At 27.4% G+C, this 115,343-nt stretch carries 109 protein-coding genes, 3 pseudogenes, 1 riboswitch and 4 other annotated features (1 of these 117 running past the window's edge); of the genes and pseudogenes, 88 read left to right on the top strand and 24 right to left on the bottom strand.

What is annotated here, in order from left to right; genetic code table 11:
• From feoB to KGF41_RS09000, 3 genes are all read right to left on the bottom strand, one after another.
• Window positions 1–400 carry the 5' end (the start) of a ferrous iron transport protein B gene (feoB, locus tag KGF41_RS09010; protein ID WP_227827373.1) on the bottom strand. It extends 1,721 nt beyond the left edge of the window, so only the first 400 of its 2,121 coding nucleotides appear in the window; it begins with the start codon at window positions 398–400; its stop codon lies off the left edge, out of view.
• 25 nt (window positions 401–425) lie between these two features.
• Window positions 426–653 carry a FeoA family protein gene (locus tag KGF41_RS09005; protein ID WP_227827374.1) on the bottom strand — a complete coding sequence of 76 codons (228 nt, stop codon included), beginning with the start codon at window positions 651–653 and terminating at the stop codon, window positions 426–428.
• A 326-nt stretch (window positions 654–979) separates the two neighbouring features.
• Complete coding sequence (locus KGF41_RS09000) at window positions 980–1,420, bottom strand: GNAT family N-acetyltransferase (RefSeq protein ID WP_227827375.1); 441 nt, start codon at window positions 1,418–1,420, stop codon at window positions 980–982.
• 180 nt (window positions 1,421–1,600) lie between these two features.
• Between KGF41_RS09000 and KGF41_RS08995 the strand changes: the two genes are divergently transcribed.
• Window positions 1,601–2,569, top strand: coding sequence for a DUF2232 domain-containing protein (locus tag KGF41_RS08995; RefSeq protein WP_227827376.1), 969 nt, complete (start codon window positions 1,601–1,603; stop codon window positions 2,567–2,569).
• Window positions 2,570–2,720: 151 nt separating this feature from the next.
• Window positions 2,721–2,973 (top strand) — a binding site (T-box leader).
• Window positions 2,974–3,044: 71 nt separating this feature from the next.
• Window positions 3,045–4,253, top strand: coding sequence for a tyrosine--tRNA ligase (gene tyrS, locus KGF41_RS08990; protein WP_227827377.1), 1,209 nt, complete (start codon window positions 3,045–3,047; stop codon window positions 4,251–4,253).
• Window positions 4,254–4,314: 61 nt separating this feature from the next.
• On the opposite strand, the gene KGF41_RS08985 is transcribed toward tyrS, so the two are convergent.
• Complete coding sequence (locus KGF41_RS08985) at window positions 4,315–5,196, bottom strand: polysaccharide deacetylase family protein (protein ID WP_227827378.1); 882 nt, start codon at window positions 5,194–5,196, stop codon at window positions 4,315–4,317.
• 370 nt (window positions 5,197–5,566) lie between these two features.
• Between KGF41_RS08985 and KGF41_RS08980 the strand changes: the two genes are divergently transcribed.
• The 6 genes and pseudogenes from KGF41_RS08980 to KGF41_RS08955 all read left to right on the top strand — a co-directional run.
• A complete protein-coding gene (locus KGF41_RS08980) occupies window positions 5,567–6,511 on the top strand; it encodes a DMT family transporter (protein WP_227850653.1) in 945 nt (314 codons plus the stop codon).
• A 224-nt stretch (window positions 6,512–6,735) separates the two neighbouring features.
• Window positions 6,736–7,281, top strand: a complete 546-nt coding sequence (locus tag KGF41_RS08975; protein ID WP_003420048.1) for an NADH peroxidase — start codon at window positions 6,736–6,738, stop codon at window positions 7,279–7,281.
• A 100-nt stretch (window positions 7,282–7,381) separates the two neighbouring features.
• Window positions 7,382–8,530, top strand: coding sequence for a DUF362 domain-containing protein (locus KGF41_RS08970; RefSeq protein ID WP_227827380.1), 1,149 nt, complete (start codon window positions 7,382–7,384; stop codon window positions 8,528–8,530).
• A 52-nt stretch (window positions 8,531–8,582) separates the two neighbouring features.
• The gene (locus KGF41_RS08965) at window positions 8,583–9,848 is read left to right on the top strand and encodes a dihydroorotase (RefSeq protein ID WP_227856587.1); all 1,266 of its coding nucleotides are present in this window, start codon (window positions 8,583–8,585) and stop codon (window positions 9,846–9,848) included.
• A 27-nt stretch (window positions 9,849–9,875) separates the two neighbouring features.
• Complete coding sequence (locus KGF41_RS08960) at window positions 9,876–10,424, top strand: GNAT family N-acetyltransferase (protein ID WP_227856586.1); 549 nt, start codon at window positions 9,876–9,878, stop codon at window positions 10,422–10,424.
• A 12-nt stretch (window positions 10,425–10,436) separates the two neighbouring features.
• Window positions 10,437–10,871, top strand: a pseudogene (locus tag KGF41_RS08955) (GrpB family protein); the annotation flags it as partial.
• A 201-nt stretch (window positions 10,872–11,072) separates the two neighbouring features.
• On the opposite strand, the gene KGF41_RS08950 reads toward KGF41_RS08955, so the two are convergent.
• The 6 genes from KGF41_RS08950 to KGF41_RS08925 form a co-directional block, all read right to left on the bottom strand.
• Entirely contained in the window at window positions 11,073–12,308 is a 1,236-nt protein-coding gene (locus KGF41_RS08950) for an ABC transporter permease (protein ID WP_227850655.1), read from the bottom strand.
• Between the two features lie 2 nt (window positions 12,309–12,310).
• Window positions 12,311–12,985, bottom strand: a complete 675-nt coding sequence (locus tag KGF41_RS08945) for an ABC transporter ATP-binding protein (protein WP_227827384.1) — start codon at window positions 12,983–12,985, stop codon at window positions 12,311–12,313.
• A gap of 7 nt (window positions 12,986–12,992) precedes the next feature.
• Window positions 12,993–14,225, bottom strand: coding sequence for an efflux RND transporter periplasmic adaptor subunit (locus KGF41_RS08940; RefSeq protein WP_227850656.1), 1,233 nt, complete (start codon window positions 14,223–14,225; stop codon window positions 12,993–12,995).
• A gap of 114 nt (window positions 14,226–14,339) precedes the next feature.
• Window positions 14,340–14,867, bottom strand: a complete 528-nt coding sequence (locus KGF41_RS08935; RefSeq protein WP_227856585.1) for an ATP-binding protein — start codon at window positions 14,865–14,867, stop codon at window positions 14,340–14,342.
• Between the two features lie 30 nt (window positions 14,868–14,897).
• Window positions 14,898–15,344: a hypothetical protein gene (locus KGF41_RS08930; protein ID WP_227856584.1), complete on the bottom strand. Its 447-nt coding sequence runs from the start codon at window positions 15,342–15,344 to the stop codon at window positions 14,898–14,900.
• 23 nt (window positions 15,345–15,367) lie between these two features.
• Window positions 15,368–16,042 carry a response regulator transcription factor gene (locus KGF41_RS08925; RefSeq protein WP_227827387.1) on the bottom strand — a complete coding sequence of 225 codons (675 nt, stop codon included), beginning with the start codon at window positions 16,040–16,042 and terminating at the stop codon, window positions 15,368–15,370.
• Window positions 16,043–16,329: 287 nt separating this feature from the next.
• On the opposite strand from KGF41_RS08925, the gene KGF41_RS08920 reads away from it, so the two are divergent.
• From KGF41_RS08920 to ggt, 3 genes are all read left to right on the top strand, one after another.
• Entirely contained in the window at window positions 16,330–17,097 is a 768-nt protein-coding gene (locus KGF41_RS08920; RefSeq protein WP_227841041.1) for an ABC transporter ATP-binding protein, read from the top strand.
• Window positions 17,084–19,015: an FtsX-like permease family protein gene (locus tag KGF41_RS08915; RefSeq protein ID WP_227827389.1), complete on the top strand. Its 1,932-nt coding sequence runs from the start codon at window positions 17,084–17,086 to the stop codon at window positions 19,013–19,015. Before KGF41_RS08920 ends, KGF41_RS08915 begins: the two co-directional genes overlap by 14 nt.
• A 198-nt stretch (window positions 19,016–19,213) precedes the next feature.
• Window positions 19,214–20,827, top strand: coding sequence for a gamma-glutamyltransferase (gene ggt, locus KGF41_RS08910; protein WP_227856583.1), 1,614 nt, complete (start codon window positions 19,214–19,216; stop codon window positions 20,825–20,827).
• Window positions 20,828–20,991: 164 nt separating this feature from the next.
• Here the strand turns inward: ggt and KGF41_RS08905 are convergent, their stop codons facing one another.
• Window positions 20,992–21,843 (bottom strand): sulfurtransferase, encoded by an 852-nt coding sequence (locus tag KGF41_RS08905; protein WP_227827391.1) that lies wholly within the window; start codon window positions 21,841–21,843, stop codon window positions 20,992–20,994.
• 628 nt (window positions 21,844–22,471) lie between these two features.
• On the opposite strand from KGF41_RS08905, the gene KGF41_RS08900 reads away from it, so the two are divergent.
• The 10 genes from KGF41_RS08900 to KGF41_RS08855 all read left to right on the top strand — a co-directional run bounded on the left by KGF41_RS08900 (window position 22,472) and on the right by KGF41_RS08855 (window position 34,177).
• Window positions 22,472–23,365 carry a sulfide/dihydroorotate dehydrogenase-like FAD/NAD-binding protein gene (locus KGF41_RS08900; RefSeq protein ID WP_227432921.1) on the top strand — a complete coding sequence of 298 codons (894 nt, stop codon included), beginning with the start codon at window positions 22,472–22,474 and terminating at the stop codon, window positions 23,363–23,365.
• Window positions 23,365–24,759, top strand: a complete 1,395-nt coding sequence (gene gltA / locus KGF41_RS08895; RefSeq protein ID WP_227827392.1) for an NADPH-dependent glutamate synthase — start codon at window positions 23,365–23,367, stop codon at window positions 24,757–24,759. The genes KGF41_RS08900 and gltA overlap by 1 nt, the downstream gene beginning before the upstream one ends.
• A 170-nt stretch (window positions 24,760–24,929) precedes the next feature.
• On the top strand, window positions 24,930–25,262 hold the full coding sequence (locus KGF41_RS08890) for a hypothetical protein (RefSeq protein WP_227827393.1): 333 nt from the start codon (window positions 24,930–24,932) through the stop codon (window positions 25,260–25,262).
• Between the two features lie 21 nt (window positions 25,263–25,283).
• Window positions 25,284–27,494 carry an EAL domain-containing protein gene (locus tag KGF41_RS08885; RefSeq protein WP_227856582.1) on the top strand — a complete coding sequence of 737 codons (2,211 nt, stop codon included), beginning with the start codon at window positions 25,284–25,286 and terminating at the stop codon, window positions 27,492–27,494.
• A gap of 155 nt (window positions 27,495–27,649) precedes the next feature.
• The gene (locus KGF41_RS08880) at window positions 27,650–28,396 is read left to right on the top strand and encodes an ABC transporter ATP-binding protein (RefSeq protein ID WP_227841895.1); all 747 of its coding nucleotides are present in this window, start codon (window positions 27,650–27,652) and stop codon (window positions 28,394–28,396) included.
• Window positions 28,396–30,270, top strand: a complete 1,875-nt coding sequence (locus KGF41_RS08875; RefSeq protein ID WP_227856581.1) for an FtsX-like permease family protein — start codon at window positions 28,396–28,398, stop codon at window positions 30,268–30,270. The genes KGF41_RS08880 and KGF41_RS08875 overlap by 1 nt, the downstream gene beginning before the upstream one ends.
• A 122-nt stretch (window positions 30,271–30,392) precedes the next feature.
• Window positions 30,393–31,766 carry an MATE family efflux transporter gene (locus tag KGF41_RS08870; protein WP_227827397.1) on the top strand — a complete coding sequence of 458 codons (1,374 nt, stop codon included), beginning with the start codon at window positions 30,393–30,395 and terminating at the stop codon, window positions 31,764–31,766.
• 107 nt (window positions 31,767–31,873) lie between these two features.
• On the top strand, window positions 31,874–32,914 hold the full coding sequence (locus KGF41_RS08865) for a Fic family protein (protein WP_227827398.1): 1,041 nt from the start codon (window positions 31,874–31,876) through the stop codon (window positions 32,912–32,914).
• Between the two features lie 319 nt (window positions 32,915–33,233).
• Complete coding sequence (locus KGF41_RS08860; protein ID WP_227827399.1) at window positions 33,234–33,887, top strand: FMN-dependent NADH-azoreductase; 654 nt, start codon at window positions 33,234–33,236, stop codon at window positions 33,885–33,887.
• Between the two features lie 80 nt (window positions 33,888–33,967).
• Window positions 33,968–34,177 carry a hypothetical protein gene (locus KGF41_RS08855; protein WP_227432931.1) on the top strand — a complete coding sequence of 70 codons (210 nt, stop codon included), beginning with the start codon at window positions 33,968–33,970 and terminating at the stop codon, window positions 34,175–34,177.
• Between the two features lie 139 nt (window positions 34,178–34,316).
• Here the strand turns inward: KGF41_RS08855 and KGF41_RS08850 are convergent, their stop codons facing one another.
• On the bottom strand, window positions 34,317–34,883 hold the full coding sequence (locus KGF41_RS08850; RefSeq protein ID WP_227856580.1) for a DUF1836 domain-containing protein: 567 nt from the start codon (window positions 34,881–34,883) through the stop codon (window positions 34,317–34,319).
• A 159-nt stretch (window positions 34,884–35,042) separates the two neighbouring features.
• Between KGF41_RS08850 and trhA the strand changes: the two genes are divergently transcribed.
• A complete protein-coding gene (gene trhA / locus KGF41_RS08845) occupies window positions 35,043–35,696 on the top strand; it encodes a PAQR family membrane homeostasis protein TrhA (RefSeq protein ID WP_227432934.1) in 654 nt (217 codons plus the stop codon).
• 160 nt (window positions 35,697–35,856) lie between these two features.
• On the opposite strand, the gene KGF41_RS08840 is transcribed toward trhA, so the two are convergent.
• Window positions 35,857–36,033, bottom strand: coding sequence for a hypothetical protein (locus KGF41_RS08840; RefSeq protein WP_003420092.1), 177 nt, complete (start codon window positions 36,031–36,033; stop codon window positions 35,857–35,859).
• 527 nt (window positions 36,034–36,560) lie between these two features.
• Here KGF41_RS08840 and KGF41_RS08835 point away from each other — a divergent pair.
• The 9 genes from KGF41_RS08835 to KGF41_RS08795 all read left to right on the top strand — a co-directional run bounded on the left by KGF41_RS08835 (window position 36,561) and on the right by KGF41_RS08795 (window position 44,727).
• Complete coding sequence (locus tag KGF41_RS08835) at window positions 36,561–37,505, top strand: ATP phosphoribosyltransferase regulatory subunit (RefSeq protein WP_227827401.1); 945 nt, start codon at window positions 36,561–36,563, stop codon at window positions 37,503–37,505.
• 21 nt (window positions 37,506–37,526) lie between these two features.
• Entirely contained in the window at window positions 37,527–38,153 is a 627-nt protein-coding gene (gene hisG, locus KGF41_RS08830) for an ATP phosphoribosyltransferase (RefSeq protein WP_227432938.1), read from the top strand.
• A 33-nt stretch (window positions 38,154–38,186) separates the two neighbouring features.
• Complete coding sequence (gene hisC, locus KGF41_RS08825) at window positions 38,187–39,236, top strand: histidinol-phosphate transaminase (RefSeq protein WP_227827402.1); 1,050 nt, start codon at window positions 38,187–38,189, stop codon at window positions 39,234–39,236.
• Between the two features lie 2 nt (window positions 39,237–39,238).
• Complete coding sequence (gene hisB / locus KGF41_RS08820; RefSeq protein ID WP_227827403.1) at window positions 39,239–39,817, top strand: imidazoleglycerol-phosphate dehydratase HisB; 579 nt, start codon at window positions 39,239–39,241, stop codon at window positions 39,815–39,817.
• A 1-nt stretch (window position 39,818) separates the two neighbouring features.
• On the top strand, window positions 39,819–40,424 hold the full coding sequence (hisH, locus tag KGF41_RS08815; RefSeq protein ID WP_227856579.1) for an imidazole glycerol phosphate synthase subunit HisH: 606 nt from the start codon (window positions 39,819–39,821) through the stop codon (window positions 40,422–40,424).
• On the top strand, window positions 40,421–41,143 hold the full coding sequence (hisA, locus tag KGF41_RS08810) for a 1-(5-phosphoribosyl)-5-[(5-phosphoribosylamino)methylideneamino]imidazole-4-carboxamide isomerase (RefSeq protein ID WP_227827405.1): 723 nt from the start codon (window positions 40,421–40,423) through the stop codon (window positions 41,141–41,143). The genes hisH and hisA overlap by 4 nt, the downstream gene beginning before the upstream one ends.
• Window positions 41,125–41,883, top strand: coding sequence for an imidazole glycerol phosphate synthase subunit HisF (hisF, locus tag KGF41_RS08805; RefSeq protein WP_227827406.1), 759 nt, complete (start codon window positions 41,125–41,127; stop codon window positions 41,881–41,883). Before hisA ends, hisF begins: the two co-directional genes overlap by 19 nt.
• Before the next feature lie 28 nt (window positions 41,884–41,911).
• Complete coding sequence (gene hisIE / locus KGF41_RS08800) at window positions 41,912–42,580, top strand: bifunctional phosphoribosyl-AMP cyclohydrolase/phosphoribosyl-ATP diphosphatase HisIE (protein WP_227827407.1); 669 nt, start codon at window positions 41,912–41,914, stop codon at window positions 42,578–42,580.
• A gap of 809 nt (window positions 42,581–43,389) precedes the next feature.
• The gene (locus tag KGF41_RS08795) at window positions 43,390–44,727 is read left to right on the top strand and encodes an APC family permease (RefSeq protein WP_227827408.1); all 1,338 of its coding nucleotides are present in this window, start codon (window positions 43,390–43,392) and stop codon (window positions 44,725–44,727) included.
• Window positions 44,728–44,819: 92 nt separating this feature from the next.
• Here the strand turns inward: KGF41_RS08795 and KGF41_RS08790 are convergent, their stop codons facing one another.
• The gene (locus KGF41_RS08790; protein ID WP_227850664.1) at window positions 44,820–45,668 is read right to left on the bottom strand and encodes an MBL fold metallo-hydrolase; all 849 of its coding nucleotides are present in this window, start codon (window positions 45,666–45,668) and stop codon (window positions 44,820–44,822) included.
• Window positions 45,669–46,168: 500 nt separating this feature from the next.
• Between KGF41_RS08790 and KGF41_RS08785 the strand changes: the two genes are divergently transcribed.
• The 12 genes from KGF41_RS08785 to KGF41_RS08730 all read left to right on the top strand — a co-directional run bounded on the left by KGF41_RS08785 (window position 46,169) and on the right by KGF41_RS08730 (window position 58,800).
• Window positions 46,169–47,002, top strand: a complete 834-nt coding sequence (locus KGF41_RS08785) for a polysaccharide deacetylase family protein (protein WP_227856578.1) — start codon at window positions 46,169–46,171, stop codon at window positions 47,000–47,002.
• Between the two features lie 69 nt (window positions 47,003–47,071).
• Window positions 47,072–48,028, top strand: coding sequence for a peptidylprolyl isomerase (locus KGF41_RS08780; protein ID WP_227827411.1), 957 nt, complete (start codon window positions 47,072–47,074; stop codon window positions 48,026–48,028).
• 51 nt (window positions 48,029–48,079) lie between these two features.
• Window positions 48,080–48,562, top strand: a complete 483-nt coding sequence (locus tag KGF41_RS08775) for an RNA polymerase sigma factor (protein WP_227827412.1) — start codon at window positions 48,080–48,082, stop codon at window positions 48,560–48,562.
• A gap of 11 nt (window positions 48,563–48,573) precedes the next feature.
• On the top strand, window positions 48,574–49,443 hold the full coding sequence (locus tag KGF41_RS08770; RefSeq protein WP_227827413.1) for an anti-sigma-V factor rsiV: 870 nt from the start codon (window positions 48,574–48,576) through the stop codon (window positions 49,441–49,443).
• 42 nt (window positions 49,444–49,485) lie between these two features.
• Window positions 49,486–50,241, top strand: a complete 756-nt coding sequence (locus tag KGF41_RS08765) for a DUF3298 and DUF4163 domain-containing protein (protein WP_227856577.1) — start codon at window positions 49,486–49,488, stop codon at window positions 50,239–50,241.
• A gap of 41 nt (window positions 50,242–50,282) precedes the next feature.
• The gene (locus tag KGF41_RS08760; protein WP_227827415.1) at window positions 50,283–51,110 is read left to right on the top strand and encodes an XdhC family protein; all 828 of its coding nucleotides are present in this window, start codon (window positions 50,283–50,285) and stop codon (window positions 51,108–51,110) included.
• The gene (locus KGF41_RS08755) at window positions 51,110–51,871 is read left to right on the top strand and encodes a SprT family zinc-dependent metalloprotease (protein ID WP_227840601.1); all 762 of its coding nucleotides are present in this window, start codon (window positions 51,110–51,112) and stop codon (window positions 51,869–51,871) included. The genes KGF41_RS08760 and KGF41_RS08755 overlap by 1 nt, the downstream gene beginning before the upstream one ends.
• Before the next feature lie 159 nt (window positions 51,872–52,030).
• Window positions 52,031–52,289 (top strand) — a binding site (T-box leader).
• Between the two features lie 104 nt (window positions 52,290–52,393).
• A complete protein-coding gene (locus tag KGF41_RS08750) occupies window positions 52,394–52,633 on the top strand; it encodes an ACT domain-containing protein (protein WP_227432962.1) in 240 nt (79 codons plus the stop codon).
• A 296-nt stretch (window positions 52,634–52,929) separates the two neighbouring features.
• The gene (ilvC, locus tag KGF41_RS08745) at window positions 52,930–53,949 is read left to right on the top strand and encodes a ketol-acid reductoisomerase (RefSeq protein ID WP_413840692.1); all 1,020 of its coding nucleotides are present in this window, start codon (window positions 52,930–52,932) and stop codon (window positions 53,947–53,949) included.
• Window positions 53,950–53,999: 50 nt separating this feature from the next.
• Window positions 54,000–55,688 carry a biosynthetic-type acetolactate synthase large subunit gene (ilvB, locus tag KGF41_RS08740; protein ID WP_227856604.1) on the top strand — a complete coding sequence of 563 codons (1,689 nt, stop codon included), beginning with the start codon at window positions 54,000–54,002 and terminating at the stop codon, window positions 55,686–55,688.
• 220 nt (window positions 55,689–55,908) lie between these two features.
• Entirely contained in the window at window positions 55,909–56,586 is a 678-nt protein-coding gene (locus tag KGF41_RS08735; protein WP_227827418.1) for a manganese catalase family protein, read from the top strand.
• 177 nt (window positions 56,587–56,763) lie between these two features.
• Window positions 56,764–58,800 carry a thioredoxin domain-containing protein gene (locus tag KGF41_RS08730; protein WP_227827419.1) on the top strand — a complete coding sequence of 679 codons (2,037 nt, stop codon included), beginning with the start codon at window positions 56,764–56,766 and terminating at the stop codon, window positions 58,798–58,800.
• 181 nt (window positions 58,801–58,981) lie between these two features.
• Here the strand turns inward: KGF41_RS08730 and KGF41_RS08725 are convergent, their stop codons facing one another.
• Window positions 58,982–59,548 carry a MarR family transcriptional regulator gene (locus KGF41_RS08725; protein ID WP_227856576.1) on the bottom strand — a complete coding sequence of 189 codons (567 nt, stop codon included), beginning with the start codon at window positions 59,546–59,548 and terminating at the stop codon, window positions 58,982–58,984.
• A 281-nt stretch (window positions 59,549–59,829) separates the two neighbouring features.
• Here KGF41_RS08725 and KGF41_RS08720 point away from each other — a divergent pair, with 281 nt between their 5' ends.
• From KGF41_RS08720 to KGF41_RS08690, 7 genes are all read left to right on the top strand, one after another.
• On the top strand, window positions 59,830–60,765 hold the full coding sequence (locus KGF41_RS08720; protein ID WP_227827421.1) for an alpha/beta hydrolase: 936 nt from the start codon (window positions 59,830–59,832) through the stop codon (window positions 60,763–60,765).
• Window positions 60,766–61,071: 306 nt separating this feature from the next.
• On the top strand, window positions 61,072–61,839 hold the full coding sequence (locus KGF41_RS08715; RefSeq protein ID WP_227840606.1) for an ABC transporter ATP-binding protein: 768 nt from the start codon (window positions 61,072–61,074) through the stop codon (window positions 61,837–61,839).
• A complete protein-coding gene (locus KGF41_RS08710) occupies window positions 61,829–63,907 on the top strand; it encodes an FtsX-like permease family protein (protein ID WP_227856575.1) in 2,079 nt (692 codons plus the stop codon). The genes KGF41_RS08715 and KGF41_RS08710 overlap by 11 nt, the downstream gene beginning before the upstream one ends.
• A 225-nt stretch (window positions 63,908–64,132) precedes the next feature.
• On the top strand, window positions 64,133–65,344 hold the full coding sequence (locus KGF41_RS08705) for a helix-turn-helix transcriptional regulator (RefSeq protein ID WP_227841886.1): 1,212 nt from the start codon (window positions 64,133–64,135) through the stop codon (window positions 65,342–65,344).
• Between the two features lie 304 nt (window positions 65,345–65,648).
• Window positions 65,649–66,446 (top strand): 3D domain-containing protein, encoded by a 798-nt coding sequence (locus KGF41_RS08700; RefSeq protein WP_227856574.1) that lies wholly within the window; start codon window positions 65,649–65,651, stop codon window positions 66,444–66,446.
• A gap of 111 nt (window positions 66,447–66,557) precedes the next feature.
• Window positions 66,558–67,148 (top strand): SGNH/GDSL hydrolase family protein, encoded by a 591-nt coding sequence (locus tag KGF41_RS08695; RefSeq protein WP_227827426.1) that lies wholly within the window; start codon window positions 66,558–66,560, stop codon window positions 67,146–67,148.
• Window positions 67,149–67,210: 62 nt separating this feature from the next.
• Complete coding sequence (locus KGF41_RS08690) at window positions 67,211–68,908, top strand: phospho-sugar mutase (protein WP_227856573.1); 1,698 nt, start codon at window positions 67,211–67,213, stop codon at window positions 68,906–68,908.
• A 279-nt stretch (window positions 68,909–69,187) separates the two neighbouring features.
• Here the strand turns inward: KGF41_RS08690 and KGF41_RS08685 are convergent, their stop codons facing one another.
• Both KGF41_RS08685 and KGF41_RS08680 read right to left on the bottom strand, forming a co-directional pair.
• The gene (locus KGF41_RS08685; protein WP_227841885.1) at window positions 69,188–70,162 is read right to left on the bottom strand and encodes a type II CAAX endopeptidase family protein; all 975 of its coding nucleotides are present in this window, start codon (window positions 70,160–70,162) and stop codon (window positions 69,188–69,190) included.
• 90 nt (window positions 70,163–70,252) lie between these two features.
• Entirely contained in the window at window positions 70,253–70,435 is a 183-nt protein-coding gene (locus KGF41_RS08680; RefSeq protein WP_227827429.1) for a hypothetical protein, read from the bottom strand.
• A 255-nt stretch (window positions 70,436–70,690) separates the two neighbouring features.
• Here KGF41_RS08680 and KGF41_RS08675 point away from each other — a divergent pair, with 255 nt between their 5' ends.
• Complete coding sequence (locus tag KGF41_RS08675) at window positions 70,691–71,119, top strand: HTH domain-containing protein (protein WP_227841883.1); 429 nt, start codon at window positions 70,691–70,693, stop codon at window positions 71,117–71,119.
• A 135-nt stretch (window positions 71,120–71,254) separates the two neighbouring features.
• Here the strand turns inward: KGF41_RS08675 and KGF41_RS08670 are convergent, their stop codons facing one another.
• Window positions 71,255–71,449 carry a DNA-directed RNA polymerase gene (locus KGF41_RS08670; RefSeq protein WP_227827431.1) on the bottom strand — a complete coding sequence of 65 codons (195 nt, stop codon included), beginning with the start codon at window positions 71,447–71,449 and terminating at the stop codon, window positions 71,255–71,257.
• A 632-nt stretch (window positions 71,450–72,081) separates the two neighbouring features.
• Here KGF41_RS08670 and KGF41_RS08665 point away from each other — a divergent pair.
• From KGF41_RS08665 to KGF41_RS08615, 11 genes are all read left to right on the top strand, one after another.
• Complete coding sequence (locus tag KGF41_RS08665; RefSeq protein WP_227827432.1) at window positions 72,082–72,921, top strand: YihY/virulence factor BrkB family protein; 840 nt, start codon at window positions 72,082–72,084, stop codon at window positions 72,919–72,921.
• 116 nt (window positions 72,922–73,037) lie between these two features.
• Window positions 73,038–73,658 carry a dihydroxyacetone kinase subunit DhaL gene (gene dhaL, locus KGF41_RS08660; RefSeq protein WP_227827433.1) on the top strand — a complete coding sequence of 207 codons (621 nt, stop codon included), beginning with the start codon at window positions 73,038–73,040 and terminating at the stop codon, window positions 73,656–73,658.
• A gap of 55 nt (window positions 73,659–73,713) precedes the next feature.
• Window positions 73,714–74,715: a dihydroxyacetone kinase subunit DhaK gene (locus KGF41_RS08655; protein WP_227827434.1), complete on the top strand. Its 1,002-nt coding sequence runs from the start codon at window positions 73,714–73,716 to the stop codon at window positions 74,713–74,715.
• A gap of 23 nt (window positions 74,716–74,738) precedes the next feature.
• Complete coding sequence (gene lsrF, locus KGF41_RS08650; protein WP_227827435.1) at window positions 74,739–75,623, top strand: 3-hydroxy-5-phosphonooxypentane-2,4-dione thiolase; 885 nt, start codon at window positions 74,739–74,741, stop codon at window positions 75,621–75,623.
• A 49-nt stretch (window positions 75,624–75,672) separates the two neighbouring features.
• The gene (locus KGF41_RS08645) at window positions 75,673–75,984 is read left to right on the top strand and encodes a hypothetical protein (RefSeq protein WP_227856572.1); all 312 of its coding nucleotides are present in this window, start codon (window positions 75,673–75,675) and stop codon (window positions 75,982–75,984) included.
• 116 nt (window positions 75,985–76,100) lie between these two features.
• The gene (locus tag KGF41_RS08640; protein WP_227827437.1) at window positions 76,101–77,036 is read left to right on the top strand and encodes a sugar-binding transcriptional regulator; all 936 of its coding nucleotides are present in this window, start codon (window positions 76,101–76,103) and stop codon (window positions 77,034–77,036) included.
• A gap of 148 nt (window positions 77,037–77,184) precedes the next feature.
• Window positions 77,185–79,020, top strand: a complete 1,836-nt coding sequence (locus tag KGF41_RS08635) for an ATP-binding protein (RefSeq protein ID WP_227827438.1) — start codon at window positions 77,185–77,187, stop codon at window positions 79,018–79,020.
• Window positions 79,021–79,101: 81 nt separating this feature from the next.
• Window positions 79,102–79,342, top strand: a binding site (T-box leader).
• Window positions 79,343–79,411: 69 nt separating this feature from the next.
• Window positions 79,412–79,650 (top strand) — a binding site (T-box leader).
• Between the two features lie 84 nt (window positions 79,651–79,734).
• The gene (locus tag KGF41_RS08630) at window positions 79,735–80,952 is read left to right on the top strand and encodes a homoserine dehydrogenase (protein ID WP_227433002.1); all 1,218 of its coding nucleotides are present in this window, start codon (window positions 79,735–79,737) and stop codon (window positions 80,950–80,952) included.
• A 113-nt stretch (window positions 80,953–81,065) separates the two neighbouring features.
• Complete coding sequence (locus KGF41_RS08625; protein WP_227856571.1) at window positions 81,066–81,650, top strand: hypothetical protein; 585 nt, start codon at window positions 81,066–81,068, stop codon at window positions 81,648–81,650.
• A gap of 224 nt (window positions 81,651–81,874) precedes the next feature.
• On the top strand, window positions 81,875–83,140 hold the full coding sequence (gene hisD, locus KGF41_RS08620) for a histidinol dehydrogenase (protein WP_227827440.1): 1,266 nt from the start codon (window positions 81,875–81,877) through the stop codon (window positions 83,138–83,140).
• A 323-nt stretch (window positions 83,141–83,463) separates the two neighbouring features.
• Window positions 83,464–84,849 (top strand): APC family permease, encoded by a 1,386-nt coding sequence (locus KGF41_RS08615; RefSeq protein ID WP_227827441.1) that lies wholly within the window; start codon window positions 83,464–83,466, stop codon window positions 84,847–84,849.
• A gap of 89 nt (window positions 84,850–84,938) precedes the next feature.
• On the opposite strand, the pseudogene KGF41_RS08610 reads toward KGF41_RS08615, so the two are convergent.
• Window positions 84,939–85,067, bottom strand: a pseudogene (locus KGF41_RS08610) (helix-turn-helix domain-containing protein); the annotation flags it as partial.
• Window positions 85,068–85,444: 377 nt separating this feature from the next.
• Here KGF41_RS08610 and KGF41_RS08605 point away from each other — a divergent pair.
• The 9 genes and pseudogenes from KGF41_RS08605 to KGF41_RS08565 all read left to right on the top strand — a co-directional run.
• Window positions 85,445–85,804, top strand: a pseudogene (locus tag KGF41_RS08605) (sugar ABC transporter substrate-binding protein); the annotation flags it as partial.
• A gap of 368 nt (window positions 85,805–86,172) precedes the next feature.
• The gene (locus KGF41_RS08600; RefSeq protein ID WP_227827442.1) at window positions 86,173–86,805 is read left to right on the top strand and encodes a YitT family protein; all 633 of its coding nucleotides are present in this window, start codon (window positions 86,173–86,175) and stop codon (window positions 86,803–86,805) included.
• A 409-nt stretch (window positions 86,806–87,214) separates the two neighbouring features.
• Window positions 87,215–87,307, top strand: a complete 93-nt coding sequence (gene kdpF / locus KGF41_RS21130; protein ID WP_413894737.1) for a K(+)-transporting ATPase subunit F — start codon at window positions 87,215–87,217, stop codon at window positions 87,305–87,307.
• A 45-nt stretch (window positions 87,308–87,352) separates the two neighbouring features.
• The gene (kdpA, locus tag KGF41_RS08590; RefSeq protein ID WP_255287884.1) at window positions 87,353–89,029 is read left to right on the top strand and encodes a potassium-transporting ATPase subunit KdpA; all 1,677 of its coding nucleotides are present in this window, start codon (window positions 87,353–87,355) and stop codon (window positions 89,027–89,029) included.
• A gap of 24 nt (window positions 89,030–89,053) precedes the next feature.
• Window positions 89,054–91,111: a potassium-transporting ATPase subunit KdpB gene (gene kdpB / locus KGF41_RS08585; protein ID WP_227827443.1), complete on the top strand. Its 2,058-nt coding sequence runs from the start codon at window positions 89,054–89,056 to the stop codon at window positions 91,109–91,111.
• An 18-nt stretch (window positions 91,112–91,129) separates the two neighbouring features.
• The gene (locus KGF41_RS08580) at window positions 91,130–91,756 is read left to right on the top strand and encodes a K(+)-transporting ATPase subunit C (RefSeq protein ID WP_227827444.1); all 627 of its coding nucleotides are present in this window, start codon (window positions 91,130–91,132) and stop codon (window positions 91,754–91,756) included.
• 236 nt (window positions 91,757–91,992) lie between these two features.
• Window positions 91,993–92,901, top strand: a complete 909-nt coding sequence (gene cysK / locus KGF41_RS08575) for a cysteine synthase A (RefSeq protein WP_227856570.1) — start codon at window positions 91,993–91,995, stop codon at window positions 92,899–92,901.
• Between the two features lie 26 nt (window positions 92,902–92,927).
• The gene (gene epsC, locus KGF41_RS08570) at window positions 92,928–93,518 is read left to right on the top strand and encodes a serine O-acetyltransferase EpsC (protein ID WP_227827446.1); all 591 of its coding nucleotides are present in this window, start codon (window positions 92,928–92,930) and stop codon (window positions 93,516–93,518) included.
• Window positions 93,519–93,678: 160 nt separating this feature from the next.
• On the top strand, window positions 93,679–93,870 hold the full coding sequence (locus tag KGF41_RS08565) for a ferredoxin (protein WP_227827447.1): 192 nt from the start codon (window positions 93,679–93,681) through the stop codon (window positions 93,868–93,870).
• Between the two features lie 50 nt (window positions 93,871–93,920).
• Here KGF41_RS08565 and KGF41_RS08560 read toward each other — a convergent pair whose 3' ends face one another.
• Window positions 93,921–94,790, bottom strand: coding sequence for a methionyl aminopeptidase (locus KGF41_RS08560; protein WP_227840285.1), 870 nt, complete (start codon window positions 94,788–94,790; stop codon window positions 93,921–93,923).
• A 142-nt stretch (window positions 94,791–94,932) separates the two neighbouring features.
• A complete protein-coding gene (locus tag KGF41_RS08555; RefSeq protein ID WP_227856569.1) occupies window positions 94,933–96,186 on the bottom strand; it encodes an anthrax toxin lethal factor-related metalloendopeptidase in 1,254 nt (417 codons plus the stop codon).
• Between the two features lie 291 nt (window positions 96,187–96,477).
• Here KGF41_RS08555 and KGF41_RS08550 point away from each other — a divergent pair, with 291 nt between their 5' ends.
• From KGF41_RS08550 to KGF41_RS08500, 11 genes are all read left to right on the top strand, one after another.
• Complete coding sequence (locus KGF41_RS08550) at window positions 96,478–96,789, top strand: GIY-YIG nuclease family protein (RefSeq protein ID WP_227827450.1); 312 nt, start codon at window positions 96,478–96,480, stop codon at window positions 96,787–96,789.
• Window positions 96,790–96,882: 93 nt separating this feature from the next.
• A riboswitch (TPP riboswitch) is annotated at window positions 96,883–96,975 on the top strand.
• A gap of 103 nt (window positions 96,976–97,078) precedes the next feature.
• Complete coding sequence (gene thiD / locus KGF41_RS08545; protein WP_227827451.1) at window positions 97,079–97,873, top strand: bifunctional hydroxymethylpyrimidine kinase/phosphomethylpyrimidine kinase; 795 nt, start codon at window positions 97,079–97,081, stop codon at window positions 97,871–97,873.
• Window positions 97,874–97,899: 26 nt separating this feature from the next.
• Window positions 97,900–98,691: a hydroxyethylthiazole kinase gene (thiM, locus tag KGF41_RS08540; protein WP_227850818.1), complete on the top strand. Its 792-nt coding sequence runs from the start codon at window positions 97,900–97,902 to the stop codon at window positions 98,689–98,691.
• Between the two features lie 21 nt (window positions 98,692–98,712).
• Complete coding sequence (gene thiE, locus KGF41_RS08535; RefSeq protein WP_227850817.1) at window positions 98,713–99,345, top strand: thiamine phosphate synthase; 633 nt, start codon at window positions 98,713–98,715, stop codon at window positions 99,343–99,345.
• A gap of 136 nt (window positions 99,346–99,481) precedes the next feature.
• Window positions 99,482–99,784, top strand: coding sequence for a PTS sugar transporter subunit IIB (locus tag KGF41_RS08530; RefSeq protein WP_227827454.1), 303 nt, complete (start codon window positions 99,482–99,484; stop codon window positions 99,782–99,784).
• A gap of 608 nt (window positions 99,785–100,392) precedes the next feature.
• On the top strand, window positions 100,393–103,149 hold the full coding sequence (locus KGF41_RS08525) for a sigma 54-interacting transcriptional regulator (RefSeq protein ID WP_227827455.1): 2,757 nt from the start codon (window positions 100,393–100,395) through the stop codon (window positions 103,147–103,149).
• 131 nt (window positions 103,150–103,280) lie between these two features.
• On the top strand, window positions 103,281–103,760 hold the full coding sequence (locus KGF41_RS08520; protein ID WP_227827456.1) for a PTS sugar transporter subunit IIB: 480 nt from the start codon (window positions 103,281–103,283) through the stop codon (window positions 103,758–103,760).
• 15 nt (window positions 103,761–103,775) lie between these two features.
• Window positions 103,776–104,198 (top strand): PTS sugar transporter subunit IIA, encoded by a 423-nt coding sequence (locus KGF41_RS08515; protein WP_227827457.1) that lies wholly within the window; start codon window positions 103,776–103,778, stop codon window positions 104,196–104,198.
• Window positions 104,199–104,226: 28 nt separating this feature from the next.
• Entirely contained in the window at window positions 104,227–105,018 is a 792-nt protein-coding gene (locus tag KGF41_RS08510; RefSeq protein WP_227827458.1) for a PTS mannose/fructose/sorbose/N-acetylgalactosamine transporter subunit IIC, read from the top strand.
• Window positions 105,011–105,811 (top strand): PTS system mannose/fructose/sorbose family transporter subunit IID, encoded by an 801-nt coding sequence (locus KGF41_RS08505; RefSeq protein WP_227827459.1) that lies wholly within the window; start codon window positions 105,011–105,013, stop codon window positions 105,809–105,811. Before KGF41_RS08510 ends, KGF41_RS08505 begins: the two co-directional genes overlap by 8 nt.
• A 48-nt stretch (window positions 105,812–105,859) precedes the next feature.
• On the top strand, window positions 105,860–106,915 hold the full coding sequence (locus KGF41_RS08500) for an SIS domain-containing protein (RefSeq protein ID WP_227827460.1): 1,056 nt from the start codon (window positions 105,860–105,862) through the stop codon (window positions 106,913–106,915).
• A gap of 195 nt (window positions 106,916–107,110) precedes the next feature.
• Here KGF41_RS08500 and KGF41_RS08495 read toward each other — a convergent pair whose 3' ends face one another.
• From KGF41_RS08495 to KGF41_RS08485, 3 genes are read right to left on the bottom strand one after another with little or no spacing between them, the layout of a single operon-like run.
• Window positions 107,111–107,860 (bottom strand): ABC transporter permease, encoded by a 750-nt coding sequence (locus KGF41_RS08495; RefSeq protein WP_227840906.1) that lies wholly within the window; start codon window positions 107,858–107,860, stop codon window positions 107,111–107,113.
• Window positions 107,854–108,816 (bottom strand): ABC transporter ATP-binding protein, encoded by a 963-nt coding sequence (locus tag KGF41_RS08490; RefSeq protein ID WP_227840905.1) that lies wholly within the window; start codon window positions 108,814–108,816, stop codon window positions 107,854–107,856. The genes KGF41_RS08495 and KGF41_RS08490 overlap by 7 nt, the downstream gene beginning before the upstream one ends.
• A 3-nt stretch (window positions 108,817–108,819) precedes the next feature.
• Window positions 108,820–109,278, bottom strand: a complete 459-nt coding sequence (locus KGF41_RS08485) for a GyrI-like domain-containing protein (protein WP_227827463.1) — start codon at window positions 109,276–109,278, stop codon at window positions 108,820–108,822.
• A 357-nt stretch (window positions 109,279–109,635) separates the two neighbouring features.
• Here KGF41_RS08485 and KGF41_RS08480 point away from each other — a divergent pair, with 357 nt between their 5' ends.
• The 6 genes from KGF41_RS08480 to KGF41_RS08455 all read left to right on the top strand — a co-directional run bounded on the left by KGF41_RS08480 (window position 109,636) and on the right by KGF41_RS08455 (window position 114,921).
• The gene (locus tag KGF41_RS08480) at window positions 109,636–109,992 is read left to right on the top strand and encodes a GntR family transcriptional regulator (RefSeq protein WP_227433053.1); all 357 of its coding nucleotides are present in this window, start codon (window positions 109,636–109,638) and stop codon (window positions 109,990–109,992) included.
• 72 nt (window positions 109,993–110,064) lie between these two features.
• Window positions 110,065–110,781, top strand: a complete 717-nt coding sequence (locus KGF41_RS08475; RefSeq protein ID WP_227827464.1) for an ABC transporter ATP-binding protein — start codon at window positions 110,065–110,067, stop codon at window positions 110,779–110,781.
• On the top strand, window positions 110,774–111,598 hold the full coding sequence (locus tag KGF41_RS08470) for an ABC transporter permease (RefSeq protein ID WP_227827465.1): 825 nt from the start codon (window positions 110,774–110,776) through the stop codon (window positions 111,596–111,598). The genes KGF41_RS08475 and KGF41_RS08470 overlap by 8 nt, the downstream gene beginning before the upstream one ends.
• A 10-nt stretch (window positions 111,599–111,608) precedes the next feature.
• Window positions 111,609–112,820, top strand: a complete 1,212-nt coding sequence (locus KGF41_RS08465) for a hypothetical protein (RefSeq protein WP_227827466.1) — start codon at window positions 111,609–111,611, stop codon at window positions 112,818–112,820.
• A gap of 8 nt (window positions 112,821–112,828) precedes the next feature.
• Entirely contained in the window at window positions 112,829–113,641 is an 813-nt protein-coding gene (locus KGF41_RS08460; protein ID WP_227827467.1) for a hypothetical protein, read from the top strand.
• A gap of 11 nt (window positions 113,642–113,652) precedes the next feature.
• Window positions 113,653–114,921, top strand: a complete 1,269-nt coding sequence (locus tag KGF41_RS08455) for a hypothetical protein (protein ID WP_227827468.1) — start codon at window positions 113,653–113,655, stop codon at window positions 114,919–114,921.
• The last annotated feature ends 422 nt before the right edge of the window (window positions 114,922–115,343 follow it).

Here is a 115,343-nt window from a genome sequence, read left to right as displayed (position 1 = left end):
TGACTTTATCTGTGAGTTCCATTACTTGAAAAACTAAATTTAAATTTCTTTCAAGACATGTAGCATCACATACTACAATTACTGCATCTGGATTACCAAAACATATAAAATCACGAGCTACCACTTCTTCTTGTGACAAAGCAAATAGAGAATATGTTCCTGGTAAATCTATTAATGCATATTCTGTATTTTGATATTTAAAATTACCACGAGCTGTAGCTACAGTTTTTCCTGGCCAATTTCCAGTGTGTTGTCTAAGTCCAGTAAGATGATTAAACACAGTACTTTTGCCTGTATTTGGATTACCAGCTAGTGCAATTACAAACTGGTCTTCCTTGTTATCTATATCAAACATGTCTTTTAAAGAACTCATTTTAGTTGAGTTGTGTGTTAAACCCATATTAATATCCTCCTGATATAAAATTTTAAATGTCAGAAACTAATATTAGTCTACTTTCTTCTTGTCGTAGAGCTATCTTGCTACCTCTGATGTTGTAGACAGTTAAATTATTTTTTGGTCCTTTTCTAACTACATTTATAACAGCTCCTCTAGTAAGACCAAGTGCCAACATTCTCTCTCTTAAATTACCACTAGATAATATATCTTCAACTTTAACAGTTTTTTTCACTTGAATATCATTAAGGTTTTTCATAGTAGCACCTCCATGCATGAAATTTAGCCTGAGCTAATCTTCTTATTCTAAACTATGCATTACATTATTACCTTGTTACTTTTCGCAAAAAAAAGATAGGCAATATGCCTATCACAAAGTTGGGTATAATTCTTACTTTTGGGGAAAGTAGAATATAGAATAAAAATTAACATTTTAAATCTATATAATTATTGAATTTTGATAATAAAAAAGTCAGAAAGCGCAAAAGCCTTCTGACTTATATAAGGTATTTTCAAATACCTAGATATCAATTCAATATTTAATTTATGATTTAATTATATATTAACAATGTTAGCTTGTCAACACTATAATCTCATTTTAATATGTTCAATACCTGCTTCATCATATACTTCTGAAATTTCTTTAAAACCACAAGATAAGTAAAGATTTTTTATGTAAGCTTGTGCTGATAAGGTTATGTTATTTTCATGCAAATTAACTTTTACAAAGTCTATAGCACAGTCCATCATTTGCTTTGATAGCCCTTTTTTTCTATGAGTAGAAAGAACTAAAACCCTACCAATAGAAACATCATTATAAGAACTATATTCTTTAGGAATTATTCTGGCATAAGCACAAATCAATTCATTGTCTTCTAAAAATATATGATAAGAGTTTTTGTCTATATCATCGTAATCATTTAATGAAAATATTTTTTGTTCACACGCAAATACTTCATATCTTGATTTGGCTATTTCGTAAAATTCATTTAAACTCAAATCATTAAAGTGTTTTATTTTAAACATAATAATTACCTCCTAAGTATATTAAAAACTTAATATTAAGATATATTATACCATTTTATAATTTTTAACAGAAATACTTTTATTAAAATATGTATGTGTTAAAAATATTTTAAAAAAGTGTTATACTGTATTAAAAATAAAATATTAGTTAGAAAAATTATAGTTTGTGGAGGAGTTGTTTTGGATACTACTAAAAAATTAACTGAAGCGGCTTTATTGTCGTCTTTATTTATAGTAATAACAATTATAGCTGTAGGTACTGGATTTGGATATGCCATTTATTTAGATTTTATAGTGCCAATATTTTTTTGTATAATATGTTTAAAGTGTGATTTAAAGTATACTGTTTTATCTGGAATTACATCACTTTTAATAATTTCCTTGGTGCTTGGAAATTTGGGAACTGCTATTTGGGCAAGTCAGAGTGTATTACTTGGTATAATATGTGGTTGTTTGATAACTAAATCATCAACAGTTATGGATGATTTAGTATATGGTTCAATGCTTGGAGTCATTATAATGGTTTTTATTGATATATATGCTTCAGCACTAATAGGATACAGTTTTATGAGCGAATTTCAGGGATACAGCAAATTGATTTATTTTCATGGATATACAGATTTTATTTATTACTTAATGATAGCACTATTTCCTTTTGGAATGGTTTTTTGTATATATATTTTAAGTTTAGTTATAGGACATAAATTACATATTTTAAGTTCTAATTCTTTAAAAAAGTTTTTAGTATTTAAAAATTTTAGACTTTTAAATCAATTTTTATGTTGTTCAAAGAAAGTTTTTTATATGTGTGTCTTTTATTTAACTATCTTTGAAATTACAAATATATTGAATATTAAAACTGAGTTAGTTTATTTAAAAACAAGTTTTATATCAATTGGGTATTTGTGTACGTATTTTGTCATTAGAGATTCTTGTATGTCACTGCAAAATTTTATAATAACTAAATTTAGAAAAGTAGCATATGCTAGAATTTCTTTCTTGATAGTAGTTATATCTTTATTTCTAATGTTTAAGATAACTGTTATTGGATTAATAATTATAAATGCATTTTTAAATAAGAAAATGAATGTAAGATTGACTCAAATTAATATTGTCAACAAACAAATAAATATTTTAATTGAAAAATAAACTTTATGCATTGGTAAAAAATATAAAAAAATAGTATAATGTAAAAAAACATGTATATAATAATAAAAAAGGTTGACAAAATGTAAAAATAATAATATATTATGAGTAAGTTAAGAAAAACTTCTTGTAATTGATGAAATAATCTGAATATATAAATGCTGTGAAGAGAAGAAGTAGAGCTGAATTTTATTTAACAGAGAGTTCCAGTTTGGTGAAATGGAATAAATTGATTTAGTTTGAATACATCTTGGAGCAATGTCTCTGAAAGATAACAACCACTAAGAGATATCGGAATAGTACACGTTATAGTATATGAGTAAATAAATTATACTCTATAGAGATTAATATCGTGAGATATTGATGAACTAAGGTGGTAACACGTAAGCAATGCTTTCGTCCTTTTAATAGGATGAGAGCTTTTTTTATTATAAAAATAAAAATCATAGATTATATAAATATTTTAGGAGGTATGAAAATGAAATCGATAGACGAGCAAATACGAATAATTATGAAAGGTGTAGACGATTTAATAGACGAAAAAGAGTTAAGAGAAAAGCTTATCAAATCAGAAAAAGAAGGAAAACCTATGATAGTAAAATTGGGGTTAGATCCAAGTGCTCCAGACATACATTTAGGTCATACAGTAGTTCTTAGAAAAATGAAACAACTACAAGACTTAGGTCATCAAATAGTAATTATAATTGGAGATTTTACAGGTAAAATTGGAGACCCAACTGGAAAATCTAAAGCTAGAAAAGCTTTAACAACAGAGCAAGTTCTTGAAAATGCAAAAACTTATGAAGAACAAATTTTTAAGGTTTTAGATAAAGAAAAAACTATTGTAAGATTTAATAGTGAATGGTTAGCTAAATTAAACTTTGAAGATGTAATAAAATTAGCTGCAACTATTACTGTTGCGAGAATGTTAGAAAGAGAAGATTTCAAGAAGAGATATGAAGGACAAATGCCAATATCAGTGCATGAATTTTTCTATCCATTGATGCAAGCATATGATTCAATAGCATTAGAAGCGGATATAGAGCTTGGTGGAACTGACCAAAGATTTAACTTATTAATGGGAAGATCATTACAAAGAGAATTTGGTATGGAATCTCAAATAGTAATAATGATGCCTTTAATAGAAGGATTAGATGGAAAAGAAAAAATGAGTAAGAGTTTAGGTAACTATATTGGAATAGATGAAGAAGCTGGAATAATGTACCAAAAATCTATGGAAATTCCTGATGAACTTATAATTAAATACTATAATTTAGTAACTGATGTTCATCCTGATGAAGTTAATAAAATTGAAACTCAGTTAAAAGATGGTTCAGTAAATCCAAGAGATATAAAAATGAATCTAGCGAGAGAAATAGTAACTTTATACCATGGAGAAGAAGCTGCTAAAGAAGCTGAGGAAAGATTTAAATCTGTATTCCAAAAAGGTCAAATACCTGAAGATATACAAACAATTCAAGTTAAACAAGAAGAATTTGATTTAATTGAAGTATTAGTTTCTAATGAGCTTGTTAAAAGTAAGAGTGAAGTTAGAAGACTAGCATCTCAAGGTGGAGTAAAAGTAAATGGTGAAAAAGTGGAAGATTTAAGTACAGTTGCTAAAGAAAGCGAACTTGTTGTTCAAATAGGAAAGAAAAAATTTGTAAAAATAGAGTTAGTAAAATAGAGTAAAATAAAGGCAAGTTTATTGATTATATAAAAGTACAATCAATGAACTTGCTTTTTTGTTATATTAAGGTTTTAAATTGGTAACCATTATCTTTAAAATATGTTATAATTTGGTCTAGTGCATTTACTGTTTCTTGCTTTCCATAAGTATCATGCATTAAAAGTACAACCATTTCTTTACCTTCAGAAGATTTCTTTGCATGTTCAAATAACTCTTGAGCATTTTTCTTTTTACCTTCTGCATCAGCATTTAGAGCATTCCAGTCGATTGATGCCATATTTTTTTCTTTTAAGTAGTTGCCCAAAGGTTCCATATTTTTCCATGACATATACCCACCTGGGCATCTAACTACATGTGATGAAAAATTCTTTCCTAGAACTTTCTTCATGGCTTCATCTGTTTTATTAAGCTCATTTACAAATGTATCAAGATTTAGGCTTCTGCCAGGATATAGTTTTTTGTAGTCATGAGAATATGAGTGATGAGCTATTGCATTTCCCTCATCAAATGTTCTTTTTAAAATTTCGTTGGCACCTTTTCTTTCAAGAGAATCTCCCTTAATAAAGAAAGTTCCTTTAACATCGTGTCTTTTTAAGATATCTAGAACTTGTGGAGTATTAGTAGTAGATGGTCCATCATCAAATGTAAGGAATACTATTTTTTCTCCATTATTTGAATAGTCGTATTTGTTAAGCTTATCCCAAACTAATTTTGCGTCATATCCATATTCTTTTGCAGCTTCTTTTTTTGCACCAATGATAGGTTCATTTTTTTCTTTTTCAATTCTTTCTTTTTCTAATTTTTCAGCTTTAAGCTTTTCTTGAGTTTCTTTAATTTCTCTTTTCTTGGACATATCCGCCCATGCCATAGAAAAAATACCAATAACTATTACGACAATTATAGTAAGTGCCATAGTTTTCTTTTTTCTTTTTTTTACCATGATTTCAACATTCCCCCTTTTTGTCGAATTGTATCAAAAATATATTATAATTATATCGAAGAAAGTAGAAAAAGTAAACCGACAAAGTTGTAACTAAAATAACTAAAGTGTAACTTATACAACATTATTTGCATAATATTAAAGTATCCTAGATACTGAAATTATCTATAAAAAAATTTAATATAAGTAAAAAAAATATAAAAAAGGTAAAAATTTATTAAAAAGGTGTTTACAAAAAATGATTAATATATTAATGTTAAATAGTGGATATAAATCTAGATTTAAAATACTGAAAAAATTTACTATAACTATATAAATTTATAGTAATGCTTATAGAAAAACTCTCTTGCTGTTTAGGGGGTTTATAATTTTGCAAAAAAATAAAAAGGAGGGGGCTTTATTGAAAAAATACTTTGGAGAAATAGGACTAATATTTATAGCAATTATATGGGGAAGTGGCTTTGTAGCAACCCAATTTGCACTAGATGGTGGGCTTACACCTCTACAAATAATAACTATAAGATTTTTCTTGGCAGCTGTAATTATGAATTTATTGTTTTTTAAACAAATTCGTGCCAATATGGGAAAGAATTTATTAAAAGCAGGAGGGCTTTTAGGAATATTTTTATTTCTAGCCTTTACAGTACAAACCATTGGACTTATGTACACTACACCATCTAAAAATGCATTTATAACAGCAGCAAATGTTGTAATAGTTCCATTCATAGGATTTATACTTTATAGAAGAAAACTTGATAAAATAGGATTAATAAGTAGTTTAGTAGCCCTTGTAGGTATAGGTATACTTTCTTTAGAGGCTGATTTATCTATTAATTTTGGAGATTTATTAACGCTTATATGTTCATTTGGATTTGCATTTCATATATTCTTTACTAGTGAATTTGCTAAAGATAACAATCCAATGGCATTAACAGCTATTCAATTTACTGTAGCATTTTTACTGTCTTTAGTAGTTCAGACATTTGCAGGACAGTTGAAAATGGAAGCTGAATTGTCTGGATATATGGGAACTATATATTTAGCTATATTTAGTACTTCAATAGGATTTTTATTCCAAACTATATGTCAAAAGAGAGTTGATGGAACTAGAACAGCCATAATACTATCTACTGAAGCTGTATTTGGAACTATATTTTCTATAATAATTCTAAAAGAAGCTATTACAGCCAAATTAGTTATTGGTAGTATATTGATATTTGGTGCAATTATAACAGCAGAAACTAAATTATCATTTTTAAAAAGTAAAAAAGTAAAACTTAAAGAGTCAAAAGATTCTTCACTAGAAAGTATTTAAAGAGACAATTGTTTCCTAATTAATCAAATAAAGTATATATTATGTAGAAATTTGACATCAAAACTTAGTTGATACCGATGTTTCAAAGTGATAAAATTAATTAGGAAATAAATTTTATTTTTAGTGTTTAAACTATAATACAGGGGGTATATATATTCTTGTAGCAAGTTATTAAACTTTAAAAATAAAAATTTAATTAATATAAAATTGGGAGGAAATTAATTATGAAAAAATTTGTTTGTACAGTATGTGGATATATACATGAAGGAGATGCTGCACCAGCACAATGTCCAGTATGTAAAGTTGGAGCTGATAAATTCGAAGAAATGAAAGGTGAAATGGTTTGGGCTGACGAACATAGAATAGGAGTAGCTCAAGGTGTGGATGCAGAAATAATCGAAGGATTAAGAGCTAACTTTACTGGTGAATGTACAGAAGTAGGAATGTATTTAGCAATGAGTAGACAAGCTGATAGAGAAGGATACCCAGAAGTAGCAGAAGCATATAAGAGAATAGCTTTTGAAGAAGCAGAACATGCTGCTAAATTTGCAGAACTTCTTGGAGAAGTTGTAGTTGCAGATACAAAAGAAAACTTAAGAGTTAGAGTTGACGCTGAATATGGTGCAACTGATGGAAAATTAAAATTAGCTAAGAGAGCTAAAGAATTAGGATTAGATGCTATACATGACACAGTACATGAAATGTGTAAAGATGAAGCTAGACATGGTAAAGCATTCTTAGGATTATTAAATAGATATTTTGGAAAATAATAATTAAAAATATAGATTAAAAGGAGAAACTTTGGTTTCTCCTTTTTTAAATTATACAAAAAATATAAACAAATCTTTGTAATAAAAGGGTGAAGATAATATGAAATCAGTATCTGTTAGAAGTTGCAAGAATTATGAGTATGAAAATGTAAGATTTTCTATTGAAAAAATTTTAGATGACATTGGAGGACTTAACAAGTTTGTAAAAAAAGGAAGTAAAGTACTTGTAAAACCAAATCTATTGATGAAAAAAAAGCCTGAAGAAGCTACAACTACCCATCCTATGGTAGTAAGGGTTGTATGTGAAAAGCTTTTAGAATTAAATTGTGACATAGTAATAGCAGATAGTCCTGGTGGACCATATAATCAAGGTTCTCTTAAAGGTATATATAAGACATCTGGAATTGAAGAGGTAGCAAATGATTTAGGTATCAAATTGAATTATGATGTTTCAGATGTTAAGATACACAGTGAAAAAGCACATGCTCTTAAATATATGGACATTATCAAACCAGTAATAGATGCTGATTATGTAATAAATCTTTGTAAATTAAAAACACATGTAATGGCAACTTTTACTGGTGGCACAAAAAACTTATATGGATGTATAGCTGGATTAAAAAAAGCAGAAATACATTATAGATTTCCTACAGAGGAATTATTTTGCGAAAATGTACTTTTAGATATTTGTGATTATGTAAATCCAACACTGACAATTATGGATGGAATCGTAGGGATGGAAGGGGATGGACCTTCAGCAGGAAATCCTAAAGAAATAGGTGTTTTATTAGCATCACAAAATCCATATGCTATAGATGTTGTTGCATGTAAGATTATAGGTTTGCTTCCAAACAAAGTTGCTACAATTAGAGGAGCTATTAAAAGAGAGTATATAAAAGAAGACTTTTCAGATATTGAGATTGTAGGAGAAGATATAAAGGATTTAATTATAAAAGATTATAAGGTACCAAATGTAAGTAAAGATTTAAGGCTATTTTCTGTAAAATTGCCAAAATTTTTAAATGAACCTATTTCAAAACTTATAACACCAAAGCCAGTGGTTAGATTTAAAGACTGCATAAAATGTGGAAAGTGCAAGGAAGCTTGTCCTGCAAATACCATAGAGATGGGGAATAAAGGTGCTCTTATAGATTTAAATAAATGTATAAGATGTTACTGTTGTCATGAACTTTGTCCTAAAAAGGCTATTGATGTCAAACGTAATTTTGTATTTAAGTATGTAAAATAATGTATAATATTATATGAGTCTATATAAATGTAAATTATAAAGGAGAAATAGTATGATTTTAATTAAAAATGGTAGAGTGATAGACCCTAAAAGTCAAAGAGATGAGAAAATAGATTTAATTATAAAAGAAAATAAAATCTATAAAATAGGTAATTTTGATGAAAATGATGAATTTGAAAAAATAATAGATGCTAGTGGGAATATAGTTGCACCAGGATTAGTAGATGTACATGTACATTTTAGAGACCCAGGATTTACATATAAAGAAGATATAGATAGTGGAGCTAAATCTGCAGCTAGAGGGGGATTTACAACAGTTATATGTATGGCAAATACTGACCCAATTGTAGATAATGAAGATACTTTTAACTATGTAAAGGAAAAAGCAAAAAATGCATGTATAAATGTTTTACAAGCAGCAGCCATAACGAAAGGTTTTGAAGGTAAAGAGTTAGTGGATATGGAAAATCTTAAAATGGCTGGAGTTCCAGGATTTACTGATGACGGATTGCCTTTAATGGATAGCAGTTTAATTATGGAAGCAATGATTAAGGCAAAGGAGTTAGATGTACCACTTAGCTTTCATGAAGAAGACCCTTCTTTAGTTGGAAATCCTGGCGTAAATGCAGGAAAGATAGCTTCAGAGCTTAGTCTAAAAGGTGCATCAAATGTAGCAGAAGATGTAATGGTTGCTAGAGATTGTATGTTAGCACTAAAAACTGGTGCTAAGATTGATATACAACATATAAGTTCTGGTGTTTCTGTTGATATGGTTAGATTTGCAAAATATCTTGGAGCAAACGTAGTTGCAGAAGCTTCACCACATCACTTTACACTGACTGAGGAAGATGTGTTAGAGTTTGGAACAAATGCAAAAATGAATCCACCTTTAAGAACTAAGTGGGATAGAGATAAGATTATAGAAGGATTAAATGATGGCACTATTGAGATAATAGCAACAGACCATGCACCTCATAGTAAAGAAGAAAAAGACAGAGAGTTTATAAAAGCTCCAAGTGGTATTATAGGGCTTGAAACTTCGTTGTCTCTTGGAATAACAAACTTAGTATATAAAAATCATCTTAGTATGATGCAGTTAATAGAAAAAATGTCTACAAATCCTGCAAAGCTATACAATTTAAATGTTGGTTTTATAGAAGAAGGAGCAGTAGCAGATATTGTTATATTTAATCCTGAAGAAGAATGGATAGTTGAAGATTTTGTTTCTAAAGCTGACAATTCACCATTTAAAGGTAAATCTTTATATGGTAAAGTTAATTATACTATATGCAATGGAGAAGTTGTATACAACGCTTAAGATTGTGTTTTAAGGGTGGTGAATACAGTGATTGAAAGCAAAAGATTATATATTAGACAAATGAATCATAGTGATTTTAAGGAAATAAGTAAAATGTTACAAAATTCAGAAGTAATGTATGCATGGGAACATACTTTTTCTGATGAAGAAGTTACAGAATGGATTGATAAAAATATACAGAGATATAATAATGATGGATATGGATATTTTATTGTTATAGATAAGTATATAGATGATGTAGTGGGACAAATAGGTCTTATAAAGCAGGACATAGGGTTGGGAATAGGTTATATAGTAAAAAAAGAATATTGGAATCAAGGTTATGCTACAGAAGGTGCCACTATATGTATAGATTATGCTATTAGAAACTTAAATGTGGATACTTTAGTAGCAGATATCAGACCTGAAAATATAGCATCTATAAATGTGGCAAAAAGACTAGGTATGAAGAAAATATCTGAGTATGATAAGATTTATAGAGGACAAGCAATGAAACATGATGTCTACCAATTAAAAGTAACAGGATTAACTACAAAAATTGTTGAAATAGTAGATTATAATCCAAATTGGAAGTAAGAGTTTGAAAAATTAAAATCTATACTAGAAAAGACTCTAGGTAATTCGATTTTGAAAATAGAACATGTTGGTAGCACATCTGTTGAAGGGCTTTCTGCAAAACCTAGATTAGATGTTGATATAATAATTGAAGACTATAGCTACTTAAATGATGTTGTCAGTAAACTAAAAAAATTAGGGTATAAACATCTAGGTAATTTAGAAGTAGAAGGAAGAGAAGCATTTTCTTATGAGACAACTAATTTCATGGAGCATAATTTATATGTATGTCCTAAAGATGGGAAAGGATATTTAGAACATATTAAATTTCGGGAGTATTTGAGACTAAATCCAGATAAGGTTAAAGAGTATTCTGACTTAAAAAAGAAGCTAGCAAAACTTTATAGGTATGATGTTAACTCTTATTGTGATAACAAAACAGATTTCATAAGAGGCATAATAGATTAGATATTAATATTAAAAATATTTAAAGCAACTAATTCATTAGTAATTGTAAAAGTAACAATAATAATTTTGAAAGTAATAATGCACTATTATATTTGATTTGAAAAAGATTAAATTCTTAATCTATCATATATAATAGTGCATTAAATATTTAAGCATATTTTAGAAAAGCAATTTAAAAATCATAACTTATTAATAGGAATACTATTTATAAATTGCCTTTATAGGGTCTAGTTTAGAGGCTTTAAAGGCTGGTATTAAACCAAATACAACTCCAGTTAATATAGTAGCTAGAATAGCATAAAGTAAGCTATTTAAGCTAGGAATTGCTTCAAATCCAATGTATTTAGAGACATAGTTAGTAGCAATAAATCCAACTATAGTTCCTAAAATTCCTCCACATACTGTTATAAAAACAGCTTCAACTAAAAATTGAAATAATATAGACCTAGGCTTTGCACCGATAGCACGTCTTATACCAATCTCTCTTTGTCTTTCCATAACTGATACATACATTATATTCATTACACCAATACCACCAACAAACATTGCAACTACAGTTATTATAGATACATATTTATTGACATTAGAATTGATACTTTCAAGATAAGCTGTTTGTTCAGTTGGGTCTGGTGTAGTATAAGAACCATTGATACCAGGGTGCATTTCATACAGTTTAGCTATAATATTGTTTGCAACTTCATTCACGTTATATCCTTTAGAACAAACTAAGTCTAACTGATAAATTTCATTGGAGTAAGAATTTTGACTCATTAGACTATCAAAAGCTTTTTTAGGTATAAGAGAAGTTACAAATTGCATATCTTGATAACCTCCCAAAAATCCTCCAGCTTGTTGTTGGTTGGAAGAATCATCCAATACTCCAATTATTTCAAATATAGTTCCATTTACATTAATACCATGGCCTAAAGCATCTTCTGGATTTTCAAAAACTTCACTTGCACTTTGCTGTGTAAGTATAATTACCTTTCTTTTTTCATCATCCAAAGAAAAATCTCTACCACAGATTAAATTTATTTTAGAATCTTTTTTTACTGGTCCAACTTCCACATAAGTCGTTTTTTTATCAAAAGATGCCTGAGAAGAATAAGTTGAATCAAGATTAAATCCATCTCTTGTAGGAGCAATTCTTTCTACTCCTTCAACAAATGATAATTCTTCTAAATCTTTTGCATTGAAAGGCTTTAAAAATATACTCATATCATCAGTAAGACCTGTGTTATCAGCTGACTCAAATGAAATAGTAGTTTTATTAGGATTAGCATTATTTACAGATTTCTTGATTTCTTTTTGAAATCCATTACCTATAGAACTAACAAGTATTACTGAAGTTATTCCTATAATAATCCAAAGTAAAGCTACAAAGACACGAAGCTTGTGCCCCTTTAAATTAGCCAAAGAATTTTTTAATAAGCCCATGATTACACCTCCGAAGTAAACACACCATCTTTAAGTCGTATGACCTTAGTTGCATACTTAGTCAAATCCTGATCATGTGTAACCATTATTATAGTCTTGCCTTGTTCATTAAGTTCTGTCAAAAGCTCCATAATTTCCCTGCTAGTTTCACTATCTAATGCTCCAGTTGGTTCATCAGCAAAGATTATTTGAGGGTCATTTGCCAAACAACGTGCAATGGCTACACGCTGTTGCTGGCCACCAGATAATTGAAGAGGTTTTTGTTTGATTTTATCTAAAAGCCCAACAGATTTTAGTTTGCTCTTAACAATTTCTTCTCTTTCAGATTTTTTTAATATTTTATTGTAAATTAGAGGTAACTCTACATTTTGATATATATTTAAAGTTTCTATTAAATTAAATTGCTGAAAAACAAAACCAATATTGACATTTCTAAAAACAGAACGCTCATTTTCACTGAGATTAGTTACATCTGTGCCATCAAATATATATCTTCCTTCGTCAAATACATCAAGAAAACCTAAGATATTAAGTAAAGTGGTTTTACCACTACCAGATTTACCCATTATCATGACAAATTCTCCAGATTCAATTTCTAAATTTAAGGATTTTAAAACATGTAATTCATCTTTCCCTACTTTGTAATATTTTTGAATATTTTCTAATTTAATTAACATATGTAAATTAATTCACATCCATATTAACTTCTTTTAATTTTTTGTCTGGAGTAGCATCTCCATTATTATTAGAGCCAGCAGTTACACTATCACCTTGAACTGGGTCTCCTTCTTTCATTTCTTTAGTAGGGTATTTTATTACTATATCACCTTGTTCAAGACCGCCTCTAACTACAGCAAAGTCATTGTTTTTACTTGCAACATCTACAATTTGTTTTTTCAAGATTCCATCTAAGTCTTTAAATACATATGAGTGTTTTTTATCCTTAAGTACACAAGATGCTGGTATTTTAAAGCTTGAGTTAGCTACTTCAAGTGATGCTTGAAGATGGAATCCATTTGTCAACCCTTCTTGGTTATCAAATGCTATGTTTATATCATAATAAGATAAAGTACTTTGTTGAGCTCCCATCTCACTATTTGGAGTAGAGGGCTTATCAGATATAAAACTTATTCTACCAGTAAGATTTTGGTCAGTTGAGAAAACTAATATATTAACCATTTGGTCAATTTTCATCTTAGGTAAATCTTGTTCACTTGCTTGTCCCTTCATATAAAACTCTAGACCTTGAATAGTCATAAATGAAGCTGGTTGGTCTGGATTTCCAGTTTGGTCATTTAAGTATACAGTACCATCAAAAGGAGCAGTAGTTCTATCATATGCTTTTTTATCTAAAGAAGCTATCTGAGAGTTTAAAGTTGTTATTTGTGCGTTTATAGAAGCTATAGCATCTCTATTTTCATCAATATTTGCAAGTGATATCTTTTGTTTTTTATATTGGCTAAGTTGTGTTTTTAGACTATCTATTTCTGCTATTATAGTTGGATTTTTAGCAGTAAAAAGAAGGTCTCCCTGATTTACCTTTTGCCCATTTGTAACATTTACATCGCTTAACTCATAATCTCCAGAAATATTAAAGTCTTTAGTTTGCTTAGGTACAACCATACCATTTATAAATATTTTTTCGTTTTCTGGAATAGTGTATGTTTCTATGAAGTTTTCATTAGCTTGTAACTCAGTGTTTTTTGAATCGACATAAGCAAGTACCCCTAAAATTAAAAGTATGATTATCACGATTCCTGCATAGATTTTAAATCTCTTGCTTTTAAAAGGATTATTTTTAAAACCTTTATTTTTAGTTTTGAAATTACTACTTCCAAAGCTAGTATTTTTAAAGCTATTACTCTTAAAGCTACTATTTCTAAATTTTTTATTTTTAAATTTTTTTAGAAAAGACATGTTTTCCTCCTTTGTATAAAAACTACTTAATATACTGGGATGTACATATAGAACCATTATAAGAAGCATGTTGAATATAAGTCAAATGGAAATAAACTGTCAATATATAAGATACTATAGATAATCTTTGAATGTAATAGTAATTTTTGTATATTGATTGTACTCTGAATCTACATCAATTTTATGGCCAAGTTTGTCACAAAGTTCTTTTACTAAATAAAGACCAAGCCCTGTAGATTTAGCGTTATTTCTTCCATTATTACCTGTAAATCCCTTATTGAATATTCTATTTAAATCTTCCTTTTTTATACCACAGCCAGTATCTTCCACCCTTAATTGTAAATAATTTTTGTGGGTTTTGCAATAGATAGATATATTATCTTCTATTGAGGCATATTTTAGGGAATTATTTAATAATTGCTCGAATATGAAGTAAAGCCATTTTTCGTCTGATAAAACTGTATAATTCAAATTATTTAAGTTTAAAATTATTTTTTTTGAGATAAAATATTTCGAATATTTTCTAATAATATTTCTAATAATTTTTTCAATATTTACTTCTTGAATCAAAAAATCTTTATGAAAATCTTCAAGTCTAGATAAATATAAAATCCTTTCAACAGAATTTTCAATTCTAAACATCTCTTTATCGATATCATCTGAAATTTTTTCTTAAATTAAATTTTCGTTTTGCTCAAGGATTAGTTTGATTATTGCTATAGGCATTTTTATATCATGTACCCACATACTCATAGTTTCTTTATTTTCTTCAAATTTCTTAGTATTGATATCTATTATATCATCACATTGGCTTTGATAATCTTTAATTATATCCAAATATATTTTTTCTTCATTTGTACATTTAATTAATTCTATATCATTAGTACTAACTTTGAATGTATTATTTTTAATTTTCTCTAAAAATCTATTTTTCTTAATGTAGCCAGTAAGTATATATATGAATGAAAATACTATATTTACAATTAATATGTATACAATAGTGTCTACTAAGAGAGTATCGATAGGAGAAAATATAATAACTGCTATCGTAAAAAGTAAGAAAGCAAAGTTGTATACTAAAAATTCGAGTTTATCTTTGAGAAAATCTTTAAAACTCATAAATTCACCTACTTAAAGCTATTTTAACTGATTATATAACCTAGTCCTCTTTTAGTTTCTATAAAGTCTTCCAATCCAATTTCACTTAGTTTTGAACGTATTCTGTTTACATTAACAGTGAGAGTATTATCATCTACAAACCAATCATTATCCCATAATTTTTTCATAAGTTTATTTCTACTAACTATTTTACTTTTATTCCTCATAAGTTCATGAAGAATTTTAATTTCATTTTTTGTTAGCTCAATAGTATTATCTTTATAACATATAGTTGCAGTTGATAAATCTAAAGTAACTTCATTATGGACAATTTTATTTGAATTATTATCAGCAAAATTATAAGTTCTTCTTAAAAGAGCATTTACCTTAGCTATTAAAACATCTATAGAAAATGGTTTTTGTATATAATCATCTGCACCTAGATTTACACCCATTATTACATCCATATTAGAGTTTCTTGAAGAAATAAAGATTATTGGAACTTTGGAAATTTTTCTTATCTCATTACACCAATGAAATCCATCATAAAATGGAAGATTTATATCTAATAAAACCAATTGTGGTTTATAATGCTTAAATTCTTCTATTATGTTTTCAAGATTTTCTATTTGATAGACAATATGTCCCCATTTAGAAAGACAGTCTGCTATTTGATGCTTTAATGAAACATCATCTTCAATTACCATTATTTTGAACATTTTTACCTCCTAATCCAGAATAGTTATATTAACATAACTATATTTTACTTGATAAGTTCAAACATTTCTACCTTATAATTTAAAATAATTATATTAATATAACTATATTTTGCTTGACAAATTATATTTTAAACATAATTTCATTAAAAATGAAGAAATATAGTTAATACTTACAGAAATGTAACATTATATTAATGTAATTAAATGGTTAAAAACTACCTTAATATATATAATATATTTATAAGAATTGGAAAATGAGCAATTATGTTGAGGAGTGGTAAGTAATTATGGAAGAAATATTAATTGTTGAAAATATAAAAAAAGAGTATGGTAGAAAAGGCTCAAAATATGAAGCTTTAAGGGGAATAAGTTTTAAAGTTTCTAAAGGTGAATTTGTAGGTATTATGGGCTCATCTGGAGCTGGAAAATCAACTCTTTTAAACATTATTTCTACAATAGATTTGCCTTCATCAGGAAATGTTTATATAGAGGATAAGAATATTATTAAAATGAAACAAAATAAATTAGCTGACTTTAGACGTGATAATCTTGGATTTGTATTTCAAGATTCTAACCTTTTAGATACATTAACTATAAAAGAAAATATAATGCTACCTCTTTCTTTAAAAAATGAAAAAGTATCAGTAATAGAAAGTAGAATAAAAGAAGTTTCAAAATCACTAAATATAGAATCAATATTAGATAAATATCCTAATGAAGTCTCAGGTGGTCAAAAACAAAGAGGAGCTGTTTGTAGAGCAATAGTAACAAAACCATCATTAATACTTGCAGACGAGCCTACAGGAGCATTAGATTCTAAATCTGCAAGGGATTTATTAAATTCTCTACTAAAATTAAATAGAGATAATGATTCAACAATATTAATGGTAACGCATGATGCTATAAGTGCAAGTTTTTGTAGTAGAATACTCTTTATAAAGGATGGAATAATTTTTACAGAACTTATAAAAGGAGAAAGCACAAAAGAATTTTATAATAAAATACTAAATACAGTTTCCTTAATTGGAGGAGTTAATAAAAATGAGTTTATTTAAAATTGCTATAAAAAATGTAAAAAAGAACTTTTTAAGCTATTTTATGTACTTTGTTTCAATTGTATTTAGTGTATTTATATTCTTTAGTTTCAAATCAATAGAGTACAATGAAGCTTTAAGTTTACTTGGTAGAAGGGCTAAAATAGGCATTAATACAAGTTCAATTGTAATAGTGGTATTTGTTTTTTTATTTATATATTATTCAAATTCATTTTTTTTTAATAGACGTAGGCAAGAGATAGGTACTTATAGCTTGATTGGAATGAGAAAAAATCAGATAGGAAGAATATTTTTATATGAAACTTTTTTGATGGGAATATTTGCAATATTAATAGGGATATCTTTAGGTTTTTTATTTTCAAAGCTTATGACAATGATTCTTGTAAAATTAATGAAAGAAATTATAGGAGTAAAGATGACTTTAAGTATAAAGGCTTTAATTCAAACATTAGTAATATTTGTAGTAATATTTGTAGTAATTGGAATAAGAAATATTATAGTCATTAGCAATAAAAAAATTGTAGAGTTATTTAAGAAGTCACCAGAAAAATATACAAATAAAAGATTTATAAAGCTAAAGGGAATACTTGGAATTTTACTAATAGTATTTTCTTATTTAATGTCCAGCAGTTATTTCATTATTGAAAACATTATGTTTTCAGTTTTTATATTAATTACAATAATACCAGGTACTTTTTTATTTTTTTCATCAATAATGTCGATAATTATAGATGTTGCTAAGAAGAAAAAAAGTTTTTATTACAAGGGAAGAAATTTAATTGCATTTTCGGAACTTGGATTCAAATTGAAGAATAATAGCAGAGTATTGGCAATAATAGCGATACTAATAGCTACAAGTGTAACTATGTTAGGATTTACAATATCCCTTTATTACGATATAGATAGAAATATAAATGAAAACTACAAGTATAGTTATACTATAAATGCAGAAAATTATCTTGTAAATAAGGAAATTGACAAGTTGTTATATAAATATAAAGAAGATGATAAGATATTTTTTGATAAGACAATAGAGCTTATAAACAGAGATGTAAATTTTAAATTGTATTATAAAAAAGGAGGAGTTTATAGAGAAAACACAGTGCTTGTAGATTTTATTAAAGAAAGTGATTTTAAGAAATTAAGACAATATCAAAACAGTAATTATGAAGAATTAACTTCAGAAGAGCATGTATATTATGTTTCAGATTCATATAAGAAAATGTTTCTTAAAAATACTGGTACTCAAAAAATAGATATATATCTTAAAGAAAAAGAGAATATGAGTTTATTTACAGTTCAAAAAAATATCTTAGAACCAGAAATAAATTCACAATCAACATTTGATTTAATTGTGGTAGAAGATAATGTATTTAATAGATTAAAATCAGATGGAAAATCAAGATTATTAAGATTAATTGATATAAAAAATGAAAAAAAAGAGTTTGACATGTCTTTAAGATTAAAAAATATTGTTGATAAAAATATGAAATCAACTTATCCCTTTAATTTTACATCAAGTATCGAAAACTATAATAATTTAATTAGACTAAGTGGTCTTATGTTATTTATAGGTATATTTCTATCTGTAGTATTTCTTTTGTGTACAGGAAGTATAATTTTATTTAAACAACTATCAAATATATATGATGATAAAGAACGATATATTATGCTAAAAAAACTTGGGGCAAACAATCAAGATATTGAGAAAATAATATCAAAACAATTAAAAGTTGTATTTTTATTGCCATTAATTATAGGTACAATTCATAATTTATTTGCTATGTCAATTGCTCAAAAATTTATAACTAGGTCTTTGTTTATACCAATTATTATAACACTAGCCATTTATTATATAGGTTACTTTATATATTATTTTATAACATTAAAATACGCTCAAAATATGATAATAGATTAAGCTGTAGAGTATTTTTTACTTAATAAGAATTAAATAGATACTAAAAGTAAGATAGTTTATCTAATCAAAACAAAAAAATATTATAATAATGTAATTAAGTTTTGGAAAAAGTTTGTATTTTGTATCAGTTGTATTACTTAATGTTATATAATAAATTTAAGGAAAATATAAAATAAAAATGACAAGGAGTTGAAAATTATGAGGTTTGATGCTCATCAACATAAATATCCATCAATAAGAAATGTTATATATGCTAAAAATGGAGCAGTTGCAACTTCAACACCATTAGCTTCTCAAGCTGGGCTTGAAATACTAAAAAAAGGTGGGAATGCTGTGGATGCAGCAGTTGCAACTGCTGCTACATTATCGGTAGTTGAACCTACAAGTAATGGAATTGGAGGAGACGCATATGCTCTTGTTTGGATAGAAGAAGAAAAACGATTGTACGGACTAAATTCTAGTGGTTTTGCTCCAGAAAGAATGGAATTAAAAAATTACAAGAACATGGAAGAGATGCCAAAGTATGGATTTGGAGCAGTAACTATACCTGGGATACCTGCAGCTTGGGCAGAATTAAATAAAAAGTATGGAAAACTTAGTCTACTAGAATGTTTATCTCCAGCAATTGAATATGCAAGAGAAGGATATGTTGTTTCTCCTAATGTATCAAAAGTATGGAAAAAGTCCTATGAACTATATGAAAAAGAATTTGTTGGAGAAGAATTTAAGTCATGGTTTGAGACATTTTCTAAAGATGGTAAAGCTCCAGAAGCTGGTGACATATTTGTATGTGAAGAGCATGCTAATACATTAGAAGAGATAGCAAATACACAAGCTGAAAGTTTTTATAGAGGTAGACTAGCAGATAAAATAGATGAGTATTCTAGAAAGTTTGATGGAGCTATAAGAAAAAGTGATTTAGCGAGTTTTTATCCAACTTGGGTAGAACCTATAAGCACAGAATATAAAGGATATAAAATATTTGAAATTCCACCAAATGGACATGGGATAACAGTCTTAATGGCATTAAATATATTAAAAGAATTGGACATAAAAGGAGATATAGAAAATGTAGATGATATACATAAGATTATAGAAAGCTTAAAACTGGCTTTTGCAGATTCTAAAACTTATGTAACTGATATAGAACATATGAAAGTAAAGGTTCAAGAACTATTAAGTCAAGATTATGCAAAAAAGAGAAGTTTATTGATTGATAATAAAAAAGCTTTATATCCAAAAGAAGGAGAGCCATATTGTGGTGGAACTGTATATCTTTGTACCGCTGATAAAGATGGTAATATGGTTTCATATATACAGAGTAATTATATAAATTTTGGCTCTGGGATAGTAATACCAAACACTGGCATTGCGTTACATAGTAGAGGTAATAATTTTAACTTAGACCCTAAACACCATAATGTAGTAAAACCATTTAAAAAACCTTATCATACAATAATACCTGGTTTTTTAGGTAAAGATGATAAAGCAATAGGTCCATTTGGTGTAATGGGTGCTTTTATGCAACCACAGGGACATCTTCAAGTATTAACGAGTATGATAGACTTTGGTTTAAACCCTCAAGAGGCATTAGATGCTCCAAGATGGCAGTGGATAAAAGGTAAAGAGATAGAAGTTGAATCAGAGATGTCAAGACATGTGGTAGATGCCCTTATTGAAAAAGGCCATGAGATAAAAGTAATTCACGATAATGTCGATATGGGTAGGGGACAAATAATCTTTAAAACAGAGCAAGAAAGCTATGTTTGTGCAACAGAATCAAGATGTGATGGTCATGTTGCAGTTTATTAATCATATTGTAGTTCATCAATATTATAAACTAAAGGTATGTTTAATGAATAAATGAATAATAGAAAACTACATGAAATTACAATAATAAAAGGCGAAAGTCTATAATGACTAACGCCTTTATAAAAAACTAAAATATTATATCCTAGTTTTATTTATTATTGACTTTATTCTTGTCCAGTTTTAACTTCATTGTCATCATAGCTAATCCAATCACTAAAGCTACCAACATAAATCTTATGAGGCATATTAAGCTCTCTAAGTGCAAGGCTGTTAACACAAGCAGATATTCCTGAACCACAAGATAAAATTATTTCATCATAATTATTTAAATCCTTAAAGAAGTCTTTTAAAAATTCTATATCTTTAAGTGAGCCATTTTCAAAATCACCTTTTATTAAATCCTTGCAAAAGTAATTTTTTGCACTAGGTATATGGCCAGCTTTTGAATATGCAGGTTCAACTAAACCTTGGTATCTTTCATTAGCACGACAATCTATAATCACAGTATCTTCATCATATAATTTAGATTTAACGTATTCCATTGGAACAACTAAATTGTCATTTACATTAGGCTTAATTTTTTTGCCTATACAGTTTGGAATATTTATTTTTTCTTCTAATTGTCCGCCTTCTTTTACAAAAGCTGTTATTCCACCATCTAATACATAGACATTTTCAAGACCTAAGTGTTTTAATTGGAAGAATAGTCTACAAGCACCATTTAAATCTCCATCATCATAAGTTATAATTGTAGTGTCATTATCAACACCCATTTTTTCTAACTTTTCTTTTAATATAAAAGGGTCTTGTAAAGGATTTTTACCACCATGTTCTTTTGTAGGAGATGATAAATCCTTGTCTATATCCAAGATAAAGCTACCTTTTATATGTCCTTTTTTATAAGAATCAATACCATAAGTTCTATTGATAAGGTCAAATCTACAATCTATAACAACTAGATTATCATTATGTTCTAATTTAGATATAAGTTCTTTTGCAGAAATAATATTTTTCAAAAAACAAACCTCCTATTTTTAATTATTTTTATGTGTATTCATAATAATTATTAACTTTATAAATTAATATTATTATAAATTATTACATAAGTAAATAAATCTTTAGAAAATATAAAAATTTTATATAAAAATTCAAATAATTAATGAATATTAAAAATTTTAGATATATAATAAAATAAGAGTATATTTTAGTTTATATAAAAGCTTGTATTGCAATAGATTAAAGCCTTATACACGTTTAGTTTTTAAAGAAATCTGAGTTATTATGAAAACCTAGGTTAATTTATTAAACAAATAATTGAATAAAAAAAATTTATTATGTATTTATAAAATTTTTGTTACAAATTTAGCATAATATAGTATACTTTAAGTGTGTATTAGGTTAAATCTATAACAAATTATATGTATAATATAGGTTTTAATATTTGTTGGAATTTAAAAGTAATTTGTTAATATCAACTATTTGTAATTTGGGCAGTTATAATTATTTTACAGGGGGGATGTCCAATACAAAACATTTAATCGAGAACTAATATTGTATTATAATTAGAGTTATAGTTTTGTGTGTTTATGTTTTAATTAAATTTAAAGTGGGAAAAATATATTTGTTAGAATGGAGAATAGCGAGATGAGTAATAAAATAGTTAGTAAGAGACAATTAACAGATAGTATTTATTTGATGGAAATAGAGGCTCCTAGAGTTGCAAAATCTTCTCAGCCTGGTCAATTTATAATAATTAAAAATGACGAAAAGGGAGAAAGAATTCCTCTTACAATAGCTGATTATGATAGAGAAAAAGGAACAGTGACTATCGTATTCCAAACAGTTGGTGCTTCAACTAAGAAATTAGCAATGTTTGAAGAAAACGATTTTGTAATGGATTTTGTAGGGCCACTAGGACAAGCAAGTGAATTCATACATGAAGATATAGAAGAATTAAAAAATAAAAAAATCCTATTTGTAGCTGGTGGAGTAGGTTCTGCTCCAGTGTATCCACAAGTTAAATGGTTTAAAGATAATGGATTAGATGTAGATGTAATAATTGGTGCAAGAACTAAAGAATTAATCATATTAGAAGATGATATGAGAAAAGTAGCTAAAAATGTATACATATCAACAGATGATGGGACATATGGATTTGATGGAAGAGTTACAGATTTATTAAAAGATTTAGTTGATAATCAAGGTAAAAAATATGACCAAGCAATAGTAATTGGACCAATGATAATGATGAAATTTATGTGTCAATTGACTAAAGAATTAAACATACCTACTATAGTAAGTTTAAATACAATAATGATTGATGGAACAGGTATGTGTGGCGGTTGTAGAGTTAGTGTTGGAAATGAGACTAAGTTTGCATGTGTAGATGGACCTGAATTTGATGGACATTTAGTTGACTTTGACCAAGCGATGAGAAGACAATCTATGTACAAAACTCAAGAAGGAAGAGCTATGCTAAAACTTGAAGAAGGCGACAGTCATCATCATAGTAATTGTGGATGTGGAGGTAACAAATAATGGATGCTAAAAAAGTAAAAGTACCAGTTAGAGAACAAGAACCTGCTGTAAGAGCAACAAATTTTGATGAAGTATGTTTAGGATACAATAAAGAAGAAGCTATGGCAGAAGCTAATAGATGTCTAGGATGTAAAAAACCAAAATGTGTAGGTGGATGTCCAGTAGGAATTGATATCCCAGGATTTATAACAAAAATTAAAGAAGATGATATAGAAGGTGCTGCTAAAGTAATAGCTAAGAGTAGTTCACTACCTGCTGTTTGTGGTAGAGTATGCCCACAAGAAAGTCAATGTGAAGGTGTATGTATACTTGGAATAAAATCAGATGCAGTATCAATAGGGAAATTAGAAAGATTTGTAGCAGATTGGTCAAAAGAAAATGATATAAACTTATCTGATACAGAACCTAAGAAAAATCAAAAAGTAGCTGTAATAGGAAGTGGTCCAGCAGGCCTTGCTTGTGCTGGTGATTTAGCTAAAAAAGGATATGATGTAACGATATTTGAAGCAATGCATGAACCAGGTGGAGTTTTAACTTATGGAATACCTGAATTTAGACTTCCAAAACAAGCTGTTGTTCAACCTGAAATAGATAATATAAGAAAATTAGGTGTGAAAATAGAAACTAATGTAATTGTTGGTAAAACAATTACAGTAGATGAACTTATAGAAGATGAAGGATTTGAAGCTATATTCATAGGCTCAGGAGCTGGTCTTCCTATGTTTATGAATATACCAGGAGAAAATGCAAATGGAGTATTTTCTGCAAATGAGTTTTTAACTAGAGTAAACTTAATGAAAGCTTATAGAGATGATTATGATACACCTATTAGTTCTGGTAAAAAAGTTGCTGTAGTTGGTGGTGGAAATGTTGCTATGGATGCTGCTAGAACTGCATTAAGATTAGGTTCAGAATCATATATAGTTTATAGAAGAAGTGAAAAAGAGCTTCCAGCAAGAGCTGAAGAAGTACATCATGCAAAAGAAGAAGGAATTATATTTAATACATTGACAAATCCTAAAGAAATTTTAGTAGATGAAAATGGATATGTTAAAGGTATGGTTTGTATAAGAATGGAATTAGGAGAACCAGATGATTCTGGAAGAAGAAGACCTATAGAAATAGAAGGTTCTGAATTTGTACTTGATGTAGATACAGTTATAATGTCACTTGGAACAAGTCCAAATCCATTAATATCTTCTACCACAAAGAGTCTTGATATAAATAAGAGAAGATGCTTAATAACAGATGAAAGTGGTCAAACTTCTAAAGAAGGTGTGTTTGCAGGTGGAGACGCTGTTACTGGAGCAGCAACAGTAATATCTGCAATGGGTGCTGGTAAAACTGCAGCAGCTTCAATAGACGAATATTTAAAAGCAAAAGTTAATGCTTAATTTGTAAATTAAATATACCAAGTTAGAATAATTTCTAGCTTGGTATATTTTTTTTGAAAATTATATAATAAAGTCACAGTTATTGTTGTAATATTTACCACTAAGCAACATAATTTTGTTTAATTATGGTAAAATAATATCGAATAAAGATTTTATAAGGGGGGAATAATGTGTGGTTGGCAGAATCAGAGTTATCAAACTTGACATTAGAACTTATATCTAAAAAGAATATTTTGGGTATAACTGTTGCATATATTGGTACAACAGACATTGAAAATGTAAGCATTTTAGATGAAGCAAGTATAAATTACTTAAAAAATAATATCCCATCATTAGAATATAGGCCATTCCTATATAAAATTGAAAAATCAAATGTGCCAGTTTTAAATTATGAATCTTGTATAAGGGATTCATATAAATTTAAAGAAAGAATACTTTTGGATTATTCACATAGAGTAATGTCACAAGTTATTAAAGAGCCGATTGAGTATGTATTACAATAGTATAATTAATGGTGTTTAAATATGAGAAAAAGAGAAAAAATATTTGATGGATTAGTTTTTAGGTATATATTAATTTTATTGATGTTATTAATTTTAATTGATTTTACAAGTACAATTATATATGCAAGTAATTCTATGGAGGTTACTTCTAAAAATATGATTGAAGCCTCAAAAAGAGAATTAGAAAATTATTTAAGCGTCAATGCATCCTTATTAAAGGCTCTTAGTCAAGACGATAGATTTTCTGATGACAGAATATCTCTAATTGAAAAAGGTAAGTTATTAAGACCTTATCAAAAACAATATAATCTTTTTATGCTTGGAATAACTGATGCACAAGGAAATACTTCAAGTACATATAGAGAAAGGGTTGGGACAATAAAAGACCGAACGCATTTTCAGAAGGTACTAGAAACAAAAAAAATGGTGATTTCCGATATTACAGTTAGTAAGGTTACAGGGGATAAAGTATTTATTATATGTGTACCTATTATAAAAAATAATGAAGTAAGTGGAACTATTTTTGCTTCCTTTTATTTTCAAGATGTAAATAAGATAGTAAGTAGAACTAATTCTGATGATTCTATTAAATTTTTAATGGTAGATAAAAACTATGCCATTATTTCTCATCAAAATAAAGACTATGTCTATAATAAGACAAATATGTTTAGTGTAGAAGGAAATATTATAGGGAGCAGTAAAAATGAAATTTTAAAAAATATAGATGAGAAACGTCAAGGTGGTTTTTTATCATGGGATAATTGGAAGTTATATAGTGCAAGATATACGAGTATCAAAGGAACTGATTGGACATTAATCTCAAGTTGTGATGTTTTTAAGAACTTTAAAAGCTTGATAATTGATTTTATAATCAAGTTATTTTTCTATATATTAATATTTTTGATATTGTGGAAATTAAGTAATGTTACACTAATAGAACAACTTAAAAAATTAGCTTACTATGATTCCTTAAGTGGAATAAAAAACAAAGAAAAATTTAAAAAAGATTCTATATATATTTTACATAATTACTATAAGGATGATTTTTACTTAGTTCAATTAGATGTTAATAAATTTAAATACATAAATGAGATGTTTGGTTATGCTGAAGGAAATAAGATATTAGTACATATTGCAAATGTGTTAAGACACAATACAAACAAATATGAACTTTGTGCTAGAATGGATAATGACCACTTTATATTATTACTTTCCTGCAATACTGATGCTGACCTTTTAAATAGACTATCTAAAATAAATAATGAAATATGCAGTTTAAGTACTAGTAATTCCTCAAAATATAAAATTGTTATGTCAAGTGGTATATATAAGATAAATAAAAGTGATGATATACAAAAAATTGACTTGTTAATTGATAGAGCGAATATTGCTGCAAAAACAAAAAAAGATAAGTATGAGCATTCATATTCATTTTTTAATGAAGATACAAGAAATCGATTATATAGAGAAAAGAAATTGGAAGATAATATGAATAAAGCTTTGGAAAAAGGAGAGTTTGTAGTATATTATCAACCAAAATATAGTTTAAATGATGGAAATGAAATTGAAGGAGCAGAAGCTCTAATAAGATGGAATAATCCAGATATGGGATTTATTTCACCTGTAGATTTTGTACCTTTATTTGAAAGAAATGGTTTCATTGTAAATGTTGATATGTTTGTATTTGAAGAAGTATGTAAGACCTTGAGAAAGTGGCTAAACAAAGGTTATAACCCTGTGCCAATCTCTGTGAATATATCTAGAGTTCATTTACACAGAGATAATTTTATAGAAAATATTACTGAATTGATAAATAAGTATAATATATCACCTAAGTTTATAGAACTTGAATTAACAGAAAGTGTTGTATTTGATAATTTAAATATATTGATTGATATAATTAAGAGGCTTAAAAAGATAGGATTTCTTATATCAATGGATGATTTTGGCTCAGGATATTCATCCTTGAATCTATTAAAGGACCTTCCTTTTGATATTTTAAAATTAGATAGAGTTTTTCTAATTGAGACAACAGATACAAAACGTGGAAAAATTATTATCTCTAAGATAGTAGAAATGTCAAAAGCGATTAATATTAAAGTTATATGTGAAGGTGTAGAAACCAATGAGCAAGTAGAGTTTTTAAAAGAAATAGGATGCGATAAGGTTCAAGGTTATTTATTTGCTAAACCGATGGTACTTAGTGAATTTGAAAAGCTTTTAAAATTTTAGTTGAATTAATTATTAATACTAATTAATTTGTTGATACTCTAACAATTAACTTACAAATATGTAAGTTAATTGTTAGAGTATTTTTATGGTTAAAATGATATATTCACGATAGTATATTAATATAGTAAAAATAAAAAAGTAATGGAGAATATAAAATGAACATATTAAGTATTAAAAATATATCAAAAACATATTATGGAAAAGTTCCATATAAAGCATTAGATAGTATTAATTTAAGTATAGAAAAAGGTGAATTTGTAGCTGTTATGGGCCCATCTGGAAGTGGGAAATCTACTCTTTTAAATATAATATCTACAATTGATAAGCAGAGTGAAGGTCAAGTTATATTAAATGGACAGGATACAAGTAGATTAGAAGGAGAAAAATTAGCTGAATTTAGAAGAAAACAACTTGGTTTTGTATTTCAGAATTTTAATTTGATTGACACTTTGACAGTTGGTGAAAATATAATGTTGCCACTTACACTAGATGGTAGAAATGTAAAAAAAATGAACAGGGAAACTAAAAATATATCTGAATTTTTAGGTATTGATAAAATTTTAGATAGAAGAACTTATGAGATTTCAGGAGGACAAGCTCAAAGATGTGCAATTGCTAGAGCAATTATAAATAAGCCATCATTACTTCTTGCAGATGAACCAACAGGGAATCTTGATTCGAAATCCACTGATGGTGTTTTAGAGTTATTTACTAAGATAAACAAAGAACAAAATGTAACTACACTTATGGTAACTCATGAAGCATATAGTGCAAGCCATTCAGATAGAGTCGTTTTTATAAAGGATGGATGCATATATACAGAGATAAAGAAATCAGGCACAAATAGTTCTTTTTACAATAAAATACTATCTGTATTGTCTCAAATAGGAGGTGTAAGGTAGTGAATTTTGGAAGATTTGCTTATAATAATATAATTAGAAACTTTAGAGCATATTTAGCGTATTTTTTAAGTTCAATTTTTTCTATAATGATATTCTTTGTATTTGCAGTATCTATGTTTCATCCAATTATAACTGATTCTGGAATCCAAAGTGGCTCTACTGCATTTATGGCTCTTATGACTTCAGAATTAATAATATTAGGATTTAGTCTACTTTTTATATTGTATTCTTTAGGAAATTTCTTAAAATCTAGATTAAGGGATTTTGGAGTTATGATGATAGTTGGAATGAGTAATAAACAACTGAAAAGATTGATATTGATTGAAAATTTAATAATAGGATTATTAGCAATAATATTAGGAATACTTTTAGGGCTATCTATTTCTAAGCTATTTTTATTGTATTTAGGTAAAATATTTTATATGAACTTGACAGAAAGTTACTTTCCAATAAAAGCGATACTAATGACAATTATATCTTTTATGTTGTTGTTTTTGATAACAGGACCACTTAGCTTAAAATTGTTAAACAAAAACAATATTTTTGAACTTTTAGTAGGTACAAAAAAACCTAAAAAAGATATAAAATCTTCAAGATTATTTGGGATGCTTGGTATAGTATGTCTTATGACAGGATATGCTATGATACTATTTGGTAATAAGTTAAATATAAATGGAGGTATGTACACGATAGCACTGTTGATTACGCTAGGAACGTTTTTATTTTTTTCTCAGTTTAGCATTTTAATATTAAAGCATATGAAAAATAAAGAGAAGTTTTATAAAAATAAAATAAATATGTTGCTTATAAGTAATTTAGTATATAAGATGAAAGATAATTCTCGATTGTTGTTTTTAATGACAATACTTTTATCTGGAACCTTAGTAGCATTTACAACAACTTCAACGCTTGTAACTTCACAAGGTAAATCCTCTAAAGAGAATTTTCCAATGGTTTACTCATATTTTTCAGAAGATAATAATAACAAAGAATATGAAGAATTAAAAGAAATTAGAAATACAATAAAAGAATATGATTATAAGGAATTAAGTTTTCCTATGCTTGAATATAATAATGAAGTATTATTAAGTATAAGTAACTATAATAAATTATCAAAACAATTGGGATTAGATAAAATTAATCTAAAGAAAAATGAGGGAATTATAGTCCCTAGATATAATTCAAAAGAGCACATAAATTCTTTAAAAGATATTAAATCTTATAAAATAAAAAATGTAAACATAAAGATAAAAGAATCAACAGATAGGATAATTTTTCCTACAGGTATGTTTAGTAAAATTATAGTTATACATGATGATTTATATAATAATATACAAAGTAAGTTTTCAAAAATAAATTTTTATGGATTTGATTATGAAAACTGGCAAAATAGTGCTGATATAACTGAAGCGTTAAAAGAAAAACATTTTAACCTAGATAGAGATGATATAAAGTCATATTTTTTAACTTTACCAGATATGTATTTAGTTGAGTTACAGCAAAGTAAAATTCTTCACTTTATGGGTATTTTCATAGGTGTTATTCTGTTTATGGCAGTTCTTAGTTTTTTGTATTTTAGACTATATACAGATGAACCTTTTGATAAGGTTAAATACCACAATCTATCAAAAATAGGTCTATCTTTTAAAAATATGAATAAGATTGTTAGTATAGAGATAGGCATACTATTTTTTGTACCTTTTATTATAGCTATTGCAAATAACATATTTTCTTTACTCTTTTTAAATAGTGTACTAAATAATAGTTTTAACTTAAAAAATGTGGGTATATTATTAGTGCTCTCAGGTATATATTCACTTTATTTTCATTTGCTAAAGAAATTTTATATTAGAAAAGTTTGGTTTTTTGATTAAAGTGGTATATAATATATATTATAGAAAATTAATATTTAAAAAGTAGTTAATATTAAGGGAGGGCATATGCACCTCCCTTGTAATATGTGGAAAATTAAATATTAGAAGAAGGAGGAGACTTGATGGATAATCAACAATTATTAGGAACAGAACGAATCAGTAAATTACTACTGAAATACTCTATACCAGCAATAATAGGTATGCTGGTAAATAGTCTATATAATGTGGTAGACAGAATTTTTATTGGGAACATACCAGGGGTTGGACCACTTGCAATAACAGGTCTTGGTGTTACGATGCCAATAATGACAATAATACTTGCATTTGGTATGTTGATAGGAATAGGAACAACAACGACTATATCAATAAAACTTGGGCAAGGTAAAGTAGAAGATGCAAGAAGACTTATAGGAAATGCAATGACATTAGCTGTAGTTACAGGAATTATAATAATGGTACTTGGGATATTATTTGCAAATAAAATACTTACGTTATTTGGAGCAAGTGAAAATACACTAATATATGCAAAGACATATATAAATATCATCTTATTAGGAACAGTAGTAAATCTTCTATCCTTTTCTTTAAATCACTCAATAAGAGCTGACGGTAGCCCTAAGATTTCAGCAGGAATAATGATAATAGGATGCCTAACTAATATAGTTTTAGATTGGATGTTAATATTTGGATTCAATATGGGAATACAAGGAGCTGCAATTGCTACAGTAACTTCTCAAGCTCTTACAGCTATTTTAACTATAGGCTACTATATAAGTGGAAAATCAAATTTAAAATTCAGTAAATCTCATTTAAAATTAGATAAAAGATTAGTAAGAGCAGTCTTTGCGATAGGTATGTCACCATTTGCTATGCAACTTGCAGCAAGCTTAGTTCAAGTAATATCAAATATTGCTCTTAAAACTCATGGTGGAGATTTAGCTATAGGAGCTATGGCTACAATTTCTTCTATAGCAATGGTATTTTTAATGCCTATCTTTGGAATAAATCAGGGAGCGCAACCCATTATAGGTTTTAACTATGGGGCTGAAAAATACGATAGAGTTAAAAAAGCATACTTAGGTTCATTGGTAGTAGCTACTATAATTTTATGTATGGGTATGGTAGTAATTATGCTTTTCCCAGAGGCAATTATAGGAATATTTAATAAAGACGCTGAACTTATGAGTATATCTGTAGATGGTTTAAAAATATATCTACTTATGTTACCAATAGTAGGTTTATCAATTACAGGAACAAACTTTATACAATCTATAGGTAAAGCAAAAATGGCAATGTTATTAAGTCTTCTAAGACAGGTAATTTTATTGATACCAGCAGTAATAATTCTTCCTACATTCTTAGGTTTAAAGGGTGTATGGACAGCTCAACCAGTATCTGACTTTATAGCCACAGTAATTACAGGTGTAGTAGTATTTAGAGAATTGAAAAGATATACACCTAAAAGTGAACGATTAAGCGAAATAACAACCGAATAAAAAGTATAATTTCAGATAAATAAGTAAAAAATTGTAAAAAATACAATTATATGATAAAATAAAACCGCTGTCAAAAAGAAGAGAAATTCTAATTATGGAGTGATTTTATGGAATTTACAAAAAAAAGCAAATTAAAAAATATGTATGTAAACATGAATGTAGCTAGAATGTTGTCTAAGATAAATGAGTATAAGGGTAGACAACTGCTTTACAAAAAACAACCGAAAGAAATTTTAGAAAGTCTAGAAAAAAAATCTTTAGTAGATTGTTCCGAATCTACATATATTGGAAATCAAAAAGAAAGTAATACTTTTAATTTAGAAAAATTAATAAGTAATGAAGTCACACCTAAAAGTAGAGAAGAGTTAAGTATTGTTGAATACAGAGATGTAGTAAAAACTATTAATAGTGCTTATGAGAGTATCCCAATAAGCTCACAAACAATTCTTGAACTTCATGGATACTTATATAAATTTTCATCTACTAGAGGGGGAAGCTATAAATCAGAGAGTGGATTTTTTGAATACAATTTAAAAAATAGTGACTTCATGAATGGTGACGCAAGTGTTAATAAGGTTGAAAAAGCCGTAGAAGAAATATGTGAAGCTTATAATACATTGATAGATGAGGATGAAATTGATATATTAATATTAATTTCTGCATTTGTGTTAGATTTCATATTGATACATCCATTTAAAGAAGGTAATATAAAAATGGCAAGAGTACTTATATTATTGCTGTTAAATAAAAGTGGATATGAAGTTGGAAGATATATAAGTTTAGGAAAAATATTTGATGACAGTTCATATGAGTACTATAGTAACTTAAACTATTTGAAGTCCTCTATAGGGAATGAAAAATCAGATATGAATGCTTGGATTGAATATTTTTTAGAAACTATATTGACTGCATATAAGAAGTTAGATGACAGTTTAAATGTATCTGATAAGAAAAGACAGACAAAAACTAGCAGAATAGAAAAAATAATAAATTCTACTCTTGGATATTTTACAAAAGAAGATATAAAGGACCTATGTCCTGATATTCCAGAACCTACTATAAATAGAGTTTTTAATAATCTAAGAAAACAAGATAAGATAGAGGTTGTTGCAAGGGGAAGAAGCGCAAAATGGAAGAAGAAGTATTAAAAAATACTTTAATAATTTTAATGGTATAGTGTCAAAGCACTATACCATTTTTTATTGAAGTTAGAAATTCTAAGAGGAATTTACATAACTTCATAGAATACTTATTTTATCTAAAATATTATAAGTAATTGCTTGATTAGAATTTTAATATATTTAAAATTATATTGTATAATTAATTATATTTTATTCTTGTATTCTATAAATTTACTTTTTAAGATTATTTAAGAAATATATTTCTATTAACTTTATAATTTAACTACAGAATAGAATGGTTATTTTTGTGAAATAATAATATAAAAATAATCTTAGGAGTGAGCTTATGAAAAAAAAATTATTATATATAAATGTGAATTCAAAACCAGAAGATTTATCTTCAAGTAAAACTGTAGCAAGAAAGTTTATCAATAAATTTATGGAAAAAAATAAGGATTTTGAAGTTGAAGAAGTAGACCTTTATAAAGAACATATACCAAGATTGGAATATCAATACTTTGAAAAGAGAAATAGTATAGTTAGTGAAGAAGCTGCTAAGCAATTAGATGATAAGGATAGAAAAGAACTTGCAAAAATTAGAAGTCTTTGTGACCAATTTGTGAGTGCAAGTGTATATGTAATAGCAGCTCCTATGTGGAGTTTATCTTTTCCAGCCCCACTTAAAGAATATATAGATTGTATAATTCAAGATGGAAAAACTATATCTTTTGAAGGTGATGATAAACCACAAGGAATACTAAATGATATTGATAGAAGTATGGTATATATACAATCTTCAGGTGGACATATACCATGGGTACTAAAGCCAGTTATGAATAAAGGATTAAATTATGTGGAAAGTATCATGAAATTTATAGGAATCAAAAAATTTGATGAATTATTAGTAGATGGAACTGGAACTAGTGAAGAAGAAAGACAAAGTGCAATAGAAAAAGCATCTGAAAAAATAGAAGGTATAATTGATTCTTTGAAGTTTTAGTTATAATATTTTATTTTATTGAAAATATAAAGGAAAAACCTCTCTTAATGTAGAAACTTATATTGAAGGAGGCGAAAATCATGCGAGAAGAAAAAAGTAATGAGAAGTATGATTGTTATTGGTGTAATCAAGAGAATAATTTCCATGTAGAGATAAAAGACAATGTAGTGATGATAGATGATGGCACTGGTATACTTAAACAAGCCGTTTTCATAGGGTATAAACAAATTCAAGTTAATTTGAATTGTTCACATTGTCAAAACTTAAACAGAATAAAATTAAATTTGTAAACTTTAGATATGGAGATTCTTGAAGGAGTTAAAAATAGAAAGTATTAATATTTAGACTGAAAATTATATTGTATACAATAATGATTAATTTAAGTTACATTGTATTTTAATATTTATTTTCAGTCTTACTTTATTAAAATTATTTTTTGGGAGTATCTTTGAAAAAAGTATCTACTATTTTTTCCGAAATACTTTTTAATTGGTCAGCCATTGAAGTTAAGCTTAGTAAGGCTATCAATAAATCATCTTTATTTTCTGGATTAATAGTGATATTTTCAAAATTAGACTCTATAAAGTTTGGCATATTATTTCTTTGCCTTTCTTTTATTGATATAAACTTTTCATAACATGCCACTAAGTCTTCTCCACTGAAATCCTCTTTTTCGTATACACCATTTAAGATTCTTTTAATCTCTTGTATTGTAAGTGTATTTTTCATAGAATAAATGATTATCATTTGTAAGATTTGTTCTTTGGTATATTTTTTTCCCTTAATAGGTTTGATTAATCCTTCTTTACTATAATTATTTATCATTGTTTTAGTGAGAATTTTTTCATCGTCAAATCTTTTATTGGCAGAAAGTTTATTGTCAATTAGAGAAATAATTTGATCCATATATAGGTCAATAGATGGAATATCATTTGAAGTTATATCTGTATTATTTAGCATTTCTAGTATTATGGTATTTAATTCATTGTTCATCATATGTTACCTCCATAATATCTATAATACACTAATTTAGAAAATAAAACAATATTAATGGTTGCAAAAGATATATATAGTGGTATAATTAAATGTATAATATAGTATTAAAAACTATATATAAAATATAATTTTTAAAATACATAATTGTAGGAGGACGAAATGTATCAATTTTTTTTAAAGGGTAGAGACCCAATAAGTAGTTTAACTCATTTTATAGGGGCTTGTTTATCTCTTATAGCTACTATAATTTTAATTTTTCAATCTATATCTTTACAACAAACTTCTTTTTTGATGATAGTGTCTGTGTCTGTCTTTGGATTATCTTTAATTGCTCTTTATAGTGCAAGCTCATATTATCATTTTTTAAAAGGTACACCAGAACAAGAATTATTTTTCAGAAAAGTAGACCATGCGATGATTTATGTATTGATTGCTGGTTCATATACACCAATATGCTTGTATTTTATGCAAAAAGAAGAGGGAATAATATTTACTACAGCAATATGGATAGTTGCATTTATTGGTATAGTAATAAAAATATTTTGGATGGATGCACCTAGATGGTTGTCTACAAGTCTATATTTACTTATGGGGTGGGCAATTGTCTTTGATATAAATGCATTTAATTCAATTCCTAAGGATTGTCTTAACTTATTAATAATAGAAGGTGTATCTTACTCTATAGGTGCAGTTATTTACATTATTAAGAAGCCAAATATAAGTCCTGAATTTGGATTTCATGAGATATTTCATATTTTTATTATGTTAGGTTCTTTATTCCACTTTTTGGCTGTTTTATTGTATGTTTTATAGTTTAAAAATCCAGTTAATTGATACTAAAAATTCTACAATGAAGAAAATAAAAAGAACTGTCTTATATAGAATGTATCTTCTATTATAAGACAGCTCCTTATTATAAATATCAAATTATATTTATAATAACTTGTTTATAAAAATAGCATATTCAAAATGTCTATTCCATAATTCCTTTAATGTACTTCTCATTTACGACATATAGTTTGAATTTATGTACTATAATTATATCCTCTAAATTCTCTGACACACTAACAATTCTAACACATTTATTTCTAATTTCCACAGGCAAATCTAAATCATTTGTTAAATTTACATAGTCATCATATTTATACATAAAATCATCCCTTTACATTAAGATATACTTATTATACTATATTTTAATAAGTTTTTTTAAATTATTACAATTTTTCCCGAAATTTCATTTTTTATACACAAAATTTCCAAATTAAGTAAAGATTAAATATCTAACTGTACAAATAAAAAATCATATAAAATATTTTATTTAAATTTCTAAATAACTATTGCCAATTTTTGAAAAGTATATTATCATTAATAGTAATAAAAAAACTGTAAATTTAGAATATTAATAAAAAATATTTGGGAGGAAATTATCATGGTGAGATTAAATGTAGAAAAATTAAATATAAAATTAAATCATCACCATCATCATAGACTAAAGGGATTGTAATATGAAATTGATTCATAGACACAAGCCCTGTTTTTAGTGTAATTGGTCTTGTATCTATGATGGGAAGTAATTTTAAAAGAAAATTATAGCCATATAGGTATAAAGCCTATATGGCTTTTTTATTGTTTTAAATTTGCAAATGTAAGAGTAATTTTAATGAAAAGGGTGAGAGTATGAAATTTTTAAGGATTGAAGATGAAGTTATTTATTCTAAAAAAAGATACAAATTAAAAAGAGAAATAGACAGGCTTTTCTTAGATGAAGAATATTTTCAAATAGAACCACAATTATTTGAAGAATATGATGAATTTACAAATATAAATAGTAAAATTCCAAAAGAATCTATGGTAAAGGTTGTAAATGGAAGAGTAATGGTCCTAAGAGCTGATATAACTACAAGTATAATAAAAAGTCTCATACCAAGATGGGAAGATGGTTTAAAACTTAAACTTTTTTATAATTCATCTATATATAAAAATAAGAATACAGTTGGAATAAAAGAGATAAGACAGATAGGTTGTGAGTACTTAGGAGAATCTTCTTTAGAAGCAGATAGAGAAGTGGTAAAATTGGCTCTTAAGATACTTGAAAAGTACAACAATAATTTTATTTTGGAGGTTGGTAGTAGTAAATATATTAATGGACTATTAGAGGAATTAAAATTGAACAAGAATTGTGAAAATCAAATTAAAAACTTATTGTATACCAAAAATAACCATGAACTAAAAGTATATATTGAAGATTTAAAAATTAAAAATGATGTAAAAGAATTATTATCAAATATCTTAAGTTTTCAAGGTAATCTATATAATGTTATTGAAAAGGCACAAAAATTCTATTGTAATGATAAGATGAAACAAGCACTTGAAGAGTTAAAACAAATAAACGATTTAATTGAGGAATGTAATTTTTTAGATAAAGCTAGATTTGACTTATCAATGATTACAATGCTTGACTATTATGAAGGAGTTATGTTTAGAGGATACTATCCAGACTCATATAAAGAAATTCTAAGCGGTGGAAGATATGATTCTCTAACTAAAGAGTATGGAAAAGAAATTCCAGCTATTGGATTTACATTAAGTGTTGATGAATTAATGAAGTATGTATATAAGTAAGATTGAAAAGGAGGTATTATTTTGGATTATTTAACTATAGCATTAGCAAAAGGAAGAATAGAAGGGGAATCATTTAAAAAATTTAAAAAAATGGGGTTGGGGGATAGTATAGATACTGATACAAGAAAGCTAATTTTTAAAGATGAAAAAAATAAAATCATATATATACATGTAAAACCATCAGATGTAGTTACGTATGTTGAAAAAGGAGTTGCTGACCTCGGTATAGCAGGTAAAGATACTATTTTAGAAAATGAAACAGATGTATATGAAATATATGATTTAGGTTTTGGAAAGTGTAAATTTGCAGTAGCAGGACTAAAGGGAGATAGTATATATAGAAAAGATGAATATCTAAAAGTGGCAACAAAGTACCCAAACATAGCAAAAAAATACTTTAAAGAAAAAGGTCAAAAAATTGAAATAATAAAACTAAATGGTTCTGTTGAACTAGCTCCAATAGTAGGCTTATCAGATGTAATTGTTGATATAGTTGAAACGGGTAATACACTTAAAGCAAATGGACTTGAAATATTAGAAGATATATGCGATATAAGTGCTAGGATTATATCAAATAGAGCTAGTTATAGATTTAAGTATGAACAAATTCAAAATATAATTCGTTTGTTTAAGGAAATTGATAACTAAAATATAATTAAAATTGACAAGGAGAGGTTTAAATTGAGAGAAAAAGAAAGTATAAGAGAGCTAAAGGGATACGAACCAAATTGTGTAAATTGTAAGGTAAAGCTTGATGCAAATGAAGGAAATAAAAAGTTGTTTAAGTATCTTGTTAAAGAGCTTGGAGATAGTGATATAGATTTAAATTTATATCCTGAAGACTCTTATAGCGATTTAAAAGAGTCTATAATAAACTACATAGATGTTTCTGGAGTAAGTAAGAAAAACCTTTTAGTAGGAAATGGGTCAAGTGAAATAATTGATTTGATAATACATACTTTTGTAGATAAAGATGAAACAATATTAAGTTTTTCTCCAAGTTTTAGCATGTACTCTATATACAGTCAGATAAATGGTTCAAAGTTTATAGGTGTTGAGAGTGATGAAAATTTAGTTATAAATATAGATGATGTAATTGAAAAAGTAAAAGAAAATAATCCAAAGATAATAATTGTTTGTAATCCTAATAATCCAACAGGGACAATACTTAAAAGAGAAGACATAATAAAACTTTTAAACTCAACTAACAGCTTAGTAGTCTTAGATGAAGCATATATGGATTTTGGGGAAGAAAGCATGTTAGAGAATGTTTTTGAGTATGAAAACTTAATCGTTCTTAGAACGCTATCAAAGGCATTTGGATTAGCTGGCATAAGAACTGGATATATGTTATCTAATAGTAGTTTAATAAACTCTGTTGAGAAGGTAAGACCTCCATATAACTTAAATTCATTATCAGATTTCATTGCTACAAGAGCATTGCAAAATAAAGAAGTAGTGAAATCTTATATAAGGGAAGTAAAAAAAGAAAGAGCAAAATTATATAAAGAAATGATTGATATAGGTCTCAAAGTGTATGAATCACAAGCAAATTTTATATTGTTTTATTCTGAGATAGAAAATTTATCACAAAAGCTGATTGATAGAGGAATACTAATAAGAAAGTTTAGTGGAAAACTAGAAAATTATTATAGAGTTACAATTGGTGATAAAGAAGAAAATATTATGTTTGTAAATACTATAAAAGATATTTTTCAAAAGGAGAATTAGGTATGAGAATTTGGAAGATAGAAAGAAATACACTTGAAACACAGATTTTAGTAGAACTAAACATTGATGGTACTGGAAAAGTTGAGATAGATACTGGAATTGGATTTTTAGACCATATGCTTACTTTAATGGCATTTCATGGTAAGTTTGATTTAAAGGTTATTTGTAAAGGAGATATATATGTAGATGACCATCATAGTGTTGAGGATATAGGTATAGCTATAGGAGAGGCATTTAAAAATGCTTTAGGGGATAAAAAAGGAATAAGAAGATATTCTACTATCTACATACCTATGGATGAATCTTTATCCATGGTATCGATTGATATAAGCAACAGACCATATCTTGTATTTAATGCAAAGTTTGATACTCAAATGATTGGTAGTATGAGTACACAGTGTTTTAAAGAATTTTTTAGAGCTTTTGTAAACGAATCTAGAGTAACTTTACATATTAACCTTTTGTATGGAGAAAATGACCATCACAAAATAGAAAGTATTTTTAAAGCATTTGCAAGAGCGTTGAAAGAAGGTAGTGAAGTAATTTCCAATGAAATAGCATCTTCAAAGGGGGTCTTATAAAATGAATATAATAGTAGATTATGGTCTAGGAAATATAGATTCTGTGTCCAGAGGTTTTAAAAAGGCTGGAATAGAAACTAAAATTTCTAACAATTTAAATGAAATAAAGGAGGCAAATTCACTAATACTTCCAGGTGTTGGAGCTTTTAGAGATTCTATAAATGCCTTAAATAAACTAGATTTGGTACCAATAATAAAAGAACATGTGTCAAAGAGAAAGTTTTTAATAGGCATATGTCTGGGCATGCAATTACTTTATGAAAAAAGCTATGAATATGGAGAATATGAAGGGTTAGGTCTTATAGAAGGTAGCATTGATAAACTGGATATAAGTTTAAAAGTTCCACATATGGGATGGAACAATCTAAAATTTAATAAGAAAAATGATGATATCCTTAAATATATTAAAGAAGATGACTATGTATACTTTGTTCATTCATATTATGCAAATTCATCAAATGAAGAACTTGTTGCTTTTTCAGAGTATGAGAAGAAGATTCCAGCTATAGTTAGAAAAGATAATGTATATGGTATACAATTTCATCCGGAAAAAAGTGGAGAAGTAGGTTTAAACATATTAAAAGCATATGGGGAGATGATAAAATGATAATATTTCCAGCAATAGATATAAAGGATAACAAATGTGTACGATTAACTCAAGGTGATTTTGATAAAGTAAATGTATATTATGATAATCCATTAGAGGTAGCATATAAATGGAAAAATGAAGGTGCAGAATATATACATATAGTAGATTTAAATGGAGCTAGAAGTGAATTTGGTGTAAATACAAAAACAATTGAAAATATAGCAGACAATATAAAAATACCTATTCAAGTAGGTGGAGGGGTTAGAGACAAGGAAAAAGTTCAAAATTTAATAAAAGCAGGTGTTACTAGAGTGATACTTGGGAGTATAGCAATTGAAAATATGGAGTTAGTTGAAGAGTTGGTTAATGAATATCAAGAAAAAATTGTTGTTTCAATTGATGCTAAAGATGGAAAGGTAGCGGTTAGAGGTTGGGAAGTTGTAAGTAATGTAGATTCTCTTACTTTATGTAAACAACTTGAAAAAACAGGAGTAAAGACGATTGTTTATACAGACATATCAAAAGATGGTATGCTTCAAGGTCCAAACTTTGATATATATGAAAAAATATCAAAAGAGACATCTTTAAATGTTATTGCTTCTGGGGGAGTGACTTCTATTGAAGACATCAAAAAACTTAAAAATATGAACTTATATGGAGCAATAATAGGTAAAGCACTTTATGATAAGAAGATAGACTTTAAGGAGGCTCAACAACTATGCTTACTAGAAGAATAATACCATGCCTAGATGTACGAAATGGAAGAGTTGTAAAGGGGAAAAAATTTACAGATATAGTGGATGTTGATAGTCCAGAAGTCCTTGGAAAATTTTATAGTGACTGTGGTGCAGATGAACTTGTATTTTATGATATAACTGCATCAAATGAAGACAGAAAGACATCTTTAGAATTTGTATCTAAAGTTGCAGAAAATATAAATATCCCATTTTGTGTGGGTGGAGGAGTAAATAAATTAGAAGATTTTACTAATATTTTAAGAAAAGGTGCTGATAAAGTTTCTATAAATTCATCAGCAGTAAAAAATCCTGAATTAATAAGAGAAGCCTCATTAAAGTTTGGTGCACAATGTGTAGTTTTATCAATAGATGCAAAAAAAAATGAAGAAGGTTCATGGAGTGTATATGTAAAAGGTGGTAGAGAGAAAACAGATTTAGATGTAATTGAATGGGCAGTTAAAGGTGTTGAACTTGGAGCTGGAGAGATTGTTGTAAATAGTATGGATGAAGACGGAATGAAAAATGGATATGATATAGAGTTACTTTCAAAAATAACATCTTTAGTAAATGTACCTGTTATAGCATCTGGAGGGGCTGGGAAAATGGAAGATTTCTATGAAGCAGTCAAAGAATCTAATGTAGATGGAATTTTAGCAGCATCTGTTTTTCATTTTGGAGAGATAAAAATAAAGGATTTGAAGAAGTATTTAAAAGAAATGGGTGTAGAAGTAAGATTATAAATTAAATATCTATAAGGAGAATGGGAAAATGAATGATAAATGTAATAATATGTGCAGTGAAGAATTTGAAGAATTTATAAAAAATGTAAAATTTGATGATAAAGGATTAATTCCTGCTGTTGTTCAGGATGTAATAAGTAAAGATGTATTGATGTTAGCATATATGAATGAGGAGTCTATAAAGAAAACTTTAAGAGAAAAAATAGCTTGTTACTTTAGCAGAAGTAGACAAGAATTATGGATTAAAGGTGAGACATCTGGAAATATTCAAAAAGTAGTCAAAATTTCTTATGATTGTGATGTAGATACAATATTACTTTTAGTTGAACAAACAGGTGTAGCTTGCCATACAGGTAATTATTCTTGTTTCTATAGAGATTTATTTGATGATACTGATAAAATTGATTTTGAAGTACAAAAAAATACATTAAAAGAATTATATGATTTAATAAATGAAAGAAAAAATAATCCTATTGAGGGGTCTTATACTAACTATCTTTTTGATAAAGGTTTGGATAAAATTCTTAAAAAAGTTGGAGAGGAAAGCAGTGAAGTAATTATAGCTTCAAAAAATGAAGATAAAAGTGAACTTATTTATGAAATTAGTGATTTAGTATATCATACATTGGTTTTAATGATAGAAAAAGATGTTGAAATTGATGAAATAAAAAAAGAATTAATTAAAAGAAGAAAATAGAATAAAGATAGATTGATAGAAAATAAGAAAGTATACCGTTTTTTAGAAAAAATGGTATACTTTCTTATTTTCTATTTTTATATTGTAGAGTAAAATCGAAGGTTTCTTGCTTAAGTTTATTATGTATACAATTTATCTACAAAACGATTATAATACATTATTTGTTTTAGAAAAAACATCATTATCTAATTAATATTTAAGAAGAATGATTTTGAATTAATTTTCATATTGAATAATATGGGCTTAAAAAGGATATATTTTAAGATGGAATAGGCTAAATTTTAATAAAAAGTAAACGTTTTCAAAATTAATATTTTATTTTTTACTAAAAAATAAAATATTAATTTTGATTTATGGTTTAATTTGGGTTATAATAAATTGTTAAATTATTTATTACTATAAAACAAGCTATAAAATAAATAAAAATGATATTATTCCGTCAAAAAAATTAATAATAAAATACAAATTATATGAATATAATAAAATGTTTTGAAAAACAGTGAAATTTTATTGCAAAAGATTTAAATTAATTTTGACTTAGGGATGTAAGCTATTCTAAGAGGCAAATGGATATTTAAATGTAAAACAATTTAACTGTTATGAAGAAAGTATCATCGTATTTGGATTTTTAATTTTTATAATTTTTTTAAAAAAATTTTAATTTTAGTTAAAATTAAAATTTACAAAAGCTTAGCATATGTTATTTTATTTTAATAAATAATAAAAACTATTTTTCTATAATATTGGCATAGTAGATGCTTATATAACTATGAAATTAAAATTAAATAAGATGAAGTAGGAGGAAAAAAATGGGAAATAGTGAGCTAAAAAAGACTCTTGGTGTATCTGCAGCATTATCAACTGTTGTAGGTTCAGTAATAGGGGCAGGTGTATTTTTTAAACCACAAGCAGTTTATACATTAACTGGAGGAGCTCCAGGACTTGGTATATTGGCATGGTTAATAGCAGGAATCATAACTATAACAGCTGGGCTTACAGCTGCAGAGGTATCAGTTGCAATACCAAAAACTGGTGGAATGATGGTATATATAAAAGAGATTTATGGAGATAAATTAGGATTTTTAACTGGATGGATGCAAATTGTATTATTTTATCCTGGGATGATGGCAGCATTAGGTGTCATATTTGGAGAGCAAGCATCAGCTTTAATTGGTAATTCATCATTATTACTTCCAATAGCAATTGGGATTATAGTGATAGTTGCAGGGTTGAATATGTTGGGTTCAAAAACTGGGGGAGCTATACAAACAATTTCTACGATATGTAAATTAATACCACTTATATTAATAATGATTGTTGGATTTATTAAAGGTGGTGGAGATAATCCAATACTTAGTCCTATGGTTGGTGAAGGACTAAGTCTAGGTAGTGTAATAGGTCAAGTTTTAATTGCTATATTATTTGCATTTGATGGATGGATGAATGTTGGTACTTTGGCTGGAGAAATGAAAAATCCAGGAAAAGACCTTCCAAAAGCTATAATAGGTGGATTATCAGTAGTTATGGCTGTTTACTTTGTAATAAACTTGGCATATCTTTGGGTATTACCAGCTAGTGAACTAGCTACTTACGCTTCACCAGCATCAGCAGTTGCTGAGGTTATATTTGGTTCAATAGGTGGAAAAATAATATCTGTAGGTATATTAATTTCAGTATTTGGAGCATTAAATGGATTCTTATTAACTGGTTCAAGAGTGGCCTATACTTTGGCAACAGATAAAACTTTGCCTAAATATAAGGTGTTTTCTAAATTAAATTCTGCTCAAGTTCCAGCAAATTCTATAGCATTAGTATCTGTTCTTGCAGCTATTTATGCTTTATCAGGTCAATTTAATTTATTAACTGATTTAGCAGTATTTGCTACTTGGATATTCTATGTATTGACATTTATAGGGGTAATGAAGCTTAGAAAAACTCACCCAGATATACCAAGAGAATACAAAGTACCACTATATCCAATTGTTCCAATAATAGCTATAGTGAGTGGTATATTTGTCGTAGTTAATCAATTATGCTTCGCAGGTATGAAAACTACTATGATATCTGTTGGAGGTCTTATAATAACAGCTATAGGATTACCAGTGTATGCTTATATGACTAAGAGAACAAAAAATGAGTCTAACTAGTTTATAAATACTTTATGATTATATGAAAAATAAAATCCCAATCTATCTATAGATAGATTGGGATTTTATTTTTTTATTTTTAGTTTATAAAATTACACTTCTAAAAAGTCACCTGTCTTAAAATATTCTATTTTGTCTCCAAGTAATTCTTTCATGTAATCAAATGCAACTAGTCCTGTACAATGGAATGTATATATTTTCTGAAAACCAATTGTGTTAAGTTCCTTTATGACATCATCTATGTATTCTGTAGAACAGTTAAGTCCACCCTGTTTTGATAAATTATCCATATGAAATCCTCCAATAATAAACTTAATTGATTTATCTGGAAAGTATTTTTTAACCGTATGAGCGATATTTACAATTCCACTATGACTACAACTACTTATTATTGATACATAGTCTCCATCCACATATATTAAGAATAATTCGTGCTTAAAATCATCTTCAATGAACATATTGTCTTTAAATTTTAACAGATTTTTGTCTCTACAAAAGAAATCTTTATTATTGTTTTTATCAGAGCAGATATAAAGATTTTCACTAAGTTTGTAAAAATCATCTATCCAAATGAAGTTTTTATTAAAATCTTCAAACAAGCCTTTTCTATTTCCTATATAGTAGTTTTCTTGCTGATTTTCGTTATGGTAGAAATATTCATATAATTTAGCTTGCGATTTTATATAAACATTAATATCTTTATTAATTTCAAAAAATTTATCTATACCACCAATATGGTCTGAATGATTATGAGATATTACAAGTGCATCTAAATTTAATAAATCAACATTTAAATTTTTAGCATTTCCTATAAAATCTCCACTTTTTCCTGTATCTAATATATATCTTTTATCATTAATTTCTAAAAACAAAGATAAACCATGTTCAGATTTTAAGTTTTTGGAGCCAGAAATATTTTCAATTAAAGAAATTACCTTCATAAACAATACCTCCCAATAATATTTTTAGAATTTTTATACAACTAATACTTACATTGTAACAAATTATTATGTTGTAATGTAAAAAATTGCCTATAAAGTATAACACTTTGTAGACAAGTTTATAAATTTTTATTTAATAACAAAAACAATTGTATATGAATATATAACATATGAAGTCAAATAAGAAATAATAGTGTTTTCGTAATATATTTCTTATTTAAAATTTCTATTTTATAGAAAAAAATTATAAATTTTAAAAAATAGAAACGACATTTTAACTAGTATTAATTGTAAAAAACACTATATAATACTCAATTTTCAACATTCTATACAATTATACAGAAATTATACAGCATAATAATCATCAAAATAACAAATTTTAAAAATTAGGTAAAACTTTTTGTCGAAGTTCAACGTCTATATATATGTAGTGAAGATTATGATTCTAAAATACTACAAAAATATAAATGTAAAAATATAGTAATATTGGAGGTCGAACGATGAGAAATAAAAAGAAAAAAATAAATAGAAAGAAATTGTATTTGCTTTTAAGTGCTATAGTAGTTTGTTTAGCATTTATAATAATTGGTATGCGAGTTAGTTATATGAACATGAAAGAAGATGAAATTAGTAGAAATGCTAAACTATCAAGTTCTACTATTACAGATATAATGTCTAATACATCAGCAGAAGTTAGTAAAGGGCCTAGTAAAAGTTCTGGAAAAGTAGCATACATAACTATAGATGATGGTCCATCTAAATTTACTGACCAAATGATAAAAACTTTAAATAAGTATAATGTTAAAGCAACTTTTTTTATGATAGATGGAAATATGAAGGAATATCCACAGCAAGTTAAAAATATAATTAAAAATGGGAACACAGCAGGTTTTCATAGTGTATCTCATGATATTCATAAACTTTATGTTACTAGTACATCAGCAAAAGATGAATTTGATACGAATGATCAGACTCTTTATAGTATAACTGGTAAACATTCAAAAGTAATAAGAATTCCTTATGGAAGTAAACCATATACTCCACAAGCTTCATATCAAGCCTTAGTTGATGCAGGGTATAAAATTTGGGATTGGGATTTAGATACTGAAGACTGGAAATCTAATTCTGCACAAATTGTACAAAATGTAAAAACTCATATTAAGAATAGAAAAAGTGAAGATAAAGATCAACTTGTAGTTTTAATGCATGAGAAAAAACAAAGTGCAGAAGCTTTAGATTCAATTTTAAAATTTTTATCAGATGAAGGCTATGAATTTGCAGCAGTAGAGCAAAATCAAATACCAAAAAATTATTGGTTACGCAATTTAGAATAGTAAAAATAAAAAAATGTTGATTAAGAGTTTTAAAAATTGAAAATAAAAAATGAGTGAGGTGTAAGTGTTTTGAATAAAAAACTTTGTATAGGAATGGTTGGAATACTATCTTTAATGATGGCTGGTTGTAATAAAAGTTTAGCTAAAGTGAATGATGTAGAAATCACGAAGGCGCAATATGAAAAAACAAAGGCAGTCTTATCTGCTACTAATAGTTATATAAATGGTCAATCTTTGGATGAAATGGAAAAAAGTTTGGATAAAAAAGGTAGAAATAAACTAGAAAATGTTATAATATCGTTTATGGTGGATAATGAACTTTTATATCAAGAGGCTAAGGATAAAGGATTAACTCCAAGTAAAAGTGATATAGACTCAAAATATCAAGAACTAGAAAATGAAATTAATTTGAATACAAGCTATAAAGAAAAAATGGACAAAGCAGGTGTAGATAAGGAATATTTAAAACAAATAATATCTAGAGATTTAGCCATAGACAAAAGTAAAAAAGCCTTTGAAAATAAAATAAATATAAGTGATGCCGAGATGGAATCTTATTATGTAAATCATAAAAAAGATTTTAATGTAGAAGAAGTAAGTGCTTCTCAAATATTGATATCAACTTTAGATAAAAATAAAAAAGAAGTAAGTAAGGATAAAAAAGAAGCTTTAAAAAAAGAGGCCGAGAGTATATTGACTAAAATCAAAAATGGAGAAAGTTTTGAAGCATTAGCTAAAAAATATTCCGATGACAAAGCGACTGGAAAAAATGGAGGTCAGCTAGGATATTTTTCAAAAAATGATAAAAATGCTGAATTTACAAAAGAAGTATTCAAATTAAAGAAAAATGAGGTTTCAGGTGTTTTTGAAACTAGTTATGGATATCATATAGTCAAAGTTACTGATAAAAGAGAAAGACAAAAAAGTCTTAATGAGTGTCAGAGTTTAGTAAGAGAATCTATTTTAAACGAAAAATATATTGAGCACATAAAAAAATTGAACGAAAGTGCAAAAGTAGAGAGATAGAATCTATAAAAACTCAATCCTAGCCTGTAGCCGGAGGGAGATTTTACAGGAATGTTTAAGAGTTTAAAGAGAAGGAAAGTTGAGAGATACATTATCGATAATAAAGACTCTTTTTATAGAATTGCATATAGTTATACAAAAAATGAGGAAGACGCCTTAGATGTGGTTCAAGAAGCCATGTATAAGGCTTTATATTCAGTAGAAAACCTTAAAGAAGTAAATTATATAAAAACATGGTTTTATAAAATTCTAGTTAGAACGAGTATAGATTTTATTAGAAAAAACCGTAAATATAACAACATGACAGATATCACTCTTATAGATGAGACAGGAGAATATGACAAGTATACTGATTTAGACCTAAAAAAAGCGTTAGAAGAATTACCTATTGAATATAAATCTATTATAATATTGAGATTTTTTGAAGATTTAAAGATTGAAGAAGTAGCAATAATATTGGATGAAAATGTGAATACTGTTAAAACTAGGTTATATACTGCTTTAAAAAAATTAAAATTAAAAATTGAAGAGTAGGGATAAAAAGAATGACAAACAAAGAAAGGTTAGATAAGTTAAGAGATGAGTATCATAAAATTCCAATACCAAAGAAACTAGATACTATAATAAATCATAAGAAAATAAAAGATATATATTGCGAACAAAATAAAAAGATAAATAGATGGAGATTTAAAGTTATTATGGCTTCAGCCTGTATGTTTATAGTATTAGTAAATATAAGTCCTGTATTTGCAGATAACTTTTCTAAATTACCTATAATCGGAGGATTAGTAGAAGTAGTAACTATAAAAAATTATAGTTTAAAGAACGAAAACTATGAAGCTAAAATTGATATTCCTAAAATACAAGGTTTAAAAGATAAAAATTTAGAGAAGAGATTAAATAATAGTTTTATGGAAGATGGAAAGAGGCTTTATGATGAATTTCAAAATAGAATGGAAAAAATAGAATTATCAAAAAATAAGGGGCATAAATACTTAAGTTTAAGTTACAGTGTTAAAAATAATTCTAAAGATTTTCTATCAATAGAAATGACAAAAAATGAAATAGAAGCATCATCATATGTGAGTAAAATACATTATAATGTTGATAAAAAAAGACAAATAGTTTTAACTTTACCTATGCTTTTTAAGGATGATAAATATATAAAAGTTATTAGTGATAATATAAAAGAACAAATGCGAAATCAAATGAAAAATGACAGTACAAAATCATATTTTATAGACCAAGGAAAAGATTCTCCTGTTAAAGATTTTAAAACAATAAATAAATATCAAGATTTCTATCTTAATAAGAATGAAGACCTTGTAATTTGTTTTGACCAGTTTGAAGTAGCACCTGGTTATATGGGTTCAGTAGAATTTGTAATCCCATATAAAGTAATAAAAGATTTGTAAATAGAATAGTAATTTATATATAAATATATTAAGGAGGTTAATATGAATACATATAAAAAACTTAAAAAATCTATATTTAAAATTGCTGTGATTTCAGTGTGCCTACTTGTAGCATTAGTAAATGTACATCCTATATTTGCAGGAAGTTCTTCTAATAAACTTGTAAAAAAGAATCAGATAAAAGTAATAAATGCTAAAAATTATAGTCTAAAACAGGATAATTATGAAGTTAATATTAGAGTTCCTAAGATAGAAGGTTTAAAAGATAAAGATTTAGAGAATAAATTAAACAATGAATTTATGGAAAATGGGAAAAAGCTTTATAGTGAATTTCAGAATAAAATGAAAAAAGAAAATAATAAAGGTCATAGATACTTAAATGTAAGTTATAGTGTAAAAAATAATTCTAAGGATTTTTTATCTATAGAAGTTAAAAAAGAAGAGATAGAAGCTTCTTCATATGTAACTAAAACGCATTATACTATTGATAAAAATAGAGAAATACTATTAAATTTACCAATATTTTTTAAAGATAGTAGATATATAGATGTTATAAGTGATAATATAAAAGAACAGATGAAAAATCAAATTAAGAAAGACAATACAAAATCATATTTTATAGACCAAGAAAAAGATTCCCCAGTAAAAAATTTTGAGTCTATAAATAAGTATCAAGATTTCTATTTTAATAAAGATGGAAACCTTGTAATTAGTTTTGATGAATATGAAGTGGCTCCTGGTTATATGGGGCCAGTTGAGTTTGTAATACCAGACAAAGTAATAAAAAATTTAAAGTAGACATATAGAAGATTTTTAAATAGACAGGTAAGGAGAAATATATGAATATATATGAACAAGCGATAAAGTTAATAGAAAATAACGAGGACTTTGCATTTGCTACAATAACTTCTCACTCAGGTTCAACACCACGTGAAACTGGAGCAATGATGATTGTAAAAAGTGATGGTTCTATATTTGGTTCTGTAGGTGGAGGAAGTGTAGAAGCAACATGCATAAAACATTCAATTAATGTTATAAAAAATAGAGAGTCAATGTTGTATAAATTTACTCTAAATAAAACTGATATAGCAAAGCTTGGAATGATATGTGGTGGTACTGGAGAAATACAGATAGATTTTATTGATAGTAAATTGAAGAGTAATTTAGAAAGATTTAATAAAAACTTAAAAGAAAATATAAGTAAAGCATATATATTTGGGGCAGGTCATATTTCAAAAGATGTAGCAGTAATATTATCACTTTTAGAATTTAGGACAGTAGTAATAGACGATAGAGAGGAATTTGCTAATTCTGAAAGATTTCCAGATTCAGAGGTAGTAGTTTTAGATTCTTTTGAAAATATACCAGATTTTCCAATTGATGAAAATAGCTATATAATTATTTTAACAAGAGGTCACTTGTATGATTCAAGTTCACTGGAATGGGCTCTTAAAACGAATCCTTGTTATATAGGTATGATTGGAAGTAGAACAAAAATTGGATTGACGTATGAAAAACTTATGAAAAATGGGTTCAGTAAGGAAGAACTAAATAAAGTACATGCGCCAATAGGAATAAAATTAGATGCTCAGACACCAGCAGAAATAGCTGTATGTATAGCAGCTGAACTTATAAATTGCAGGGCAAATAAGGAAAAAAGAAATTAATGAACATGATAAGTAAAGATTATGAGATTCTAAATGTTAGTTTTAAAAATAAAGAAATAGAAGCAGCTTTATTTTATAAGAACAGAAAAAATATTTGTATAAAAATAGACTCATTTGGTAAAGTAATTGTAATAAGTCCTCCTAAAGTTTCTAAAAAAACAATAAGAGACATAATACTTAAAAAAGGAGATTGGATACTTAAAAAATCTTCTGAATATAAAGATAGAGAAGAAGTATATAGAGAAAGAACATTCATGACAGGGGATAAATTTCTCTATCTTGGTGAAGAGTATTGTTTAATTATAAATGAAACTTTGGAGGCTTGTGTTAAAAAAAGTAATTGTAAAATAAATATTGATGAATCTAAAATAATTGTTCAAACCAATGATACAAGTAAAGACTTTATTAAAAAATCTTTGAAGTACTGGTACAAAAAAGAAAGTCAAAGAATCGTCTCAGAAAGAATAGATTATCTTAAATCGAATTGTGATATAATGAAGCAACTAACACCAGTTAATGTAAAAGTAAAAGAACAAAAAAGTAGGTGGGGGAGTTGTACATCTCAAAAAAATATTTATATAAATTCAAAAATATCTATGGCGAGGTTAGATGTCATTGATTATATAATAATACATGAATTTAGTCATTTATTACATATGAATCACTCAAAAAAATTTTATGATTTGGTAAAAAATATTATGCCAGATTATAAAGATAAAGAAAATTGGCTTAAAAAAAATGGGTATAAGATAACAATATGAAAACGATTATTTCAAAATGTGGATTTAAAATATAGAAAAATGATTATTTTGAAGAAAATAAATAATCTGAAAATTTTAAAAAAGTCGTTGACATTATAAAAGATAGATAATATAATCTATATTAACAGCAAAACAAAGTTAAAAAATAAAATTAAATAAATAAAAGCAATGACAGAGACAACAATACTAATGGAGTTATCCACAGAGAACCAATGTTGCTGAGAATTGGTGTTAACAGTAGTATAATGATCACTCTGGAGCTTTTGTACTGAATATATTTTAGTAAGTACAAACGTCTGCCAACGTTATATGGCTAAGGTTAAGGTAATCAATTACCCGACCTGAAAAAAGAGAGGTAGATGTATTTTTTATATCTACAAATAAGGTGGTACCGCGGAATTTAACTTTCGTCCTTATAAGTAATATTTATATTGCTTATAAAGACGAAAGTTTTTTTAATTTAAGCAATATAAAAGATTAATCCATATAAAATAATAATAAAAAAATAAGGAGGAGTTTTTTATGGAAAATACTGTATATGCTAAATTAAACCAAGGGATAGATTCTTTTTTAAGAGTGGCAATGACACTGAGAAGAAGAGAAGTTGATATACAATCAATAAGTATGACTGTAGATAATATGAATAATTCAGGTATAAAATTGATAGTAAACGAAGAAAAGACATCTCTAGATAGTGTCTTAAATCATATGAAGAAACTACATGATATAAGAGAAATAACTGTTGAACAGGTGAGACACTAATCAAACATGACTTATAAAAATTAAAAACAAATATGAAGAAACTAATGTTTAAATAAAAACTAAAGATAAATATTAAATGAGAAAAATCTTAGATTGAAAATACGATTATCATTGAAATTATAAAGCAATTACAAATTTTAAAAACTGAAAATTATAAATATTAAGATTATTAAAAATTATAAGTATTGAGATTCTAAAGATTAAAATTCTATAAATTAGAAAATAAAGTTTGTTAAGTAATATAGAACTAATGATAATGAGTATAAATTTCTAATAAAAATAAATATCATAAAATAATTAAGAGAAAATATTGGGAGGAAGTAAAGATGGCAAAGATGTATTATGAAAATGATGTAAATTTAGAGGTTTTAAAAAATAAAAAGGTTGCAGTTTTAGGATATGGTAGTCAAGGTCATGCACATGCACAAAACCTTAGAGATAATGGTGTGGATGTAGTGATAGGGCTTTATGATGGAAGCAAGTCAGCGCAAAAAGCAAAAGAGGATGGATTTGAAGTAAAGAGTGTGGCAGAAGCTACGAGAGAAAGTGATTTAACAATGTTGTTAATGCCTGATGAAAAGCAAAAGAAAGTTTATGAAGAAAGTGTTAGAGATAATTTAAAAGAAGGTCAGACACTAGCATTTGCTCATGGATTCAATATACACTATAATCAAGTACAACCACCAGAATTTGTTGATGTTGTAATGGTAGCTCCTAAAGGACCTGGTCACCTAGTTAGAAATGTATTTACTAAAGGAAGTGGAGTTCCAGCATTGTTTGCAGTATATCAAGATTACACTAAAAAAGCCACAGAGACAGTTTTGGCATATGCAAAAGGAATAGGAGCTACAAGAGCAGGCGTTTTAGAAACTACTTTTAAAGAAGAAACAGAAACTGACTTATTTGGAGAGCAATCAGTACTTTGTGGTGGTATAAGTGAACTTATAAAGTTAGGATATAAGACACTTGTAGATGCAGGGTATCAAAAAGAAGTAGCATATTTTGAATGTCTACATGAAATGAAACTAATAGTTGACCTTATATATGAAGGTGGATTTGAAAGAATGAGATACAGTATAAGTGATACAGCAGAATATGGAGATTATGTATCTGGTAAAAGAGTAATAACTGATGCAGCAAAACAAGGTATGCAAGATGTATTAGAAGATATACAAAATGGAAAATTTGCTAAGGCATGGATTAAAGAAAATGAAGAAGGGCGTGAGAACTTCCTAAAAACTAGAGAAGCAGAATATACTACAGAAATAGCTGAAGTTGGTAGAAATCTAAGAAGTATGATGTCATTCTTGAAATAAATATATTAAATGGATTAGTTTGAGGGAAAGAGTGGTGCATAGTAGTGCGTATTAATGGAGCAAAGGTAATTTTAGAATGTTTGAAGAAAGAGGGCGTTGACACAATATTTGGATATCCTGGTGGAGCAGTAATACCTCTTTATGATGCTCTATATGATTATCTAGATGATTTTAAACATATAAGGACTTCACATGAACAAGGTTTGGTTCATGCAGCAGATGGATATGCAAGAAGTACTAATACAGTGGGGGTTTGTTTTACAACGTCTGGGCCAGGAGCAACGAATGCTATAACTGGTATAGCAACAGCTTTTATGGATTCTTCTCCTATGGTTGTAATTTCAGGTCAAGTTCCAACTAGTTTATTGGGTAAAGATTCTTTTCAAGAAATTGATATAACTGGAGCAACCCTATCTATGACAAAGCACAATTATCTAGTTAGAAATACTAAAGAGTTAGTATCTACAATAAAAGAAGCTTTTAGAGTTGCAAACTCAGGAAGAAAAGGACCTGTACTTGTAGATGTTCCAAAGGATTTATTTTTAGCAGAGATGGATTTTAATGATGAGGATTATGATTTATGTCAAATAGATGAGTATATGGATTATAAGGATGATTTTGACTTAGATGATGAAAACAACCTTAAGCTTTTAAAAGATGCAGTAGATATAATAAAAGAGTCCAAAAAACCTATAATCTATGCTGGTGGGGGAGTTAAATCTTCAGATAGTGAAGAAGTTCTTGTAAAATTTGCAACGAAGATAGATACACCTGTATTAAATACACTTATGGGGCTTGGAAATATAGATAGAAAAAATGAACTATCTCTTGGTATGGTTGGAATGCATGGAAGTAGAGAAAGTAATTTGGCACTTTCTAATTCAGATTTAGTGATAGCAATAGGTGCAAGATTTAGTGATAGAGTAATAAGTAAAAGTTCTGAATTTGCTAAAAATGCAAAAATAATACACATAGATATAGACCCATCTGAAATAAGTAAAAATATAAAGTCCAATGTATCTTTAGTTGGAGATGTAAAGATGGTTCTTAGTTTACTACTAGAAAGGGTTGAAAGTAAGGACAATAGCAATTGGAAAGAGGAAATAAAGACCTTTAGAAAAGGTGAGGGTGTAGAGGAAAAAGAGTTCCATCCACAAAATATACTTATAAAAATAAACGATAAATATGAACAATTGGGAAATCCAACTGTAGTTGTTACTGATGTTGGTCAGCATCAAATGTGGTCTGCTAAGTATTGGGACTTTAAAGGAAATAAAAGTTTTATAACATCAGCAGGTCTAGGAACGATGGGATTTGGTTTAGGAGCTGCTATTGGAACTAAAGTTGGTAACTTAGATAAAAATGTAGTTTTAGTCACTGGTGATGGAAGCTTTAGAATGAACTGTAATGAGTTAGCTACAGTTGCAAATTATAATGTGCCTATGCTTATTTTGTTGCTTAATAACAGAACTCTAGGAATGGTAAGACAATGGCAGAAATTATTTTCTAATCAAAGATACTCTCAAACTGATATTAATGAAAATGTAGACTATGTTAAGCTTGTAAATGCTTATAATATAGATGGATATAAGGCATGTGATATGGATGGATTAGAAAGAGCTTTGGATGCAATAGATTTTAATAAACCTGTATTTTTACAATGTGATATAGATAAAGACTATGATGTTTATCCTATTGTAGCTCCCAATGATGCATTAGAAAATTTGATATGTAATTAAAATTTGATACTGAATATTGATAAAGTTTTTTATTAAAATTTTATTGGTATTCAGTTTTTTATTTTGCAATAATCTTAAGTATAGATTAATATTTTTTAGTTTTGTAATAATTTAATGCATGTATGATAAAGTATTGATTAAATATTAATAATGTAATTTAGAATAATAATGTAATTTAAGTAAATAATAATTTTGAATAATAATTTACGGAGGTATTCATATGTTTAAGCATGATAAAGCTTTATTAAAAGAAGTAAAAGTAGAAAGACCAAACCCTCAATATGCTGTTTTGATGCAAGAACAGTTAGGTGGTGGAAATGGAGAATTAAAAGCAGCAATGCAATATTTAGCTCAAAGTTTTAGAATAAAAGACCCCCAAATAAAAGATTTATTTCTTGATATAGCAGCAGAAGAACTTAGTCATATGGAAATGGTAGGTCAAACTATAAATTTATTAAATGGGCATGATGTTGATTACAAAGCAGTTGATACAGGGGAAATAGAAACGCATGTCTTAACTGGATTATCACCAGTATTAATAAATTCATCAGGAGCTCCATGGACTGCTGATTATGTTACAGTTACAGGAGATTTAGTAGCTGATTTACTTTCAAATATAGCTTCTGAACAAAGAGCAAAGGTAGTTTATGAGTATCTATATAGACAAATTGATGATAAATATGTAAAAGAAACAATTGACTTTTTGCTTAATAGAGAAGAAGCGCATAATGCTTTATTTAGAGATGCTTTAAATAAGGTTAAAGATACAGGTTCAAACAAGGATTTTGGAGTTACAGAAGATTCTAAGCTATATTTCGATTTATCAACTCCAGGACCAAATCATGATACTAAGATAGATATCAATCCTCCTTCTTTTGAAAAACCCTTAAAGAAATAGCTTGATATTTCTTGTATTGTTTTGTTTTGGTAGGTATTTAAAAAATTATTTGCCTAGAGGAATTAAGTAGATAAAAACTTAAATATATACAGTTAAAAGTGGGTATACACTTATTATAAGTGTATATCTATTTTTTTATTGCAAAACATATAACAAAATAATAAATGAGGTGGTATTATGTCAACTAATAAAAAACCTAATAATTTAATAAATGAGAAATCTCCATATCTTTTACAACATGCATATAATCCAATAAATTGGTACAGTTGGAACGAAGAAACTTTTAAAAAGGCAAAGGAAGAAGATAAACCGATATTTTTAAGTATTGGATACTCAACTTGCCACTGGTGCCATGTTATGGAAAATGAATCTTTTGAAGATGAAGAAGTTGCTGAAATAATGAACAAAAACTTTATAGCAATAAAAGTAGACAAGGAAGAAAGACCAGATATAGATAGTGTATATATGACAGTTTGTCAAGCAATGACAGGTAGTGGTGGATGGCCAATGACCATAATAATGACTCCTGATAAAAAACCTTTTTTTGCAGGAACTTATTTTCCAAAATACTCAAGATATAATAGACCAGGCGTTATAGATTTATTGGAAAATGTATCTGAAAAATGGAATAAAAATAAAGATATGCTTATAAAATCTGGAAATGAAATAGTAGAGGCTCTTAAAGATGATTTTGGAGTAAAAAATACAGATGGTGATTTATCAAAAGATATGTTAAGTTCATCAGTTAGAATATTTAAAGCTATTTATGATGATAAATATGGTGGTTTTGGGAATGCACCTAAATTTCCAAGTCCTCAAAATCTTATGTTTTTGATGAAATACTATAGTATAGAAAAAGATGAAGATGTATTAAAAATGGTAGAAAAAACTTTAGATGGAATGTACAGAGGAGGTCTATTTGACCATATTGGATTTGGTTTTTCAAGATATTCCACTGATAAAAAATGGTTAGCACCTCATTTTGAAAAGATGCTATATGACAATGCTATGCTTACAGTTGCTTATTTAGATGCATACAAGATAATCAAGAAAGAGCTATATAAAGAAATCGCGATAAAAACTATAGATTATGTAATTAGAGAGATGCAAGATAAAGAAGGTGGATTTTATTCAGCACAAGATGCAGATAGTGAGGGAGAGGAAGGTAAATTTTATACATTTAATCCACTTGAAATAATTGATATATTAGGTGAAGAAGATGGAAAATTCTTTAATGATTACTTTGATATAACTAATAGTGGAAATTTTGAGGGAAAAAGTATTCCTAATCTTATAAAAAATAAAGAATACGATAAGTATAATGAAAGAATAGCTAATTTGAGTAAAAAGGTATTTGAATATAGGAAAGAAAGAACTTCTTTGCATAAAGATGATAAGATACTGACATCATGGAATGCATTGATGGTAGTAGCTTTAGCAAAGGCTTATAAGACTCTAAAAAATGATACATATTTGGAGTATTCAAATAAGTGTCTTGATTTTATAAATAGTAATCTTGTGAATAAAGTAGGTAGATTATTAGCTAGATATAGAGATGGAAGTGCTGATTATTTAGCATATTTGGATGATTATGCATTTTTAATATGGGCATATATAGAACTTTATGAATCAACATTTGATATAAAGTATTTAGAAGAAGCATTAAAATTAAATGAAAATTGTATTGAGCTTTTTTGGGACTATGAAAAAAGTGGATTTTACCTATATGGTAAAGATAGTGAAAATTTAATAGCAAGACCAAAAGATTTGTATGATGGAGCTATTCCATCAGGTAACTCTGTACAATTATATAATCTTATAAGACTTGCAAAGATTACTGGTGATAATAAACTTGAAGAATTGTCATATAAGCAATTAAAACTTTATTCAGATAGTATAAAAAATTCACCAACTGGATATAGTTTCTATATGCTTTCGTTAATGTATGAACTTTATCCTACAAAGGAAATCATATGTATTTTAAAGGAAAACTCTGATTTGATTGGTTTTAAGACTTTAGTAAGTGAAAATTTTGTACCAAATGCAACTTTTTTAGTAAAAAAATACAATGAAGAAAATACTAAGATAGGTTTTTTAAATAATTATAAATTAAAAAATGACAAAACTACTTACTATGTATGTCAGAATAATAGTTGTAGTCAACCATTTAATGATTCACAAAAACTAAATGATATAATTTCTATGAGAGACTAATTGTAATGTTAAAAGAACTCAGTATTGATACTTGATACTGAGTTCTTTTAATAAATAATAAGCATTAATTTAATTGTCTTTAGTCCTTAAATCAATATGAAGTAACTTTTAGACTTTATACAAATAAATACTCTGTTTTACTCTTAAGAAAGTTAATACCTATTTTAAATTATAGAGGTTATTAGTCCTTTTTATTTACTCTATTTCTTCTTTTTGAGAATTCTTTAAGTGCTTCAGATTTAATTTTATCTATTTCTTCATCTTCTACAAAGTTAGCATCTTCTTCGAATCCATCTTGTTCTTCGCCATTAAAACGATACATTTTTTTTAGTAAACTCCACAAAGTTTCCAATTCATCTTGAGTAAACTCATGAAATACATCTGCCATAAAGTTTATTCCAACTTTACCACATTTTATCATAACTTGTTTTCCTAAATCTGTAACTTTTACATTAATCGCTCTTTTATCATTTGGACTTGGAATTACTTGAACATATCCGTTTTTTTCAAGGTTAGCAACTATTTTATTTATATTTTGTTTACTTGTACCCATTTTTCGTGCAATATTATTTAATGTTGTTTCTTCTTCTGGCAAGTGAAGAATAGATAAAATAGTCATATATTGTCTTGAAGTAAGTACATCAAAATACTTATCACCTTCTATTTGTATTTTGTTTGTAAGAGTAAAAAGAGTTGCGTATGTTTGATTCATTAGAAACAATTCTTTCAATTCATTTGAATAATCCATAAAATATCTCCTTTATATTTAGATATTATTTTGACGAAAACAGAATATCACGAATTGAATATAATGTCAATATGATGTCCAAGTATAGTTAAATGTTCTTTCTAAATAATTAATATTCAATAACTAAATTATTATATAGTTATTTAGAGAAACACTTGTATAGCAATTTATACTAATAATTAATAAGTAAGAAACTTATATAGAACATTTTTGACTTGAAAATTGTAGTAATATAGTATATAAGTTAATATGTTGAATAAATTCAGGCTGGAGGAGTAATTATGAAGTGTACAAATTTTACTTTCAAAGGAAAAGAAGATTTAGATATATATACATATAAATGGGAAGATGAAAGTATAGAAGACCCAAAGGCAATTGTACAAATTGCCCATGGAATGGCAGAAACTGCACAAAGGTATGAAGTTTTTGCTAAAGAGCTTACTAAAAATGGATATATAGTGTATATAAATGACCATAGAGGACATGGAAAAACTGCAAAGACAGTAGAGAATGTTGGGCATCTAGCTGAAGAAGAAGGTTTTAGATGTCTTGTAGAAGATATGAATACTTTAACAAGTATTATAAAAAAGGAAAATAAAGATTTGCCAATTTATTTGTTTGGACATAGTATGGGGTCATTTGCTAGCCAAAGATACATAATGGATTACAGTGATAATTTATCTGGTCTTATATTATGTGGTTCAAATGGACAACAAGGTATTATTCTAAATTTTGCTCACCTAATAATTAATCATGAGATTAAAAAGCATGGAAGAAATTCTCGAAGCAATAAAATAAATGATTTAATATTTGGAGGAGAAAGCATAAGAAGAAATAAAAATACTAAATTTGATTGGTTAAGTAGAGATAAAGAACAAGTTGAAAAATATATAAATGACCCATTTTGTGGGGTTGTATGTACTTGTGGCTTTTTTTACGATTTAGTACAAGGATTAAAAGAAATAGAGGATAAAGAAAACTTAAAAAAGATACCACTTGATATTCCTATTTACATAATATCTGGAGATAAAGACCCTATAGGTAAAAATGGTAAGGGTGTCTTGAGACTTAGAGATAGATATATAAATCTAGGAGTAAAAGATGTAACATGTAAACTCTATAAAGGTGGAAGACATGAATTATTGAATGAGATAAATAAAGAGGAAGTTTTTGAAGATGTTATTTGTTGGTTAAATGAAAAAATAGGAATTTTGTAGTGCAGTAATATATGAATGATATATAAATAAAATATTAGTATTAGACTCAGTTTTATATAGCTATTTGAATGAGCTAGTTTTTGCATATAAAGAACAAAAAAGAGAGTATTTCAAAATGATTTTTTATCATAAATGAAATACTCTCTTTTATTTTCTTACTTTAAAGTAATGAGTATATCGAAATCTTAAGAAAATCTTTTGTTTTAAAGCTATATTTTCTTAAGAAAATTAAGTTAATCTATAAAAAGAATAAAAAATATTTAATTTTTTTAAGAAATAAAACAGAGTTTAACGGAGGTAGTAGATATGAATAAAATATTAAGTGTAGAAAATATAAAAAAATACTATAAAAGTAGGGGGAATACTACAAAAGCTCTTGATAACATTAGCTTTGAAGTTGAAAGTGGAGAGTATATTGGTATTATGGGAGCTTCTGGAAGTGGTAAGACTACTTTACTGAATTGTATTTCTACCATAGATAAAGCAACAGAAGGTAGTATTTATATAGGAAATCAAGAGATAACTACTATGGGTGAAGATGAATTATCTAAATTTCGTAGAGAAGAATTAGGGTTTATATTTCAAGATTTTAACTTATTAGATACACTTACAGCACATGATAATATAGCTTTGGCTTTGGCTATCAATGGAATTAACCCAAAAAAAATAGATACTAAAATAAAAAATATAGCAAATAGATTAGGGGTTTATGAAATTCTTAATAAATACCCATATGAAATGTCTGGTGGACAAAAGCAAAGAATAGCATGTGCAAGAGCTATAATAACAAATCCATCACTAATATTAGCGGACGAGCCTACAGGTGCTTTGGATTCCAAGTCAGCAAAAATGTTTTTAGAGAATCTTGAAGTTTTAAATGAAGAATTGAAAGCTACAATATTAATGGTTACGCATGATGCTTTTACAGCTAGTTATTGTAAAAGGATATTATTTATAAAAGATGGAAAGATATTCAATGAGTTGGTTCGTGGTAATAATACAAGACAAGAATTTTTTGATAGGATAATAAAAATAATATCACTTCTTGGAGGTGATGATAAAGATGTTTTTTAATAAAAATAATGACTATGTCTCTAGAGTATCAAGTGGCGCATTTAAAAAATTAGCTCTAAATAATGTAAAAAAGAGTATGAAAAATTATCTGATTTACTTTATAACTCTTACATTTGGAGTTACTATTTTATATACTTTTAATTCTCTAGACAATGATATAGCAATGCTTGGTGGCAATGCTTTACTGAGTTCAAGTATTGGATTAGTTAGAGGTATTGTGGGTGTTTTTTCAATTGTAGTATGTATGATATTTGGCTTTTTAATTGTATATGCCAATAATTTCTTAATGAAAAAGCGTAAAAAAGAGTTTGGTATATATACGATTCTTGGAATGGATAAAAGAGATATAAATAAATTAATGTTTAAGGAAACAGTGATAATAGGTATATTTGCTTTAATAACAGGCATCATGTTTGGAGTATTTATTTCAAAAGGACTCAGTATAGTTGCTTTGAAAATGTTAGGGGTATCATCATCAGGATTTTCTTTCTCAATATTTACAACTGTCAAAACGGTAGTATTTTTTGGAATTGTATTATTATTGGTTAATAAATTTAATAAAAAAACAATAAACAAATATAAGTTAATAGACCTATTAAATGCAAATAAAAAGAATGAGGTTTCTATTGCTAAAGGGAAAAAAACTAACTTAATATTATTCTTTTTGTCTATTGTGTTAATTGTGACATCATATATATTACCATTAAAAGTAAAACCATCTACATTTATATTAGGGATATGTATAATTCTTATGTTAGTAGGTACTTATTTCTTTTTTATGTCAGTATCTGATTTTATAATGATAAAAATAAAGAAGCATAGACGTGTATATTATAAAAATTTAAATCCATTTGTAATAAGTCAAATAAGTAGTCGTATTAAGACAATGAGTATGTCTATCACTGTAATTTGTTTGCTATTATTTTCTTCTATGATAGTGATACCTTTTGGTATATCATTTGGTAAATACTTAATAACTGATTTACAAGAAGCAACTCCTTATGATGTAACATTATCTAGACTTTTTATGGATGGAGATAATATTGTTGAATACAGTACAGAAAAAAGTAATATAAACAGTGAAATACCTTCACTTAAAGATACTTTAATAACAAATAAATTACCTTTATCTTCATTTTCATCTAGTACAAGTGATTTAAGGATATACTCTTTAAAAGATATAAGTCAGTATGATTTTGCAATTGATGAGAGTGAAAAAACAACTGAATTGAAAAATAATAAACTTGCTATTGTTTCACTTAGTGATTATAATGCTACCAGAAAACAAAGTGGATTAGAAGAAATAAAATTAAATAAAAATGAATTTGCAATAAGCTGTGCTGTAGAAGACTACAGAGCATTTTATGAAAAATATATTAATAGTCAATCAAAATATATTACAGTAAATGGAGTAAAGCTTAATTTAAACCAGACAAATCTATATACTAATTCTTATAATACAAATGTAGTTCCATTAGATAATGGTACTTTAATTGTGCCTGATATTGTAGTAAAAAACTTAAATCCTATTATGGTTACATTAAATATTAATTATAAAGAAAAAAGTAATAGTCTAGAAAATAAATTTATGGAAGCATACTATAAATTCCAAAGTAAAGTTAATAATTCTGGTGACTATAGTATTGACTATAAATCAGTTATAGATGGAGAAAAAAAAGCTTTAAATACTGCATTTTCCTTTGTAGCAATATATATAGGTGTTATACTTCTAGTATCAGCAGGTGCAATATTAGCACTACAACAACTTATGGAATCAACAGTCAATAAAGAAAGATTTAAATTATTAAGAAAGCTTGGTGTAAATAAAAAAGATATGAAAAAAGCTATATTTGCACAAGTATTTATATTATTTGCAACTCCTTTAGTGTTAGCTATTATAAATGCTCTATTTATATCAAAAGTGTTATTTATCGTAGTACCAATTATGACAGGAATGGGAATTATCACAAATATGTTATTAACAATGAGTATTGTCCTAATCATATATGGAATCTATTTTATCTCAAGTTTCTTTGAAAGTTTAAATATAATAAATGAAAGCATGTAAATAAATTAAGTTTTTGAATAGACTACCTAAGGAAATCTATTAATTAAGCTATGATTATACAAACTTAATTAATAGATTTACCTACTTTAGGTTAGCAAGATAAGATTTTGACTTATAATTTAACCAATAGTTAAATTATAAGTCTTTTGTTAACTTTACCTCAATTTACTAATAAATGCTTTTTTAATATACTTAAATTAAGAGATATACATTAAGGAGGTATATATGCGAATTAAAATAGGTGAAGTCATACAAACACTGAGAAAAGAAAAAAGTTTAACACAAGAACAATTAGCAAAGTTTATAGGAGTGTCAACACCAGCAGTATCTAAATGGGAAAGTGGAAATTCTTATCCAGATATAGAATTATTGCCAGTATTAGCAGATTTTTTTAATGTATCTGTTGACAAACTTTTAAACTATAAAGTAGATTTAAGTGAAGAAGAAGCAATGAAAGTTTATAAAGAACTAGAAGCAATTCTTGCTAAAGTAGAAATTGATTTATCAACAGAAGAACCGCTAGAAGAATTTAAAGAAGATTTAGAATCTGTAGAAAGACTTGCTAATATGTATATGGAGAAATATCCTCAAAGTTATCTGTTAAAGTTAAAAATAAGTTCGCTATATCAAATGTACTCATATAAATTTGGTAAAGATAAATTCAATAGTAAAATTAAAGAAACAACAAATATTCTTGAAGATATAGTGAGAAATACAGATGATATTCAGATTAAAGAAACAGCACTTATTATTTTATCAAATGCATATTATATGTTAGATGATTATGAAAAGGCAGAGTTATATTTAAATATGATACATAAACCAATAGGAGACACAAGTGTTAATTTAGCTATGATATATTTAAGTCAAAATAGACTAGATGAAGCAGAAACATTACTTCAAAATAAATTATTTAGCGATGTATTTAATACAACTCTGGATTGTAAAGGATTAATTAATGTATGTAAAAATAAATATAAAGAATTAAAAAAAGAGTTAGATGATGGAAGTTATGACAAAAAAACAGCAGATAAAGAAATGGAATATATAAAAAATAAGTCATTAGGATATGCAAATGTATCTTTAGAAATAAAGAAGAAATTTAGTGAAAATAGGGGAGCTTTTTTTGGAATATACATGGACTACATAGAGCTATCTTTAAATCTCTTATTTTTTAATATGAAAGAAGAAGCTAAAGAAGCTTTATATGGTCTAAAAGAAATATTAGAAAAATATCCTCTACATGAAAGTTCAGATACAAGTCAAATGACGTTTTTTGATAAAGTAAAATCTAAAAATTCATATACTTTTAATGTATATACTAATTTACTCATCATGTTTAATGATAATAGTTTTAATGAATTAAGAGAAGAACCAATTTTTGAATCTATAATTGAAAGGGTTTCAGAATTGGAGAAAATGTTAAAAGATAAATAATGAATAAATATTTAGTGTGACAACCTAAACTTAGTAAATAAAAAGCTAGAAAGTAGGATACTTAATAAAGTAAATATCTTATTTCTAGCTTTTTATTTTATAAAATAAGTTATCAAACATAGAAATTTAATTTGTATGAAATAAGTCATTAACCGTAGAATATAAAAAAATTATGAATAAAATAAATTTAGAAGTTACAAAAAAGTTACATAAATTTAGAAAGTTATAATATACATATATAATATAGGATTAAAACTGTAATAAATAAGTTAATTTAAAATTTGAACATGAAAGGGGAAATATTATGGAAAAAAGAGAAAAGAAAATAATAATATCATCTTTATTAAGTGTATCAATTTTAATGAGTTTAGTAAGCATATATTCTATATTAAATAAAGAAGAGATAAGTCTAACTGTTAAAGGCCAAGAACAAAAAGTATCTTCATTTAAAAAGACAGTTGAAGAACTTTTGGATGAACAGGGAGTGAAATACAATTCTGAAGATAAAATTAATCCAAGTTTGAATACAGAATTAAAGGATAATATGAAAATTAAGGTTGTTAAAGTAACTAAAAATCAAAAAGAAGAATTTGAAAAAATACCATTTGACACAAAACATGTGAATGATAGCAATTTAGTAAAAGGAAAATCTAAAGTCTATCAGGAGGGAATAGAAGGAGAGAAAAAACTAGTCTATAATTTAACTTACCATGATGGGGAGCTAGTCAAAAAAGTCTTATCAAAAGAAGTAATTTCTAAAGAACCAACTGCAAAAATTATAAAAAATGGAACTAAAGAAAAAGTCTTAATTGCATCAAGAGGAGCAAATACAAGAGGAAGAAAACATATGAGAGTGGTTGCTACTGCATATGCAGGAGATACTATAACATCTACTGGTACAACGCCAAGATGGGGAGTAATTGCAGTTGACTCAAATATAATACCATATGGAACAAAAGTATATATACCTAGATTAGGCATGACATTTGTTGCAGAAGACTGTGGAGGTGCAATTAAAGGTAACAGAATAGATATATTTATGAATAGTGAAGGAAAAGCATCTAATTGGGGAAGACAGAGTTTAGATATATATGTATATTAATTTAGTGAATATAATAACTTTACTTAGAAGGAAAAAAAGTATAAAATATGAATTAATTAAACTGTTAGATTATTCTTGAAACAGAAAAAATATAGCTAAGGGGGGGATAAGATGAAAATAGTCTGCTTAGGAGACAGTTTAACATATGGATTTGGTGTATCACGAAGTAATTCATGGACAAACATTGTGAGTCAAGAGACTAGATTAGAAATAATAAATAAGGGTATAAATGGTGATACAACAAGTGGTATGTTAGTTAGATTTAATGAAGATGTTTTACAGAATTCTCCCGATATAGTTTTTATAATGGGTGGTACTAATGATTTTATTGCTGGAGCAGGAAATGAAGTTATTAATTCTAATATAATGGCTATGGTACATCAAGCATATGCTAAAAATATTATACCAATAATAGGTATACCACTTAAACCAGATATTCCAAATGTTAGGGAAGACTGGAGTAGCTTTACGGATTTTAATACAGTATCAAAAAAGTTAGAGTCATACAATTATTGGATAAAAAAATTTAGTGTGACATTTAATACTGATTTTGTAGATTTTTATTCTGAATATAATAAAAGTATGGAAAAGGAAGGATATAAAAAATTATATTTTGATGGATTACATCCAACTAAGGAAGGTCATAGAATGATTGCAAATATTTTTATTAAGTCAATTAATAAGTATATAGAAGAGTCATAATTGTATAAAAAAGATTTATCTATGCAATTATAATAAATGGATAAAATAGGGAGGATTTTATTATGGATTATACTAAAACTTATGAAGAATGGGTAAAGAGTTCATATTTTGATGAAGATACAAAACTAGAATTAGATAAAATAAAAGATAATGAAAAAGAGATAGAAGATAGATTTTATAAGGATTTAGAATTTGGAACTGCTGGTCTTAGAGGTGTAATTGAAGTAGGGACTAATAGAATCAACAAGTACACAGTTAGAAGAGCTACTTTTGGATTGGCAAACTATATACTAGAAAATACTACAGAGGAAGAAAAAAATAGGGGTGTAGTAATAGCTCATGATAATAGACATAAATCTAGAGAATTTTGTATAGAATCTGCAAATACATTAGCAGCGTGTGGTATAAAGGCATATATATTTGATAGTTTAAGAACTACTCCAGAATTGTCTTTTGCTGTTAGAAATCTAAATGCAATAGCAGGGATAGTTATAACAGCTAGCCATAATCCACCTGAATACAATGGATACAAAGTATACTGGGAAGATGGGGCACAAGTTATGCCAGATATTGCAAATGCAATAACAGAAAAAGTAAATAGCATACATGATTATAGTATAATACCAACTTTAAGTGAAGCTAATAAAAATTTAGTAGTCTTATTGGACGAAACACAGGATACTGAATTTATAGAAGCTGTAAAAAGTCAAGTTATAAGAAAAGATTTAGTAAAAAGCGTAGGTAAAAATTTTAAAATAGTTTATACACCTCTTTGTGGAACTGGCAATATTCCAATAAGAAGAGCATTAAAAGAAGTAGGATTTGAAAACATATTAGTGGTTCCAGAAGAAGAAAATCCAGACCCAAATTTTGCAGGGCTTGATTACCCAAATCCAGAAGAAAAAAAAGCTTTAAATAGAGGAATATTACTTGCAAAAGAAAAAGGAGCAGACCTTGTAATAGCAACTGACCCAGATTGTGATAGAGTAGGTGTAGCTGTAAGAACTACTACAGGTGAATATGTATTACTTACAGGAAATCAAATTGGTGGAATGTTGACACACTATATAATAGAAGGCTTAAAAGAAAATAACAAATTAAAAGAAAATCCTACAATGATAAAAACTATAGTTACATCAGAATTTGGAGCAGATATAGCAAAAGAAAATAATGTTGATGTACTAAATGTTCTTACAGGTTTTAAATTTATTGGTGAAAAAATAAAATTATTTGAAGAAAATAAAGATAGAAATTATGTATTTGGATATGAAGAAAGTTATGGTTATTTAGTTGGAACTCATGCAAGAGATAAAGACGGTGTTGTTTCATCATTATTAATATCTGAAATGGCAGCATTTTACTATTCAAAAGGTATGAGCTTATATGAAGGCTTAATAGAACTGTATAAGAAATATGGATTCTTTAAAGAACAGACTATATCTTTAACTTTAAAAGGTATAGAAGGTGTGGAAAAAATAAAAGAGATAATATCTTATTTTAGAGAAAATCAAATTGATTGTATAAATAATATAAAGGTAATTGATAAAAAAGACTATAAAAATGGTGTAGATAATCTTCCTAAGTCTGATGTTTTAAAATATTTCTTGGAAGATGAGTCTTGGGTAGCTATAAGACCATCAGGAACAGAACCAAAGCTGAAATTTTATATAGCTGTAAAAGGAACTAGTGATGTTGAAGCAGATGAAAAGCTTAGAGGTTTAAAAGAATATATAGATATTATGGTATCAAAATTAAAATAAAACAGACTAAATTGCTACATAGAATAATAATAAATAAGTATTAAAAGATGCAATTTTATTTGTATTTAAATAAAAGCATTATAAAAAACTGACTGACATTTAATTGACAGTCAGTTTTTTATTTAAAAAGTATTTTACGAAAATTATTATTTTAATTATTTGTTTTGATATTTTTTTGTTATATTTGTAATGAATGATTTATTAAATTCTATACAACTGTATATTTTTGATAATTAAATAATATGAGATTATTGTCATAAGATATATTGATATTAATTTTTATATATTTTGTTTGTACTCTTTTGTAAACAGAAACGGGATATAAAATAAAGATATAAATATTAGGCGTTCTACAATATTATAATAGCTAGAAATTGTTTCAGCGTCGCTGTCAAGAACTATAAGAGATAAGCTATTAACTAAAACATGAATTATAGAACAAACCCATATATTTTTAGTTTTCATGTAAACATAACCTAAAAATATAGAAAGTCCAATTCCATATATCAAATGCACTGTACTTCCAATTATTGGAGCTTCTGGGCTATATAATGTAAATTGTAGCGGTAAATGCCATAAACTCCAACAAATACCTACCATTATGACACCTGTTTTTTTAGAAAATTTATCAAAAAAGAGATTTTGTAGATAATATCTCCAACCATATTCTTCACATAAAAAATGATAAATAGATATTAATGATGTTAAGGGAGTAAGCATATAATATAAAATTCCATTATAGTTAAGTTGGTTTTTACTTATCATCAATCCAAATATGATTTGAGAAAATATAAAGTAAATAATTAATAAAGCACTTATTTTAAAATTTTTTAGAAGATATAAATCTTTTGATTTAAAAGAATAAATAATAACACATAAACTACTTAAAAAAGTTAATATAAGATTCATTATTTCTAACTTATCATTATTTATTAAATTTAATGATTCAATAATAAATAACAAAAAATAAGCAAGAAAAAACAGTATTATTAGTGAATAAAACTTATACTTATCGTTAGTTTTCCCTTCAGTGTAAAATTTTGCAATGGCAACTGAGGATAATGGTAAAATCATCATGAATGATGCAAAATTTTCTGGTTTAATAAACTTCATAAAATACAATAGTAAACCTAGTAAATAAGTAAGTCCAAAAGTTATAGAAAAAAATATTATAATTTGGATTTTCTTTCTTTTTACTTCATTTTCAATATATATTGGATTTAATAAGTTTATAAATTTTTCTTGTGAATTCAATAAAAGTAACCTCCTTTACAGTATATTTTTTTAGTATGTAAACTTTAAAGACATTTGTTTTAAAAATAGATTTATTTTTCAGACCTACTATTAATCTCTCTTAGTTTTTGTATAATAATATAAAAATAAAGCAATATATACTATAGGTAATAAAAGTAATACTTTTAAATCAAGGTCAAATGTATTAGTATAAAATGTAAATATGACTGCTAATAATACAATTATTAAGTTTGGGATTGTTTGAAGAAATGCTTGTTTTGCTCTTTTATTCATTGTATTTCCTCCTCGTAAATATTAATATTTCAAAATGTTTTTCATAAAATAATCAGTAAATTATATTTAACTTTCTTAATCAAAGTATAGCAAGAGAATAAGAATAAAGAGTTACTAAAATATTACAATGAAAAATAAAGAAATAAAAAAGTTTATATTTCAAGGTTTTAGAATTGCTTTATTATACTTAAAACTATATAAGTGTGATACAATAAAAATACATTTAATAATTTTATTTATAGGAGTTTAATTTATATGGAAGTAAAAAAGATAGATAGTAATTACATAGAGCCTTTACTTAATAAATTAATTGATGAATATTACATAAATGAAAATATTTTATCAAATTTGATTAAAATAGAATCAGAAAAATTAAGAAATTATAAAAAATATGAAAAAGAATTTACAGCAGATTTAGATTTATGGGTAAAATGGATAAATTTTGTTTTGCAACTCGAATATACTATAGATGTTGATTCAGATTCTAGGATTAGAGGTATTTTAAGTTTACTAATCGATACATATGAACTTAATGTTGAATTTATAGCTAAAGTTGCACATGTTGAAGAACAATATGTTGTAGATTTTATGAATGGAGTAGATTACTTGCCAACAGAAGTAAAATATAGTATATGTGCTACTGCTATGAATCTGAGTTTAATATTTAAAAATACGGAAATATAAAGAGATAAGTATAAATATCTGTATTAATCTACCTAAATATCTTATGATGTTATCTATACATAGGTTATCTATACATAGAAAAAGCACCTATAGTTAAAAGGTGCTTTTCTTATTTATCCAATTTATATTGTGTTTTTATCCTATTTGTTTTGTTAAAGCTTTTGCATATTTAATCTTTGATTTTTCATTAGTTTTTTCAAACAAATCTAAAGCACAATTAGTACAAATATTTATTTCATTACAACTATCTTTTTCAGAGTAAGTTATATACTTATTTTTAGACTTATCCATCTTTTCTCCACAATAACTACATACTATAAAGTTACTCATATTTTAAGACCTCCACTTTATTTATTTTTGAGTATAAAAATATTATTTAAATAGATTTTGTATTAACAATTAATGTAAAATTTGTATAATTCTGAAAATTAATTTGTTAAAATTATAGCAAATTTGTAACTTTACTTTTAATTATAATGTATTTTATTCGAAAGATAAACATTATAACCATAAATATTTAACATTTATTATATATTTCTTAAATTATAAACATAAGATTAATATTGATTTGATATAATTTTACATAATCAATAATTGTTTAAGAAGAAAAGATAATAAAATTAAAAGTCACCCTGATAATACTAGTTTGTTTAATATTTTTATTTGTTGTTGCTAAAAACTCTTTTATGTTGTCAATTCAATTAGAAAATACATCTCTAATTTCATCTTTTTAAATTAATACCACTAGAAGCTTGTATATAATCATAATTATAACCTAATAATATCTATTTAATTCAAGATTATAATTTTACTTTCGTTGCCTAGAAAATTAAAATGTTAGTAGAATTATTATTTTCAGTTTTTATTTATGTTATTTTTGTTTAAATAATTATATTATGGCATGAATCTGAGTATAATTAATATTGTATAATGAAATTAATATTAGAGAAAAGGGGATATTTATGTTTGGGATAGATAAAAAATTAATTGAGTATATAGTTGCAAAATCTAATTACAGTGAATTAAGTTCAAAATCAGCAGAAGTATCTTTTTTCTTAATGTTGTCTATATTTCCTTTTTTGATATTTACAATAAGTTCTATAGCATATATACCAGTTCTTCATTTAAATAAATATATAGCCTTATTTAGAAATATGATGCCAGAGAGTGCTTTTGATGTATTATCTTCAATTATAGTTTCTGCAATAGACAATAGAAGTTTAAATTTTTTAGCTGTCAGTTTTGTACTTACTATGTGGACATCTTCAAGAGCAGTAAAAGCACTTATTAAAGGAATGAATAGAGCTTATAAGGTTAAAGAAACTAGGTCTTTTTTTAAAATTTTATCTATATCATTTTTATTTACAATTATGCTTTTGGTATTGATTTTTTTATCTATGATATTTTTGGTTTATGGAGAGAAGATAGGTTACTTTATTTTTAACTTTATAGGATTAGATGAGATATTCATAAAAATATGGGATATTCTAAGATACACTGTAGGTATTGCAACAATAATAGTAATATTTACATTTTTATATAAGTATACACCTAATAAGAGTTTGACTATGAAAGAATCTGCTCCAGGTGCTATTTTTGCTACATTTGCTTGGTTTGTAGTATCATTTTTCTATTCTTATTATACAAATTATTATGCTAACTATGAAGTAATATATGGAAGTATAGCTGAAATAATTGTACTTATGACATGGATATATTTTAGTAGTTGGGTTATTGTTGTAGGCTATGAATTAAATTCAAGATTGTATTTTAGAAAGATAAGAAATGAAATATTAAAATAAAAATTGGTATTTAATATTGCAAATGTAAATTTTGTAAAAACGTTTTCTAAAAATAATTTACATTTGTTATTACATATGATAATATTGAGTTAAGATATTGCTAAGGAGATGATTCAATGTTGTCAACAGCTACATGGAGAAAAATGCTAATAAGTGCAGCAGAAATATTAAAAGAAAATAAGATATATTTATGTGAACTAGATGGTATAGTTGGAGATGGTGACCATGGAGTTACTATAGATAGAATAGCGGATTGTATGAGAAAAAGAGCTTTAGAAGAACATGATGATGATAGTATAAAATCAATTAATGAAGATTTGAGTACTTTATGTATGAATGTAAATGGGGGATCAGCAGGTCCTTTATGGGGAACTATATTTGAGGGAATGGCTGAAGGGATAGAAGATAAAAAAGAACTTAAAATAGAAGAAGTAAAAGAGATGTTTATTGAAGCAAGAGAAAATTTATCTCTTATTTCTACTGCTAAAGTAGGTCAAAAAACACTAGTAGATGCATTATACCCAGCAATAGATGCTATGTATAATACTGAAAGTGACAACATAAAAGATGTTTTTAAAGTGAGTTATGAGAAAGCAGTAGAAGGCGCAGAAAACACTAAAACTTACATAGCAAAATTTGGACGAGCAAAAAGTATAGGAGAAAGAAGTTTAGGGCATATGGACCCAGGTGCTGTTTCTATATCATTAATGTTTAAAGGTTTATATAGTGCATTATAAAAAAGATTAACAAAGCAATTAATCAATATAACAAATTTAATAGGGGGAATTTATCATGTCAATGAAAAAATTTATTAACCAACCAGAAGATTTAGCTAGAGAAGTTTTAGAAGGTTTAGAACTTTCAAATTCGGATTTACTAAGAGTTACAGATTCAAATTTAGTAATAAACAAAAAGTTGGAAGAAGAAGACAGAGTAACAATAGTTACTTTAGGAGGAGCAGGTCATGAACCAGCTTTAAGTGGATTTGTTGGGGATGGAATGGTTGATATAGCTGTAGTCGGAGATGTATTTGCCGCTCCAGGACCAAATTCTTGTTTAGAGGCTATAAAGATGGCAGACAAAGGGAAAGGTGTATTATTTGTAGTTCTTAATCATGCTGGAGATATGTTGACAGGAAACCTTGTTATGAAACAAGTTAAAAAAGAAGGATTAAATGTTAGAAAAGTTGTTACTCAAGAAGATATAGCAAATGCACCAAGAGAAAATAGTGATGATAGAAGAGGATTGGTCGGATGTATACCTTTATATAAAATAGCTGCAGGGGCTGCTAAAGAAGGAAAATCTTTAGATGAAGTTGCAGAAATAGCACAAAAATTTGCTGATAATATGGCAACTATAGCTGTTGCATGTAAAGGAGCAACTCATCCATCTACAGGTATGGTAATTTCTGAACTTGGAGAAAATGAAATGGAAATAGGAATGGGGCAACATGGAGAAGGTGGAGGTGGACGTATGGAAATGAAGTCTGCTGATGAAACTGCTGAAATAATGACACAGGCTTTAATAAAGGATTTGGATATCAAAGATGGTGAAAAAGTAATGTTAGTAGTTAATGGTTCAGGAGCTACTACTTTAATGGAAATGTTAATAGTTTATAGAAAGTGTCATAAAATATTACAAGAAAAAAATATAGAAATAGTTTCAAATTGTGTTGGAGAACTTTTGACTACTCAAGAAACAGCTGGATTCCAACTATTTATAGCTAGAATGGATGATGAATTATTGAGATATTTCAATTCACCATGCAATACACCTTACTTTAAAAAAAATTAGACTAAATTAAAGGGAGATAAAAAATGGCAGATAAAGATGGAATAATATTACCAAAAGATTATGGAATAGGGATAAAACCACTTCAACAGAGTTTTTATTTAAAAGGAATGGACAATGTAGATTGGGGAATGAAAAATAGATTATCAAAGATATTTAATCCTAAAACAGGAAAATCATTGATGCTAGCTTTTGACCATGGATATATAATGGGTCCTACTCAAGGATTGGAAAGATTAGACCTTTCAATCCCTGACCTTATAGAAGATGCAGATTGTCTTATGGCTACAAGAGGGGCTTTAAGAACGTGTATAAATCCCACTCAAGATAAAGCTATAGCACTTAGATGTTCAGCTGGGAGCTCCGTACTTAGAGAGGATATGAGTAGGGAAGTTATAGGAGTTGATATAGAAGATGCGATAAGAATGAATGCATCATGCTTAGCTATACAGACATTTATGGGGGCTGAAGGTGAATGTAAGGCTATAGAAAATTTAGTCAAAACAATAGATATGGGAAATAGATATTCAATACCAGTTTTGGGTGTCGTTGCAGTAGGTAAGGAGATGGAAAGAACTGCGAAATATTTTCTATTAGCCACTAGGATGTTAGCTGAATTTGGAGCAAGTATAGTAAAGACTTATTATTGTGAGGATTTTGAGAAAATAACATCTGCTTGTCCAGTGCCAATAGTCATAGCAGGAGGGAAAAAAGTTCCAGAAAAAGAAGCGTTAGAAATGGCTTATAGAGCTATAAATGAAGGAGCAGCAGGAGTTGATATGGGAAGAAATGTATTCCAATCAGAAAACCCAAAAGCTATGATAAAGGCAATAAAGGCTGTAGTTCATGAAAATAATACTCCAGAACAAGCATACAAGTTATTTGAAGAATTAAAAGAAGAATATAAGTAGTATAAATCAAGTTTAATATATAGGTTTCAATATAATTGGAGGGGAATTTATGGAATTTGTACATATAGGTGTGATAACAGATAAGCCACAAGAGAATGAAGAGTTTAATGAAGAATTGAAGGTGTATATAACAGACCCCAAATACACAGATTTCAAATATGAATATTTAAGATTTGTTGAGGGAAGCCCACTTCCAGAAATAATGCAAAAAAATCCTCATGTTGCCTATAAAGTAAAAAGCATGGACAAATATCTAAATGAGAATGAAGTAATTTTAGAACCTTTTAAAGTAGGAGATAACTTAAAATGTGCGTTTATAATTAATGGTGGTTTTATAATTGAATTAATGCAAGAATGTTAATATTTAAGCTAAAAAGTCCAGAATTTTTCTGGGCTTTTTAAATTTTTTATACAACTTGACAAATTTTATCTAATGAGATAATTTTATCTTAAAATCAGCTTTGAAAGGATGAAAATATGACTATTGAAAACGAAATGTTGAAATTAGTAGAAGTATCAAAAATGTATTATGAAGATAATAAAACTCAAGCAGAGATTGCAAAAGTTTTAGGCGTGTCAAGACCATTAATAAGTAAAATGTTAAATAGAGCAAAAGAAATTGGAATAGTAAAGATAGAGATTAGGGAACTATTTTCTAGTAATGATTTGCTGATGAATCAGGTGAAAGAGATATTTAACATTAGGGGTGGACTAATAGTACCAGAAGCTAAAACCGAATATATAACTCAACAAACTATACTAAGTCATGGAATAAAATATATAAAAGAAGAATTACCTAAGGTTAGTAATGTCGGTATAGGATGGGGATATACTATAGGTAATATAATAGAAGAAATACAAAAGAGTGAGGATACTTGTACTTTTAAAGGAGAAGTATATCCATTGGTTGGAATGGCTAACATACCAAACAAAGGATATCACCCTAATGAATTAATATCTGTATTTTCAAATAGTACAGGATTTAGTCCTGTATTTTTATATGCGCCTGCATTTCCAACTAGTAGTGAAGAACGAAATATCTATTTGAAAACTGAAAATTATCAAAGTATGGAGAAAAAATGGGATAATATAGATACAATAATTTTATCTGTTGATAATTATCCTCAGGTTCCAGACCAAGCTACTGCGATTAGATTTGGAAAGAAGCTTACAAAAGAGAAAGCAATAGGTTCCTTTTTATCTTATTATTTTAATAAAGATGGAGAAATAATTAAAAGTGATAGTGATTATGTCATACAAATACCTCTTGAAAAATTAAAAAAGGCAAAAAAAGTAATAGCTATATGTTCAGATTCTAGTATAGATTCAATAACAGGTGCATTGAAGACTGGATACATAACACATATCATTACTGATGAAAAAAAAGCGACACAAATAATTATAAACAAATAATAAATTACATAAAATTAAATTTATTCACAAATATTTGTTATAAAATATGTTATAATTAATAGAAAAATGTCATATAATTACTTAAGAAGTATTATTATAAATAACATTGAGAGGTAGTGGTTAGGATATGGAAATCCATAATAAATATGTGAATTTTATAAAAAATATACCTGTGCCTTTTTTATACTGTAAGATTATAAGAGAACATGAAGATATAGAATATAGAGTGGAATATATAAGTAAAGGTATGAGTCAAGTATTGAAACTAGAAGAGGGAATTTGTGATAAAAATATATTAGATGTATTACCTATATTTAGAGCAAAAAAATATTCCAAAGAGTTGTTCTCAGATAATGTAGATTGTATAAAAAGATATATTCCAGCACTTAAAAATTGGATAAATATAAGAAAACAAATAGTTGGAGATACGTACATAGTTTTGTATTTTAGTAAAATTGTATTCGATTATAGACAGATAATCGATTCATTTGATAAAAAAGAAAAACTAGCTTATGTTAAAGATGAAGAAGGAATATATATAGATTGTAGTGAAAATTTAATATCAATATTAAATAACAAAATTAAAACTACAAAAGATATATTTGGAAAAAATGATATAGAAGTATGGGGAGAACGAACTGGAAAATTATTTAGGGATGACTATTTAGAAGGAATATCTAGTAAAAAAAGATTTTTACAAAAATTATTTGAGTACGAAGAAACATTTTTTATGGTTGAAAAATATTTCTTATATGATGAAAACGAACTTTTAGGAACTATAGGAATAATAGATAATGTAATATACAGTGGATATAATAATAAAAACTATGATTCAAAAAACTTAATGAAAATGATTGAACACTCAATACCAGAGAATATGTTTTATAAAGATGTATATGGAAATTATATTGGGTTTAATTCAGGATTTTTGAATCTAGCCTGTATGAATAAAGAAGAATTACTAGGTAAGAATAGTCATAAAATATCAACAGAAGAATCTCTAATAGACAAGATATGTAAAAGTGATAAGGATGTAGTTGAAAATAAAAAGATTGTTACATTTGAATCAAATATGATTATACATAACGAAAACAAGTGTATTGAGATTACAAAAAGACCGTATTTTGATAGTTATGGTAGTGTCATTGGAATAATTGGTACAGCAAGGGATATAAGTAGAAGAAAAAAATTAGAAGAAGAGATGGATAAAAATAGAATGGAGTTTTTTGCAAATCTATCTCATGAACTTAGAACTCCTATAAATTTAATATCATCTTCATTACAAGTAATAGAAAAGAAAGAGGCAGACTTAATAGAATCAAATGATACTCTAAAAAGAAATCTAGGTATAGTAAAACAAAATGGAAATAGAATATTGAGATTAGTAAATAATGTTCTAGACTTTACAAAAATGCAGTCGGGATACTTAGATTTTAGGCCAAAAGAGTCTGATATAATATCATTTGTGGAAGATATATGTATGTCTGTAGCCGATTTTGCAAGTCAAAATAATATACAACTTACATTTGACACAGAAATAGAGGAATTTTCAATGTTATTTGATTCAGAAAAATTGGAAAGAATAATATTGAATTTACTTTCTAATGGAATTAAGTACAATAAAAAAAATGGGAAAATAAATATATTTTTATATGTGAAAGATAATATGTTTGAAATGAAAATATCTGATAGTGGAATAGGTATACCAAAAGAAAAAATAGATAAAATATTTAATAGGTTTGAACAAATTGACAATGAACTTTCTTATAGAGTTAAGGGCAGTGGAATTGGGCTTTCACTAGTGAAATCTTTAGTTGAATTGCATGATGGCAGTATATCTTTAAAGAGTCAACTTGGTGTTGGAAGTGAATTTATTGTCTCGTTGCCAGTTAGAAGCAAAAATAATAGTGAAAAATGCAATTATAAAAGAGAAATCAGTAGTGAGCTAAGTAAGAAATTAGAAATAGAATTTTCGGATTTATAAATTAAGTATAAAAAATAAAATTTAAAAAAACTATTGACAATTTATTTGTAAGGGTTTAAAATGAATTACAATATAATAAATAAAAAAGCGATGAATAGGAAGAGTAAATCTAATTCGATTATCAGAGAGAAAAGTCCGCTGGCTGAAAGACTTTTTAAATTAGAGAGATTGAAAACTACCTAGGAGCTACTTTCTGAAGTTATCTATATTAATAGATTTTAGTAAGAATAGTCGTTAACTACGTTAAAGTTTAAAGTGGGTTTTCATAAAAAATGAAAACTAAATTAGGTGGAACCGCGGGAATTATACTCTCGTCCTTATGTTATAAGGATGGGAGTTTTTTGTTATTTAAAATATTATTTGAAAGTATAAAAAGGAATTATAAAAAATTATAAAAGCGATGAATAGGAAGAGTAAATCTAATTCGATTATCAGAGAGAAAAGTCCATCGGCTGAAAGACTTTTTAAATTAGAGGGATTGAAAACTACCTAGGAGCTGTTATCTGAAGTTACTCTAAAAAGAGTTTTAGTAAGATTAACCGTTAACTGCGTTAAAGTACAAAGTGGATTTTGTCAATAATTGACAAAAATCAAATTGGGTGGAACCGCGAACATAGACTCGTCCCTTTATATAGGGATGGGTCTATTTTTATTACAATAAAAGATTGAAAATTAAAAAAAAACGGAAAATTATAAATTTAGGAGGAAAATAAAATGCAAAATAAAGTGAAAATTGGAGTACTAGGATATGGAACTGTAGGAAGTGGACTTATAGATATAATAGATAATAATAAAGAGAAAAGAAATATAGAAATAGTTGGAATTTTAGTTAATAATTTAGAAAAACATAAAGAAAAAAAATACTCTAATATAATAACTAATAATATAGATGACATATTTGAGAAAGATATAGATATATTAGTTGAAGTTATGGGTGGTTTAGAACCAACACTATCTTATATCAAAAAAGCATTAAATAATAAAATTCATGTTGTTACAGCAAATAAAGATTTATTAGCTGAATGTGGAGATGAGCTTGCAAAATTAGCTAGTGAAAATAAAGTAAGTATTAAATTTGAAGCTTCGGTTGCTGGAGGTATACCAGTATTAAAGCCTATAATAGAATCATTAGAAGGAAATAATATAGATAGCATAAATGCTATTTTGAATGGAACTACTAACTTTATATTATCTAAAATGTATGATGAGGATTTGTCTTATGACATGGCATTAAAACAAGCTCAAGAATTAGGTTTTGCTGAAGCAAACCCAGAGTCAGATGTCTTAGGATATGATGCTGCTAGAAAACTATCAATATTGTCAACTCTAGCTTATGATAATAGAGTATACTGGAAAGATGTATATTTAGAAGGAATTACAGATATAGATGAAAAAGACATAGAATATGCAAAAAAATTAAATTGTAAGATAAAATTAATTGGTCAAAGCAAATATGAAAATGACAAAGTAAGTGCATTTGTTAGACCTGTTCTAGTGGAAAAAGATAACATACTTGCTAGAATAGACAATGAGTTTAATGCTGTCATAGTAAATGGAGATTCAGTAGGAGAAGTTTCTTTTGTAGGTAAGGGAGCTGGAAGTCTAGCAACAGGAAGTGCAGTTTACTCAGATGTTATTGATATAATAGATAATAGAGTTTCTAGTATAGACTCTTTTACTAAAGATAGAATACAAGTAAATAAAATAGTTAGAGAAAAGTGTGGAGCACTTCTTAGATTTAAAAAATGTAATAAAGATGAAATATTGAATATAGTTGGGAATTGCTTAGTAAATTATGATATTTTAAATGATGATGATGAGCTTGCTATTATGGTTTATGCTGACTCTGAGTATGAAATAAATAACAGTTTATGTCTAATAAAAGATAAAGGATATTGTGAAAAAATGAATAAAATGTTGAAAATAAGCTAAAAAGAAAATAATATAGGTTTCTATGTAACATATTTTGAAAATTTTAATACTATATACTATGAGATGAAACAAAACATCTCATAAAAAATTAAAATTAAAAGGAGATATGCTATATGGGAAATAATAGATGTTCAGGAGATTGGTATAGAAGAAGTTATTCTACATCAAGATGGTTCCAAGATGAGAATAATTCATGTGATAGGGATAGAGATAGAAATAGAGACTGTGACAGAGATAGAGATAGAGATTGTGACAGAGATAGAGATAGAGATTGTGACAGAGATAGAGATAGAGATAGAGACAGAGATTGTGATAGAGATAGAAATAGAGACTGTGACATAGACAGAAACAGAAATTGTGATAGATTTAGAAGAGAAGCTGAAAAAAGAGAAAGAGAAGCAAGAGAAGCATTCTGTGAAGCTGAAGAAAGAGGAAGAGAAGCAAGAAAATTTGAAAATGAAGCTAGAAAAATGTGGGAAAAAGCAGAAAAATCTTGGAATGAACACTCAGCTTATAATTATCAAGGTATAGAATCTCTAGAAGAGTCTAGAAGATTCTTTGACGAAGGTATGGAATGTGAAGCTAGAAGAAATGGAAACAACAATAATAACCATAATTGTGATAGATGTAAATGTCATAAGTGTAATTGTGACAGATGCAAATGTGATAGATGTAATTGCAATTGCTGTAGAAGATAAAAAATTTCATTGACAAATTAATAGTTAAAATATATCATATTATGTATAATAAAGAGAAAATTCAGAAAGATTAACGGAAATATAAGTATAGTTATTAGACAAATAGTGCTCAGTCAGTGAGGTGAGTACAATATGATTAAACTCCTATCCTCTAGTTATTGATAGAGGGTGGGAGTTTTTATTTATTGCTAGAATGATAACATTATAAAACTAGGAGGAAAAAGATGAAGAGTATAAAAAAATCAAATATAAAAGAAAAGGTAGATGAAAAAATACTAAGAGAACAAGTAAGTTCTATAATAGAAGATATAAGAAATAATAAAGAGACTGCTTTGAAAAAATATAATGAAATGTTTGATAAAAATACAAGAGATGAATTCAGAATTACTGAAGAAGAAATAAAAGAAGCCTATAAACATGTAGATGATGAATTTATAAACAATTTGAAAATTGCTACTAAAAATATAAGAGAATTTGCAAAAGCCCAAAAGGCTAGTTTCGAAAATTCTTTTGAAAAAGAAATCTATCCAGGCGTTATTTTAGGTCAAACTAATATTCCTATAGAATCATGCCTTGCATATGTTCCAGGTGGCCAATATCCTTTATTTTCAACAGCTCTTATGCTTATAATACCTGCAAAAATTGCAGGAGTAAAAAGAATAGTGGCTTGTTCACCAACGATGAAAAACACTAAAAATATAAATCCTAAAACATTAGTAGCTATGGATATAGCAGGAGCTGATGAAATATATGCAACTGGAGGAGTTCAAGCTATAGCAGCATTTACATATGGTACAGAAAAGATTAAACCTGTTGATATAATCGTAGGGCCAGGAAATAAGTTTGTAACAGAAGCAAAAAGACAATGTTATGGGCAAGTTGGAATTGATTTTGTAGCTGGTCCAAGTGAAGTTCTTATAATAGCTGATGAAACTTCAAATCCAGTTTATATTGCGGCTGACTTGTTGGCACAATGTGAGCATGATTTAAATGCAAGGGGTATATTATTAACTGATAGTTTAGAAATAGCACAAGAGGTTGAAAAAAATATAAAAATCATGTTAGAAGATTTACCAACAAAAGATATTGCATATAATTCATGGAAAAATAATGGTGAAATAATACTGGTTGATGATATAGATGAAGCAGTAAAAATAAGTAATTTTTATGCACCTGAACACTTAGAAATAGCAGTAAATAAATACGAAGAAATTTGTGATAAATTAACTAACTATGGCTCACTATTTATTGGTAACTTGTCTGCTGAGGTATTTGGTGATTATGTTTCAGGTACAAATCATACATTACCAACACTTAAAGCATCAAGATATACTGGTGGTGTTTGGGTTGGTACTTTTATAAAAACTTGTACAAAGCAGATACTGAATGAAAAGGCTATAAAAGTATTAGCACCTGTTGCAGAAAAACTAGCAAAAGAAGAAGGGCTATATGCACATGCAAAGGCAGCTGAAGTTAGATTTAAGAAGTAGATAGAGAAAGTGGTTAATGAATGTAAAAACAGATATTGAGATAAAAATAGTATTTTAGGAATAATTATTTATGTATAGTTTAGATTTTAAAAGAAATAAATTTAGAAATAATCTACTTTAAATTTATTTCTTTTTCATAGAAACAACTTCAAAATGTTTTACGAATTGTTATTTTATGTTAAACTAATATTAATGAAAATTTTGAAAGTATTTATACTAAATTTTTATGTCATTTTTTAATGATATCAATTGATATTGGAGGGATAGATATTGAGAAAAATTAATATTAGATTTATAGACTAATTTGTAAAGGGGGAAAACCTATGGAAAGCAATAGTAAATTTGATAAGGTTTTAAATAAAAGAGATGTCTTTGTATTAGCGTTTGGAGCAATGATTGGGTGGGGATGGGTTGTCTTATCTGGTGAGTGGATTCAAAGAGCTGGTACATTAGGAGCAATTATAGCTTTTGGTATTGGAGGAGTAATGGTATTATTTGTTGGACAAGTTTATGCTGAATTAACATCTTCTATGCCAAAGTGTGGAGGAGAACAAGTGTTTAGCTATAGAGCACTAGGAAGAAATGCATCATTTGTATGTACATGGGCTATTATTTTGGGTTATGTTTCTGTTATAGCTTTTGAAGCAGTCGCATTGCCTACTGTGTTGCAATATATATTTCCTGGATATATTAAAGGATTTTTGTATGAAGTAGCAGGATTTGATGTATATTTTACTTGGGTAATAGTTGGTGTTTTAAGTTCGATAGTAATATCTGTTGTAAACTATTTTGGAGTAAAAACAGCAGCATTTTTGCAGGGTATACTTACTGTTATGATTACATTAATCGGATTAGCACTTATGTTTGGTTCATTTACTCATGGAGACTTAGGTAATGCTCAACCACTATTTAAAGATGGTATAACTGGAATACTTACAGTTGCTGTTATGACACCTTTTATGTATGTAGGATTTGATGTTATACCACAAGCAGCAGAAGAGATGAATGTCCCTTTCAAAAAAATAGGTAATATACTTATTCTATCTGTGATTATGGCTGTTTTGTGGTATGCAATGATAATTTTTGGAGTATCACTTGCAATGCCAGATTCACAAATGCAGACATCTCAACTTGTAACTGCTGATGCTATGGGAAATGTATACGGAGGAAGCCAAATTGCATCTAAAATATTGATTCTTGGTGGAATAGCAGGCATACTTACTAGTTGGAATTCATTTTATGTTGGTGGTAGCAGAGCCATATATTCCATGGCTAATTGTGGTATGCTACCAAAATTTTTAGCTAAATTACATCCAAAATATAAAACTCCATCTAATGCAATTATTTTAATAGGAGTAATTACATCAATAGTTCCTTTATTAGGTGAAAATATGTTGATTTGGCTTTCAGATGCTGGGGGAGCTTCAATCGTAGTTTCATACTCGATGGTTTCAATATCATTTCTTGTTTTAAGACATAAAGAACCAAATATGATAAGACCATATAAAGTTAAACGATATAAATTTGTAGGTGCCGTATCATTATGTATGTGTGTTTTTTTAGGATTAATGTATTTACCAGGAGCTCCAGCATCTCTATTATGGCCTTATGAGTGGGCAATTTTAATAGCATGGTCAGTTCTTGGTGTAGTATTTTTTTTCTGGGCTAAAAATAGTGATACAGAAAAGAAAGCACCAGACTATGATTAAATATTTTAGTTACATATTCACAATTCAAAAATACAATATATATTAGTTATTTAAATAGAAAAGTCATTTCACAATAATTTTAGATTATTTTAAAGTGTAGTATGTCTTCGTTTCATTACTGTATGCTCAGTTTTGTCATTTCTGTTTTCAATTTTATTGAGGTTCTGTCTGGAAATATCTAGAACATTTGCAAGCTGTGACTGTGAAATACCACAGAAGGTACGCTTTTTTTTAGCAGTTTATAAATTCAATATCATTTATCAAAGAAAGGGCGTCTCAGATTAGCTTGCTAAGCAAAAGCTATCTGAAGAATGCCCTTTCTTTGCAAATTTTCTTTGAAGTGATAACTAAGACTAGTATTCAGAACTGATTGACTATGTTTTTATAAAGGACAAGGAGAGCGTGAAATTCAATGGGTATGTGACGTTTATTGACATTGCATATAGGTATGTTTATAGTATAAATATAAAAGGAGTGTTGTTATGGAAACAAGAAGTGAAGATAGTAAGAGAAAGTTATTTATGTAAATTAAGGTGGTGGTTTATTTGTTCTTACTCATACAATTTCATAGGATTTTCATTTAGTTTATAACCAAACTTCAAATTGGGAGAAAGAGCAGGCCTTAAAGGTAACAGAAGATTTAATTCAAAAGAAAACTGATTTTAATGTTATAATATGTCAAGATGATAACTCTGCTACAGGAGCAGGGCAAGCTTTAAAAGATGCTGGTCTTAAAGTTAAAGTTATAGGCTTGGGTGGAAGTAAAGATGGATTAAAAGCTGTAACTGATGGGTTAATAGATGGTACAACTTATATGTCTGCTGTTGAAGAAGGTGCATTAGTCATAGAAAAGGCATCTAATTTCCTTAAAGGCGAAAAAGTTGAGCCTGTTACACAAATTAAACAAGTTGAGGTCAACAAGGATAATATCTCAGACTTTAAGGGTGAATGGTAAAAGATTACATATGTCAAAATTTATAGAGTTACTTTATATAGTTTCTAAAGTAACTCTTTATTTGAATACAACTTAGTGATAAGTTATTGGATAGTATTTCTAAACAAATAAAAAATTAATGTAAACAAAGACTTATTTATACTAAATTATAAGTCAAATTAATATAAACTTATGTAAAATGAGAAAACATTTAAGGCATTGAAAATACTAAGGTTCAAAAGAATTATTAAAAAAACATGAAAAAACATAAAAAAACTATTGAAAAAAATAAAAAAATTTTGTATAATTAAAGTTTTAAAAAGTGCGGTATACAAAGCCAATCCTTTTGTATATAATATATATAAATTAAGAAAAAGGAAGGGATATATATGGCCAGGCGGTTATTTTTAGAAAGGATTGGACTTATATTATTAGGTTCAGCAATATTAGCATTTGGAGTTTATAATTTTTACTATCTAAACAACATAACAGAAGGTGGAGTGTTAGGTATTTTACTACTGTTAAAAAATTTATTCAACATACAACCAGCAATAGCAAATATTGTAATTGATGGTTTACTACTTTTAGTAGGATATAAATTTTTCGGTAAAAAATTCCTGATATATTCAATAGTAGCTTCTATAAGTTTTTCAGTATTATATGATTTATTTGAGGCTATAGGACCTCTTGTACCACAATCACAAAATATGCTTTTATCAACTATTTTGGCAGGTGTAACTGTAGGAGTAGGAGTAGGGATAATAGTAAAAGCAGGTTGTGCATCAGGAGGAGACGATGCTTTAGCATTAGTAATTTCTAAGACTACATCTTTGAACATAGGGCAAGTTTATCTAGCAACGGATGTTATTGTATTGTTGTTATCACTATTTTATCTATCAGCGTTTGATATTTTTTATTCTTTGATTGCTGTTACGATTAGTGGTAAAGTAATTGATTTTATTTACTATCATGGTAAAAATTTAGATATGGATATGAGTAATGACATAGTTCCAGAATGTTAATATAAATTAAATAACAATATTTTTGAAAGGTGGCAAACTTGCCACCTTTTTTTATGTCTAAATTAAGTATAGAAGAGATAATTTTATTTTAATTTTTATGATTTTAAACTACTACATTACATTAAAATTTCTGGGAATACGATTTTTAGAATTTCATTTAAAAACCTCAAATTTATATTTATGCAATACTAATCAATAATAGATGTATCTTAACCCTATCTTTATACCTAAAATGATAAGATAAATGAAGTAGCAATATGAAACCAAAACTTATCAAATAAACTAAAGTAAATGGAGGAGTCGAAATGTTAGATATAGTGATGATAGCATCATTGGCCATAGGATTTATTTCCATGAAGTTGCTTGCTGGCTGGTGTGGGAAACAAACTGAAAAAAAATAATGTAATATATGGAGGGATTACCTATGTGGTTTCTGGCAGTTGTAATTGTAATGTTGATAGTATATTTGGTGTATGCGCTTATTAATCCTGAAAAATTCTAAATAATATAGAGATAATAAGCAAGTTGAATTGGGGGGAAAATTTTTATGGTACAGATAGTAATAGTATTGGCGATATTTATGATTTTAGTAATACCTATGGGTAAATATTTATATCATATATCCACTAATCAAAAAACATTTGGAGATAAAGTGTTTGATAAAATAGATAATTGTATATATAAGGTATGTAGCATAGATAAGAACAAAGAAATGAATTGGAAGCAATATGCTTTAGCTTTATTAGTTACAAATGCAGTCATGGTGTTTATAGGATATGTAATACTTAGAACTCAGAGCATGCATATTTTTAATCCTAATGGAATTAAAGGTATGGAACAAAGTTTATCATTTAATACAATAATAAGTTTTATGACAAACACGAATCTTCAACATTACTCAGGTGAATCAGGACTTTCATATCTTAGTCAAATGACAGTGATAATATACATGATGTTTACATCAGCGGCGACAGGATATGCAGCTGCCATGGCATTTGTAAGAGGGTTAGTAGGTAAAAAGAAAACATTAGGCAACTTTTATGTAGATTTAATTAGAATAACAACAAGAGTACTTTTACCAGGAGCTTTAATTATTGGTATTATATTAGTTACACAAGGAGTACCACAGACTTTTGCTGGTACAGAAACAGTAACTACTATAGAAGGAAAACTTCAAGATATAGCTAAAGGTCCTGTAGCAGCACTTGAATCAATCAAACACTTAGGAACAAATGGTGGAGGATTTTTTGGTTCAAATTCATCACATCCATTTGAAAATCCAACAATAGTATCAAATATAGTAGAGATGTTATCTATGATGATATTACCAGGAGCTTGTGTTGTTGCATTTGGACATATGATAAAGAACAAAAAACAAGGTTGGGTTGTATTTGGTGCAATGTCAATCATATTTTTAATAGGTTTAATGGTTTGCTTTAGAGCAGAAAGTGCAGGAAATCCTATCTTATCACAATTAGGACTTAATCAAAGCATGGGAAGTATGGAAGGTAAAGAAGTTAGATTTGGCATAGCTCAATCAGCATTGTTTACGACAGTGACGACTTCATTTACAACTGGTACAGTTAACAATATGCATGATACTTTAACTCCTTTGGGAGGATTAGTACCACTTTTAAATATGATGCTTAATGTTGTTTTTGGTGGTAAAGGTGTAGGCCTTATGAATATGCTAATGTACGCTATAATAGCAGTATTTTTATGTGGATTGATGGTAGGAAGAACTCCAGAATTCTTAACTAAGAAAATTGAAGGAAAAGAAATGAAGCTTATAGCTTTACTTATTATATTACATCCACTTTTGATACTTATGTTCTCTGGACTTTCAGTAGCGATACCAGCAGGTCTTGAGGGAATTTCAAATCCTGGATTCCATGGATTATCACAGGTTTTATATGAGTTTGCATCTTCAGCAGCTAATAATGGCTCAGGGTTTGAAGGTTTAGGAGATAATACGATGTTCTGGAATATAACAACAGGTATAGTTATGTTTTTTGGAAGATATGTATCTATTATAATATTACTTGCAATATCAAGTTTATTAGCATCTAAGAACTCTGTAAATGAAAGCATAGGAACACTTAGAACAGATAATTTCACATTTACAATAATTTTAGTATTGGTTGTTTTAATTGTTGGTGCTTTAACATTTTTCCCAGCCTTAGCGCTTGGACCTATTTCAGAGCATCTAGTATTATGGCACTAAAAAATTGGGAGGGAGTAAAATTTTATGGAAACTAAAAAAACAAAGTTTATTACAAAAGATATTTTCAAAACTTCCATTATAGAAGCTTTTAAAAAATTAAATCCTAAATATATGATGAAAAATCCAGTTATGTTTGTTGTAGAGATTGGATTTATAGTAACATTGATACTTACAATAGTACCTAGTCTATTTGGTGATGGAGGCAATAACTTAAGAGTTTATAATGGGATTGTAACAATAATACTATTTATAACTGTTCTTTTTGCAAATTTTGCTGAAGCTGTAGCTGAAGGTAGAGGGAAAGCACAAGCAGATACATTAAAGAAAACTAGAAAAGATACAGTGGCAAGAGTTTTAGATAAATTAGGAAATGAAAAAATGATAAGTGCAAGCGAGCTAAAACTGGGAGATATTGTTTTAGTCAATGCAGGAGAAGTTATTCCAAATGATGGAGAAGTAATAGAAGGGATAGCCTCTGTGGATGAGTCAGCAATAACTGGAGAATCTGCACCTGTTATGAGAGAATCTGGAGGAGATTTTGCTTCTGTTACAGGAGGAACTACAGTTGTAAGTGATTGGCTAAAAATAAAAATCACAACAAAGCCAGGAGAATCCTTCTTAGATAAAATGATAGCTCTTGTAGAAGGAGCTTCAAGACAAAAAACACCAAATGAAATTGCTTTAAATACTTTATTGGTGGGGTTAACACTTATATTTATGGTTGTTTTAATATCTCTTTATCCAATGGCGAATTATGCAGGTGTTAAGATTCCAATTTCTACTATGATAGCACTTTTAGTATGCTTAATACCAACTACTATAGGTGGATTATTATCAGCTATTGGAATTGCAGGTATGGATAGAGTAACTAGATTCAATGTCATTGCAATGTCAGGAAAAGCAGTAGAAGCTTGTGGTGATGTTGATACTATGATTTTGGATAAGACAGGGACTATTACTTATGGAAATAGACTTGCATCAGAATTTATAGCAGTTGGAAATGCTGATTCAAAAGATTTAATAAACTATGCTGTTATCTGTTCATTAAAAGATGATACACCAGAAGGAAAATCTATAGTTGATTTAGGGATAAAACTAGGTTCAACAGGAAAAACAAAAGAGGCTGAAGAAGCTGAGTTTGTAGAATTCTCTGCACAAACTAGAATGAGTGGTATAAATTTATCTGATGGAACAGCTATTAGAAAAGGGGCTTATGACAGTATAATAAATCGAGTAAAATCCTCTGGTGGATTAGTACCAGACGATTTAGAAGAAAGTGTAAATAGAGTAGCAAAATTAGGAGGGACACCTCTAGTAGTGTGTGTCAATAATGAGATATACGGTATTATCTACTTAAAGGACACCGTAAAATCAGGGCTTGTAGAAAGATTTGCTAGACTTCGTGAGATAGGAATAAAGACGATAATGTGTACAGGAGATAATCCTTTAACAGCAGCTACAATTGCAAGAGAAGCTGGTGTGGATGGATTTATTGCAGAATGTAAACCAGAAGATAAGATAGAGGCAATAAAAAAAGAACAATCTGAAGGAAAAATAGTTGCTATGACAGGGGATGGAACAAATGATGCTCCTGCACTTGCTCAAGCGGATGTGGGTCTTGCTATGAATAGTGGTACAACATCTGCAAAGGAAGCAGCAAACATGGTAGATTTAGATTCAGACCCAACTAAAATATTAGAAGTGGTTGAAATAGGAAAACAGCTTTTAATAACACGTGGTGCTTTAACAACATTCAGTATAGCAAATGATGTTGCAAAATACTTTGCAATTATACCAGCTATATTCACCCTTGCAATACCTCAAATGGAGATATTAAATATAATGAAACTTTCTACATCATTTAGTGCGATATTATCAGCTTTAATATTTAATGCTATAATCATCCCATGTTTAATACCTCTTGCTATGAAAGGGGTAAAATATAGACCTATGAAATCACAAGCTATGCTAATGAGAAATATGCTGATTTTTGGTCTTGGTGGGGTTATAGTACCATTTTTAGGAATAAAAGTAATTGATTTATTAATTACACCTTTAGTAATGGTTCTTAATTTAGGTTAATAAATGGAGGATATAAAAATGAAAACATTAAAACCAGCATTGCTTGTAAGTATTGTATTGTTATTTGTTTGCGGACTTGTATATCCACTTGTTTTAACAGGGGTAAGTCAAGTTGCATTTAAAGATAAAGCTAATGGAAGTATGATAGAAGTAAATGGTGTAAAGGTTGGTTCAGAGCTTATTGGTCAAAGTTTTACAGATGCAAGATTTTTTAAGGGAAGAGTTTCATCAGTAAACTATAATACTTATACAAAAGAAGATTTAATACCAGATAAGGATGGAAATACAGTTTATGGCGGTGTTTCATCAGGTTCTTTTAATTATGGAGCAACTAATCCAGAGCTTCATGATAGAGTTCAAAAAGATATTGAAAAGTTTTTGAAAGATAATCCAGGTGTAAAAAAAGAAGATATACCAACAGATTTACTTACAGCATCAGGTTCAGGACTTGACCCTAATATAAGCCCTGCTTCTGCAAAGGTTCAGATACCTGCTATAGCAAAAGTATCAGGAATATCAGAGAGTAAATTACAAAAAATTGTAGATGATAATACTTCAAAAAAACTTTTCGGAGTTTTAGGTGAAGATAGAGTTAATGTGTTAAAGGTTAATGTAGAGGTTGCAAAAATATTAGGTCTTATATAGTATTTTGTAGAGTTTTTGTAGTGGAGTATTGTGTATGACTTAGCATAAAGCTTGAAGTTTGAAGAGTGAAAATCGATAATGATTTTCACTTTTTTGTTTGAATATTACTAATATTAGGAATAAAACAATTGTAGGGATAAAATCCAAAAAAAGGTTGCATTATCAAAATGATAATACTATAATATATTTATCGTTATCAATTTGATAATAGATTTGGACATATAGGAGGAAGTAGTATGTTATATAATAACGCATTAGAGTTGATAGGAAACACACCTGTAGTAAGATTGAATAATTTAGGATGTACTAACGGGTGTTCTAACATATATGTAAAATTAGAAAAAGTAAATCCAGCTGGAAGTATAAAAGATAGAGCAGTTTATGAAATGCTAGAAGGATTAGAAAAAAGAGGAGAATTAAAAAAGGGAGATGTACTAGTAGAAGCAACTAGTGGAAACACTGGCATTGCATTATCCATGATAGGAAGATTAAAAGGATATGAAGTAGTAATAGTAATGCCAGAGACTATGAGTATCGAGAGACGAGATTTAATGAAGGCTTATGGAGCAAATTTAGTACTTACAGATGGAAAAGCTGGAATGGCAGGTTCTATAGAAAAAGCAAACGAATTATTGAGAGAAAATCCAAATTATAAAAGTTTGAAACAATTTGAAAATAAAGACAATCCAAATGCACATTATAAAACAACAGCAGTTGAGATTATGAATGATGTTAAAGATTTAGATATATTTGTATGTGGAGTTGGAACAGGTGGTACTTTAATAGGGACTGCAAGATATTTAAAAGAGCAAAATCCAAACATAAAAGTAGTTGCACTTGAGCCAAAAAAATCTCCAGCTATATCAGAAAATAAAACTGGACCTCATAAAATACAAGGAATAGGAGCTAACTTTGTTCCTGAAAATTATGATTCTAGTGTAGTTGATGAAGTAATATTAGTGGATGATGAAGATGCTTTTGATACAGTTAAATTACTTGCATCAAAAGAAGGGATTTTGGTAGGTATATCTTCTGGAGCAAATATATTTGGTGCTATGGAAATGGAGAAAAAATATCCAAATAAAAAAATAGTAACAGTAGCTCCAGATGGAGTAGATAAATATATGTCCATGGGAATATTTTAATAATTTTATTTGAGGGAGTGAATACTTTGTTTAAAAAAATAAATAAAGATATTGAATATATAATGAAAAATGATCCAGCAGCTAGATCTAAGATAGAAGTTTTTTTACTATATCCATCAGTGCATGCAATGATAATGCATAGAATAGCTCATTTTCTTTATAAGAAGAAGATGCTTTTTACAGCTAGATTAATATCCCAGATATCCAGATTTATGACTGGTATAGAAATACATCCTGGGGCTAAAATGGGAGAAGGTATTTTGATAGACCATGGAATGGGTGTTGTAATTGGTGAAACAGCTGAAGTGGGAAATAGAGTAACAATATATCAAGGAGCTACTTTGGGTGCTACAGGAAAGGATACTGGAAAGAGACATCCAACTGTTGGCGATGATGTATTAATTGGAGCTGGAACAAAAATACTAGGACCTTTAAATATCGGTTCTAATTCAAAAATTGGTGCAAATTCAGTTGTTGTTAAAGATGTACCTAATGGAGCCACAGTTGTTGGTATACCAGCAAAAATAGTGAAAATAAGAAATCTAGAACCTGTAAAAAAGAATAAAAGAGAAGTATCCTACGAATACGAAGAGCTAGACAATGTATATTATATATAGTCATAATACAACTATAAAATAAATTTTATAAAATTTATTTTGAAAAGGTATTATTTTCAAATTTGAGGACATAATAAAAAAGAACTGAAGGTCAAAGTTTTAGTTCGCCAATCTTTGGTAAACAAAATTTTAAATTTGTAACGTTTAGGAGGATTTTATTATGAAAGCAAATGTTAATCAAGATACTTGTATAGGTTGTGGATTATGTCCATCAATATGTCCAGAAGTATTTGATATGAAGGATGATGGAAAATCACATGTTATAGTTGATGAAATACCAAGTGATGCTGAAGAATCAGCAGCAGAAGCTAGAGAAAGCTGTCCAGTTGATGCAATAGATGTGCATGAATAAAATAAAAGCCTATAAAGATTGAAAACTCAATCTTTATAGGCTTTTATTTTTTATTGAGTTAAAATTTCAGCTCCTGTCTCTGTAACTAAAATCATGCACTCCCATTGAGCAGATAATTTACCATCTTTTGTGTAGATAGTCCAATCATTTTCTTCATCAACAAAAATCTCATGAGTTCCTTCGTTTACCATAGGTTCTATCGTAAATATCATTCCAGGAACCAATAACATTTCAGTTCCTTTTTTAGAAACATAACTTACAAATGGGTCTTCATGAAAATTTAGTCCAACTCCATGCCCACCAATTTCCCTAACAACAGAATATCCATTTTCTTTTGCATAAGAATTAATAGCATCACCTATATCACCCAAGAATCCCCATGGTTTAGCAGCCTCAAGACCTTTTTGAATGCATTCTTTAGTAACTTGAACCAATTTTTTTGCATTCTCTTTAACATTTCCTACCATAAACATTCTTGAAGCATCTGAGTAATATCCATTAAAAATAGTAGAAACATCTACATTTATAATATCTCCATCCTTTAATATGATGTCTTTACTTGGGATACCATGACAAACTTCATTGTTTATTGATGTACATACACTTTTAGGAAAACCATTATAATCTAGTGGTGCAGGAATAGCTCCATTTTCTAATGTAAAGTTGTGGACTAATTCATTTATATCTTCTGTAGACATTCCAACTTTAATTTTATCTGAAATATAATCTAAAATCTTTGTGTTTATTACAGCACTTTTTTTTATTTCTTCAATTTGTGTTGCATTTTTTATGATGTCATGAGTAGGTACAATATGACCTAGCTGAGCGAATGAATTTATTTTATTATCTATATCCATATGACATTTTTTATATTTTTTAGTACTTCCACACCAACAAGCATCATTTCTGTTTAATTTCATAACTCTTCATCCTTTTATTATTTATTTAAATCATGGGCTACATAAACTATTTTAAAATATAACCATTAGAAATATTATAACATAAATATCAAAAAGTCTTTTATAAAGAGTAATTTATTAAATAGAAATATATTATTAAGTATTAATGTATTTCATAGCTTAGTTCTAATTCTTCAAGAAAATTATATGTTAAAGGACAATTTTCTTTCAATATATTTTTTGAGTCTTCATCAAGATAATAATGGACAAATGATTCCGCAAAAAATTCTTCTGGAAATTTACTAATATATGCATGTGCAACTTGTTTAGGGTCATAAAGTTTATATCTTTCTTGAGTAAACACTTCCATAAATTCTTCTGAATTTGATTTTTTGTCTAAGACATTTTTATCTATAGCATGTGCAGTTTCATGTAATTCCAAATTTTTAGCTGAATGAACATTTGCATAACTAGGGTTACTATAACCTATTTTAGCTACAATAGAGTTGTTTCTATATACCCCAGGTACATCCTTCCAAGTTTTACCTGATCTTACCCAACACGGAGGTAATTGGTGTTTTAAATCACTAAATTCTGGTTCGTCAGTTAAATTTGAATTTATTAATTTTATAACTATATTTTTTTCTTTAAGTGTTTGTAGATATTTTCCATTTATGTTTGAAAGTCTGTTTTTCATGTTTTCAACTTCATCTTTATCATAGTCTGAATTATCTGGAAGTATAAGCATTTGTTCAATTATATCTATATTACTTTTTCCTATATTTTCACTGTTTTCGTTAACTTCATATTTGAGATTATCATCTTGATAAAGAGTCATATTTGTATTGTTTTCTGAAAGATAGGAGTGAATATTTTCTAAGTCTAAAATGTTCATTTGATGTAAAATATTTTTTGTTTCACCACTCCATACCACTAAAGAAAGTGAATTAAAGTTAATCAGTGGATTTTCTTTCATTTTTGTTTCATTACTTATACTGACATCGAATACATATTCAATGGAGTTTTCTATATCAATATTGTTTGTGTTCTTCTTAAGATATAGATATGCTTGTCTTAACTCTATATAAATGTTATCTAAAGATTCGTCAAAAAATTCTGATAGATTGTTTGTAAATATTTCTTCGCTTAAAAGTTCGCTTTTATCAGTTACACTTTCAATTAAAGTATTAATTTCTTTTATCATCTCAGAAATATTTATCTTCTTACTTGCTTTTTCATCAGACACATTGCATGGTGCAAGAGTAATGCAATAAAAATCTTCTTCTTTTTTGTAAAAGGCTTTAAGTGATTTTGACAAAAGTGTAAAGTATACACCTATCTGTAAATTGACTTTAAATAAGTTCTTTTGTGATAATTCAATATTATTGCTTTTAGCTGTAATTAAATTGTTTTCCATAATCATTGCCCCCTTTTTATTAGGTTATCATAATTTTTTTATATATGTCAATTTATTTTTTTGAAAATTATAATTTTTTTGAAAATTTTATTTTTTATATTTGTGAATTTTTTGTTAGAAGAATAAATATGTTATTAATATGTCAAAATTTAGCGTCAAATACTCTTAGAATCTACTTTACTAATTTGCATTTGAGTTATTGTTAGAGCTGATTAATATATATAATTTACAGCAGTTTTTTTTATTTTATAATATAATGTTTATATATTTAATTTAAGGATGTGAATTAAGATGTATTTTACATATATTATAAGATGTAAAGATGATTCTCTATATACTGGATATACTAGCAATATAGCAAGAAGAATGAATGAACATAAGCTAGGAATTAATTCAAAGTATACAAGAGCAAAGGGATTTAAAAAGTTAGAAGTTTACTTTGTAACAAATACAAAAAGTAATGCAATGAAATTAGAATACTATATAAAAAAATTAACTAGGGATAAAAAATTATCTATAATAAAAAATCCCAATATACTTATAGATTCAATTGACAATAAAGAAAATTATATTATTGGAGAACAGATAAAAGAACTGAAGTAAGTGTCTTTAATTACATAGTAAATAAATGTATATAGTGTAAAAACTTGACAATAAATACTATTGTAATATAATGAAGTTATAAATATAATAAATTAAAATAGCTAGGGGAGCCAAGAGCTGAGAGGAATACCGACCCTTACACCTGAACTGGATAATGCCAGCGTAGGAAAGCTTAGTATAAAACTTAAGTATGTATTATTTGTGATATATGCGAATTTCTAAGCTATACCTATTGTAGGTATAGCTTTTTTAGTTAATTTATTTAAATTAAATTTTTAGGAGGGTATAAATGAGTAACTATAAAATACCAACACTTACAATAGCTGGTTCAGATTCATCTGGAGGAGCTGGAATCCAAGCTGATTTGAAAACTTTTAGTGCAATTGGCACATATGGAATGAGTGTAATAACAGCTATAACGGCACAAAATACTCAAGGTGTTTTTGCTGTAGAAGATTTAAGTCAAAGTATAATAAAAAAACAAATAGAGGCAGTATTTGATGATATACCTCCAAGAGCAGTAAAAATAGGAATGGTTTCAAGCCCAGAAATTATACTTGAAATAGTTGAAAATTTAAAAAAATACAATCCAGAATATTTAGTAGTAGACCCCGTAATGATATCTAAAAGTGGATATTATTTATTAAAACCAGAAGCAAAGGAGAATCTAATTAAATATTTAATACCACTTGCATATATAATTACACCAAATATTCCAGAAGCAGAAGAAATTACAGGAATAAAAATACATAATGTAGATGATATGAACAGTGTAGGAAAGAAAATATTAGAGCTTGGACCTAAATTTGTTCTTATGAAAGGTGGACATTTAGATGGAGAAGCAGTGGATATTTTAGTTGGTAAAAATATATTTGAAGTGTATAAAAGTGAAAGAATTGATAAAAAAAATACACATGGAACAGGATGTACATTATCTTCTGCAATAACATCTTACCTTGCATTAGGTTATGAAATAAAAGAAGCAGTAAAATTAAGTAAAATTTATATAACAGAAGCAATAAAAAATAGTTTTGATATAGGTCATGGAGTAGGTCCAGTACATCATTTTTATAAGTTTGAATAGTAAATAAAATTTTATGGAGGTAGAATATGTATAATTTAATTGAAGATGCAAAGAAAGTAAACCCATTAGTAATTCACTATACTAATAATGTAACAATAAATGATTGTGCTAATGTAACCTTAGCTATAGGTGCAAGCCCTCTTATGAGTTTTTCATATGAAGAAGTAGAAGAAATGGTAAGTATAGCAAATGCTGTAGTTATAAATATAGGAACCATGAATTCAAATATATTAGATTTGTTTTTATTGGCTGGAAAGTCTGCAAATAAATACAATAAACCTGTTATCTTAGACCCAGTGGGAGTCTTTGCAAGTAAAGCCAGAGCAGAACTTACAAATAAGCTTTTAAATGAAGTTAAATTTGACGTGGTTAAAGGGAATATAGCAGAAATAAAATTTATAGGTGGTTTTGATGTAATGGGTAAGGGAGTAGATTCCTTTGATGATGAAGAAGATTCTACTGATATAATAAAAAAAGTTTCTGAAAAGCTTGAATGTATAGTTGCAGCAACTGGAAAAATAGATATAATAACTGATAGTAAGGATACATATAAAATAAATAATGGAACTGAGAAGCTAAAAGGTATTACAGGTACAGGATGTATGACTGCTAGCTTGATTGCAAGTTTTATGGCTGTGACTAAAAATACATTAGAAGCAGCTACAATGGGTGTACTTACAATGTCATTAAGTGGAGAGTTGGCTAATTTAAATAATCCACCAATAGGTACATTTAAAGAAAAGCTAATGAATTCTATTTACCAAATGGACGAAGAGATTATAAGTAAATACTCTAATATTGAATTTTTAAATGAATAAATGCTCAACAGGAGGATGTAAATGATAGATAAAGAATGTTTAAAAAAAGACTTAAAGTTATATTTAGTGACTGATTCTGAAATGCTAGAAGGTAGAGATTTTTATAAATGTATTGAAGATGCAATAGCTTCTGGAATAACAACTGTGCAACTTAGAGAAAAAAATGCTTCTGGAAAAGAATTTTTAAAAAAGGCTATGAGGCTAAGGGAAATAACTAGAAAACATGGTGTTAAGTTTATAATAAATGATAGAGTAGATATAGCAATTATTTGTGATGCAGATGGAGTACATGTAGGACAGAGTGACATTGATGCCAAGGAAGTTAGAAAGCTTATAGGGAAGAATAAAATACTAGGTGTATCAGCAAGAACTTTAGAAGAAGCTATCTGTGCAAAAAATGATGGTGCAGACTATTTAGGTATAGGGTCTATATTTACAACATCTACTAAATTGGATGCTAAATCCGCATCATTTGAAACTGTCAAAGAAATTAAAGAAAAGGTAGATATACCATTTGTATTGATTGGTGGGATAAAACTAGATAATATAGATAAACTTAAGTGTTTAAATAGTGATGGATATGCTATAATATCTGCAATATTAAAATCTGAAAATATATCTAAAGAAGTAGAAAAGTGGACATTAGAAATATAAAATGAGTTATGGTAGTGAAAAAATTGGTAAAATTTGATATAATTTAAAAGTAAAATACAGGAAGTTATAAATGTAAACTTTTCTACATATACTTTTTAATCAAAATATATGTAGATTTGATTAAAAGGAGATGTAAATGATTAGGATATTATTAGTGTGTGTTGGTGGTATGTCTTCTACTTTATTAGTAAATAAAATGGAGAAAGATGCAAAGAAAAGAGATATAGACTGTAAAATATGGGCAGTTGGAGAAGGAAATATAAAATCAGAACTTGGTAATTTTGATATTTTACTTCTTGGACCACAGCTTAGATTTATGTTTGATGATGTAAAGTCTATAGTTGGAGATAAGGCTCCAGTAGCTATAATAGATATGGTAAACTATGGTACTTGTAATGGTCATGCTGTATTAAATACAGTATTAGAAATACTAAATTAAATCAATTATCTATAGTGAACTCTATGATATAGAGTTCACTTTTTATATTCTTTAGCAAAAATAAATGATGAAAGGAGTACAGAAAAAATTAAACATCCTGATATAATATTCGAATTAAAATTTGAAGAATTGAAATTTATTAATGTTAAGGTTACAAATATTATCCTTATAAAAATCATAGCTTTTTATATTTCTATCAAAATTTAAGATTTTACAAATTTTTTCTAATCAACTATTAATATTCTTTTTATTTATTATATACTAAATAAAATTTAAAATCATTAATTTAAGTCTAATAGAATATTCTTAATAAAAAAATATATCGAAATTTTTTTCTAATTTTTTATTTTCAACAAGGCTGATTTAAATTATTCATCTTTATAGATTCTTAATATATAATTAACTTAGAAAAAATTATTTCTAGATGAAAAATTAATAAAGGAGAATATGATGTTATCATTATCTATAATATTTATGTGTATAGTATTTTAAAATTTTACTCTTACTTAAAAAAGATAGAGTTGTTTTTATATGTACTTTATTCCTAAATTTGCACTAATATATAAATGATACATTGGTATTATTGACATTTATATTGGAGGTTGATTATGAAGAATGAGATTTTACGTTTTATAAATGAAAAGGTATTATTTAACAATTTTGATGAACTTAAAAACCAGAGTGGTATAGTAACAGAAGATATAGTAAAAAAATTTAATTTAAGTAGAACTCAATCAAGTCGATTATTAAATGACTTGGTAAAGTCTGATAATCTTATAAAGATAAATAGTAGACCTGTTATCTTTCTACCAAAAAATAAGATAAATGATGCAATAGGTCCTACAAAAAAAAGTATTTATGAAAGTGTTGATGAACTTAATAATGAGTGTAAATTATTAAAGCAGGAAATTGTATTTAACAGTATTATAGGTCATGAAAGTAGCCTAAAAGAGGCAATAGAACAAATAAAAACCGCTGTACTTTATCCAAATGATGGACTTACAATAATGCTAACAGGCGAAAGTGGTGTAGGTAAAACTTTTTTAGCGAAGGTAATATATAAATATAGTGTAAGTAGTAATATATTAGAAAAAAATTCTCCATATAATGTACTAAACTGTGCACAATATTATAATAATCCAGAGTTATTATCAAGTATACTATTTGGACATGTCAAGGGAGCTTATACTGGAGCAAATGAATCTAGAGCTGGGTTAATAGAGAAATCTGATGGTGGTATATTATTTTTAGATGAGGTACATAGATTAAACAGTGAAGGTCAGGAAAAGTTATTTACATTTATGGATACAGGTACATTTTCTAGAATTGGAGAGAATGGAGTAAATAGAAGTGCTAAGGTAAGACTAGTATTTGCTACAACAGAAAGCTTATCTGAGTTTTTGCAGACTTTTTTAAGAAGAATACCTATAAATATTTATGTTCCAAATATAGAGGAAAGAGGAACTATTGAAAAAAGGAAGATTATAGAACATTTTATATATGAGGAAAGTAAGGTGCTTGGTTTACCCATAGAGATAACTCAAATTACATTAAATACAATTTTAAAGATAAAATTCAAAGGTAATATAGGTGAATGTAAAAATGTAATAAAATATGCATGTGGAAGGGCATATGCAAAAAATCAAAAAAGAAATGGAAATATTTTTGTTACACTTCAAGACCTTCCTAGAAATATTTATATAGAAAATGTAGATATATTTCAGTTCCAAAGTGCTAAAAGCAAAAGTATTGTGTTTTCTCCTAAACAATTTAATATTGAGACATCAAATGAAGGAAATAAAAGAAATATAATATATCAAAGTCTTATAAAGTGTTTAGATTATTTTGATAGACTAGAAAAAAAAGAAATAACGAAAGAGTTATTTAGTGAAAAGAGCTCCAACTTAATGATTAGATTAATGGATAACTTAGTTTTTTCAAATAATGATGAAAATAAAAATGTACTTATGGAGCTTATAATATCTATAATGCAGGACATATTTAGAAATTTAGAAGTTAACAACAATATAAAATATGATGGGAATAATGTATTAGCATTTTCTTCGTATCTTTATTTGAAGGATGAGTCTTATCAATTGTCTGATGAATGTAAAATCTTACAAAGTAAATTACTAACATATTTAAAAAAAGAGAATTACAAAGAATACTCTATAGTAAATAAAGTATCGACATTAATAGCAAATAGATTGGATATGTACCTTAATAATGTAGATATAATTATAATGATTATATTTATTAAGTCAACCGTTATAAGAATGAAGTCTAATAAAGTTAATGCAATGATTATAGCACATGGGTATGCTACTGCTAGTAGTATGGCAAATGTATGTAATCGTATGTTGGGTAAAAATGTATTTACAGCTATTGATATGCCAATAGATTCGACAATTGCTGATGTATCAAATCAAATGTCTAGATACTTGGAAGGAGATAGGATAAAAAATGGACTAGTTGTGTTATTTGATATGGGCTCTCTTAATCTGATATATGAAGATTTAAAGAGCAAAATAAATAGTCCAATGTTGTTTATAGACCAAATATCCACTATTTCTGCATTAGAGGTAGGCAACTTATTAATGCAAGGTAAAAATATTGAAGATATTGCAGAAATTATGGATGAAGAAATTAAACCCAATATACAATTGTATTATCCTCAAAAAAATAAGGAGTATGCTATAGTATCTTCTTGTTTTACTGGGATAGGTACTGCTATAAAAATCCAACATCTACTTTCAGAAAGTTTAATTGGTATAGTCGATGTTAAGATAATACCTCATGATTATGAGAGTCTTGTTTTTATGGGAGGTAAAGATCCAATTTTTAAGATGTATGATGTATTGGCCATAGTAGGAACTGCTAATCCAAATGTAAATGGAGTAGATTTCATACTGTTAGAGGATATAATATCAGGAAAAGGAGAAGAGGATGTCTTTAGAATATTTAGTAAAGTAGTAGAAAGTGAAAAAATCAAAAACATAAATGATTCTATCATAAAGAATTTTTCTTTGACTAGAGTAATAGATAGTCTGACTATTTTAGACTCAAAAAAAATAATAGAGAGAATAGAAGAAGGAATCAACGCTATAGAAAATAATCAAAAGAAAAAACTTCCTAATGATAAAAAAATTGCTTTATATGTTCACTTAAGTTGTATGATTGAAAGATTAGTTAGACAAGCTGAGATTGAAGAGTATACTGATATGAATTTATTAATTAAAAACCATCACAGTGAAGTTAAACTAATAAAAAATGCATTTAGTGTGCTAGAAAAGAGTTATAGTGTGCATATATCTATTTCAGAAATAGGATACATCTATAATATTATTTATGGACCACTTCAGTAAAATACAGTATTAAAAAATAAATAAATAAAATTAAAAAAAGTATGCCACTAGTTGGCATGCTTTTTGCTTTTATAAGTAAACAAGAGGATAAAAAATAAAAATTTTAATATATAATGGAGGATTTGAGGAAAATGATATCTTTAATGAGGATTGATGACAGACTAATACATGGGCAGGTGGCATATGGATGGACAACATCACTAGGTATAAATGTAATATTAGTTGCAAATGATGAAGCAAAAAACGATCAAATGAAAGCCATGTCATTAAATTTAGCTAAGCCTAGTAATGTAACTTTATATATAAGGGGGATAGAGGAATCTGGAGAAATAGTAGAAAAATTTGCTTCTTCAAAGAAAAGTAATGTATTAGTATTGGTAAAAAATACAAAAGATGCTTTAGATGTAGCTAAAAACTCAGGAGGAGTTTTAAAAGAAATAAATGTAGGTGGATTAAGATACGAAGAAGGAAAGAAGAAGCTGACAGACTTAGTTGCTGTTGATGATAATGATATAAAAAATTTTAAAGAAATAGCTGATTTAGGAATTGATATAGAATTTAGAATGTTACCTAGAGACAAAAAGAAAAAATTATCAGACTTAATAAAATAATTTGGGAGAAAGAAAATGAAAAATTTTTTAATTGCAACACATGGAGAATTGTCTAAGGAGCTTGTTGAGACAAGTAAATTAATAATTGGTTCATTAAGTAATGTTGAGTACTTTTGTATGACAAAAGATAAATCAGCAGACGATGCTGAGAAAGAAATGATAAGTATATTATCAAATAACAAAGATAATGGAGAACTTATCATACTAACAGATATATTTGGTGGAAGTGTAGCAAACATATGTACTAATTTACTTTTGCAGGGGTTTAAATTTGAGTTATTAACAGGAGTAAATTTACCAATGCTTTTGGCTATTCTTTTATCACCAGAAGAGGATGTAAAGCTATTAGCTAAATCGGGTTTAGAGGAAGCGAGAAATGGAATTGTTCATGTAAATGAATTATTAGAAAATAAAAATGAAATCAAGAATGTGATGTAATTAATGTAAATTAAGAGGGAGGTTCACTATGTTAGTACAAGCTATTATGTTAGCTATTATAGCAGGCTTTGGTATATTAGATGGACGTATATTTGGTCAATCTATGTTTGATAGACCAATAGTTACAGGGGCATTAGTAGGATTAGTTTTAGGAGATATAAAGTCAGGAATTATGATTGGTGCACAACTTGAATTAATTTGGATGGGAATTGCAGGAATAGGTGCAGCTACTCCTCCAGATGTAGTAACAGGTGGTGTATTAGGTACAGCTTTTGCTATATTATCAGGAAATGGTGCAGAAGTTGCTCTAGCTGTAGCAGTGCCAGTAGCAGTCTTAGCACAATCTCTTGGAGTATTAGTTAGAATAGTAAACTCATATTTTTCTCAAAAGGCAGTTTTCTATGCTAAACAAGCTGACTTTAAAAAGGTTACCATAATGATGTGGGTGCCAGTAGTATTATTCTTTTTAAGTACATCAGTTCCAACATTTTTAGCAATTATGATTGGTGCTGATAAAGTTACAACATTAATAAATGCAATACCTAAAGTTATACTAGACGGATTAGGTGTTGCAGGAACATTGTTACCAGCAGTAGGATTTGCACTACTTATGGATATGTTACTTTCAAAAAAGATGTCTGTATTTTTCTTTATAGGATTCCTCCTAGCATCTTATGTTGGACTAGATATAACTGCAATAGCGTTGTTTGGAGTCTGTGTAGCAGTTATATTAAACTTTTATATTAATAACAAAGAAAATAGTCAAAATCCTCAAGTAGCAACTAATATTTTAACGGAAGGAGAGATTGACTTTGAATAAACTAACAAAAAAAGAATTAAGAAGTATGTTTTGGCGTTCATTTGCTCTTCAAGGTGCATTCAATTATGAAAGAATGCAAAACTTAGGTTACTGCTATGCAATGTTACCTGCAATAAAGAAGTTATATAATAAAAAAGAAAATCAAGCAAAAGCAATAGAAAGACATTTAGAGATGTTTAATACAACCACAGTAGTAGTTCCTGCTATATTAGGTATAACAGCAGCTATGGAAGAGGAAAATGCTAATAATCCAGAATTTGATGAAAGTTCAATTAGTGCTGTTAAAACAGCTCTTATGGGACCCCTTGCAGGAATTGGGGATTCGCTGTTTTGGGGAACATTTAGAATTATAGCGGCTGGAATAGGAGTATCACTTGCAAAAGAAGGAAATATATTTGGACCACTATTATTCTTACTATTGTACAATATCCCAGCATTTGCTCTAAGAATACTTGGACTTAAATATGGATATAAAGTCGGGGTAAATTCCCTTGAAAGAATACAAAGAGAAGGGCTTATGGAGAAAATAATGTCTATGGCTACAACAGTTGGTTTATTTGTTGTAGGAGGAATGGTTGCAACAATGTTAAGTATAACCACTCCATTAAAATTTAATTTAAATGGTGCAGAAGTGGTTTTACAAGATATATTAGATAAAATAATACCTAATATGTTACCTTTAACTTTTGCATTTGTAATATATTACATGTTAAAGCGAAAGGTAAGTGTAACAAAGTTAACTCTAGGCATTATAGTGGGAGGAATTGCTTTACATGCAATAGGATTATTATAGAAACAAAATTATAATTTATTGAATATATGAATAAGGAAGGCATACAAAATGAGAATACAAGATTATATGTTAGAAACACCAGTTAAAATGAGAGAAATGATATCTAATGCAGATAATTTATTTAATGAAATTAAGAAAGAAGATATAAAAAAGATTATAATAACAGGTTCAGGTACTAGTTACCACTCAGGATTGCAAGTACAACCATATTTACAAAATTTATTAGACATAGATGTTGTAGAAAAGTATCCATTTATGATAACTGAAGATACGTTTAAATTTGATAATAAAAATACTTTGGTAGTAGGAATATCTCAAGGTGGAAGTAGTTATTCTGTATATAATGCTATGAAGTTAGCTGAAGACAAAGGTTGTAAAATAGCATCTATGGCGGGTTGTAAAAATGCTCTGATAGATGAGATTTCTGACTATATATTAACAGTGAATTGTGGTGAAGAAAAATCTGGTGCGAAAACAAAAGGCTTTTATTGCACAAAGTTAAATTTAATGTTATTAGGTCTTCAAATAGCTAGAGAAAAAGGAATAATATCTAGTGAAAAGTACAATGAAGAGATAAATAAGATATTAGATGCAATAGATAGATTTGAATCAGTATATAAATCATCTGAACAATGGATTGAAAGAAACAAAGAAAAGCTAGTTAACGCTAAAGAAATAAGAATAGTAGGCAACTCTGATATATATGGAGATACATTAGAGTCAGCATTAAAATTATTAGAGACAATGAGAATACCTGTAACTGGATATGAGTTTGAAGAGTTCATACATGGTGTGTACAATGCTATAAATAGTGATTCTACTATATTTATACTAGATACAGGGAAAGAGCCTAGAGTAACTAAGATGGTTGAAGTACTTTCTGGATGGACAGACAATGTATTTGTCATAGGTAGAGATGTTGCAGAAGAAGACAAAAATTTAAAGGCAAATATTATAGATAACCCTTACTATCAAACGTTTAACTTCATAGTACCTATACAATTGATATGTGGAGAAATACCTACATTAAGAGGTATAAACCCAAGCATTCCAAAAGATACTAAGTTCCACATGAAGTTAGGTAGTAAGAAGTTTAATAAGTAATTATACATATAAGTACTTTAGTTTATAGTTTCTTGTATAAATTTATAAATATACACTTAAGTAGCATGAATTATAAAGGTAGTGTCTCAAAATGATTTTAATTAATCATTTTGGAACACCACCTTTTTTAGTGTATCTTTAGTGTATATATAATAGATTAGTTTTTTACAAATCTACACACATTATCTTCAAAAATTAACTTACCATTTCTTTTTTTAGTCTCCACATAGCAAGTGCGAAACTTCCACAACATAATATTAAAAATAACACTATAACAGGTAGTATATCTCCAACCAGAATAGTTTTACCAAATATTAGGCTACGTAAAGTATTAATAACATGGGTAAATGGATTGAGCATAACTGCTATTTTTAATCCTCCAGATAAATCTTCAACAGGGAAGAGAGCAGAGCTTAAAAAGAAAATAGGAAGTACAATGGCAGTCATAATTGTTTCATAAATTATTTCATTTGGTAATAATAGGCTTATAGCATAAGCAAGACTTGATAAAAAAAAGGCTGTCATAAATATCAATACTATCATTATAGCAATTCCACCAATACCAGATGCTATTTTTACTGAAAAGAATATGCTTACTATGCATAAAATTGCTACTTCAATAAAAGACACTAGGATAGCTTCTAGTAACTGACCAAAGACAATGGAATATCTACTAATAGGTGCAATTAAAACTCTATAAAAACTTCCGCTATTTTTCATTATAAAATTGATGATACCACCACTACTACATGATGAAAAGATAACCAATACAATTATACCTGGAAGTATAAAAGCTGTATAATTATCAATATTCATATCACTCATAGTTTGGTTTGCGACAGAGCTATAAAGTACAAGCCAAAGAAGAGGTTGTAATATAGTAACTACAAATGAAATTGGATTTTTAAAACGCCATTTCATATTACGCCATAAGATATTTAACATTTCCATTCCTCCTTTGAATCCTTTTTAGAACTTGTTAATGCTAAAAAAACATCTTCAAGACTTGGTTCTACAATTTCTATTGCATCAAACTTTATATTATGCTCTAAAAGAAATTTATTTATTGAAGTAAGTGCAGTTCTACTATCTTCTACACTTATAAAAAGTGAATTTCCTCGTACATTCATAAATTTAACTAAGCAAGTATTTTTAATATCATTTTTATATTTTTTTATATCTTCATTATCATGAAATACGATACGAAGTATGTTTTGCTTAATATAACTACGCAAACTAGATGGTGTTCCTTGTGCCAAATCTTTTCCATTTTTCATAATACAGATATTATCACTTAGTTGTTCAGCTTCTTCAAGATAATGAGTAGTTAGAAAAATAGTTGTACCATATTCATCTCTAATTTTTAGTAGCATATCCCACATAGCTTTTCTTGAATCTACATCCATACCAACAGTAGGTTCATCTAAAAATAGAATTTTAGGAGATGACACCATATTCATAGCTATATCTAATCTACGTTTTACTCCACCAGAATAAGATGAGGTAGGATACTTTAAGTAACTAGTTAACTCAAATTTTTCAATTAAAGAGTTTATTCTTTCTTTTGCAACTTGTGGTTCCACTTTATACATTTTACTTTGGAATAGCATGTTTTCCATAAGAGACAGGTGTTCATCAATAGATATTTGTTGTGCTACACAAGCAATTTGAGTGCGTATCCAAGATGGATTATTTATTAAATCTTTTCCAAACATTGTTACATTACCAGCTGTAGGTTTGTAAAAAGTGGTCAAAATATTGATAAGCGAAGATTTACCAGCACCATTTGGACCAAGCAAAGAAAAGATTTCTCCAGCCTTTACACTAAAACTTAGACCATTTAAAGCTTTTACACCATTTTTATATTCTTTTACTAAATTGTTGATTTCGATTGCCAACATATATTATTCCTCCTCTTTAAGTGGAAATATGATTTCTGTAATATATTTATCTGGATTACCTTTTATTAGCATACCTGGTCCTTTAATAAATACTTCTCTCCAAGGAGTTTGTATCGTTAGATTATTTTCATGAATATATTTAAATATCATTTCATATGTTTTTGGCAAATTACTATATGAACCCATGTGGGTAAAAAACAAAGCTTTTGTTTTAGGAAACTCTTTTATTGTTACACCCATACGATTTGGAGTTTCAGCAGTTGGTACACATAACTCCATTTTTCCTATGCCAGTTTCTTGGTCAACATTATGGTAGCAAAAGAATGGTGCACCATTTGATTTTCCTTTTATAGATTTAAATACATTTGGAAAATATTTTGTTGCTTCAGTCATAGGTCCATTGTAACTCATAGTAGCTGCTGTGACTGATTCGATGTTTTTAATTTCAATTTTATAATTCATTTGTTTTCCTCCCTAAGTATGTTTATAATGGTTTCATTAATCCATTAAGTATTAGTACAATATAAGATTTTTGATTCGTTGATGAGATAACCTTACCTTGTTTGCTTGTTTTCAAGTCTAACATAACATAAAATATATATCCTCTCATTTGATGCTCGATTTTGTAAACTTATTATTTGAATTTTGATTTCAATGATTTAATAAATTAAAATCAAAGAATTTATAAAAAAGTGTTTACAAATCAAGTGTATTAATCGTATAATACACTTAATGAAATATAAAATGAAATTTAAAGTAGGAATGTATTTTTTTAGAAAAAGTGTATTATCGTATTAATACACTAGAATAGGAGGAAGTATGAATTTTGAATTAGATAATACATCTCCCATTTATTTGCAAATAATAAAGCATATAAAGAGACAAATAGTAACCGGAGAATTAAAACCAGGAGAAACAATACCATCAAGAAGAGAAATGGCACTTAATTTAAAAGTAAATTTAAATACTGTTCAAAGAGCATATAAGGAGATGGGTGATATGAATATAATAAATACTTTTAAAAACTATCAGAGTAGCGTGACAGTTGATGAAAATATATTAAAAAATCTAAAACTAGAGCTAATAAATGAATCTTTGGTTGTATTTATAGAAGATATGAAGGCGATAAATGTTACTAAAGAAGAAGTTTTAAAGATAATAGAAGATAGATATTAGTTTTTTAATAAATATAAACACTTAACTTATAAGGTTAATTGTACAAGCATATTAAATATGGAGGACACTAATATGATAGAAATTAAAAATGTAAGTAAAACATATAAAAGAATGCAAGGGCTAAAAGTAAAAAAAATAGAGGCTTTAAAGAATGTAAGCTTTAATATTGAAAAAGGAAAAATAACAGCTTTACTTGGGATAAATGGTGTTGGTAAGTCAACAGTATTAAAAGCAATAGCAGGACTTATAAAAATTGACAGTGGAGAGATTTTAATAGATGGAGAAAAAATGAATAAAAACATATATAATAAACTTGCATTTGTTCCAGATGTAGAATCTCACTTTAGTAATACAACAATAAAAGAGTCATTTGAATTGATGGAAATTTTTTATCCAAGATGGAATAAAGAAAAATCAAAAGAAATGATGGATATATTTAAACTGAATGAAAATGAAGTAATTGACAATTTATCTAAAGGAAATATTGCAAGAGTAAAATTAATACTTGGATTTTGTCAAGACCCAGACTATATATTACTTGATGAACCATTCACAGGGATTGACTTGTTTAAAAGAGAAGAATTTATAGGGGTAATAGCACAATATATGAAAGAAAATCAAGCTATTATTATAACAACTCATGAGATAGTAGAAATAGAAAGCCTAGTTGATGAAGTTATAATTCTTGATGAAGGTAAAATAATAACATCATTTAATGCAGAAGATTTAAGAGAAAGAGAGGGTAAGTCTATATTAGATAAAATGAGGGAGGTATATAAGAATGAATAAGCTTCTATGTCTAATAAATGTAGATTTAAGGAGAAATAAGAGGTTTTATATAGCTTATATATCTTTTTTATCTTTAATTACACTGTGTTTAAATTTATTTGAAATTATTAAATTTAAGAACTCTAAATTTATTATAAACTTAGCAATAGAGGATTTTGGAGGTGTATTTTATGGAATAGGTGTAATTGGGAATCTTAGATGTATCCAAATAATTTTACTGTACGGAATATTGGGAATGTTTACATACTATATTTTTATGTGGAAAAGAGATTTCTTTTCTAAAAATCAAAGTATTTATACTTTAATGATGTTACCGCAGGATAAATTTAAGCTTTGCATATCTAAGTCAATAGCTTTGATAACAATGGTATATGGTTTTTTGATAAGTCAGATAGCAACATTATTTATATGTAAATATATATTTAATTTTATTTTTAGAAATATTCCAATAGTTAATATGTCCTTTGCTCAGGATTTATATTATTTAAATTTAAAAAGTATTCCAATCGATTTTGTTTCTTTTATAACAATTTATGTGATTTTACTGCTTTTAGCTATTTCTTTTTTAAATTGTTGTATATTATTCACATTTTCTTACAGAGGTAAACTTTATGTGATTTTAATTACCTTGATAATTTTGGCAGGGCTATATTTTTCAACAGTGTATATAAATATAATTAGTTTGTTTAGAAAGTATTATGGATTTGTTGGAACACAACTTAATTCTTTAGGTAATTATGTATTAAGTTTTATAGTTATAATGTTTATTTTAAATGGAATCTCTTATTTTTTAATAAATAAGAAGTTGTCTGTTTAGGAGGTGTGTCATGAAATTAAAATCTAAAGTATCTATACTTATTATATTTTTAGCAGTAGCAATATATTTTAGTATAGACATATTGAACAATGAAAACAATTTAAGTATAAAAACTATAAAAGGTGACCCAGATGAATTGGACTATATAAACATAGATTTTGGATATGATTTTAATGGATATATAAATTCAAGATATATAATAAATGGAAGTAATAAAACTAAAAAAACAGAATTATTAAAATCAATAAAAGAGAGTGAGAATACGAATAATCTAATCGATGTCTCTAGTGGTTTGGATTCAATAGCTCATGTTGGTTTTGAAATAAATGATGATTCTAAATCTAATTCAAGAGGGATAAATTTTGTCATAGATGAGAAAAAAGAAGACCTAGAAAAAGGTGTATTTATGTCAGAAGGAAGTGATAAAAAAATTGAATATGAAAAACTAGATATGAACAACTTTATAAGAACTAGATATAAAGTAGATAAAGATATCGATGAGTATCATGTAAAAGTACTATCATCAAAAAGATACAAAAAAGACTTATATGTGTCTGTGCTTTATGCTCCAAGTGACTCATCAGAAAAAGATGAAGAAGCTTTGAGTACTATAGATATAATAAAGATTAATACTAAAAATAAAAAAATAGAGACGATAAAAAGTATAAATATAAGCAAGTATCTTTTTGAAAAATACAACAATATACAAAGTATTGATGTAAGTTATTCTAGTAAAGATGGAGATAAAATGTATATTTTGATAGAAGCAATAAATGCAAATACATGGGACGATGTTGCTTCTAAGCTAAATTTACTTGAGTATAATGTTGAAGAGAATAAAGATAACATAATAGAATTAAAAAGTTATGATAGAATGTCTTTGGAAAAAGCAAAGCTAAAAGATAGTAAATTATATATGATAATGTCAGAAAGAGATAATGCCAATAAAAGTAAAGAGATAAATTTAATAACTTATAACATACTAGATGGCGGTTTAGTTGAAGATAAATATGTTTTGGATGAAAAAGAAGAAAGAAGCATTAGAAACATTGAAATTGATTCAAATAAAATCATTGTATGTACATCAAAAATAAATCCCGTACTACCTTGGGACAATAAGACTATCCTATATATAATAAATAAAAATTCGAAAGAAATAGTGTATAAGGGAGAATTACAGTTTAATAGTTCAAATAGCAATTTAGAATTTGGAATAAAGTAGGTGAATTGATGAGAGATTTAATGAAGTTATTTGAGTTTGATTTAAAAAGAAACATAAAAAATTATATATTTATAATCATTTGTTGCTGTTCGATTGTATTTTTAAATCTAGTGAAAAATTTAAATGATTATAATTATATAATAGAGAATGCAGTAAAAACTGAGCAGTTATCAAAAGTAGGAAAGACAATAGAAACAGTAAGTGTCATGGGATTTTCAAGTTTTGGAAACATAATGGGTTCTATACAATCATGTTTTTTGTTTGGTATATTTGTGTGTATTTGTTATGCTTTCTTTATTTGGTATAGAGATTTTGATATGAAAAGTAAATCTATATATACACTTATGATGCTTCCTAAAAATAAAATTAATATTTATATATCTAAATTATTAAATGTATTGTTTCTAGTGTATAGCTACACGATATTATTTACTATAACTTTATTTATTGCAAGTAAGATACTACCGAATTATATGCTTGGTAGTATTACAAACTATAATTTTGTACAAGAAACAATATATAAGTTAAATATTTTACTTCCATACAGCTTTGAGAACTTATTAGTAGAATATGTATTTTTACTAATAGGAGTTATATGTGTAGTATTTACATCAATTCTTATAAATAAATCTGTGTATAAGATGAGGGCTTTAATGAGTTTTCTATTTTTAGTTATAGAAATTCTAATATTTATAATTCTTGTAGAATTTATTATACCTTATGAATATAGTAATGTATTTACTGTAGTATATTCAAGTGTGAGTATATTTGTATGTAGTTTTGTGTCTAATAAACTTTTAAATAATAAAATTGACTTTTAGGAGGTGTATATATGAGAGAAAAGAAATTAGGAAAATATACAATATGTTTTATAACAGTATGTTTATCAATGATTATTATGGCTTTGATATTGAGTTATCTTAATAAAAATAAATTATCTATAAGAACTTTAAATGGCAATATAAAGGATATAGGAAGAGTGAGTTTAGTATATACACCTAATATAAGTAAATATACTTATGAAGAAGTAATCATAAGCAAAAATGGGACAAGAAATGATATAAATCCTAAAACTAAAATTGGAAATGATTATTTGCATATTGATAAGAAATACAGCGATTTTATTGATGATAAAGGAAGCGAATTTATATATAAAGATGATTTGAATATAGGTGTAGCATATACTTCTACTAAGTCTAATTCAGTACATGAAAGAAACAATTTAAATGATTATATAAAAGTTTCAAATAAAAATTTAAAAAGTGGTTTAGAAGAAAATTTTGATATTGATTTAAAAAAATCTGATTTTAAAGAAAATAGCTGGCGAACTGTTTTTAACCAAATATATAGGGGAAATTTATATATGGTGATTAGTGAAACCAATGTTTCAGGTGCTACAGTCAATAATATTTGTATATTAAAGATAGACATAAAAAATAAATCCTATAAATTATTAAATAGATTTAATTTAAATTCGCAAAGCAAATACCAACAGAGTATTAACGAGATTAAATTTTCTATTGGAACTAAACTTTATTTGGAGAGGTTAAATAACAAAGATATAAATGGTGACATTGAAGGTCATGATAATTATTCAGATTTTATTGTATATGATATAGAAGAGAATTCTTTCAATAAAAGTAATAAGTTTATGGATAATTTAAATAAAGAAAAAAATGCTGACCAAAGGGAAAGGGGTTTATTAAGTAAAACAAAGTTAGACTATATTGTTAGAGATAACAAACTAAATATTATAGTTACAGATAAAAGTCGTTCTATAATTAATCTTGTTTATAGTGTTGATTCCAATGAGATTAATTTAGAAGATTATGAAAGGCTTAATTTAAAAGTAAATTATGATGAAGCGTTATCTGGTGTTAGAAAAGTTAAGTTGCTAGATGATAAAATATATTCTATTTCAAGTGTAAAGGAAAATATTTCAGGAGAGAAAAAAGGAAGTGGAGTTACTTCTGATATAGTTGGAACTAAACCAATAAAATTTCAAGTATTTGATATGAGTCTTAAAAAAACAGTATATGAAGCTGAATTGATAAATGGAGATGTAAGTTTACAAGACAAGTTGTTTTTTGTAGCAAATTAAATAATAGTATTAATCTTATAACTTTAGATTGGTATACTTTTATTATATAAAAATGAATAAATAAAAATAAGGCAAGATAATTATACGTATATTTTGATTATCTTGTCTTATTTTTATCTTTGATATAAAAGCAATCTGAATAATATTTTTTACATATTATAAATATTCTAATATACTTTAATTTAATTCGATATTTAATTCACTTAAATTTGAAATGATAGTAATATAGTGGTAAAATTAATTATTAGAATATTAAAAATAATAGATAAATAATACATTATACTTGAAAAGGGGGAGAATTTAAAAATGAGCAAAAAGTATATAAAAGCAGGAAATTTAATTGATTAAAAAATAGCTACGCACACTCGTGACTTTAGTCATGAGTTAGTAGCTAAAATAGTCAGCATATAGGGAAACTTATA

It is taken from the genome of Clostridioides sp. ZZV14-6150 (assembly GCF_020657875.1).
Lineage (GTDB): Bacteria > Bacillota > Clostridia > Peptostreptococcales > Peptostreptococcaceae > Clostridioides.
Note: the sequence above shows the minus strand (reverse complement) of the source record. Positions and strands in the feature narration are given on the sequence as shown.

Bases quoted from the DNA above. Each gene is read 5' to 3' on its own strand.
- KGF41_RS09005 (WP_227827374.1), bottom strand. From the start codon at position 653: ATGAAAAACCTTAATGATATTCAAGTGAAAAAAACTGTTAAAGTTGAA.
- KGF41_RS09000 (WP_227827375.1), bottom strand. From the start codon at position 1,420: ATGTTTAAAATAAAACACTTTAATGATTTGAGTTTAAATGAATTTTAC.
- tyrS (WP_227827377.1), top strand. From the start codon at position 3,045: ATGAAATCGATAGACGAGCAAATACGAATAATTATGAAAGGTGTAGAC.
- KGF41_RS08985 (WP_227827378.1), bottom strand. From the start codon at position 5,196: ATGGTAAAAAAAAGAAAAAAGAAAACTATGGCACTTACTATAATTGTC.
- KGF41_RS08975 (WP_003420048.1), top strand. From the start codon at position 6,736: ATGAAAAAATTTGTTTGTACAGTATGTGGATATATACATGAAGGAGAT.
- KGF41_RS08970 (WP_227827380.1), top strand. From the start codon at position 7,382: ATGAAATCAGTATCTGTTAGAAGTTGCAAGAATTATGAGTATGAAAAT.
- KGF41_RS08965 (WP_227856587.1), top strand. From the start codon at position 8,583: ATGATTTTAATTAAAAATGGTAGAGTGATAGACCCTAAAAGTCAAAGA.
- KGF41_RS08950 (WP_227850655.1), bottom strand. From the start codon at position 12,308: ATGGGCTTATTAAAAAATTCTTTGGCTAATTTAAAGGGGCACAAGCTT.
- KGF41_RS08945 (WP_227827384.1), bottom strand. From the start codon at position 12,985: ATGTTAATTAAATTAGAAAATATTCAAAAATATTACAAAGTAGGGAAA.
- KGF41_RS08940 (WP_227850656.1), bottom strand. From the start codon at position 14,225: ATGTCTTTTCTAAAAAAATTTAAAAATAAAAAATTTAGAAATAGTAGC.
- KGF41_RS08935 (WP_227856585.1), bottom strand. From the start codon at position 14,867: ATGTTTAGAATTGAAAATTCTGTTGAAAGGATTTTATATTTATCTAGA.
- KGF41_RS08930 (WP_227856584.1), bottom strand. From the start codon at position 15,344: ATGAGTTTTAAAGATTTTCTCAAAGATAAACTCGAATTTTTAGTATAC.
- KGF41_RS08925 (WP_227827387.1), bottom strand. From the start codon at position 16,042: ATGTTCAAAATAATGGTAATTGAAGATGATGTTTCATTAAAGCATCAA.
- KGF41_RS08920 (WP_227841041.1), top strand. From the start codon at position 16,330: ATGGAAGAAATATTAATTGTTGAAAATATAAAAAAAGAGTATGGTAGA.
- KGF41_RS08915 (WP_227827389.1), top strand. From the start codon at position 17,084: ATGAGTTTATTTAAAATTGCTATAAAAAATGTAAAAAAGAACTTTTTA.
- ggt (WP_227856583.1), top strand. From the start codon at position 19,214: ATGAGGTTTGATGCTCATCAACATAAATATCCATCAATAAGAAATGTT.
- KGF41_RS08900 (WP_227432921.1), top strand. From the start codon at position 22,472: ATGAGTAATAAAATAGTTAGTAAGAGACAATTAACAGATAGTATTTAT.
- gltA (WP_227827392.1), top strand. From the start codon at position 23,365: ATGGATGCTAAAAAAGTAAAAGTACCAGTTAGAGAACAAGAACCTGCT.
- KGF41_RS08885 (WP_227856582.1), top strand. From the start codon at position 25,284: ATGAGAAAAAGAGAAAAAATATTTGATGGATTAGTTTTTAGGTATATA.
- KGF41_RS08880 (WP_227841895.1), top strand. From the start codon at position 27,650: ATGAACATATTAAGTATTAAAAATATATCAAAAACATATTATGGAAAA.
- KGF41_RS08870 (WP_227827397.1), top strand. From the start codon at position 30,393: ATGGATAATCAACAATTATTAGGAACAGAACGAATCAGTAAATTACTA.
- KGF41_RS08865 (WP_227827398.1), top strand. From the start codon at position 31,874: ATGGAATTTACAAAAAAAAGCAAATTAAAAAATATGTATGTAAACATG.
- KGF41_RS08860 (WP_227827399.1), top strand. From the start codon at position 33,234: ATGAAAAAAAAATTATTATATATAAATGTGAATTCAAAACCAGAAGAT.
- KGF41_RS08855 (WP_227432931.1), top strand. From the start codon at position 33,968: ATGCGAGAAGAAAAAAGTAATGAGAAGTATGATTGTTATTGGTGTAAT.
- KGF41_RS08850 (WP_227856580.1), bottom strand. From the start codon at position 34,883: ATGATGAACAATGAATTAAATACCATAATACTAGAAATGCTAAATAAT.
- trhA (WP_227432934.1), top strand. From the start codon at position 35,043: ATGTATCAATTTTTTTTAAAGGGTAGAGACCCAATAAGTAGTTTAACT.
- KGF41_RS08840 (WP_003420092.1), bottom strand. From the start codon at position 36,033: ATGTATAAATATGATGACTATGTAAATTTAACAAATGATTTAGATTTG.
- KGF41_RS08835 (WP_227827401.1), top strand. From the start codon at position 36,561: ATGAAATTTTTAAGGATTGAAGATGAAGTTATTTATTCTAAAAAAAGA.
- hisB (WP_227827403.1), top strand. From the start codon at position 39,239: ATGAGAATTTGGAAGATAGAAAGAAATACACTTGAAACACAGATTTTA.
- hisH (WP_227856579.1), top strand. From the start codon at position 39,819: ATGAATATAATAGTAGATTATGGTCTAGGAAATATAGATTCTGTGTCC.
- hisA (WP_227827405.1), top strand. From the start codon at position 40,421: ATGATAATATTTCCAGCAATAGATATAAAGGATAACAAATGTGTACGA.
- hisF (WP_227827406.1), top strand. From the start codon at position 41,125: ATGCTTACTAGAAGAATAATACCATGCCTAGATGTACGAAATGGAAGA.
- hisIE (WP_227827407.1), top strand. From the start codon at position 41,912: ATGAATGATAAATGTAATAATATGTGCAGTGAAGAATTTGAAGAATTT.
- KGF41_RS08795 (WP_227827408.1), top strand. From the start codon at position 43,390: ATGGGAAATAGTGAGCTAAAAAAGACTCTTGGTGTATCTGCAGCATTA.
- KGF41_RS08790 (WP_227850664.1), bottom strand. From the start codon at position 45,668: ATGAAGGTAATTTCTTTAATTGAAAATATTTCTGGCTCCAAAAACTTA.
- KGF41_RS08785 (WP_227856578.1), top strand. From the start codon at position 46,169: ATGAGAAATAAAAAGAAAAAAATAAATAGAAAGAAATTGTATTTGCTT.
- KGF41_RS08775 (WP_227827412.1), top strand. From the start codon at position 48,080: ATGTTTAAGAGTTTAAAGAGAAGGAAAGTTGAGAGATACATTATCGAT.
- KGF41_RS08770 (WP_227827413.1), top strand. From the start codon at position 48,574: ATGACAAACAAAGAAAGGTTAGATAAGTTAAGAGATGAGTATCATAAA.
- KGF41_RS08765 (WP_227856577.1), top strand. From the start codon at position 49,486: ATGAATACATATAAAAAACTTAAAAAATCTATATTTAAAATTGCTGTG.
- KGF41_RS08760 (WP_227827415.1), top strand. From the start codon at position 50,283: ATGAATATATATGAACAAGCGATAAAGTTAATAGAAAATAACGAGGAC.
- KGF41_RS08755 (WP_227840601.1), top strand. From the start codon at position 51,110: ATGAACATGATAAGTAAAGATTATGAGATTCTAAATGTTAGTTTTAAA.
- KGF41_RS08750 (WP_227432962.1), top strand. From the start codon at position 52,394: ATGGAAAATACTGTATATGCTAAATTAAACCAAGGGATAGATTCTTTT.
- KGF41_RS08735 (WP_227827418.1), top strand. From the start codon at position 55,909: ATGTTTAAGCATGATAAAGCTTTATTAAAAGAAGTAAAAGTAGAAAGA.
- KGF41_RS08730 (WP_227827419.1), top strand. From the start codon at position 56,764: ATGTCAACTAATAAAAAACCTAATAATTTAATAAATGAGAAATCTCCA.
- KGF41_RS08725 (WP_227856576.1), bottom strand. From the start codon at position 59,548: ATGGATTATTCAAATGAATTGAAAGAATTGTTTCTAATGAATCAAACA.
- KGF41_RS08720 (WP_227827421.1), top strand. From the start codon at position 59,830: ATGAAGTGTACAAATTTTACTTTCAAAGGAAAAGAAGATTTAGATATA.
- KGF41_RS08715 (WP_227840606.1), top strand. From the start codon at position 61,072: ATGAATAAAATATTAAGTGTAGAAAATATAAAAAAATACTATAAAAGT.
- KGF41_RS08710 (WP_227856575.1), top strand. From the start codon at position 61,829: ATGTTTTTTAATAAAAATAATGACTATGTCTCTAGAGTATCAAGTGGC.
- KGF41_RS08705 (WP_227841886.1), top strand. From the start codon at position 64,133: ATGCGAATTAAAATAGGTGAAGTCATACAAACACTGAGAAAAGAAAAA.
- KGF41_RS08700 (WP_227856574.1), top strand. From the start codon at position 65,649: ATGGAAAAAAGAGAAAAGAAAATAATAATATCATCTTTATTAAGTGTA.
- KGF41_RS08695 (WP_227827426.1), top strand. From the start codon at position 66,558: ATGAAAATAGTCTGCTTAGGAGACAGTTTAACATATGGATTTGGTGTA.
- KGF41_RS08690 (WP_227856573.1), top strand. From the start codon at position 67,211: ATGGATTATACTAAAACTTATGAAGAATGGGTAAAGAGTTCATATTTT.
- KGF41_RS08680 (WP_227827429.1), bottom strand. From the start codon at position 70,435: ATGAATAAAAGAGCAAAACAAGCATTTCTTCAAACAATCCCAAACTTA.
- KGF41_RS08675 (WP_227841883.1), top strand. From the start codon at position 70,691: ATGGAAGTAAAAAAGATAGATAGTAATTACATAGAGCCTTTACTTAAT.
- KGF41_RS08670 (WP_227827431.1), bottom strand. From the start codon at position 71,449: ATGAGTAACTTTATAGTATGTAGTTATTGTGGAGAAAAGATGGATAAG.
- KGF41_RS08665 (WP_227827432.1), top strand. From the start codon at position 72,082: ATGTTTGGGATAGATAAAAAATTAATTGAGTATATAGTTGCAAAATCT.
- dhaL (WP_227827433.1), top strand. From the start codon at position 73,038: ATGTTGTCAACAGCTACATGGAGAAAAATGCTAATAAGTGCAGCAGAA.
- KGF41_RS08655 (WP_227827434.1), top strand. From the start codon at position 73,714: ATGTCAATGAAAAAATTTATTAACCAACCAGAAGATTTAGCTAGAGAA.
- lsrF (WP_227827435.1), top strand. From the start codon at position 74,739: ATGGCAGATAAAGATGGAATAATATTACCAAAAGATTATGGAATAGGG.
- KGF41_RS08645 (WP_227856572.1), top strand. From the start codon at position 75,673: ATGGAATTTGTACATATAGGTGTGATAACAGATAAGCCACAAGAGAAT.
- KGF41_RS08640 (WP_227827437.1), top strand. From the start codon at position 76,101: ATGACTATTGAAAACGAAATGTTGAAATTAGTAGAAGTATCAAAAATG.
- KGF41_RS08630 (WP_227433002.1), top strand. From the start codon at position 79,735: ATGCAAAATAAAGTGAAAATTGGAGTACTAGGATATGGAACTGTAGGA.
- KGF41_RS08625 (WP_227856571.1), top strand. From the start codon at position 81,066: ATGGGAAATAATAGATGTTCAGGAGATTGGTATAGAAGAAGTTATTCT.
- hisD (WP_227827440.1), top strand. From the start codon at position 81,875: ATGAAGAGTATAAAAAAATCAAATATAAAAGAAAAGGTAGATGAAAAA.
- KGF41_RS08615 (WP_227827441.1), top strand. From the start codon at position 83,464: ATGGAAAGCAATAGTAAATTTGATAAGGTTTTAAATAAAAGAGATGTC.
- KGF41_RS08600 (WP_227827442.1), top strand. From the start codon at position 86,173: ATGGCCAGGCGGTTATTTTTAGAAAGGATTGGACTTATATTATTAGGT.
- kdpF (WP_413894737.1), top strand. From the start codon at position 87,215: ATGGAGGGATTACCTATGTGGTTTCTGGCAGTTGTAATTGTAATGTTG.
- kdpA (WP_255287884.1), top strand. From the start codon at position 87,353: ATGGTACAGATAGTAATAGTATTGGCGATATTTATGATTTTAGTAATA.
- kdpB (WP_227827443.1), top strand. From the start codon at position 89,054: ATGGAAACTAAAAAAACAAAGTTTATTACAAAAGATATTTTCAAAACT.
- KGF41_RS08580 (WP_227827444.1), top strand. From the start codon at position 91,130: ATGAAAACATTAAAACCAGCATTGCTTGTAAGTATTGTATTGTTATTT.
- cysK (WP_227856570.1), top strand. From the start codon at position 91,993: ATGTTATATAATAACGCATTAGAGTTGATAGGAAACACACCTGTAGTA.
- KGF41_RS08565 (WP_227827447.1), top strand. From the start codon at position 93,679: ATGAAAGCAAATGTTAATCAAGATACTTGTATAGGTTGTGGATTATGT.
- KGF41_RS08560 (WP_227840285.1), bottom strand. From the start codon at position 94,790: ATGAAATTAAACAGAAATGATGCTTGTTGGTGTGGAAGTACTAAAAAA.
- KGF41_RS08555 (WP_227856569.1), bottom strand. From the start codon at position 96,186: ATGGAAAACAATTTAATTACAGCTAAAAGCAATAATATTGAATTATCA.
- KGF41_RS08550 (WP_227827450.1), top strand. From the start codon at position 96,478: ATGTATTTTACATATATTATAAGATGTAAAGATGATTCTCTATATACT.
- thiD (WP_227827451.1), top strand. From the start codon at position 97,079: ATGAGTAACTATAAAATACCAACACTTACAATAGCTGGTTCAGATTCA.
- thiM (WP_227850818.1), top strand. From the start codon at position 97,900: ATGTATAATTTAATTGAAGATGCAAAGAAAGTAAACCCATTAGTAATT.
- thiE (WP_227850817.1), top strand. From the start codon at position 98,713: ATGATAGATAAAGAATGTTTAAAAAAAGACTTAAAGTTATATTTAGTG.
- KGF41_RS08530 (WP_227827454.1), top strand. From the start codon at position 99,482: ATGATTAGGATATTATTAGTGTGTGTTGGTGGTATGTCTTCTACTTTA.
- KGF41_RS08525 (WP_227827455.1), top strand. From the start codon at position 100,393: ATGAAGAATGAGATTTTACGTTTTATAAATGAAAAGGTATTATTTAAC.
- KGF41_RS08520 (WP_227827456.1), top strand. From the start codon at position 103,281: ATGATATCTTTAATGAGGATTGATGACAGACTAATACATGGGCAGGTG.
- KGF41_RS08515 (WP_227827457.1), top strand. From the start codon at position 103,776: ATGAAAAATTTTTTAATTGCAACACATGGAGAATTGTCTAAGGAGCTT.
- KGF41_RS08510 (WP_227827458.1), top strand. From the start codon at position 104,227: ATGTTAGTACAAGCTATTATGTTAGCTATTATAGCAGGCTTTGGTATA.
- KGF41_RS08500 (WP_227827460.1), top strand. From the start codon at position 105,860: ATGAGAATACAAGATTATATGTTAGAAACACCAGTTAAAATGAGAGAA.
- KGF41_RS08495 (WP_227840906.1), bottom strand. From the start codon at position 107,860: ATGTTAAATATCTTATGGCGTAATATGAAATGGCGTTTTAAAAATCCA.
- KGF41_RS08490 (WP_227840905.1), bottom strand. From the start codon at position 108,816: ATGTTGGCAATCGAAATCAACAATTTAGTAAAAGAATATAAAAATGGT.
- KGF41_RS08485 (WP_227827463.1), bottom strand. From the start codon at position 109,278: ATGAATTATAAAATTGAAATTAAAAACATCGAATCAGTCACAGCAGCT.
- KGF41_RS08480 (WP_227433053.1), top strand. From the start codon at position 109,636: ATGAATTTTGAATTAGATAATACATCTCCCATTTATTTGCAAATAATA.
- KGF41_RS08475 (WP_227827464.1), top strand. From the start codon at position 110,065: ATGATAGAAATTAAAAATGTAAGTAAAACATATAAAAGAATGCAAGGG.
- KGF41_RS08470 (WP_227827465.1), top strand. From the start codon at position 110,774: ATGAATAAGCTTCTATGTCTAATAAATGTAGATTTAAGGAGAAATAAG.
- KGF41_RS08465 (WP_227827466.1), top strand. From the start codon at position 111,609: ATGAAATTAAAATCTAAAGTATCTATACTTATTATATTTTTAGCAGTA.
- KGF41_RS08460 (WP_227827467.1), top strand. From the start codon at position 112,829: ATGAGAGATTTAATGAAGTTATTTGAGTTTGATTTAAAAAGAAACATA.
- KGF41_RS08455 (WP_227827468.1), top strand. From the start codon at position 113,653: ATGAGAGAAAAGAAATTAGGAAAATATACAATATGTTTTATAACAGTA.